This window comes from uncultured Mediterranea sp. (assembly GCF_902493215.1).
Taxonomy (GTDB): Bacteria; Bacteroidota; Bacteroidia; order Bacteroidales; family Bacteroidaceae; genus Bacteroides.
Window position 1 is genome coordinate 57,672 of record NZ_CABUOL010000008.1, and the last position, 101,223, is coordinate 158,894.

Sequence of the window (101,223 nt, forward strand, 5' to 3'; positions counted from 1 at the left end):
AAAAGAGTTCGTCAGCATTTGCAATACTATTATACAGAGATATAAGTTCATGCGAATAATCGTTGATATAATACTCTTTTGCCTTTATGCCCATAAAAACGGCCCCCCCACCTACAAAAGGTTCAAAAAATCGATTGAACTTAGGTAAGTTTGGTATAATATACTTCAATTCTTTTTCTTTTCCGCCAGGCCACTTCACAATGGGCTGCAATCCGGTTGAAACATTTATATCCTCCACTTTAGCTTCATTTTTGGAATTGAAAAAGTGATCCATTTCAAAAAATGACGTTTGATATGCAATGCCACCATCACGTACCTCAAAACATTTTCCCTCTTCGTATTGATACGGTTTCGTTTTCCCCATTTGTATATCTTCTTTTGATTGTAAAACTGTTTCTATTCGTTTCTTGGCTGCATCAAAATATTCATAATCCAATTCTACACCTATAAACCTACGCTCAAGTTCCAAGGCTGCTACACCTGTAGAACCGACACCCATAAACGGATCAAAAACAATATCATTTTTATTAGTTGCTATTCTTATCATCTTTTTTAATATAGACACTGGTTTCTGAGTAGGATGTTTAGGAGAGCTCAGACGTTCAGGACGCATGCAAATCGGACTTTCAATAAAATTATGCATCTCAGTTTGTGAAATAAAATTCCAGGTATGTTTTTTATTCCAACATGTGAATATCATTTCACAACTATTCAAGAATCCCGCCTTAAAAATTTTAGGTACAGGATTCGTTTTATGCCAAATCATGAAATTAGAAGTGTCGAACCTATGATCCAACACATCGTACCAACGGCCTAATTGGTTATAAGATGTAAAAATAAACAGATTTCCTGTAGGCTTCAAAATTCTAATAAAATCATCGGCCCATTCTTCTGGATTAAAATCAACCATATCCCATTCCGCTACGTCATTATTTATAGCAGATCGTTTAGGAAGAGGTATATTACCAGTAGAATGTCTCCCCAAATTATATGGAGGATCCGTAAGGATAAAGTCGATGGAATTATCAGGGATACGTTTTATCACATCTCTGCTATCTGCCCTCAACAAACATTTATGCCAATTTGGGTCTTTCATCACTCATTAGGAAGATAAGCATTCTTAATTCGTGCCAAAGATTCGATAATAAAATGTGCATTTTTCTTATATTCATCAAGCACAATTTCATACCCTCGCTCCGACTTACACACAAGGTTCCAAAATTTGCTACTAATAAGCAATTCCTCATCAGCAAAAAATTGACGTACACGCCCCTGTGTCCATGGCTTTCCTTCGCCATATCGATTATAGGCGGTTGCAAAACAAATCTTAATATTTTTTTCTGACCCAAGGGCATTGGCAAGAATACAATATTGTTCCAGCAAAGCTTCTTTTTCTGAACGGGCTTTTTTATTATCAAGGTCACCACCTATCTTTAACTCGATAAGGTAGTGCATCCCCGTCTCAATATCTTTCAGATAATAATCACTTTCATGACGTTTACTGTGTCGGGATGTTGATTTTTTGGAACTAATACCTACGTAATCAGAAACTTCGGGCTTTTTATGATTGATACCTTTTGTATTTTTATATCTTTCGAGGAGTTCAGCGATATAATCTGTCTGTTCTTGATAGATGGGGCCTTCTACATGCTGACTAACCTCATAATTTAAAGAAGCAATATTAATAGCCATCTTTTCCAACATGTTACCAAGACTGCTATCCAGCGAACGAGCAAGTGCTGAATAATATTGGATGTCCGCTCCAAGAGCTGCTATAAAAACATTATGTATCTTCATGTTGATAGTCCCTTCTTCATCATCAACCTCACTCAAATGACGGTCTGAAAATCCTGATGCATAAGCGTCAATCGCCTGTCTGATGACCGCACGAATTGCACGTTCCTTATTTACATTCTCAATCATTTTTCTTATTTTTTTAGTAATATAGCAACTCATATAAACTTACGGCAAAAGCCTCAAAATTCTTAATATAGAAATTCACTAAAATCAATCCGTGACAAAATTACATTATTTTTCTAATAATACGCGTTGTTTTTGTGAAAATCATTGAGATTCTTCGCCCCGGCTCAGAATGACAGGTGGGGATAGAAGAATAAGACAGGCGGCACCTCGGCCATGCAAAACAATAAGCGAGCTTATTTTTTGCATTACGCTCGGTTTGCACTATCTTTGCAAAACGTTACAATAAAAATACAGGTATGAAGAAAAATAGCCAAGTGATATTCGACCGAAACGTGATAGAGTTCGTCACCGTGGCGGCCGAGTTCTGCAAGTTCGTCGAACAGGCCGAGGGAAGCAAGCGCAAAGCCTTTGTGGACACCACCCTGAAGCTGCTGCCACTGCTCTACCTCAAGGCGTCCATGCTGCCGCCCTGCGAAACCATCGGCGACGAGGCACCCGAAACGTTTGTCACCGAAGAGACCTACGAGATAGTGCGCATGAACCTGGCCGACATACTGGCCGACCGAGACGACTATCTGGACGTCTTCGTGAACGACATGAAGTACAGCGACCAGCCCATCACCCGATATATCTCCGAAGACCTGGCGGACATCTACCAGGACATACGCGACTTTATCTTCGTCTTCCAGCTGGGACTGAACGAGACGATGAACGACTCGCTGGCCATCTGCCAGGAGAACTTCCGCCTGTACTGGGGGCAGAAGCTGGTGAACACGCTCCGAGCCCTGCACGAGGTGAAGTACGGCGCACAGGACGACGAGGAGGACGGAGAGGAAGTTGAGAGTGGAGAGTTGAGAGTGGAGAGTTGAGAGTGGAGAGTGAAAAAAGAAAACTGAACCGTATGATTATAAAAAGAACCATTGCCAAAGAGGTATTGAACGATCTGCCCAAAGCGGCCTTCCCCGGCCAGATACACGTGGTGCAGACACCGCAGGAAGCCGAAAGGGCGGCCGCCTACCTGAAGACGTGCCCCATCGTGGGCATCGACACCGAAACACGCCCCTCCTTCAGCAAGGGACGCGTCTATAAGGTGGCGCTGCTGCAGGTGTCGTCCGAAGACCACTGCTTCCTGTTCCGCCTGAACCAGACGGGGCTGACGATGCCGATTATCGGCCTGCTGGAAAGCCCGAATATCACGAAAGTGGGCCTCTCGCTGCACGACGACTTCATGATGCTGCACAAGCGCGCCCCCTTCGAGCCGCGGGCCTATGTGGAACTGCAGGAGTATGTGCGCCCCTTCGGCATCGAGGACAAGAGCCTGCAAAAGATCTATGGCATCCTGTTCAACGAAAAGATATCGAAGTCGCAACGCCTGAGCAACTGGGAGGCCGAGACGCTGACGCAGCCGCAACAGCTCTACGCCGCCACCGACGCCTGGGCCTGCCTCAACATCTACCACAAGCTGCAGGAGCTGAAGGAGACGGGAGAGTTTGTGATTGAGAGTGGAGAGTTGAGAGTGGAGGGTTGAAAATCCATATCTGATATTTCATATTTGATATTTAATATTTGACATTTGACATTTGAAATCATGTATAAAGTATATCTGAAACCGGGCAAGGAAGAGTCGCTCAAGCGTTTCCACCCGTGGGTATTTTCGGGCGCCATCGCCCGCCTGGACGGAGAGCCCGAGGAAGGCGAAGTCGTGGAAATCTATACGTCGAAGAAGGAATTCATCGCCAAGGGGCACTTCCAGATAGGAAGCATTGCCGTGCGCGTGCTCTCCTTCCGACAGGACGAGGCCATCGACAAGGACTTCTGGAAACGGCGCCTGACCGTGGCACGCGACATGCGACGCAGCATCGGCATAGCCGGCCGCGAAGACAACAACACCTACCGCCTGGTGCACGGCGAGGGCGACAACCTGCCGGGGCTGGTAGTCGACGTGTATGGACGCACGGCCGTGATGCAGGCCCACTCGGCCGGCATGCACCTGGACCGCATGACGATAGCCGAAGCGCTGGCCGAGGTGATGGAAGGCGAAGTGGACAACATCTATTATAAATCGGAAACCACCCTGCCCTTCAAGGCCGACCTCTACCCCGAAAACGGCTTCCTGAAGGGAGGTAGTGCCGACAACGTAGCCACGGAGTATGGACTGAACTTCCACATCGACTGGCTGAAGGGGCAGAAGACGGGCTTCTTCGTGGACCAGCGCGAGAACCGCGCCCTGCTGGAGCGCTATGCCCGCGGACGCAGCGTGCTGAACATGTTCTGCTACACGGGGGGCTTCTCGGTCTACGCCATGCGCGGAGGGGCCAAGCTGGTGCACTCGGTGGACAGCTCGGCCAAGGCCATCGACCTGACGAACAAGAACATCGCGCTGAACTTCCCCGACGACACGCGCCACGCGGCCTATGCCGAGGATGCCTTCAAGTTTCTGGACCGCATGGGCGACCAGTACGACCTCATCATCCTGGACCCGCCTGCCTTTGCCAAGCACCGCGACGCCCTGCGCAACGCCCTTCAGGGCTACCGCAAGCTGAACGTCAAGGCGTTCGAGAAAATCAAGCCGGGCGGCATCCTGTTCACCTTCTCGTGCTCGCAGGCCGTCAGCAAGGAGAACTTCCGCACGGCGGTGTTTACAGCAGCGGCCATGTCGGGACGCAACGTGCGCATCCTGCACCAGCTGACGCAACCGGCCGACCATCCTGTAAACATCTACCACCCCGAAGGCGAGTACCTGAAAGGGCTGGTGCTGTACGTAGAATGATACTTTTTCCACTGAAAGGAGGCCCAAAAGGCCTCTTTTTGTTAAATAGTGCAAATGAAATGCATTTTTATGCTCAATTGTTATGTTGTATAACATAAAACCCATATCTTTGCACTGTGTTTTTCATGGTATTAGATTTAAGGTTAATAAAGATTGGGTGTCTGGGATAGATACCCTTCTTTTTTTTTATACCTTTCCCACCAAAGAAAAATGAATGCCCGCTTGTTTTTCTCCCCTTGGTATTGTACTTTTGCAAGGTTATGTTGAAATATAAATTTGTTAATTTTTAAACGCCAAGCAGAAACTATGAATATCAAGATTCGCTTAGTCATCATGAACTTCCTGCAGTTTGCCGTGTGGGGAGCCTACCTGACATCCATGGGCAGCTACCTGGTCAATGTTAACCTTGCATCGCACATCGGCATCTTCTATGCCATGCAGGGCATCGTGTCTCTCTTCATGCCCGCCATTCTGGGCATCATCGCCGACCGCTGGATACCCGCGCAGAAGCTTTTGAGCATCAGTCATTTCATTGCAGCCGCATGCATGGGGCTGACAGGTTACTATGGCATGACAAGCGGACAGGACGTGGCCTTCGGACCGCTCTTCACCTTCTATGCCCTGAGCGTGGCCTTCTACATGCCCACGCTGGCACTCTCGAACTCTGTGGCCTACACGGCACTCGACAAGGCGGGGCTCGACACCATCAAGCACTTCCCGCCCATACGCATCTTCGGCACCATCGGCTTCATCTGCTCCATGTGGATGGTAGACCTTCTGGGGTTGCAGAACAACTACGGGCAGTTCTTTGCCTGCGCCGTCATCGGGCTGGTGTATGGCTTCTATGCGCTGACGCTGCCTGCCTGCCCCACCAGCAAAGGCGGACAAAGCAAGTCGCTGGTCGAAGCGCTGGGATTGCGTGCCTTCACCCTCTTCCGCCAGAAGAAGATGGCCATCTTCTTCATCTTCTCCATGTTGCTGGGCGTGTCTCTGCAGATTACCAACGGATTTGCCAACCCCTACATCTGCAGCTTCGGCAGCATACCCGAGTATGCCGAGACCTTCGGCGTGCAGCATGCCAACATCCTGATATCGCTCTCGCAGGTGTCTGAGACGCTCTGCATCCTGCTGATACCCTTCTTCCTGAAACGCTTCGGCATCAAGTATGTGATGCTCATCGCCATGCTGGCGTGGGTATTGCGCTTCGGCCTGTTCGGAGCAGGCAACCCCGGCAGCGGTGTGTGGATGTTCGTCCTCTCGATGATTGTCTATGGCGTGGCGTTCGACTTCTTCAACATCTCGGGCTCGCTCTTCGTCGACCGCGAGACGAGCAAGGATATCCGCTCGAGCGCACAGGGACTGTTTGTCATCATGACCAACGGCTTCGGCGCAACCATCGGCACGCTGGGTGCACAGGCGGTAGTGAACCACTTTGTGGACTTCAGCAGCGAGGCGCCGCAGGTAGAGCAATGGCAGTCGGCCTGGTTCACCTTTGCAGCCTATGCACTGGTGGTGGCCGTGGTCTTCGCGCTGGTCTTCAAGTATAAGCATCAGAAACAATAACTCTGCTCCACACAATCAAAAAACAAAAACGGCACTGATATGAACAGAAACAAAGTGGAAATGCGCGTGCTGAGCGTGTCCTACAGCCAGGAGCAGGCAGGGGCCTATGCCCTGCTGCTGGGCGAAGTGGACGGCCCGCGCAAGATGCCTGTCATCATCGGCACGGCCGAGGCGCAGGCCATTCTGCTCGAAATCAGGGGAATCAGGTCGCCCCGCCCCCTGACGCACGAACTGTTCGCCTCCGTGCTGGGCGTGTTGGGAGCCCGCCTCCTGCGCGTACTTATATATAAAGTGGAAAACGGCTTGTTCTACTCGTACCTCTACCTGCAGTCGGGCAACAACATCATCCGCGTGGATTCGCGTACAAGCGACGCCGTGGCCATGGCCATGCACATGCAAAGCCCCATACTGGTGTACGAGGACATCCTGAACGCCGAACGCATGAAGACGGACGACGAAGAGGAGGACCAACCCACCATCGACTCCATAAGGAAGGCGCTGGACGAGGCCATCGCTCACGAAGATTATGAGAAGGCTGCCTCCCTGCGCGACATGATAAACCATCTGAAGGACCCTAAATAACTCCATATACAAATGCACGTATTCTACACCCCCGACATACAGACACGCGCCGAGCTGCCCGAAGAAGAGGCCGCACATGCCGTGCGCGTGCTGCGCCTGCAGGAAGGCGACGAAGTGACGCTGACCGACGGAACTGGCAACTTCTACCGCGCCGAAATCAGCGCGGCTTCGAACAAGCGATGCCTGGTGAACATCCTCGAGACCCTGCCGCAGGAACCGCTCTGGACTGGTCATCTGCACCTGGCCATGGCGCCCACCAAGAACATGGACCGCACGGAGTGGCTGGCCGAAAAAGCAACGGAAATAGGCTTCGACGAGCTGACGTTCCTCAACTGCCGCTTCTCCGAGCGCAAGGTCATCAAGACCGAACGCATCCAGAAGATACTGGTGTCGGCCGTCAAGCAGTCGCTCAAGGCCCGCCTGCCGAAGCTGAACGAAATGACGGACTTCCACAAGTTTGTGAAGCAGCCCTTCGAGGGGCAGAAGTTCATCGCCCACTGCTACGAGGGCGAGAAACCGTTGCTCAAGGACGTGCTGAAGCGGGGCGAGGATGCGCTGGTGCTCATCGGCCCTGAAGGCGACTTCAGCGAGGAGGAGGTGAAGCTGGCCGTGGAGCAGGGCTTCCAGCCCATCAGCCTGGGGCGCTCGCGCCTCCGCACAGAAACAGCCGCCCTCGTGGCCTGCCACCTGATGAACCTCTGTAACCAAATCAACTGAAAATTATCCATCAAAAAACTTTCATCACATGAAAATCCGTTTGTTCAACCAATTGTGTGCCGGCTTAGTGGCACTTGTGCTGGCCGGCTCGTGTTCGTCACCCGCCAAGTACACCAATGCCATCCCGGCAGAGTCTACCGAAATCGTCTCCATCGACCTGCAATCGCTGGCCGTCAAGGCTGGAGCCAGCGACCCTCAAAACGCTGAAGCCTTGCAGAAACTGAGCCAAACCCTGACGAGCGGTGTGAGCGCCGACGCCCAAAAGGCCTTGGAAACCATCCTCAAGAAGCCGTCGGAGTCGGGCATCGACTTCGCACAGCCTGTCTACATCTTCCATTCGTCGGAGACAAAACAACAGGGATTCATCGCAGCCATGGCCGATGCCGACAAGCTGAAAGAGCTGCTGAAGGCCACACAGAGCGAAACGCAGATGGCCGACGTGGCCGAAAAGGACGGCTACAGCTTCAGTTACAACGACCGTTCGTTCCTGGCCTTCAACGCCACCACGCTGCTCGTGCTTCCCTCGACCGACACACCCGACATCGCACAGATGCACCAAAATGCCTCTACTCTGTTGGGGCAGAGCGAAGAGCAGAGCGTCAGCAGCCAGACAGCCTTCCAGCAGATGCTGGAAAGCAAGGGCGACATCCGCGTGATGATGACCACAAGCAGCCTCTTCAAGCTCTACCAAGACCCGATGCTGATGGCAATGGCCGACAGCATGAACCTGCAGAACATCAAGTACGTGGGCGGCTTGTCGTTCGAACCCGGTCAGGTAGCCATCAACGTGAGCTACACCTCGGACGACCCCAAGGCTCAGGAATATTTCGAAAAGCAGCTGAAGGCCACACGCCCCATCCAGAATACCTTCGCGCCCTACTTCCCCCAGTCTACCCTGCTTTACCTCAGCCTGGGCCTCGACGGCAAGGAGCTGTACACCCAGCTGGAAGAACATCCGCAAATCAAGAAATCACTTTCTGCCGAAAACATGGAACTGCTGAAGCAGCTGGTGTCTTCGTTTGAAAACGATTTCACGCTGGGTATCACTGGTGTAGACGCCCATGGCAACCCCACGATACTGGCCTATGCCGAAACCAACAACGCCGACCTGCTGAACCAGCTGTACGAAGCCGGCAAGAAGCAGGGGGGCAACGACCTCACCAAGCTGGACAACGGCGACTACCTGCTCACCGACAAGGGCCTGAAGGTGTACATGGGCATGCGCGGCAAGCAGCTCATCATGACCAACGACCAAACCCTGTACAACAACGCTGGCAAGGAAAGCAAGCCCTCCCTGCTCGAGTCGTCCTTCGCCAAGGAAGTGCAGGGACAGCGCTTTGCCACCGTCATCAATACCGAAGCAGTCTTCGGCCTGCCCATCGTCAAGCTGGCCACAGGCTTCCTCAGCCCCAAATACCGCGCCATGGTGACCGCTGCCGAGAACATCTCCTACCTGAGAATGAGCAGTGAAGGCAAGACGGGCCTCTTCGTTCTGCAACTGAAGGACCGCGAAACCAACGCACTGAAACAGATTGTAGACCAGGTGAAGACACTGGCCAACCTCTAAAAAAGAACCTGCATCCATGGATACCATCCATCTGCAACACACCCTCCCGCAGGTCTTTGCCGGTCGCGATGCCATCACGTCGGACGTGTGGCATCGCGACCTCGTCTTCGAACGGGGCAAGCGCTACCTCATCGAGGCCGCATCGGGCACAGGAAAGTCGTCGCTGTGCAGCTACCTCTACGGCTACCGCAACGACTACGAGGGCATCATCTGCTTCGACGGGCAGAACATCCGCTCGTTCAAGGAGGCCGACTGGACACGCCTGCACCGCCACTCGCTCAGTATCCTCTTTCAGGAGCTGCGCCTCTTCGGCGAACTGACTGCCCTCGAAAACGTACAGCTCAAGAACCGCCTGACGCGCTTCAAGAGCCGCAAGGAGATAGACGCCCTCTTCGACGCGCTGGGCATCGGCGACAAGAAGCATCAGGCGGCAAATCTGCTCTCCTTCGGCCAGCAACAGCGTGTGGCCTTCATCCGCTGCCTGTGCCAACCCATGGACTTCCTGCTGCTGGACGAACCCGTCAGCCACCTCGACGAAGCCAATGCCGCCACCATGTCGGCCCTGCTCCACGAAGAGGCGGACAGGCAGGGGGCAGGTGTCATCGTGACCTCCATCGGCAAGCACCTCCCTACCGACTATAACTGTGTACTGAAACTATGAACAGACTCGTTTGGAAACTCCTCCGCCGCCACATCAGCGGCGCCCAGCTGGCGGGCTTCTTCCTGGCCAGCCTCTTCGGCATGAGCATCGTGCTGCTTGGCATCCAGTTCTATCGCGACGTGGCGCCCGTCTTTACGCAGGGCAACAGCTTCCTGAAGAAGGACTACCTCATCGCCACCCGCAAGATAAGCACGCTGGGTAACCTGACGGGGCGGAGCAACACCTTCAGCCCGGCCGCCATCGACGACCTGCGGAGCCAGCCCTTCACACGCAGCGTGGGAGCCTTCACGCCCTCGCTGTTCAACGTGTCGGCCGGCCTGGGTATGCAGGAGGCAGGCATCCGTCTGTCTACGGAGATGTTCTTCGAGTCCGTGCCCGACGCCTACATCGACGTCAGTCTCGAACGCTGGCACTTCGATCCGCAAAGCCGCACCATCCCCATCATCATCCCCCGCAACTACCTCAACCTCTACAACTTCGGTTTCGCGCAGAGTCGTAGCCTGCCCAAGCTGTCCGAGGGGCTGATGAACCTCATCCAGATGGACATCCGCCTGAGCGGCAACGGGCTGACAGAGCTTTTCAAGGGGCAGATTGTGGGCTTCTCCAACCGGCTGAACACCATCCTCGTGCCCCAGGCCTTCATGGAGTGGGCCAACCAGCGCTACGCCCCCGGCCGCGAAGCGCAGCCCTCGCGCCTCATCGTCGAGGTGGACAACCCCACGGATACCTCCATCAACGAATACTTCAGCCGCAAGGGCTACGAAACCGAGGGCGACTCGCTCGACGCAGGGCGTGCCACCTACTTCCTGCGCCTCGTCACGGGCATCGTGCTGGCCATCGGAGGCATCATCAGCCTGCTGGCCTTCTTCATCCTGATGCTCAGCATCTTCCTGCTGTTGCAGAAGAACCGCGACAAGTTGCAGAACCTGTTGCTCATCGGCTATGCTCCCGCGCAAGTGGCCCTGCCCTACTGTGTGCTGACGGCCGGCCTCAACCTGGCCGTGCTGTTGCTCTCGGCCGTCTGTGTGGTGTTGTTGCGCCAGGCCTACCTGCCCTTCCTCGAAGAGCTTGTGCCCCAGCTCGAAGGCCGCTCCCTGCTGCCCACGCTGCTGACGGGAGTCGCGCTCTTCCTCCTCGTCTCGGCGCTCAACATGCTGGCCATCCGCCGCCAGTTGCCCAGGCTGCTCTCCAAGCAGGCCCGCCACTGACCTCCCTTGACAACCAAGAAAGCATTGTTTTCCTCCAGAGAAAGCAATGCTTTTTTTCTGCCAAAACACTGCTTTTCCTCCCAAGAATCAAGCCCCTATATCCTGCCCCAGGATGCTTCTGAACGGGAAAAACGAAAAAACACAAAAAAATTTTCCTCCAGGCGTAGGGGATTTTTCGAAGTGCTGCGTTATACCAGTGAAAGCAGCCCGGCCGGATGCTCTCAAAAAGAGACAAGTCAATAAGAGTATTTATACCTAAACGAACAAAAATTATGAAATTCAAATTTATCGCATTATCTTTGTGTATGGTTGCAAGTGTTAACATCGTCAAGGCTCAGGGTACTGACAAGTCGTCCTACCAGCCCGACAATCGCCACGAATTCCGCATCGCCGCCAGCGACGGACTGACGCTGACATCGGTCGACGTGCTGGGTATGGGAATAGCCGACGCCCTCACCGGTACCAAGCGCTCCGACGAAAAGGCCACGATGGTCTACAGCGTGGGCTACCGCTACGCCCTCAACCGCTTCCGTCTGGGAGGTGACCTGGGATTTGCCAAAACCAGCAGCCAACTGACACTGAACGGCGAGACCTCGCCCTCCATCAAGGAGAAGGAACTGAACTTCCTCGTGCTGCCCACGGCCGAATTCATCTACTTCAAGCGCCGTCTGGTAGAACTCTACGGCTCGGCATCGGCAGGTGTCAACCTCGTGCGCCACACCGAGAAGGGCCTCACCGATGCAGGCAAGGCCGCCGCACAGAAGACCGACCTCTCCACCAACTTCGCCTATCAGGTGAACCCCATCGCCATCCGCGTAGGCAACGACCGTGTAGGCGGCTTCATCGAGGGAGGACTGGGACACAAGGGCTTCCTCACGGCAGGTGTCAGCCTGAGATTCTAATCCTTTAAAAAAGACAACGCAATGAGTACAGACAGGAAAGAACTTTTCAAGGTCCGTTTCGAGCGACACTATCCGAGGCTATGCTCCATAGCCTACGGATATGTGGCCGACCGCGACGACTCGGAAGACATCGTCCAGGAGACGTTCATCCACATCTGGGACAAGGGCAAGGACGAGATGTCCGAACAGGACTTCGTGGCCTACCTGACCACCGCCGTCAAGAACCGCTGCATCTCCTTCCTGCGGCGGAAGAAGGACGACACCGTGTCCATCGACGACCTTCCGCTGGCCGACCAACATCCCGCCGACGACCTTCCCGCCGACGGCGAAGCGTCCCGCTCGCCCGAAGAAGTGCTCGAGGAAGCCCTCGCCACCCTGCCCCCCAAGTGTAAGGACATCTTCCTGATGGCCAAGCTCAAGGGCATGAAGTATCGCGAGATAGCCCGCGCACTGGGCATCTCCGAGAAGACCGTCGACAACCAGATGACGAAAGCCGTGAAGCTGCTGCGAGCCTATGCGGCCGAAAATCCTTTCCTGATGACTGCCATCGGCGCCATCGTTTTATCCATCCTTGTAAACTGCCACTGATCATGAAACAGAACGAAGACATCAACGACCTGCTGGCCCGCCACCTGGCTCACGAGAGCATGACCGAGGCACAGCAACAGCAGCTGGACGCATGGATAGCCGCCAACCCGACGGAGTACCGACGCCTGATGCGACTGACCGACGCCCTCCGCCCGCAAGCGGACGAAAGCGACTTCGACGCCCGCCAGGCCTGGCTGAAGGTGGAGCCGCATCTGAAAGGCAGGACGATGGAGCTGCACCGCAAACGCCGCTTCATCACCTTCTGCTCCATTGCCGCCTCGCTGCTGCTCCTGCTGGGCACGGTCACCGTCTACCTCTTCCGCCAACCTGCCGTGCACTACGTGAACAACGGCCAGACAGCCCGCCACCTCCTCCTGCCCGACAGTTCGGAAGTGACCCTCTACCCGAAGACCACCCTGAGTTTCCGCTACGGAGCCCATCATAGCGAACGCCTGGCCCGCCTCGAAGGCAAAGCCTTCTTCCACGTGAAGAAAGCCGCCGGCAAGCCCTTCCGTGTGGAGACCGAAGAAGTGGAAGTCGAAGTGCTGGGTACCTCGTTCCTCGTAGACGCCACGCACACAGAGCGCACCGCCGTCTTTGTGGAAAGCGGCCACGTAAAAGTCACCGCCGACGACAACGACCTCGAACTCCACGCCCACGAAAAGGCCGAACTCAGCGACGGCAGCCTGCAGAAAGGCGTCATCGACGACCCGGCCACCTTCTTCAACCGCAAAAAACCGAAGATGGTGTTCAACCAAACGCCCATCGGAGACGTTATAAAGGAAGTGGAGAAGCACACGGGCATCCGCATCGAGCTGGGACGGGGTGTCGAAGAGAATACCGTCACCACCCGCATCGACCCCGACGATGCCGAGGGCATCGCGGCCGAACTGGCTTTCCTCTGCGGATGCAAGTGCGACACGCTGAAACGTGGAAAACTTTACCGGCTACACTATGAGTAGAAAAAAACGGGGCCTGCTGGCCCTGCTGACATTCTTATTTGCCACGCTGCTGCACAGCCAGGAAATCCCTGCCGGGCAGCCGATAGCGGAAGAGCGGATCCAGGTGACCGCCTCTTCCGCTACCGTCTTGCAATGGTTCGGGTACATCGAACGCCAGCTGGACCTCACCCTGTCCTACAACCCTTCGCTCATCGACCTCCAAAAGACCTGCCGCATCACCGCTTCGGGGCAGATGACCGTGCCCCAACTGCTCGCCCTGGTGCTGGAAGGTTACCGTTTCCGCACCACCTTCATCCCGCCGCGCAAACTGGCCATCCAGATTCATCGCCCGCAGACCTACTGCCTCAGCGGAAGCGTCTCGGAGGAAGGCAGCGGCGAACGGCTCTATGGGGCCGTCGTGGTGCTGGACGACGGCAAAGAAGGCAAGTGGCACGCCCTGACCAATGCCGACGGGCGCTTCCGCCTCTACCTGCCCGAGGGTTACTACCGTATGAACATCAGCTACATGGGCTATCAGCCCTACAGCCAGCCCGTCCGTGTGGACCGCGACCGCACGCTCCGTCCGTCGCTCACCCCCCAACTGTTCGAGATAGCCGAAGTCACTGTGAAGTCCTACAAAAACGGCGACGAGCTGGGCGAACTTACCCCCTCGAACCTCCTGTCGTTCAGTGGCAACGACCTGTTTTCACAAATCTGGATACTGCCGGGCGTGACGGGTCTCCCCACAGGCTACAACTTCCAGGTGGACGGTGGCAGCAACGACGAGAACCAGCTCCTGCTGGACGGCGTGCCTGTCTACCACCCCGGGCACATCAATTCCCTGCTGCCCGTGTTCAATGGGGATGCCGTGAAGAACATGGTCTTCCACAAAGGGTTCTTCCCCACTCGCCTCGAGGGCCGGCTCTCGTCGGTCACCGAAGTCAACCTCAAGGAAGGCAACCTGCAGGAGCACGTCCGCACCCTGACGCTCGACATGCCTGCCGCAGGCATCACCCTCGAGGGGCCCATCCTCAAGGACAAGCTGTCCTACTTGGTGAGCGCCCGCCGCAGCTGGCTCGACTTCTTCGACAACCTGCTGTCCGAAGACAACCGCATGAACCACTCCACCTACGACTACAACGCCAAGCTGTCCTACCACCTGTCGCCCTCCAGCACACTCCGCCTCATGGCCTATGGCGCGCAGGACGGTTACCACCTGCCCTACGACGAGAGCGGTGACAAGCTGACTGCCCTCCAGTGGACCAACCAGGCCTATCAGGCATCGTTCAACACCTCGTACGGCAAGCTGGGGCACACCACTTCCGTGTTCTACACCGCCCACTCCAACCGCGCCAACGCCGCCCTGCTGGGATTTGATACGGAGGAGTACATCCGCAGTGGCATCCGTTCGCTCAACGCCACCACTGAGTTTACCTTCAGCCCCGAAAATGCCTATACCGCCCGCTGGGGAGCCAAGTATGCCTACGAGGTCTACGAACTGGCCGAGCAGGACGACCTGCTGCGCACACGCCACGAACCCGTCCACCAGTTCTCCCTCTTCTACGACAACCTGCTGCGACTCACTCCCCGCCTCACGGCCCAGGTGGGCGTACACTTCGTGGGCTACCTGCCCCGCCACCACCGCTCCTACTACAGCATCCAGCCTCGCTTCTCGCTGAAGTACCAGCCGGCGGAAAAGGAACTCTTCTACCTCCACTTCTCGCGGATGGAGCAGTTCTACCACTACCTGCGTTTCGACTACCTCTCCCTGCCCACCGACTTCCGCATGCCCAGCATCGACGGCTTCAGGCCGCGTTCGTCGGAGCACTACGAAGCCGGATGGAAACATTTTCTGGAGAACGGCCAGATTGACGTATCGGCCTACTACAAGACGCGCCGCCACGTCGTGGCCCTGAGCCCCGAAACCTTCATCGAAGATGACCAATGGGACCAATACATCATGACGGGCAACGGCGACAGCTATGGTGCCAAGGCCTACTTCTACAACACCTGGAAGCGCTGGACACTCCAGTTGTCCTACGCCTATACGCGGAGCCGCGAATGGTTTCCCCAGCTGGAAGACCGCGGCAAGTTGCCTTCGCTCTACGACATTCCCCACCAGCTGGGAGCCGCCCTCTCCTGCCAGATAGGCCGCCACTCTTCCCTCTCGCTGGGCGGTACCGTTCGCTCGGGGCGGATTATCGAGTTGGACGAATTTCTCGACCCGCTTCCTGCCGACCGTTTCCGCACCGAGCGCGAACACACCCGTTACCGCCTGGACGCAGGCTACTCCTTTCGGAAAGACTTCGGAGCCGACAAGCTGCTGTTGCTCCGCCTGGGCCTGTACAACATCGTGGGCAATCCGTCCGAAGAAGAGGTCCTGAGCTACTACTCCGTCCACTGGTATGGCAACTGCCTGCCCTACGCCTCGGTCAGCTTCAAGTTCTGACAAACAGAACGTATACAAGCGGCCGGCAGGATGTAGATTTCCTGTCTGCAGACCGTACGGTTCCTGAGGGTATGTCAAAATAAATCCATCATTCCAACATCATTGACCCAAATTCCACCGAACAAACTTCCGAATGCTTCTATGGGAATGTTTCAAACCCAAGGGGGGAATGTTTCAAACATTCGACCCCTATGTTTCAAACATAGAGGGTTTAGGGTTTAAACCCAAATTCAGAACGGCTTCATACAAAATCGGAAATCTTTTCTATAATGTAATTCTTTTTCACCATCATTATCATCGCATAACGGAGAAGCAGACAGAAGAACCACCCTAAAATCAAAAATTATCCGAACATCCCCTGTACATCGTTCTATTTCCTTGCGTTTTACCGAGGTTATTCCAAAGAAATTGCGTAAGTTTGCCGACAATCGAAAAAACAACGATACGTATGCCAAACTACGACCTCATCGCCATTCTGGGCCCCACGGCCTCGGGCAAGACTCCCTTTGCGGCAGCACTGGCGGCCACGCTGGGCACGGAAATCATCAGTGCCGACTCGCGCCAGGTGTACCGCAGCATGGACCTGGGCACAGGAAAAGACCTGGCCGACTACCGCGTGGACGGACAGGATATCCCCTACCACCTGATAGACATCGCCGAGCCGGGCTACAAGTACAACGTCTTCGAGTACCAGCGCGACTTCCTGACGGCCTACGAAGACATCCGCCGCCGGGGCATGACGCCCATCGTCTGCGGAGGCACAGGGCTCTACCTGGAAGCGGTGCTCAAAGGTTACCGCCTGCTGCCCGTACCCGAGAACCCCGAGCTGCGTGCCAGCCTGGCAGACAAGTCACTGGAGGAGCTGACCGAAATATTGAAGACCTACAAGACCCTGCACAACACCACGGACGTGGACACGGCCAAACGCGCCATCCGCGCCATCGAGATAGAAGAATACTACCTGCATACGCCCGTGGACGAACGCTCGTTCCCCCAGCTGAAGAGCCTCATCATCGGCGTGGACATCGACCGCGACCTGCGCCGCGAGAAGATAACCCGCCGCCTGAAGCAGCGGCTGGACGAAGGGATGGTGGACGAAGTGCGCCGCCTGCTGGAGCGGGGCATTGCAGCGGAGGACCTCATCTACTACGGACTGGAGTACAAGTACCTGACACTCTACGTCACCGGCCACCTGACCTACGACGAGATGTTCCACGGGCTGGAGACGGCCATCCACCAGTTCGCCAAGCGGCAGATGACATGGTTCAGGGGCATGGAGCGGCGCGGATTCACCATCCACTGGATGGACGCACGCCTGCCCATGGAAGAAAAGATTGCATTTGTCAAACGAAAACTCGAAGAGAATTTGTAAATTTGCAGGAACAACGGCGGCGAAGGGAAGATTCCCCCTCGGCGCCACCTAACGAAAGGACAAAGAGCTATGACGAAATCACCCGAAAAATGGGGGGTGATATACAACCCCAAGGCCGGCACGCGCAAGGTGCAGAAACGGTGGAAAGAAATCAAGGAATACATGGACAGCCGGGGCCTGGATTACGACTACGTGCAGTCCGAAGGATTCGGCTCGGTGGAACGGCTGGCAGGCATCCTGGCCAACAACGGCTACCGCACCATCGTCATCGTGGGCGGCGACGGCGCACTGAACGACGCCATCAACGGTATCATGAACTCCGACGCGCCCGACAAGCAGAACATTGCCCTGGGCATCATCCCCAACGGCATCGGCAACGACTTCGCCGACTACTGGGAGATGAGCGACGACTACAAGGAGGCGGTGGACTGCATCGCACACGGACGTCGTCGGCGCATCGACGTGGGCACATGCTACTACTACGACGGGCAGAAGCACCTGACACGCTACTTCCTGAACGCCATCAACATCGGCCTCGGAGCACGCATCGTGAAGGTGACCGACCAGTGCAAGCGCTTCTGGGGCGTGAAGCCCCTGTCCTACTTCATGGCCCTGCTGTCGCTCATCTTCGAACGGAAGCTGCACCGCATGCACCTGAAGATAAACGGCGAACACATCCGCGGACGCATCATGACGGTGTGCATCGGCAGTGCGCGCGGCTATGGACAGGTGCCCAGCGCCGTGCCCTACAACGGCTGGCTGGATGTCTCCGTCATCTACCGCCCCGAACTGCGCCAGCTGCTCAGCGGCCTGTGGATGCTGATACAGGGACGTATCCTGAACCACAAGGTGGTGCACCCCTACCGCACACAGCACGTCAAGGTGCTGCGCGCCCAGAACGCCTCCGTCGACCTGGACGGGCGCATCCTGGACCGCCACTTCCCGCTGGAGATAGGCATCCTGCACGAAGCCGTCACACTGATTATACCGGAATGAAAGGTAACGGTTAGTGGTTAGTGGTGAGCGGTGAGCATTCCCACTTACCGTTAACCACTAACCGCTAACCATTCACCACTAACCGTTCACCACTAACCGCTAACCACTAACCCCTAAATAAATGAACAACCTGATTGAACAACTGACCCATAACCCGGCAGGCAACTTCTTCCTGCTGGCGGGCCCCTGCGTCATCGAAGGCGAAGACATGGCCCTGCGCATCGCCGAAAAGGCGGTAACCGTCACCGAGAAACTGAACATCCCCTACGTATTCAAGGGGTCGTACCGCAAGGCCAACCGCTCGCGGCTGGACTCCTTTACCGGCATCGGCGACGAGAAGGCGCTGAACATCCTGAAGAAGGTGCACGACACCTTCGGTATCCCCACCGTGACTGACATCCACACCGCCGACGAAGCCTCCATGGCAGCCGAGTATGTGGACATTCTGCAAATACCGGCTTTCCTGTGCCGGCAGACCGACCTGCTGGTGGCCGCCGCACAAACGGGCAAGACCATCAACATCAAGAAAGGGCAGTTTCTCTCGCCCCTGGCCATGAAGTTTGCCGCCGAAAAGGTGGTGGAAGCCGGCAATCCGCAGGTGATGCTGACCGAACGCGGAACGACCTTCGGCTACCAGGATCTGGTGGTAGACTTCCGCGGCATCCCCGAGATGCAGACCTTCGGCCATCCAGTGGTGCTCGACGTGACCCACTCCCTGCAGCAGCCCAACCAGACCAGCGGCGTCACGGGCGGCATGCCCCAACTCATCGAGACCATCGCCAAAGCCGGCGTGGCTGCCGGAGCCGACGGCCTCTTCCTGGAAACGCACGAGAATCCAGCCGTGGCCAAGAGCGACGGGGCCAACATGCTGTGCCTCGACCTGCTGGAAGACCTGCTGACCAAACTGGTGCGCATCCGGCAGGCAATCCGTTAAACAAAAAAAATCGTACGGGCGGTGTGACTTTCGGCCACACCGCCCGACTGATACATACAGAAAACCTAAAAATTGAGTTATGAGACATTTATTTAAGAAAACTCTTCTGGCCGCAGTCATCGTCTGCGGCAACATGGGCATCCTCTTCGCCCAGCAGATGCCACCCGTCCCCATGGACGCACAGGTGCGCATAGGCAAGCTGGACAACGGACTGACCTACTACATCCGTCACAACGAAAAACCCGAAAACCGTGTCGAATTCCATATCGCGCAGAAAGTGGGCTCCATCCTCGAAGAGCCGCAGCAGCGCGGACTGGCACACTTTCTGGAGCACATGGCTTTCAACGGTACGAAGAACTTCCCCGGCGACGAACGCGGCCTGGGCATCGTGCAGTGGTGCGAGACAAAAGGTATCAAGTTCGGCGTGAACCTCAACGCCTATACTTCGATAGACGAAACCGTCTACCGCATCAGCAATGTGCCCAGCACGGATGCAGCCGTGGTAGACTCCTGTCTGCTCATCCTGCACGACTGGAGCAATGCCATCCTGCTGGCCGACAAGGAGATTGACAAGGAACGCGGCGTCATCCGCGAAGAGTGGCGCAGCCGCAACAGCGGTATGCTCCGCCTCTACACCGAAGCGCAGCCCGTCATCTACCCCGACTCGAAGTACAGTGACTGCATGCCTATCGGAAGCATCGACGTCATCAACAACTTCCCCTATCAGGACATCCGCGACTACTACGCCAAGTGGTACCGTCCCGACCTGCAGGGCATCATCATCGTGGGCGACATCGACGTGGATCAGATGGAAGCCAAGATCAAGACGGTATTTGCCGACGTGAAGAAGCCCGTCAACGCTGCCGAACGCATCTACTACCCCGTGCCCGACAATGCAGAACCCCTTATATATATAGGTAAGGACAAGGAGATAGACAGCCCCAGCATTGACATCTACTTCAAGCACGAAGCTACGCCGGACTCTATCAAGGGCACCATGGCCTATCTGGTGCAGGACTACCTGATGAGCGCCATCACCATGATGATGAACGAGCGCCTGAGCGAACTGGCACAAAGCGCCAACCCGCCCTATGTGAACGCAGGCAGCTATTACGGCAACTTCTTCGTGTCCAAGACAAAGGAAGCCTTCAACATCTCGGGTACAGCCAAGGACAACGGTCTGAAGGAAACCCTGACCGCCCTGCTGACGGAAGTGGAACGCATGCGCCGCTACGGCTTCACAGAGTCGGAATATGCCCGCGCACGTGCCAACATCCTGCAACAGATTGAATCGTCCTACAACGAACGTGCCAACACGAAGAACGACACGTACGTGAACCAGTGCATCCAGAACTTCCTCGACGCCGAACCCATGCCGGGCATCGAATACGAGTATACCGTGTACAACCAGATAGCTCCCAACATCCCTGTGGCACTGGTGAACCAGATTGTACAGAAGGAACTGATTCCCGACAACAACGAGGTAGTCATCATCGCCGCCCCTGACAAGGAAGGCGAAGTGATTCCTACCAAGGAAGAAGTACTGGCACAGCTGAACGGCATGAAGCAGCTCGACGTGAAGCCCTACGAGGACAAGGTGAGCAACGAGCCGCTGATGAAGGAAGCTCCCAAGGGCGGCAAGATTGTATCGGAAAAAGCTGGTGCCATCTACGGTACAACGGAGCTGACCCTGTCGAACGGCGTGAAGGTCTACGTGAAGAAGACCGACTTCAAGGCCGACGAAATCCGCATGAGCGCCTTCAGTCTGGGTGGAACGAGCCTGCTGCCCGACAACGACAAGCTGAACTTCAACCAGGCCATCCTGAACGGTGTTGTCTCTGCCGGCGGACTGGGCGACTTCAGCAACGTGGAACTGACCAAGATGCTGGCCGGAAAGAAGGTATCGGTTGATGCAGGTGTAGGCGGTACGCAGGAATACGTACACGGCAACTGCTCGCCCAAGGACTTCGAAACGATGATGCAGCTCACCTACCTGAGCTTTACCGCTCCGCGCAAGGACATGGAAGCCTTCGCCTCCTTCAAGACACGTCTGAAAGCACAGTTGGAAAACGCAGCTGCCAACCCGCTGTCGAGCATCAACGACACCATCAGCGCAATGATGTACGGCAACCACCCGCGCTACCTCTCGCTGAAGCCCGAACTGATTGACCAGATTGACTACGACCGCGTGCTGCAAATCTATAAGGAACGCTTTGCCAATGCGGGCGACTTCACCTTCTTCCTCGTGGGTAACATCGATCTGGAGCAGACGAAGCCCCTCATCGAGCAGTATCTGGGCAGCCTGCCTTCGACCGGAGCCAAGGAAACCGTACGCGACAACCACATGGACATCGCCAAAGGTATCCTGAGCAAGACCTACGCCAAGGAACAGCAGACTCCGATGGCCACCGTCTTCATGCTCTACAGCGGCGACTGCAAGTACAACCAGCAAAACAACCTGCTGATGAGCTTCCTGACACAGGCCCTCAACATGGTCTATACCGAGGAAGTCCGCGAGAAGGAAGGCGGCACGTACGGCGTCAGCTGCTACGGAGGCCTGAACAAATATCCGACGGAAGACGTGATGATGCAGATTGTCTACCAGACCGATCCTGAGAAATTCGAGAAACTGAACGCCGTCATCGACCGCGAAATGCAGAAGATGGCAGCCGAAGGCCCGAGCGACGAACACCTGCAGAAGATCAAGGAATACATGCTGAAGAAGTATGGTGACAACCAGAAGGAAAACAGCTACTGGGTGAACAACCTGAAGGAATACTTCTGCAACGGTGTGGACAACACGAAGGACTATGAAGCTGCTGTCAACGCCATCACCAAAGCCGACGTACAGAAGTTTGCCGCCGGCCTGCTGAAGCAAGGCAACAAGATTACGGTGGTGATGACCGTACCTGAAAAGAAGTAATATTTTAAGGAACTGGAAGGGAGTTAGAAGGAATTACCACTTCGTTTAGAAGTTTATAGGTACCGGCCTCTAACTCCCTTTAACTTCCTCTAAATTCTTTATAACTCCCTCTACTACATGAACCTGTTTCTCGAACTCCGACAACATGGAAAGCTGGCCGACAAGCGCCACCCCATGTACGACAAGAACAAATTCGGCCGCTTCTGGATGTACCTCATGGCCGCCTTCTGGGCCGGATACCTCATTTTCTTCGGCACCACGTTTGCCCTCGCCCTGAACGGCGAATCGCGCGAACCCTACCACATCATCAACGGAGGCCTCATCATCATCCTGGCACTCGACTTCCTCATCCGCTTCCCCTTCCAGAAAACGCCTACGCAGGAAATGAAACCCTACCTGCTGCTGCCCGTACGGCGCAACCGGCTGATAGACTGCCTGCTGCTCCGCTCGGGGCTGAGTACGTTCAACCTCTTCTGGCTCTTCTTCTTCGTGCCGCTGGCCATCCTCAGCGTAGCGCGCTTCTACGGCGTGACGGGTGTCGTGACCTACAGCCTCGGCATCTGGCTGCTGATGGTGATGAACAACTACTGGTTCCTGCTGTGCCGCACGCTGATGAACGAACGCATCTGGTGGGCAGCCCTTCCGCTTGCCGTCTACGGGGCTATCGGCTGCGCCCTCTTCATCCCCGACGACAGCCTGCTGCTTGACGGGTCCATCACCCTGGGCGAAGGCTTCATCACCGGTCGGCCGCTCTGCTTCCTGATTGTGGTGGCAGTCATCGCCCTGCTGTGGCTGATCAACCGCAAGGTGATGCAAGGACTGGTGTACAGCGAACTGAACAAGGTGGACGACACGACGGTGAAGGTGCGCAGCGTGTCGGAATACCGCTTCCTGGACCGCTACGGCGAGATAGGCGAATACATGCGCCTGGAACTGAAGATGCTGCTGCGCAACAAGGTGTGCAAGGCCTCGCTGCGCTCCATCACCATCGTCGTGGTGGCCTTCAGCTTCATCCTCAGCTTCACCGAGGTCTACGACTCGGCCGGCATGAAGAGCTTCATCATGGTGTACAACTACGTTATCTTCGGCATCATGTTCCTGCTGAGCGTCATGAGCTACGAAGGCAACTACATCGACGGGCTGATGAGCCGCAAGGAGTCCATCTACTCGCTGCTGCGCGCCAAGTACATCCTCTACAGCACGGCCATGCTGATACCCTTCCTGCTGATGACCCCCGCCATGGTGACAGGCAAGCTGACGGTACTGAGCTGCCTGTCGTGGGCCATCTTTACAGCCGGAGCCATCTACTGTTGCCTGTTCCAGCTGGCCGTGTACAACAACCAGACGCTGGACCTGAACACCAAGCTGACCAACCGCCGGAACATGGGCACGGGGCTGCAGAACCTCATCTCGTTCGCCGCCTTCGGCCTGCCACTGCTGCTGAACTTCGTCCTCAACCTGTGGCTGGGCGAGACGGCAACGGGCATCGTGCTCATCGTCATCGGCCTGGGCTTCATCCTCACCTCGCGCTTCTGGCTGAAAAACGTGTACCACCGATTCATGAAACGACGCTACAAGAATCTGGAGGGCTTCCGCGACAGCCGACAGCGATAAAAGACGAATATCAGATATCAAATATAAAATATCAATTAATAAATATTGAGCTTTACATTGTTCGTTACTATGATACAGATTAACTCATTACAGAAACTATTCGGTGAAAAGAAAGCCGTCGATATAGAGAACTATACAATCAACCAAGGCGAAATGCTCGGCCTGGTGGGCAACAACGGCGCGGGCAAGACCACCCTTTTCCGCCTTATCCTCGACCTGCTGCAGGCCGACCGCGGCAACGTCACCGTCGACGGGACCGACGTCAGCAAGAGCGAAGACTGGAAAACCTTTACGGGTGCCTTCATCGACGACGGCTTCCTCATCGACTACCTGACGCCCGAAGAATACTTCTACTTCATCGGCCGTATGTACGGCCTGAAGAAGGAGGAAGTGGACGAACGCCTCCGCCCCTTCGAGCGCTTCATGAACGGCGAAGTGATGGGGCAGAAGAAGTTCATCCGCAACTACTCCATGGGCAACAAGCAGAAGATAGGCATCATCTCGGCCATGCTCCATCATCCCCGCCTGCTCATCCTGGACGAACCGTTCAACTTCCTTGACCCCTCGTCGCAGGCCATCATCAAACACCTGCTCCGGCGCTACAACGAGGAACACGGTGCCACCGTACTCATCTCGAGCCACAACCTGAACCACACGGTAGACATCTGCCCCCGCATCGCCCTGCTGGAACACGGCGTCATCATCCGCGACATCGACAACACCGACGGCTCGGCCGAAAAGGAACTGGAAGACTACTTCAACGTAGGCGTGAAGGAAGAAGTGCTCGAGGAAGAACAGGAAGAAACCACACCGGCGCAGGAAACCGATGCACCCGAAACCACACAGCCACAGGCTGACAGAGAGAAGAAAGAGGAGGAGGAAGAAGCATGACGGGCCGCCTGTACCGCCTGCTGCTTCCGGCCCTGCTGCTCTGCCTGAGCTCCTGCCACACGTCGGCCCCACGGCTGGACTACCGCGCCCTGGCCCGCGCCTCGGTGCAGCTGGGCATGGACATCGGGCCGAAGGACAACCATCGCCTATATCTCACCGCAGCCGAGTGGATAGGAACGCCCTACCGCAGCGGCGGGCATACGAAAAGGGGTACGGACTGCTCGGGGCTGACAGGAGAAATCTACCGGAAGGTGTACCGCGTGCGCCTGCCGCGCAGTACCGGCGAGCAGCTGGCGGCCTGCCGCAAGGTGGCACGCCGGGGGCTGAAGGAAGGAGACCTGGTATTCTTCCACAATGGGAAGTCGCGGAAGAAGGTGACGCACGTGGGCATCTACCTGAAGGACGGCAAGTTCGTCCACGCCAGTACCAGCCGGGGCGTCATCGTGAGCAGCCTCGACGAGAATTACTGGCGGCGCTGCTGGATGCGCGGCGGACGTCCCTGACGCTGTCTATTTGCACTTCTTGTAGTCGGCAATCAGCCCCTCACGCATCCAGTTGGCCAGCGCCTGGCGGTTGGCGCTGATGACAAAGCGGCGCTGGTCGAAGCTGTTCTGGATGTTGCCCAGCTCCACGAAGAGGGCGGGTGGCGTGGAGTTGAGCAGCACATACAGGTTGCGTGCACTTACCGTCCCTTCGAAACCACGGTTGGGCTGATGGCGGTCGTACTTCCGCTCGAACGTATTCTTCATGCCGCGGGCCAGCTGCTCGCCGAACTTGCTGCCCGGCGCGTGGTAAAAGAAGACATCGGTCTGCGCCCGCTTGCTGCGGCTGTCCACGTGCAGGAAGACCGAACGGCAATACTTGTACTTCTTGCGGTCGCTGCGATACAATTCATTAATCTTCACGCAACGTTGCTTCAGCCGCTCCACCTGGTTGAGCGGAATGGGGTCGCCCATACACGTCTCGCGCTTGCTGTTCTTCAGATAATTTCCGTCGCGGATACCGTCCTTCCTGTCCTGGATGATGATATACACTTCGGCTCCCTCCTGCATCAGGTTGCGCGCCAGTCGGAGGGCCACGTCGTAGGCATACTCGTCTTCGTGCAGCTCGTGCCCGTTCAGGCGGCCGATGGCTCCGGGATCGGGGCCTCCATGCCCGCTGACAATATAGAAGCAGGCCCCGGCCAGACTGCTGCCCGTAACGTCGACATGCGAAAGTTTCTTGCCGAACAGGGGTTCCTTTATCTGTCGTTTCTTGGCGGAAGCAGACTGCGCACCTTCTCCCCTCAACGGAGGAATGACGTAACGGACGCCCAATATCAATTCTTTCTTACCCTTCAGCTTCTTCGCGTTCAGACGCAGGAACTCCTGATAATAGGCCTTTCCGGGACGGTGATTACGCTGCAGGAAAGAAGAAATTCCCTCGCCATTACGAGGGGTGTCGGTAGTCTGCTGGGCTGCCACAGAAAGAGTGAACAAAGCCAATGTCAAGGAGAGTAAAAGATGTCTCATTCTATTAAATCCACTAAAAATCCGGTTTCACCCGACAAAATTACAGTATTTTCCGTACTTTTGCGAGAAATAAGTACCGATAAATAACCCAAAACTATACAATTATTCGATTATGACCAAGCGATTCAAACCCGAAACCCTGTGTGTACAGGCCGGCTGGTCTCCCAAGAAAGGAGAACCCCGCGTACTCCCCATCTACCAGAGTACAACATTCAAATATGACACCAGCGAACAGATGGCACGCCTCTTCGACCTGGAAGACAGCGGATATTTCTATACCCGCCTGCAAAACCCCACAAACGATGCCGTAGCCGCCAAGATAGCCGCACTGGAAGGCGGTGTGGCCGCCATGCTGACCTCCAGCGGACAGGCTGCCAACTATTACGCCATCTTCAACATCTGCCAGGCCGGCGACCACTTCGTCTGCTCGTCGTGCATCTACGGCGGCACGTTCAACCTCTTCGGCGTGACGATGAAGAAGCAGGGCATCGACGTGACCTTCGTCAACCCCGACGCTTCGGAGGAGGAAATCTCGGCCGCCTTCCGCCCCAACACCAAGGCACTGTTCGGCGAAACCATCTCGAACCCCACACTCGAAGTGCTCGACATCGAGAAATTCGCCCGCATCGCCCACAAGCACGGCGTACCCCTGATTGTAGACAATACCTTCCCCACGCCCATCAACTGCCGCCCGTTTGAATGGGGTGCCGACATCGTGGTACACTCCACCACCAAGTACATGGACGGACATGCCACCAGCGTGGGCGGCTGCATCGTGGACAGCGGTAACTTCGACTGGGATGCCCATGCCGACAAGTTCCCCGGCCTCTGCACACCCGACGAGTCGTACCACGGCCTGACCTACACCAAAGCCTTCGGCAAGATGGCCTACATCACCAAAGCCACAGCCCAGCTGATGCGCGACCTGGGCAGCATCCAGTCGCCGCAGAACGCCTTCCTGCTGAACCTGGGTCTGGAGACATTGCACCTGCGCATGCCGCAACACTGCAAGAACGCACAGGCCGTAGCCGAATATCTGTCACGGAACGACAAGGTAGCCTGGGTGAACTACTGCGGTCTGCCCAGCGACAAGTACCACGCACTGGCCGAAAAGTACATGCCCAACGGCTCGTGCGGCGTGGTGACCTTCGGCCTGAAGGGCGGACGCGACGTATCCATCAAGTTCATGGACTCGCTCAAGCTGGCCGCCATCGTGACCCACGTGGCCGACGCCCGTACCTGCGTGCTCCATCCTGCCAGCCATACGCACCGTCAGCTGACGGACGAGCAGCTGATGGCAGCCGGCGTGCGCCCCGACCTCATCCGCTTCTCGGTGGGTATCGAAAATGCCGACGACATCATCGCCGACATCGAACAGGCGCTCAACGCATGAGACAACACTGCCTGCCGGCAGACTAATACCCTAGTCTAACCTAGGCTAGCCCCCTAGCCTAACCCGGACTAGACCCTTAGCCTAACCCAGACTAGACCGCTAGTCTGGAAAGGAATGTAGAAAGAACTTAAAAAAACAACCGTTACAATTATGGTAAAGATAACGAAAGAAGCCGCTTTGCTCTATCACTCGATGGGCAAACCGGGAAAGATTGAAGTGGTGCCCACCAAACCCTACACCACACAGACCGACCTCTCGCTGGCCTACTCGCCCGGCGTGGCCGAACCCTGTCTCGAAATAGAGAAGAATCCGGAAGATGCCTACAAATACACGGCCAAAGGCAACCTCGTGGCCGTCATCTCGAACGGTACCGCCGTGCTCGGACTGGGCGACATAGGCGCCCTGAGCGGCAAGCCCGTGATGGAAGGCAAAGGCCTGCTCTTCAAGATCTATGCAGGCATCGACGTGTTCGACATCGAAGTGAACGAAAAGGATCCCGAGAAATTCATCCAGGCCGTCAAGGCCATCGCCCCCACCTTCGGAGGCATCAACCTGGAAGACATCAAGGCGCCCGAATGCTTCGAGATAGAACGCCGCCTGAAGGAAGAGCTGGACATCCCCGTGATGCACGACGACCAGCATGGCACGGCCATCATCTCGAGCGCCGGACTGCTGAACGCCCTCGAAGTGGCCGGCAAGCGGATTGAAGACGTACGCATCGTGGTGAACGGTGCAGGCGCATCGGCCATCTCGTGCACCAAGCTGTATGTGTCGCTCGGCGCCCGCCGCGAAAACATCCTGATGCTCGACAGCAAGGGTGTCATCACCAGCGACCGTGAAAACCTGACCGAGCAGAAACGCTTCTTTGCCACCGACCGCCGCGACGTGCACACGCTCGAAGAGGCCATCAAGGGAGCCGACGTCTTCCTCGGCCTGTCCAAGGGCAACGTGCTGACGCAGGACATGGTACGCTCCATGGCCGACCACCCCATCGTCTTCGCCCTGGCCAACCCCACGCCGGAAATCTCTTACGAAGACGCCATGGCTGCCCGCCCCGACGTACTGATGTCGACCGGCCGTTCGGACTACCCCAACCAGATCAACAACGTCATCGGCTTCCCCTACATCTTCCGCGGTGCCCTGGACACGCACGCCAGAGCCATCAACGAGGAAATGAAGATTGCCGCCGTACATGCCATCGCCGACCTGGCCAAGCAACCCGTACCCGACGTGGTGAACGAGGCCTACCACGTGAACAATTTCACCTTCGGCCCCGAATACTTCATCCCGAAACCCGTTGACCCGCGCCTCATCACGGAAGTGTCGTGCGCCGTGGCCCGTGCTGCCATGGAAAGCGGTGTGGCCCGCAAGAACATCGAAGACTGGGATGCCTACTGCCTGCAACTGCGCGAGCTGATGGGTTACGAGAGCAAACTCACCCGCCAGCTCTACGACACCGCCCGCCGCAACCCGCAGCGCGTGGTCTTTGCCGAAGGCATTCACCCCAACATGCTGAAAGCCGCCGTCGAAGCCAAGGCCGAAGGCATCTGCCACCCCATCCTGCTGGGTAATGACGAAGCCATCGTGAAGCTGGCCAAGGAACTCGACCTCAGTCTGGAAGGCATCGAGATAGTCAATCTGCGCCACCCCGACGAAGCGCCGCGCCGCGAACGCTACGCCCGCATCCTGGCCCAGAAACGTGCCCGCGAAGGTGCAACCTACGAAGAAGCCAACGACAAGATGTTCGAACGCAACTATTTCGGCATGATGATGGTCGAGACGGGTGAAGCCGACGCCTTCATCACCGGCCTCTATACCAAATACAGCAACACCATCAAGGTGGCCAAGGAAGTTATCGGCATCCGTCCCGAATACAAGCATTTCGGCACCATGCACATCCTCAACTCCAAGAAGGGTACCTACTTCCTGGCCGACACGCTCATCAACCGTCATCCCGACACGGATACGCTGATTGACATCGCCAAGCTGTCGGCACACACCGTACGCTTCTTCAACCATACTCCGGTGATGGCCATGCTGAGCTACTCCAATTTCGGTGCCGACACGGAAGGAAGTCCTGTCAAGGTACACGAGGCCGTAGACTACATGCAGCAGCACTATCCCGAACTGGCCATCGACGGCGAAATGCAGATGAACTTTGCCATGAACCGCGAGATGCGCGACAAGAAGTATCCTTTCACCCGACTGTTCGGCAAGGATGTCAACACCCTGGTATTCCCCAACCTCAGCTCGGCCAATTCGGCCTACAAACTGCTGCAGGCTATGGATACGGATGCCGAACTCATCGGTCCGATACAGATGGGTCTGAACAAGCCCATCCACTTCACCGACTTCGAAAGCTCTGTGCGCGACATCGTGAACATCACTGCCGTGGCTGTCATCGATGCCATTGTCGACAAAAAGAAAGCAGAACAATGAGAAGACCGCTTTCCAAGTCGCAAATAGTTTGCGTCACGCTGCTTTGGGCGTTACTTTGCTACTATGTACTGGTATACAGCGAACGAATTGACGGTCCTGTCATCCTGATGATACTCATTTCGGCAGCATTGGTGTTCATTCCTGTCATCCAGTCACTGAAAAAGCGGTAATACATTATCGTTTTTCCACCAAAAGCGAGATAAAACAAAAAAAATGATGTTTTATCTCGCTTTTTATTTATAAATTGTTTGTTCATATCATTTTTATATATACATTTGCAACCGCAAGTAATAAAACAACTAATAAAACAAAGATTATGAATGCAGCTAAGGTATTAGAAGATTTGAAAAGACGGTTTCCCAATGAACCTGAGTATCATCAAGCCGTAGAAGAGGTATTAGGTACCATTGAAGAAGAGTACAACAAACACCCCGAATTCGACAAAGCCAACCTGATTGAACGTCTTTGTATTCCCGACCGCGTATACCAGTTCCGCGTTACGTGGGTAGACGACAAAGGTAATGTACAGACCAACATGGGTTACCGTGTACAACATAACAATGCCATCGGCCCATACAAAGGTGGTATCCGTTTCCACTCATCTGTAAACCTGGGCATTCTGAAGTTCCTGGCTTTCGAGCAGACCTTCAAAAACTCACTGACTACCCTCCCGATGGGTGGTGGCAAAGGCGGTTCGGACTTCTCGCCGCGTGGCAAGAGCAACGCCGAAGTCATGCGTTTCTGCCAGGCCTTCATGCTGGAACTGTGGCGCCACATCGGTCCGGATGTTGACGTACCGGCAGGTGATATCGGTGTAGGTGGCCGTGAAGTAGGTTTCATGTTCGGCATGTACAAGAAACTGACCCGCGAATTCAGCGGTGTGCTGACCGGCAAAGGCCGCGAATTCGGTGGTTCACTCATCCGTCCCGAAGCTACCGGTTACGGAAACGTGTACTTCCTGATGGAAATGCTGAAGACGAAAGGCATGGATCTCAAAGGCAAGTCTGTACTGATTTCCGGTTCAGGTAACGTAGCCCAGTATACTGCCGAAAAAGTACTGCAACTGGGTGGTAAAGTGTTGACCATGTCCGACTCCGACGGTTATGTTTACGATCCCGAAGGTATCGACCGCGAAAAGCTGGACTACATCATGGAGCTGAAAAACCTCTACCGTGGCCGTATCCGCGAATATGCCGAACAGTATCCGGGTGTCAAATATGTAGAAGGTGCCCGTCCCTGGGGCGAAAAGGCCGACATTGCACTGCCTTCAGCCACCCAGAACGAAATCAACGGCGACGATGCCAAGAAGCTGGTGGCCAACGGCGTGATTGCCGTATCCGAAGGTGCCAACATGCCTTCTACTCCCGAAGCTATCCGTGTGTTCCAGGAAGCAAAGATTCTCTACGCTCCGGGCAAGGCAGCCAATGCAGGTGGTGTATCCGTTTCGGGTCTCGAAATGACACAGAATTCCGAACGTCTGTCATGGAGCGCCGAAGAAGTGGACGCCAAGTTGCATTACATCATGGAAAACATCCACGAAAACTGTGTGAAGTATGGCACGGAACCCGACGGTTATGTAAACTACGTGAAGGGTGCCAACATCGCCGGCTTCATGAAAGTGGCCAACGCCATGATGGCTCAAGGAATTGTATGATGCGAAACATATAAGCCATAGTTACAACATACAACAGAAACAAAGTAGAAAAGCGGAGGGTAGCGATACCTTCCGCTTTTTCTTTGCACAAAGTCCCCCTGACAATGCCAGAAATGTTGCATCCTGCAGCAGATATGTTACATGTAACGTGAATGACAACGTATGAAACATATCTTTCAGCCCTATTTCAAACGTCCGCGTACATTTGCACAGGTTCTCGGAGAAAGAGCCGGGAGCTGCAATGAACATTATTATTTAACTTCATAAATTGTAATACCATGAAAAAGGGTATGAAACATTCAGTATGCTATCGCACCGCTGCAGCTTTGTTGCTGCTCGGCCTTACTTGCGGAAATGCTTTCGCGCAAGAAGAAAAGAAGTCAACGGAATCGCAAACGGAAAACTCCAATAAGGAGGAAGGCAACCGCAACGTCATGCTTAACGCTGCCAGTGCCAATGGTCCGCGCGAAATCCAGATCGGCCTTCCTTCGGCCGACGTCAACGTGTTGGAAAACGGTATTCCCGTTACCTATGCCACCAATCCCCATTCGGTCAACTCGCTCTGGCGTGCCGATGCCAGTCTGAGCCACGTAGGACTGCTGAAGATTTCGGAAACAGCCATTACAACCGGAAACATCGGGTACGCCGTCAACTCTTTCACCCAACTGGGACAAAAAGGTTTTCACGGTACACTGAACTATAAAAGCAACCACTTCGGAATGCAGGAATTCTCCCTCAACGTGAACGGCGGCATTGCCAAAGACTGGTTCTACAGCGGAAGTATCTATCAGGACTTCGACCCGGGAACGTTCAAAATCAAATCGACTCCCTTCCAGGACCGTACACAAATCTATAAGTTTGCTCTCACGAAGAAGTACAACGACAATCGTGGCGAACTGACAGCCATCTACCACTACAGCAACAGTCATCCCGTCTATATGTATGCCACCCAGTCGGCTCCATTTGTCTATGTGGGCGACGGAAGCGTAAAAGAGTTTGGCAAGTTTGCCCTCGGAACCACTTCCTACCTGCCGATGGACAACGAGATGATGTTCCGGGATATGCGTACCGGCGAAATCAGCAAAACCAATCTCTACGATGCCGTCCAGAACAAAGGCAGCGAATTCACCCTGATGAACGACTACACCTGGGACAACGGTCTGAACTGGAAGGCCATCCTGAAATATGACCATTCCACCGGTTCCTGCGTCTACCAGACCCCGATGTCGCTCGACCAGAACGAAGCCGGAATCAATTACCTTTACGAAGCGGCCGACGGCAGCATGAAGCCCTATACCGGCGACTATGTACAGAGCCGTATGTCCTGCCTCAACCGCGGTTTTATAGATTCCTTCATGTTTACGACAGAATTGTCGCGCAAAGCAGGCAACAGTACCTGGCGACTCGGTCTGAACGAATGGTATTATGACATCGACTATGCTTCGGCAACCACCATGTACGATCAGTCCGTACCCATGGACGGCAGTTATCCTGTACGGCTCTACAATGCAGATTATGCCACTTATGCCGACCGTACCTATGCCGGAAACGGATACTATTACGACTTCAACAAGAACGCTTCGGAATACTACAAGGGACACGAAAACAAGATTGCCCTTTACTTTACCCACGACTGGGATATAACCGACAAGTTCAATCTGTACTACGGTGCACGTCTGGAATACCAGGCACTGCGCGGTGAAAATGCAGCTGTCAAGAATGCCAACGGCGAATACGTCGGACGTTTTGCCAACTATTACCTGGGTGCTACCGCTTCCGACGGAACCAAGATTGCCGCCACTCCGATGAGCTATGACTGGTTGAACTATGCCCTGACTGTTGCAGCTACCTACAAGCTGACCAAGGCTTTCGGTTTCACCGGCGACTTCACTTACATCACACAACATCCGAAAATTGAGAACTTCGCCCCCGCCACCCTTCCCAATACAGACAAGATTTCCGTTCCGCTGGGACGTGCCGGTATCTACTACAACAACGAATGGCTGAGCCTGACTTCACTCTTCTCTTATATATCGAAGACCAACAACAACTCTACGTTGAATCTGCAACACAAGACCGCAGCCGGCCAGACCGAAATCATGGCCGCCCCGCTGACTTACGACATCAAGACATTGGGATGGACTACCGACGTTGTGACTCACCCGTTCAAAGGATTTGACTTCCATTTCCTTTTCACCTACCAGAAGCCGACTTACAAGAAATACGAGACATCCGTCACCTTCTCTGACGGTTACGTAGGAAAAATCAACGCAACCGGCAATATCGTAGCCGAAATTCCGCAATTCATTGTAGAAATCGATCCCAGCTACATGATTACCAAAGATCTGAAAATATGGACCAGCTTCCGTTACTTCAGCAAGACTTATGCCAACATCAACGACGCCTACTACTTCAACGGCCGCTGGGAAACCTTTGGAGGACTGAACTGGCAGGTAAACAAGAAGCTGTCCCTCGGCTGTACAGTCGTCAACTTCCTGAACCAGACCGGAGCCAAAGGCAGTATCGCCGGAGCCGAACTCATCGAGAAGGAAGACGCCGGACAATATGCCGGACACGTCATGGCCGGCAGCTACATCCGTCCGTTTACGGTAGAGTTCAGCGCCAGCCTGAAATTTTAAACTGAGGTAAAACAGATTGTTTTTCGGATAACATTTTAAATTTGTATCTTTAAACGCTCAAAATAACAAGCAACCATGAAAATGAATTTTCATTATCTGACCATGGCATTGGCAACCGCTGCAGCATTCACAGCCTGCCAGCCTCAAAAGAATGGTATCCGCCTGGAACACCAAGGCGATACACTGACTATCGTTCACATCACAAACCCATCCAAATATCTGATTCTCCCCATTCAGGAATCCTGTAATGAAGGTAAAGTAAAACTCGTCACCGGCAGTCCTGCCGACATGGCCATGGACATACGTCTGGCCGTAGACAGTGTCGAATACTATGTACCGTTCGCCCTGCCCCAGGGAAGCAAGGAAGCCACCGTCGCCATCAGACGTGTAGCCTCCAACGCCATCTGCTGGGACAGTATCCGGTTGGCCGACAGCTTCGATACGGCCAATACCGACTACTACCGTCCCGTCTATCATCATACACCGCTCTACGGCTGGATGAACGACGCCAACGGTCTGGTATACAAAGATGGCGAGTATCACCTTTACTTCCAGTACAACCCCTACGGTTCGAAGTGGGGCAACATGCACTGGGGACACTCCGTAAGCCGTGACCTCATCCACTGGGAACACCTCGCCCCGGCCATCGCCCGCGACACACTGGGACACATCTTCTCGGGCAGCACCGTCATCGACAAGAACAACAGCGCCGGCTATGGCAAGGATGCCATGATTGCCTTCTACACTTCGGCCAGCGACGAGCACGGACAGATACAATGCATGGCCTACAGCACCGACAACGGACGTACTTACACGAAATATGAGAAGAACCCCATTCTGACTCCCTTTGACGGCCTGAAGGATTTCCGTGACCCGAAAGTATTCTGGTACGAACCCGCCCAGAAATGGTATATGATTGTTTCGGCCGACAAGAACATGCGTTTCTATTCGTCCACCGATATGAAGAACTGGGAATACTTGAGCCAGTTCGGCGAAGGCTATGGCGTGCAGCCCAACCAATTCGAGTGCCCCGACTTCATCCAATTGCCCGTCGACGGTGACAAAAACCGGATGAAATGGGTGATGATTGTCAACATCAATCCGGGCTGTCTCTTCGGCGGTAGCGCTACAGAGTATTTTGTCGGAGAATTTGACGGTAAGGAATTCAAATGCGATACAGAAAAGCGTGTGACGAAATGGCTCGATTTCGGCAAAGACCACTATGCAACCGTCTGCTTCTCGAACACGGGCGACCGTACCATCGCTGTTCCCTGGATGAGCAACTGGCAATATGCCAACGCAACCCCCATCCGTCAGTACCGCGGTGCCAACGCCCTTCCGCGCGAGCTCTCCCTCTACACCAAAGATGGTGAAATCTATATGGCTGCCAACGCCGTAAAAGAAACTCAGGCACTGCGCAAAGGCACAACCGACGTGAACGACTTTGCTGTAAGCGACGAGCATCTGATCAGTCCGCTGGCCACCGGTCCCGAAGGTGCCTGCGAACTGGAGATGGACATTACTCCCGGCAAAGCACAGACAGCCGGTTTCCAACTGCTGAACGACAAAGGAGAGAAAGTTGATATCTACCTCGACATGAAAGCCGGACGCATCGTCATGGACCGCACACAGAGCGGGATTGTAGACTTGACCCGCCACGGTGAAATGAACGTACACGAAAAAGAGACAGACGAACACCGCAAAGCCGAATCGGTAAACTATATCAATGACTTCGCCCTCGGAACCTGGGCCCCGCTCTCGCTTTGCGAAGGCAAGACGTATCATCTTGACATATTCGTGGACAAGTGCTCCGTTGAGATCTTTGTAGACGGCGGCCGCATTGCCATGACCAACCTCGTGTTCCCCACCCAGCCCTACAACACCCTGCGTTTCTACGCCCAAGGAGGAAAGGCTGAAGTGAAGAATCTGAAGGTACACCAATTAGGATTGTAACACTTAAAAGCCCTTATATCCCATGAAACACCTCATCGTAACGGCGGCAATCTCACTGTTTGCCGCCACTTGTCTGAATGCGAACGAAATGAAGCAGATCCGTATCTCCACAGACCGTACCGACCTTGTGCTGCAAGTAGCCCAGAACGGACGTCTCTACCAGAGTTATTTCGGCGAAAAGCTGATCAATAATGTCGATTTGAAAGAGCTGGACTGGAGCATTCATGCGGCTTCCGACGGCAGCGTCAGCCAGCGTGGTTGGGAAGTGTACAGCGGTTCGGGCAACGAAGACTTCTTCGAACCGGCCCTGGCTGTCACGCACAACGACGGCAATCCTTCCACATGGCTTTACTATGTTTCTTCTTCCACGCATTCTGTAGAAGGAGGCGTACAGACTGATATCTTATTGCGTGACGACAAATATCCGGTAGATGTCACGTTGCATTACGTGGCCTATCCCAAGGAAAACGTCATCAAGACATGGAGTGAAATCCGCCATCAGGAAAAAAAGCCGGTTGTCCTTTCCGCCTATGCTTCCACGATGCTCTACTTCAGCCGTCCGGCCTACTACCTGACGGAATTCAGCAGCGACTGGGCCAAAGAAGCACAGATGAGCACCCAACCGTTGCAATTCGGCAAGAAAGTGATCGATACCAAGCTGGGCAGCCGTGCCGCCATGCACACACACCCATTCTTCATCATGGGGCTGGACCAGCCGGCTCACGAAACCCAGGGAGAGGTACTGATGGGGACACTGGCCTGGACAGGAAACTTCCGTTTCACCTTCGAAGTGGACAATGTGGGCAATCTGCGCATCATTCCGGGCATCAATCCGTATGCTTCGGCCTACAAGCTGGAACGCGGTGAGGTGTTCACCACACCCGAATTCATCTTTACGCTCAGCACGGAAGGAACAGGACAAGGCAGCCGCAACCTGCAGGCATGGGCACGCAACTATCAGTTGAAAGACGGCAAAGGTTCCCGACTCACGTTATTGAACAATTGGGAAAATACCGGATTCGACTTCAACCAGGATATCTTGGCCGAACTGATGAAGGAAGCCAAAGACCTGGGAGTAGACATGTTTCTGCTGGACGACGGTTGGTTTGGCAACAAATATCCGCGCAAGAACGACCGTGCCGGTCTGGGCGACTGGGAAGTGACACACGACAAGCTCCCCGGCGGCATCCGGGCACTGACCGATGCCGCCCGGAAAGCCGGAGTCAAATTCGGCCTCTGGATCGAACCGGAAATGGTCAACCCCAAAAGCGAACTTTTCGAAAAGCATCCCGACTGGGCCATCCACTATCCCAACCGCGACACCTATTATTACCGTAACCAGCTGGTACTCGACCTGAGCAATCCGGCAGTACAAGCATATGTTTACGGCATTGTAGACAAGCTGCTGAAAGAAAATCCGGAAATAGCCTACTTCAAATGGGATTGCAACAGCCCCATCACCAATATCTATTCGCCCTACCTCAAGACGGAACAGGAACAACTGTATATAGACCATGTACGTGGTGTATACAATGTCATGAAGCGCGTGAAAGAAAACTATCCCGACATACCCATGATGCTCTGTTCGGGAGGCGGCGCACGTTGCGACTACGAAGCCTTGAAATATTTCACAGAATTCTGGTGCAGCGACAATACCGACCCCGTAGAGCGCATCTACATCCAATGGGGATTCTCCCAGTTCTTCCCGGCCAAAGCCATGTGCGCCCACGTGACAAGCTGGAACAAGGCTGCTTCCATAAAATTCCGTACCGACGTAGCCTCCATGTGCAAACTGGGCTTCGACCTGGGACTGAAAGAACTGAGTGCGGAGGAATTGCTTTACTGCCAGACGGCAGTAGCCAACTGGAAACGCCTGCAACCGGTAATCCTGGACGGCACCCAATACCGCCTGGTATCGCCCTACGAAAGCAACCACATGGCCGTAAATTATGTAAGTACGGACAGTCGCAAGGCTGTTCTTTTCGCTTACGACGTCTACCCGCGCTATCAGGAGAAACTGTTCCCCGTCAAGATGCAGGGACTGGATCCGCATAAACGCTACAAAGTGGAAGAAATCAATCTGATGCCCGACAGCAAGTCGGCACTTCCCGCCAACGGCCGCATATTCTCGGGTGACTATCTGATGAAAATAGGTCTCGATGTCTTCGGTTTCCGCCCCATGCAGAGCCATGTGGTAGAACTGACCGAAGTCGAATAAGTTCAAACAAAACATTTTAACACAAGTATTTTTATGACTGCAAAACAACAAATAAAATACGGACGGCTGGTTCCCGTCATGCTCTGCTTCTTTGCCATGGGCTTTGTAGACCTGGTGGGAATCGCATCCAATTATGTAAAGGCCGACCTGGGTCTGACGGACTCGCAGGCCAACATCTTCCCGTCACTCGTTTTCTTCTGGTTCCTCATCTTCTCCGTTCCCACAGGCATGCTGATGAACCGCATCGGAAGAAAACGGACCGTCCTCATGAGTCTGGTGGTAACTGCCGTATCCCTGTTACTCCCCCTGTTCGGCGACAGCTACGGACTGATGCTCTGCTCCTTTTCTCTGCTGGGCATCGGCAATGCATTGATGCAGACCTCACTCAACCCGCTGCTGAGCAACATCATCACAGGCGACCGTCTGGCCAGCTCGCTCACCTTCGGACAGTTTGTCAAAGCCATCGCTTCCTTCCTGGCCCCCTATATTGCCATGTGGGGAGCCACACAAGCCATGCCCACCTTCGGCCTGGGATGGCGTGTACTCTTCCCCGTCTATATGGTGATAGCCGTCATCGCCATCCTGTGGCTGTCATCCACGCCCATCGAGGAAGAGCAACCTGACAAAGCATCCAGCTTTACCGGCTGCCTGCGCCTGCTGGGCCATCCCTTCATCCTGTTGTGTTTCTTGGGAATCGTCTGTCATGTAGGTATCGACGTGGGTACCAATACGACCGCTCCCAAGCTGCTGATGGAACGGGTGGGCCTGACCCTCGATGAAGCCGGCTTTGCCACAAGCCTCTATTTCATCTTCCGAACGGCAGGCTGTCTGTTGGGAACCTTCATACTGCAACACCTCTCTGCACGCCGTTTCCTCGCTGTCAGCGTGGCGTGTATGCTCGTTGCAATGGCCGGTCTGCTTGTTTCCGACGCCCACTACGTCATCTATACATGCATCGCCCTCATCGGCTTCGGCAACTCCAACGTCTTCCCCATTATCTTTGCCCAGGCTCTCACTGCCGTCCCTCAACAGAAAAACGAGGTTTCGGGCCTGATGATCATGGGCCTTTTCGGCGGTACGGTCTTCCCGCTGCTGATGGGTGTGGCCAGCGATGCCATCGGACAGAGTGGTGCCGTGGCTGTCATGACGGTCGGCGTACTCTATCTGATAGCCTATACATTCAATATGAAACTACATAAACAACAATAACCATGAACAGTCAACCAATCGTAGTCGGAATGGGCGAAGCACTCTGGGATGTGCTGCCCGAAGGGAAAAAACTGGGCGGGGCCCCTGCCAACTTTGCCTATCATGTCTCTCAGTTCGGTTTGGAAAGCCGTGTCGTAAGCGCCGTCGGCCAGGACAAACTGGGTGCCGAGATTTTGGATAACTTCCGTCAGAAACAGCTGTACGGACTGATAGAGACCGTTCCCTACCCCACAGGCACGGTACAAGTGGAACTTGACGCCGAAGGCGTACCCTGCTATGACATCAAGGAAGGCGTGGCCTGGGACAATATCCCCTACACACAAGCCCTGGACGGACTGGCCCGTCAGACTCATGCCGTCTGCTTCGGTTCGCTGGCACAGCGCAGCATCGTCTCCCGCCAGACCATCCACCGTTTCCTCGACGCCATGCCCGATGCCCCCGATACGCTCAAGATATTCGACATCAACCTCCGTCAGAGTTTCTACAGCAAAGAAATCTTGTGTGACTCTTTCTGCCGTTGCAATGTACTGAAAATAAACGATGAAGAGCTTGTAACCGTAAGCCGTATGTTCGGTTATCCCGGCATCGACCTTCAGGACAAGTGCTGGATTCTGCTGGCCAAGTACAACCTGAAGATGCTCATTCTGACATGTGGCGTCAACGGCAGCTATGTCTTTACGCCAGGGCATGTATCGTTCGTCGAGACCCCGAAAGTACAGGTGGCCGACACCGTCGGCGCCGGCGACTCGTTTACAGCAGCCTTTACCTCGGCCATCCTTCGCGGACGCTCCGTGGCCGAAGCCCACCGGCTGGCTGTCGAAACGTCGGCTTACGTCTGCACCCAACAGGGAGCTATGCCCATCTTGCCCAAGACATTGACAGAAAGACTGGCCTGATTATTCCTGTTTCATGGAATTTCCGTATCTTTGTAACCATCAAACTGCAAGAACGGAATTCCATGAAACACTTGTACTATCTTCCCGTCCTCCTTACCCTCTGTCTGCTATGTACCGCCTGCAGACAGAATAACAAACATTATACAATCGGCGTATCCCAGTGCAGCGACGACGAGTGGCGCACCCAGATGAACAAGGAAATACGCCGGGAAGCCCTGTTCTACCCGGATGTGCAAGTGGAAATCCGTTCGGCCGGTGACAACAACGAACGCCAGATAGCCGACATCGAACACTTCATCAGCGAAAAAGCCGACCTGATAGTCGTCTCTCCCAATGAGGCCGATGCCATCGCTCCCGTCGTAGAAAAGGCCTACAAGCAAGGGATTCCAGTGGTTCTGGTCGACCGCAAGATCAACTCCGAGAACTATACCGCCTATATCGGCGCGGACAATTACGAAATGGGCCGCCAGATAGGCATCTACATCGCCAGCCGGCTGCGTGGCCAAGGCAATATCGTAGAACTCACCGGCTTGCAAGGATCGACTCCTGCACGCGACCGTCACCGGGGACTGACAGACGCCCTGGCCGACGTACCCGGTATCCGCCTCATAGCCCAGGCCGATGCCGGCTGGTTCAGACAATCGGCCCAACATGCCTTCGACTCCATCCTCACCCTGCAACCCCGTATCGATCTGGTCTTCGCCCACAACGACCGCATGGCTTCGGGCGCACACGACGCGGCTGTCCGAAAAGGCCGTGAAAAGGATATGCTCTTTGTCGGTGTGGACGCACTTTCCGGAGAAGGAATGGGAGTGGAAATGGTGGCAGACGGTACACTCGACGCCACCTTCATCTACCCTACCGGAGGCGACCGTGTCGTGCAGGTAGCCATGGACATTCTGGAAGGACGGAACTATCCGCACGAGACACTTCTGTCTACCGCACTGGTCAACCGGCAGAATGCCCGCATCATGCAGATGCAGACGACCCACATCGGCACGCTGGACAACAAAATAGAAAAACTCAACAAGCAGCTCGACGCATTCCTGCTGCGCTACTCCGCCCAGAGCATGTTCCTTTATGCCTGTATCGTCATTCTGATACTGGTCGGCGCCTTGCTCGTGTTCGTGGTCCGCGCGTTTTGGACCAAAAACCGGCTGAATTCCGAACTGTCCAGGCAAAAGCAACAATTGGAAGAACAACGCGACCAGCTCATCACCCTCTCCCGGCAGCTGGAAGACGCCACACATGCCAAGCTATCCTTCTTCACCAACGTATCCCACGATTTCCGCACTCCTCTGACCCTGATAGCCGACCCCGTGGACCAGCTCCAGCAGAGTCCCAACCTGAACGAACACGAGCGCTTCCTGCTCAACATCGTCCACAAGAATGTCACCGTACTGCTACGCCTCGTCAACCAGATACTCGACTTCCGCAAGTTCGAGGACGGAAAGCTCCAGCTCCGCCTCAGCCGGTTCGACCTGCGCACCTCGCTGCTGGAGTGGACCGACGCTTTCCGCACACTGTCTTTCCGCAAGCACATCCACTTCCGCATCACGGCCGACGAACAGGCCGACTATACCGTTACGGCCGATGCCGAGAAACTGGAACGTATTCTCTACAACCTGCTCTCCAACGCATTCAAGTTCACCCCCGAGAACGGTAGCATCAGCGTCGGTCTGGCGCTGTTCAACCAGGAAGGCGAACCCGCTTTCCGCCTGCAGGTGACCGATACGGGTGTAGGCATGCCCGCCGAACACGTCCGGCACATTTTCGACAGCTTCTATCAGATAGACGTCCATCACGCCGGTTCGGGTATCGGCCTGGCCCTGGTAAAGGCCTTTGTGGAAATGCACCACGGCAGCATCCACGTAGATACCACCGAGGGACAGGGAACCTGCTTCACCATCGAAATGCCTGTCTGCCAGAAAGGAATGATCGACCCGGATACCACCCGAAGTGCCGCATTGACCAACCTGAAAGAAGGTGCCGTGCTGGCCGCCGACCAGGAAACGCTGCAGACAGCCGACACAGCCACCTCTCCCGAAGACAAGGAAAGCGTACTCGTGATAGACGACAATCAGGACATCCGCGACTATGTACGTTCCATCCTTCAGGACGACTACAACATACTGGAAGCCGCCAACGGTCAGGAAGGCATCCGTCTGGCCATGAAATACGTGCCCGATGTAGTCATCTGCGACGTCATGATGCCCGTCATGGACGGTATGGAGTGTTGCCGCCGTCTGAAGTCGGAACTGCAGACTTCGCACATTCCCGTAATGATGCTCACCGCCTATGCCGTAGACGAACAGAAGATCAAAGGCTACGAGTGTGGTGCCGATTCCTACATCTCCAAGCCCTTCAGTGCCCGCCTGCTGACGGTGCGCCTGCGCAACCTCATCGACAACCGCCACCGCCTGCAGAACTTCTTTTCCGACAAGAGCAACCAGCCGTTACAGAAAGCGGCTGTAACCGATGTGGACAAAGGCTTCCTGGAAAAGCTCCGGGAACTGATTGAACAAAAGCTGCCGGACCCCAATCTGAGTGTGGAAGAACTGGGCGAACAGATAGGCCTGAGCCGTGTCCAGCTTTACCGCAAGACCAAAGCCCTCTGCGGCTATGCTCCCAATGAGCTGTTGCGCATTGCCCGCCTCAAGCGGGCTTCCCTCCTGCTGGCTTCTACGGAAAAGACCGTTTCCGAAATCACGTACGAAGTAGGGTTCAGCTCGCCGTCCTACTTCACCAAATGCTACAAGGAATACTTTGGAGAAAGCCCGACCGACTTCTTGAAACGGAAGAAAGGGGAAGGATAAATCCGGAACGATATAATATATATTCGATATATTTATTTCTTTTTTACAAAAAATACCTTTACCTTTGCACTACTATATATAAACAAATGTCTATAAGCAAAACACAGGCAACATTCCTCACAAATGCCTGATGCCACAGGGCCGAACTTTGCGCAGACAACAATCTAACCCACTATATTCCAAGCATTTGCAAGGCATTATAGGACTAAGAGGTATATCCCTATCCGACATGAACCACCTGCAGAGTACCCGTAGGCAATGGTACGTCATGCGCGACCTGAAGCGCCCCAACAGCCTCCACCCGGCCTATCTGGAACTTGCCGATAAAGGGTTCGAAGTATTCACGCCCCTACACTGGCAGCTCAAAGAAATACGGGGAAGAAAGGTCCGCCGACAGGTCCCCTTCCTCCCCGATCTTCTGTTTGTCCGTGCCACACGTGCCGAACTCGACCCGCTGGTCCAGTCCATCCCTACGCTCCAATACCGGTACGTACGTGGCGGCTATCGCAAAAGTATGGTGGTGGCAGACGCTGACATGGAACATTTCATGCATGCCGTCGCCTCCTCACCGTCGCCCCGCTACCTGACACCGGCCGAACTGACTCCCGCTGCCCTGGGAGCGCAGGTCACCATCGTGGGCGGCCCGCTGGACGGTTACGAAGGACGGCTGCTGAAAATGCGCGGTTCGCGCAAGCGGCACCTGATTGTCGAGATTCCCCACCTGCTGGCAGCTGCGGTCGAGGTATGCCCGGACTTTGTCCGGATGGAGGTCAGCCGAACACAGCCGACGCATCCAGGCACGGACAGGCCTTAGGCGCGGTGCCGGGCAGGTCACGGTGGCCGCATACTACGGCCTGCGGGAAGAGCCGCTTCAGCCGGCCGAAGAGGTCGTGCAGCCGCCCGGTCTGTGCCGCGGTGCGCGTGTCGGCCGGACGGCCCTGTGCGTCGAGCCCGCCCTCGTAGCAGATGCCGATGGAGCAGCGGTTGTAGGGACGGCAGTGGGCGCCCACTTCGAGCAGGCCGCGGTGCTGGGTCAGGGTTCCGTCGCGACGGACGTAGAAGTGATAGCCCACGGTGCGGAAGCCGCGGGCACGGTGGTCGTGAAGCAGCTGCTGGGCGGTATAGTCCTGCGTGCAGCGGGTGGCGGAGCAGTGGAGTACAAGGAAGCGCACGCTGTCGGCGCCCTGCATCAGCTCGCCGTCCTCCATCCGGGCGAGGAGGGTGCGCTCGGTGGGCACCTTCTCGCCGCGGACGGTCATCGGGTAACGGTCGTCGGTCATGACAAGAAGGGGATCAAAGGTGAACAACTGGTGACGCCAAGTGCCGTCAGGGCGGCAATGGCTGCCTGGATGATGGCCTTCACGATGGAAGTCCAAGTGATTTTCTGGGTAGTGGTGTTTGACATAATTAGTGGTTAGGGGTTAGTGATTAGTGGTTAGTGATTAGTGGTTAGTGATTAGTGGTTAGTGGTTAGCGGTTAGCGGTTAGTGGTTAGTGGTTAGTATGCTAATCGCTAACCGTTCACCGCTAACCGCTAAAGTTACAGCGGGCTTTCGTCCTGTCCGCCGCCGTCTTCACCGTCGGGGTCGGTCGTTGTTCCGCTTCCCTCCACGTTGCCCGGATCGGCCGAGGCTACCTGCTTGATGACGTTTCCGTCCTTGTCATAGCAAGTAATGTTGATGGAGGTATTCTTCAGCTCGTCCTTGATTTCGGTGCTGGGCGTGAAAATCACCTTGCGGGTCGTGATGAGACTGGTGCTTACATCCTCGACATTCTCTACCGAAGTGGCCTGTAGACCGAAACGCATGGTTCCCAGTCCGGGTATGGCCACCGAATGGCCTTCCGTGGCCCAGGCGCGAATCACATCGCCTATTGCCTCCCAGGCAGCATTGATGGTGCCGCGCGAGATGCCCGACCGGATGGCGGCTTCACTCACCACCTTGTCCTGCTTCAGTGTACTGTAGATTTCGGTCGACATCACAAACCGATACTGCCCTTTCGAGGGGCCTACCGTCAGTTTGGTCTGACGGGCTTTTACTTTGATAGCCATAGAAAAAACGGTTTTTAAAAGGTTTACACCGCAAAGATACGGCCTGCTGCCAACCCACTTATGGGTTACGGCAGGTTGCGGTGGGTTCAGGGTTCACCCAGATGGGCCACGATGAGCGCCACCTGGCGCGAGGTGAACCACTTCTGCGAGCGGCTGTAGCCGGTAGCCTCGAGCTGGGCCATCAAGGGCGGACAACCATGTATCCAGCGCATCAGGTGGTTGGTAGCCACCGCCTGCGATGCCTCGGGAAAATACAGCCGGGCCAGGTCGCTTTTGGACAGGGAAAGGGGACGGAACATGAAAATGAAATATTAAATATAAAATATTAAATGTCAGGGGGGGGATGGGCGCATTTTTCCCCAGTTGGGGAAAAACAACCGGCCAACTGGAGAAAAAAACTTTCAAACTTTCAATCTTTCCGGACGGCCTCACACGCATGCGCGCGAGCGCACGAACGAACTGAACTCGTACTCGCCGCGGCCGGTCTTCAGCAGCAGGCCGCGCTCGGTGTAGCGGCGCAGCAGGGTATCGACGGTGCTTTCCGGCGTACCCATACGGACGGCCTCGTCAAGGGCCTCCCTACGGGTAAAGCGCGGAGGCAGACGGTCGAACAGAGCCTCGGGCCCCACCGGACCCGAAGAACGGACAGCAGACGAAGGCAGCAGTGACAGCACATGACAGGCATGGCTGTAGAGCGGCCCCGCCATCGACAATACCGCCTCGAAGTCGGCATCGCCGATGGAAAGCAGCAACCGCGACACCACGCCGTCGGCCACGTTTTCGGCCGGCACGGAAGGATGCGGACGCAACCCCTCGCAGGCCAGCAGGCGGCGTGTCAGTTCCGCAGCACTCCCGCCGGCAGGCGGCAGATTGTCGGCTTCCCCGACAGGCGGCAACAAAGAATCCAGTGCACGCAGCAGTGCCACTACGCCCATCAGGCGGCACAGATTGACGGCAATACGTGCCACCGAACTCTTCATGGCGTCGCCGTGGGCCATGCCTGCCCGACTGAAAAGCGCGGCCAGACAGCGGTTGAAACGGTCGCGCTGGACGGCGGTCAGCTCGAAACAGACGTTGTCCACCACCCCGCGTATGGCCGTAAGCAGGTGTTCCCATTGCCTCCCCCAGGCAGCGAAACGGCGATCATAGTCGGCACCGGTCTCGTCGAACTGGTCCACCCATTCGCCGATGGAAGGCATGTTATAGAACAGCTGTCGGGAAAAGAGACCGTTTTCGGCCGAAGGAATGAGCGGTTCCACCTGGGCGGGCGTGCCGCTGAGCAGCACACTGAGAAACGAGCGCCCGCACTCACGGTACTCGTGGTTGGTACGGCGGTTGAAGGCCAGCCTTTCGTGGTCGAAACAGTTGCGCAACGTGTCGCTCCAATGACCGTAGTCGGCCCCGATGGCCGAGCTGACGGTATCGGCCTCGGCCTCGCAGATGAGCCCCACCCCGCCGGCATCGATCAGATTCTCGACCACGCCCGTGCCCGAGTTGTTGCCGGGGATGATGAACAGCTTGAGGGGTGGCCGCTGGGGCTCGTCGGTCTTGCCCCGCTCCTTGCCCAGGCATTCCCACTGCGCATGCTCGCGGCGGTAGTTTTCCATCGCCTTGCGGTAGGCAGCCAGGCAGGCTTCGTGCAGGGGTTCGGCCAGCCGGCGCGTCCAGGTCACCACACCCTTGCCCGAAGCGGGCGGAGCGATGACAAACGTCTGCAGGCAGGGATATTTCATCTTCTTGCCGTAGGCAAAGCACAACAGGTTGTTGAGCGTGGAACCGATGACGGTGAGTCCGCCCAGCAACAGCGCGTCGCGTTGGGCGGGAGTCTCGCCGCAGTCCACCATCTGCCTCAGAAAGCGCGGCCAGGCATGGACGGGAAAGGCAGGCAGCGAACCCTCCGTGCCGCCGGCTTCGGACAGGCGGCTGCCGACAGCGGTATCCGGTCCGCTCGCGGGCGCGTGTGTGTACGTAGACGGCAGGAAAGTCTGAAAGTTTGAAAGTTTGGCCTCCAGCTTCACACCGGCCCGCTCCGCCAGATGGAAGACGGTGCCCAGCGAGTTCTGTCCCCGGCCGCCCTTGAGGGCCTGGTCATACAGACGGTCGGCTTCGGCCTGGCGGTACTTGGCCGAAAGACGGCACAGGCGATGAAAAAGACTGCGGCCGGCCTCGCCGCAACTGTTGGCCACGGCAAAAGCCAGTGGCATGTATTCCTGATAGGTAGGGGCAATATCGGCCCCTGCGGTTTCAACAGCGTCTGTCAGGCGCTGCAATGCTTCGAGTGAATCCATAGGAGAGTTGAGAGTTGAGGGTTGAGGGTTGAGAGTTGAGGGTTATTCTTTTTTTGGGGGGCAGTCTAGCCTCCCTGCTTGTCCGGCTGCCGGAGCCGGGCATCCGCGTCATAGGCCAGCAGGCAGGCACGGCACAGGTCCTTGTTGGACTGGTCCGGCTGCAGGCCATAGGTCAGTTCCAGATAATCCCAGGCAGTGCGCATGGCCCGTGCGAAGGCTTCGGAAAGGACATCGTCGGGAGCCAGACGATAGGACAGGAAAAGTTTCACCCCACTGCCGCTGGGACTGACAAAGGTCAGATCGGGGCGCAGCAGGGCGTCGTCTGCCAGGCGGTCGCGCCAGCCGGCCGCCTCGGCAGGCGAAGCCAGGTGGTCGATGTCCACCACAAACAGCCCGGAAGGATGAATGATACACGATTCTTTACAATAGGAAAAGACGCCGCCCGGTGTCACATAAGGCAGCAGGGCTACCTTCCGGCGCCGGAACTCGGCTGCGTCGGTCGAGGCTTCCCTCACCCGGGCAGTCAGGTCGCGCAACGCAGAATTACTTGTAATATAGGTATACAGGCTACGTACACTACATACTCCCGCCGGTCTCTTGTTGTGGATGGGAGCTTGAAAAAAAGACATGACTGTGTCTATCATCTGACAAATGTTTAACGGTTAACAATCCGATTGACTGTAGCGTAAAATTACAATAAAAAAAATCAACACTCAAAGCGTCCGGACCGGCATTGAACTACGGTTGAAGGACGATTGAAGAATCATTGAATATTCATTAATATCCACTAACAAACCAACCCGATGGAAACAATCAAAACCGAAAGTGAAGACGGAAGAATCGTGAACACGTTCAACGTCTACGGCGGAAGCGTCATCTTTGCCGCCACCGCCCCGCACGTCACCCAGCACATCTATGGCAACCACATCAGCGTCCCTTCCGTCAGTCCGGAGGAAGCCGAAGAAGTGTCCAAGCTCACCAAGGAAGAACTGAAACTATACCGCTACATCCCCAATGTAGAGGCTCTCCACGAGTTCATCGGCCAGATAGAGCTGTGTGACTCGGCCCACGACGTAGCCCTGCTGGCCTGGCGGCGGCTGGACAACGTCTACATCACACGCGACAACATCGTAAAGGCCGAGTTCATCGAAAGCCTGCAACCTTTCATCCGCCACATCAAGACGGGAGTGTCCACCGACAACCTGCGCTGCCACATCAACAAGTTCATGACGGAGAAAAAGCTCTGAACGGGAAATGCAATATCCGGACACCTTTCAACGGTCCGGGAAAAGACGTCGTGAGACGTGATACATCCCTGCTTAGCGAAGCTAAATCGATTTATTAGGAGTGCTTATACAGGGAATAAGCATTTGTTTGTTTTGTTTATGAGGGTTATATGGCGCTGTGCCATATAACCCTCTTTTTGCTCCCACATCACAGAAGGCAGGCGGCACCTCGGAAGTAAAAGTCGAAAACTACGTTTTCACTTTGTACTTCTCTCGGTTTGCACTACTTTGAATAAGATAGGCGGCACCTCGGAAGTAAAAGTCGAAAACTACGTTTTCACTTTGTACTTCTCTCGGTTTGCACTATCTTTGTTCTACGAAAACAAAAAGAACACCCATACGTCATGAAACAAAAAGAAATTCCCATACTGCTGCTCACAGGCTATCTGGGCAGCGGCAAAACAACCTTGGTAAACCGCATTCTAGCCAATAAGCGGGGAATCCGCTTTGCCGTTATCGTAAACGACATCGGCGAAGTGAACATCGACGCCGACCTTATCCAGAAAGGCGGTGTCGTAGCTCAGAAGGATGACAGCCTCGTAGCCCTGCAGAACGGCTGTATCTGCTGTACCCTGAAGGCTGACCTCATCGAACAGGTTTACGAATTGATGCGCACCGAACGATTTGACTACATCGTCATCGAAGCCAGCGGCATCTGCGAGCCCGAACCCATCGCACAAACGCTCTGCTCCATTCCCCGTCTGGGGGATGCCTATACCCGCCACGGCATCTGCCGCCTGGACTGCCTGGTGAGTGTAGTGGACGCCCTGCGCCTGCAAAGCGAGTTTGCCTGTGGTGACAGCCTGACCCGCAAGGAACTGGACGAGGAAGACATCGAAAACCTCATCATCCAGCAGATAGAGTTCTGCAACATCATTCTGCTGAACAAAGCGGCCGAAGTGAAACCCGAAGAACTGGGACGCATCAAGAAAATCATCCGCACCCTGCAACCCTCAGCCGAAATCATCGAATGCAACTATGCCGACGTACCGCTGGAGAAACTGCTCGACACACATCTGTTCAACTTTGAAAGGGCTGCGACCTCGGCCGGCTGGATCCGTGAGATAGAACGGGCCGCAACGGAAGAAGAAGAACGCGAAGCGCATGCCCACGGCAGTCATCACCACGGACACGAACATGAACATGAAGACGGCCATCACCACCACCATCACCACGAGCACGAAGGAGGGGAGGTGGAAGAATATGGCATCGGGACCTTTGTGTACTACCGCCGGCCTGCTTTCGACATCCACAAGCTGGATCACTTCATCGCTACCCGCTGGCCGAAAAACATTATCCGCGCCAAAGGGGTATGCTACTTCAGCCACAACCGCGACATGTCCTATCTCTTCGAACAGGCTGGTGTACAGAAACAGCTCACCGAAGCCGGACAATGGTATGCCACCGCTCCCGAAGAAGACCTTATCCAGCTGATGAAACAGGAGCCCGGCCTGCTGCGCGACTGGGACGAGAAATACGGCGACCGCATGCAAAAGATTGTCTTCATCGGCCAACACCTGAACAAAGAACAGCTTGCACACGATCTGGACGAATGCTTGGAATAAACCTTCAAGGAAACAAATGAAAAATAAATGCCTCCAACCGCCAGGCCTGGCAGTGGGGGCATTCTTTATACTGTTAAGGTTGAGTATCAGGAGGATTGCATATATAAGCCGACACAATGGTGGGAGCACCCGAAGCGGTCAAATCCCATATTTTGCCGGCTTCCCAGACGGAACCGTCGTCGGCCGTAAGATTGCCAACCCCAGTCACCAACGTCTGATAGTCAGTACTGCCGGCCTCCACACAATGATCCGGAGCATATGAGCTATATTTCCCTACGAGAGCAACGCTTGTCTCATCATTGACCAAAACAGCATAACAGGAGATCACATGACCTGTAGTGTATCCGGCAATGGTTCCTATCCCCGATTCATTACCGCTTACCGTACCCAAGAGCGAGACGTGTGTGGAATAACATCCATAAACATTGGCAGAACTGTTGTTACTATATCCCACAATGCCCCCCATAGCTTCCGAAGAAAGTCCCTGCCCTCCAATGTGGGAATAGGCCGAGTAACTGGCTATCACATCACCACGGGTATTGTATCCGACGACACCTCCCAGACGGGTACTCGATTCTGAAGAATTGTGGGTTACAGTTACCATATTCGCTATACACTGGGCTACAACACCAAAACTGTTTTCTCCCGCAATTCCACCGGCCCATTTGCCCGAAATGAACGCACCGTCGACCGCACATTTCAACAGACGGCCGCTGGTAAGCACACCGCCTTCTTTTACCGTTGTACCGACAATGCCTCCGGCACATGTACTGGAACCTTCTGCCTTGATGATGCTGCTGCCCGACAAGGTACAATACTCCACCTTTCCATAACTGGCACCGGCAATGCCTCCGGCGTTATAAGTAGCAGTGACCTGCACATCGAGCGCATTGCACCTGTTCACCTGTACACTGTTGTTTCCCACAATGGCACCGGCATACTGCCCCGACACAACAGAACCACGCACATTGCAATCTTCAATCATGCCCAAACTGGTACCTGCCACTACCCCCACATAAGAGGTATTGCTACCGGTTACGGACGCATTGGAAAACTTGACATCATGCACCTTCGAACCCTCGGCCAAGCCACCGAAGAAGCCTACACTGCTTGCATCATCGGTTATGGCCAGGTTACAGATATATTTGCCGTTTCCGTCGAAATCGCCCGAATAGCCGTCCGTATCCATATTGCTGCCCAGCGGTTTCCAAGTTATACCCTGCAAGTCAATGTCGTCTTCCAATACAACGCTTGTCTTCAACGCATCAGTTTGTGAGGCCCAATAAAGGAGTCCTTCGGCATTATAGATGTGATATACTCCGTCTTCTGTCACCTGATAACCGTTTGCAGGAGTAAACGAACCGGGAGTCACAACTCCCAAGTCCAGAATGCCTCCAGCGGCCAGAGTTGCTCTTCGGATACCTTTCTTCTTCCAGACATCTCCTTGAGCATTGTACAGTGAGAGTGTCAGCCCATTGTTCAGTATGGCAGGCGCAACGACCAGGTAATAAGTATTCCCTGCAGTCAAAGTACCCGTCAGTCCGACCATCGTCTCACCGAAACTGGCATCCGCAACAGCCGTCGGATCGGAAGCTGCGGCATCTATCGACAACGTACCAGCCAATACCTCTCCACCGTTCCCACTGAAAACTGCCTTTACAATTGTTTCGTGGATATTGCTGTCCAATGTGAACTTTACCAGCGCACACACATTCCTGAAATAAAGATTCTGTTGTGCGTCGGCCATTGCAACCGAAGGATTCAACATCGTAACAAAACTACCGTCCTGTGCCGACTGCAAGGCAGGCAAGGTGGTGGTCACAATACTTCCCGCAATTTTACTATCCTTATCATAAGGATATAGCGCATAGTAAGTCCCTCCGGCTTGGGCAGCCCTACCGGTATAGGTTACAGACGAACCGCCCTCTGCTGTAGAAAACTCATTGTTGGCACCCGACGGATCGAACAAGGAAATCTTGTCTCCTGCCAACCAGTTTACGGCATTGTTATCCACCAACACGGTGCGTGTAGAGGCATCTGCAGTAGCATAAAACTCCATCCGTACTTTGTTGTCCGGCAGTATGTTGTCCAACTGTTCGTCTTCTGTACAAGCCACCATAAGCGTGACCAAAGCCACTATATATAAAATTGATTTCATAATTGTTGCTGTTTTACCATTCATAAGGGTATTCATTAAAGCCTTCGTGCATACTACTGGCGCAAACGATCTGCTGTGCTTCCATCTCGATGACTGTGCATACTGGAGCTTCATATAATTCTTTGTTTTCCATACGTCGTCTTATTTTTTATTCATTGGGAAAAGATGATGACGGATGCCGGCTTCCATCACTGACAATAACAACAAATCTGAAAGACATTTGCTCACGGTCGGGTCATTTATTTTTTCATCTTCAATAAAAAAACAAGCATACGGAGAAATCACTATCTTTGCAACCGCTAACAACAAGACAGAAACCTCAAAATGAAACAGAAATATCACCTGCTCGTCCTCGACCTGGACGGCACCCTGACCAACTCGAAAAAAGAGATTTCTCCACGCAACCTACAAACTCTGCTCCGCCTCCAGCAGAACGGTGTCCGCCTGGTACTGGCTTCGGGCCGACCCACATTCGGCATCGCCCCGCTGGCCGATGCCCTGCACATGAAAGAATACGGTGGTTTCATCCTGTCCTATAACGGTGGCGAAATCATCGAATGGGGTACAGGACGCCTGCTCTACAAGAACCTGTTGCCAGACGACGTATTGCCGGTACTTTATACAGCCGCCGTCCGCAACAACCAGGCCATCCTGACCTACGACAACGAATACATCCTGACCGAAAATCCTGACAACGAATATGTCCATAAGGAAGCATTCCTCAACCGGATGAAGATACGCGCCGTGGACGATTTTCTGGAAGCGGCTCCCCGCCCCCTGCCCAAATGTCTCATCGTAGGCGATCCCGACCGGTTGATACGGACCGAAACCGAACTATCGCTCCGCCTGCAGGGACAGATCAGCGTCTACCGCTCGGAACCTTACTTCCTGGAGCTGGTACCGATGGGCATCGACAAAGCACAGTCCTTGTCCGTACTGCTGGACAAGCTGGGACTGACGCGCAAAGCGATGGTAGCCATGGGCGACGGTTACAATGACCTCAGTATGATTAAATTTGCCGGTATGGGTGTAGCCATGGCCAATGCACAGGAACCCGTGAAACAGGCGGCAGACTACATCACCCTGAGCAATGATGAAGACGGAGTGGCAGCAGCGGTGGAAGAATTGTTCGGCCTGTAACCTCCAGGCTTCATTCCTGCATCAGCCGTTCGTATACACGGGGATGAAGGAAATAGCGCACATCTTTCCCGGCCTCGATGGACTCGCGGATAAAGGTAGAACTGATTTCGAGTACCGGCGAATCAACCAGACGTACACGGGAAGGCAAGGAGGAAACTTCGACAGGATAACCCGAACGGGGATAAATCAGGATAGGATTCTCGGCCAACAGGCGCTCGGACTGATACCAGCGTGAGAAGGAGTGCCAGTTGTCTGACCCGATAATCAAATGAAACGTGTGTTGGGGATAGACTTCCTTCAGGCGGTCGAACGTATGGATGGTATAGGAAGGCTGGGACAAATGGAATTCGAAATCGGAAGCACGGAACTTGGGATAACCCTCTACGGCCAGTTGCACCAGCTCCAGCCGCAAGGCATCGGGCAACAGGTCCTGCCCCACCTTGAAAGGATTGCGGGGAGTGACCAAAAACCACAATTCATCCAGCCCGCCAAACTCGCAGAGGTAATTGGCCAGGGCCAGATGGCCGACGTGGATGGGGTTGAACGAACCGCTGAAAATACCGATATCCATAGGCGCGTATCAGATTTTCTTTCCCTTCAGGCGAAGGAAAGCAAGGGTACCGTTCGCAATAGAAACGATCCCAACAAGCCCCATGGCTATCGCCGTAGTGTATTCCTCATACTTTATATTGGCAATGAGCAGATACACGGCGCACACCAGCAAAATAACGTTGACAGCCAGCAGCCACTTGTTCATCTTGCGCGAGAAATTCTTTCCGTTGTAATCTTTCGTCATGCCTTCAGGAATTGGGTGATTACTTCTAGTGCCTCGGCTTTGGCCGTTTCCAGGTCGTCGTTCACAATAATCTTGTCGAACTTCGGAGCGAAGGACATTTCGTAAGCAGCCTTGGCCACACGGTCCTCGATGACTTCGGGCGCATCGGTACCACGGCCCACCAGGCGCTTGCGCAACTCTTCGACCGAAGGCGGCTGAATAAAGACTGACAAGGCACGGTCGCCGTAAAACTTCTTGATGTTGCATCCGCCTACCACATCGACGTCGAACACCACATTCTGTCCGGCAGCCAGCTGCTTTTCGACCTGCGACTTCAACGTGCCGTAGAAGCGGTCGTGATAGACCTCTTCGTACTCCAGAAACTCACCCTCAGCAATGCGACGGCGGAATTCTTCGGGCGAAAGGAAGAAATACTCCACGCCATCGCGCTCCGTACCGCGCGGCGGACGGCTGGTGGCTGAAATGGAAAAGGCCAGGTTCAGGTTCTGCGTCAGCAGATAGTTGATGATGGTCGATTTGCCCGAACCTGACGGGGCGGAAAAGATAATCAGTTTACCCATAAAATAATGAAGAACTAAAAATTAAGAACTCAAGTTCCGCAAGTGCGAAACTTGCAGGAGTTAAAGGAGTTAGAAGAAGTTATCGCCCACTGATGTAGGCTTAGAAGTTAAAAGCCGATAGACCTGTTTGTCAATTTTCCCTTTTACAAGACTATTGGCTTTGACTTCTAACAGAGCAAAGCGAAGTGATAACTTCTATAACTTCTTAACTTCCAGGAAAGTGTTATATGCGAAACTTAAATTACATTACGTTCAAAACTTGCTCCTTGATTTGCTCCAGCTCATCCTTCATCTGCACCACAATCTTCTGCATTTCAGCATGATTGGACTTGCTGCCCAAGGTATTGATTTCGCGCCCCATCTCCTGTGCGATGAAGCCCAGCTTCTTGCCCTGTCCGCTACCGTTTTCCAAGGTGCTGATGAAATATTTCAGATGATTGCTGAGGCGTTGCTTCTCTTCGTTGATGTCCAGCTTCTCGATGTAATAGATGAGTTCCTGTTCCAGACGGTTCTTGTCGTAATCCACGCTGATGGTCTTCTCAAGCGCGTCGACAATGCGGTCCTTTATTTTTCCTACGCGTTCCTTTTCGTAGGGTTCCACCGTTTCGAGCAGATGGGCGATGTTGGATATTTTCTCACGGAATTTCTTTTCGAGCGCTGCCCCTTCCTGCTTGCGGAAGTCCACCAGATGGTTCAGGGCTTCTTCGACAGCCGCATGGGCCACCTGCCACTCTTCTTCGCTCAGCTCCTGAGTCTCGGTCTTGGTCATCACGTCCGGCAAGCGGAGCAAGGTACCGAACCAGTCTTCCGGCTCGGGAATGCCTGTAGCAGAAGAAATTTCCTTGATGCGGTGGTAATAAGCGGCCACCAGTTCCTGATTGATGGGAGTGGCCAGCTGCTCGGCATCCTTCTTCTCCACCCAAAGGCTGAAATCCACCTTGCCACGCTCCAGCACGCGGGCTATCTCGTTGCGGATTTCCATTTCTTTTTCTCGATAGGCAGGCGCAATGCGTGCCGACAAGTCCATCGCCTTGCTGTTAAGCGACTTTATCTCAACATTTATCTTTTTATCGGGCAATTCCACAATGGCTTTGCCATATCCCGTCATCGATTGTATCATAATGCTTCTTAAGTTTTGTGCAAAATTACACGATTATTTTTAATTACTGAAAATAATCACGTAAATTTGTCAGCTGATTAAAAAAGATGAATTGTAACTATGTCATGTATCCTGCATATTGAAACATCCACTTCCGCCTGCTCGGTAGCCGTGAGCGAAGACGGGCAGGTAGTGTTCAAAAAGGAAGACTTGAACGGCCCTTCGCATGCCGTATCACTGGGAGTTTTTGTAGACGAAGCATTGTCTTTTGCCGACAGCCATGCCATGCCGCTGGACGCGGTGGCCGTGAGCTGCGGACCGGGGTCGTACACAGGCCTGCGCATCGGTGTGTCCATGGCCAAGGGCGTGTGCTACGGGCGCAACCTGAAACTCATCGGTCTGCCCACGCTGAAGGTACAGTGTGTACCGGTGCTGCTCTATCACGACGAGCTGCCCGACGATGCCCTGCTGTGCCCCATGATAGACGCCCGCCGCATGGAAGTCTATGCCGCCGTCTACGACCGTGCACTGAGGCCCGTGCGCGACATCGCCGCCGATATCGTGGACGAAAACTCGTACCGCGAATTCCTCGACCGGCACCCCGTTTACTTCTTCGGTGACGGCGCCGCCAAGTGCAAGGAAAAGATTACGCATCCCAATGCCCATTTCATCGACGGCATCCGCCCCCTGGCCAGCATGATGTTCCCCCTGGCCGAGAAAGCCATCGCCGAAGAGAAATTCGAAGACGTTGCCTACTTCGAGCCCTTCTACCTGAAGGAATTCGTGGCAGGCAAGCCCAAAAATCTGCTGAACGGATAATTTAACTGAAAATTTAACTGAATATATGCAATATAACACCCAACAGAAACGGATGCCCCTGCCCGAATATGGCCGCAGCATCCAGAACATGGTAGACCATGCACTGACCATCGAAGACCGTGCCGAACGCCAGCGTTGTGCCAACACCATCATCAACATCATGGGAGGCATGTTTCCGCACCTGCGCGATGTGCCCGACTTCAAGCACAAGCTGTGGGACCACCTGGCCATCATGTCCGACTTCAAGCTGGACATCGACTACCCGTTCGAAATCATTCCCCAGAACAACCTCGCTTCCAAACCCGAACCCGTGCCCTATCCCTGCACCAAAATCCGTTACCGCCACTATGGCCGCACGCTGGAAGTGCTGATCCAGAAGGCTTGCGAATTTCCCGAAGGCGACGAGAAGCAGAATCTGGTAGCCCTTATCTGCAACCACATGAAAAAGGACTACATGACATGGAACAAGGACACGGTGGACGACCGTAAGATAGCGGACGACCTGTATGAGCTGTCGAGCGGCAAACTGCAGATGACAGACGAAATCCTGAAGCTGATGGCCGAACGCATCGACCTCTATTTCAAGCCCGTCAAAGCCAACATGCAGAACAACAATAACAACCGCAACAACAAGAAAAAGAAATATTGATTCTGCCCGCATACGGGCGAAGGAATCGACCAACACACCCCTAAAATCTGACCATCATGGCATCATTCATCATCGAAGGCGGACATCGGCTGGCAGGAGACATCCATCCGCAAGGAGCCAAGAACGAAGTGCTGCAAATCATCTGCGCCACGCTGCTCACCGAAGAAAAAGTGACCGTACACAACGTGCCCAACATTCTGGACGTGAACAACCTGATACAGCTGATGCGCGACATGGGAGTAGACGTTTCAAAAACAGGAATCGACACCTACACCTTTCAGGCGGCACGCATCGATACGGCCTACCTGGAAAGCGAGGAGTTCCTGAAGAAATGTTCCAGCCTGCGCGGTTCGGTGATGCTGGTGGGTCCCATGGTGGCCCGGTTCGGCAAAGCCATCATATCCAAGCCGGGAGGCGACAAGATAGGACGCCGGAGGCTGGACACGCACTTCATCGGCATACAGAACCTGGGAGCCGACTTCCGCTACAACGAAGCGGCCGGCACGTTCGAGATAACGGCCGACCGGCTGAAAGGTACCTACATGCTGCTAGACGAAGCTTCCGTGACGGGTACGGCCAACATCGTCATGGCCGCCGTACTGGCCGAGGGCAAGACAACCATCTACAATGCCGCCTGCGAACCCTATGTGCAGCAGCTCTGCCGCATGCTGAACCGCATGGGCGCCAAGATAACCGGCATCGCCTCGAACCTGCTCACCATCGAAGGGGTGAAGGAACTGCACGGCACGGAGCACACCATCCTGCCCGACATGATTGAAGTGGGCAGCTTCATCGGCATGGCTGCCATGACGGCCAGCGAGCTGACCATCAAGAACGTGTCCTACGAGAACCTGGGCATCATTCCCCAGTGTTTCCGCCGCCTGGGCATCCGCCTGGAGCAGCAGGGCGATGACATCTACGTGCCCGCACAGGAGACGTACGAGATAGAGTCGTTCATCGACGGTTCCATCATGACCATTGCCGATGCGCCCTGGCCGGGACTGACCCCCGACCTGCTGAGTGTGATGCTCGTCGTGGCCACACAGGCCAAGGGCAGTGTGCTCATCCATCAGAAGATGTTCGAGAGCCGCCTGTTCTTCGTGGACAAACTGATAGACATGGGAGCACAGATCATCCTCTGCGACCCCCACCGTGCCGTGGTCATCGGGCACAACCGCGCCTTCCGCCTGCACGGCGGCAACATGACCTCACCCGACATCCGCGCCGGCATCGCACTGCTCATCGCGGCCATGAGCGCCGACGGCATCAGCCGCATCCACAACATCGAGCAGATAGACCGCGGCTATCAGGACATCGAAGGACGACTGAACGCCATCGGAGCACGGATAACAAGAATATGACAATATGATCAAACGAGAAGAAGTATATAAGATAGGTATATTCAACAAGCCGCACGGCATACACGGCGAACTGCAGTTCACCTTCACCGACGACATCTTCGACCGTGTGGAGGCCGAGTACGTTGTCTGCCTGCTGGACGGTATCTTCGTGCCTTTCTTCATCGAGGAATACCGCTTCCGTTCGGATACCACCGCCCTGATGAAGCTGGAAGGAGTGGATACCGCCGAACGGGCCCGCATGTTTACAAACGTGGAGGTGTGGTTTCCCGTGAAGCATGCCGACACGGCCGATCCCGAAGAGCTGACGTGGGACTACTTCGTGGGGTTCCGCATGGAGGAAATCCACCACGGACACCTGGGCGAAGTGACGGACGTGGACACCTCGACCCTCAACACCCTGTTTGTGGTGGACCACAACGGCGAAGAACTGCTGGTACCCGCGCAGGAAGCATTCATCACCGACATCGACCGCAAGCACAAGGTCATCACCGTCAGCCTGCCCGCCGGGCTGGTGGACCTGGACGAAGCCGAAGAGGAATAACCCTATTTTCATGAATTCAAGCAAGCCCATGCCGACAAAGAAGAAAAGAAGAAACAAAGCCTTTTGGAACAACATAAAGTTCAAGTACAAGCTGACCATCGTCAACGAGAATACGCTGGAGGAAGTGGTGGGCCTGCACGTGTCCAAGCTGAACGGCATATCCGTCCTCCTGTCCGTGCTGACCGTCCTGTTCGTGATAGCCTCGCTCATCGTGGCCTTCACCCCGCTGCGCAACTACCTGCCGGGATACATGAACAGCGAAATCCGCGCACAAGTGGTGAAGAACGCCTTGAAGGTGGACTCCCTGCAGCAGCTGGTTGAACGGCAGAACCTGTACATCATGAACATACAGGACATCTTCCGCGGCGACGTGAAGGCCGACACGGTGCAGTCCATCGACTCACTGACCACCCTGCGGCAAGACTCGCTCATGGAGCGCACCCAGCGCGAAGAAGAATTCCGCAAGCAATACGAGGAAAAGGAGAAGTACAACCTGACCACCGTCACGGCCGGTCCGGCCCAGGGGCTGAACTTCTACTGCCCCACGCGGGGCATCGTATCGGCCTCGTTCAACGCCGAACAGCGGCACTACGGCACCGACATTGCCGCCACGCCGGGCGAAAGCGTGCTGGCCACGCTGGACGGCACCGTCATCCTGAGCACCTACACCGCCGAAACCGGTTACGTGATACAGGTGCAGCACAGCCAGGACTTCGTGTCCATCTACAAGCACTGCGGCTCCCTGCTCAAGAAGGAAGGCGACACGGTGAAGGCCGGCGAAGCCATCGCCCTGGTAGGCAACACGGGACAACTGACCACCGGACCGCACCTGCACTTCGAGCTGTGGTACCGCGGAAGGGCCATCAATCCCGAAATTCACATTGTATTCTAACAACAGACATATATCCATGAAGAAACAGATAGCCATACTCGGTTCCACCGGTTCCATCGGAACGCAGGCCCTGCAGGTCATCGAAGAACATCCCGACCTGTACGAAGCCTACGTGCTGACGGCCAACAACCGCGTGGACGAACTCATAGCCCAGGCACGCCGCTTCAAGCCCGAGGCCGTCGTGATAGCCAACGAAGCGAAGTACGCACAACTGAAGGAAGCCCTGGCCGACCTCCCCATCAAAGTCTATGCCGGTGAGGAAGCCATCTGCCAGATTGTGCAGGAAGAACCCGTCGACATGGTGCTGACGGCCATGGTGGGCTACGCCGGACTGCGCCCCACCATCCATGCCATCCGCGCCCGCAAGACCATCGCGCTGGCCAACAAGGAGACACTCGTCGTGGCAGGCGACCTCATCAACGACCTGGCCCGCGTGAACGGTACCCCCATCCTGCCTGTCGACTCCGAACACTCGGCCGTGTTCCAGTGTCTGGCCGGCGAGGCGGGCAACCCGATAGAGAAAGTCATCCTCACCGCCTCGGGCGGACCCTTCCGCACCTTCACGGCGGAACAGCTGAAGACGGTGACCAAGGAACAGGCCCTGCGCCACCCCAACTGGGACATGGGCGCCAAGATTACCATCGACTCCGCCTCGATGATGAACAAGGGATTCGAGGTGATAGAGGCGAAATGGCTCTTCGGCGTACGGCCGGAGCAGATTGAAGTGGTGGTGCATCCGCAGTCGGTCATCCACTCGATGGTGCAGTTCGAGGACGGCGCCATCAAGGCACAGCTCGGCATGCCGGACATGCGCCTGCCCATCCAGTACGCCTTCTCCTACCCCGACCGCCCGCACGCCTCGTTCCCGCGGCTGGACTTCGCGCAGTGCACGCAGCTCACCTTCGAGCAGCCCGACACCGAACGCTTCCGCAACCTGGCCCTGGCCTACGAGGCCCTGCACCGCGGCGGCAACATGCCCTGCATCGTCAACGCCGCCAACGAAATCTGCGTGGCCGCCTTCCTGCACGACCGCATCTCCTTCCTCGGCATGAGCTGGGTGATAGAGCAGACCATGGAGCGCGTGGCCTTCGTCCGGAAGCCGACGTACGAGGACTACGTGGCAACGGATGCCGAAGCGCGCCGCGTGGCGGAAGAAATCCTGACAAGCACGCCGTAAGTCCGTCCCCGTCCGCCCGCCTGTCCCCGACGGACGCCCCGTGGGGGACAAACGGGAACCTCGTGGGGGACAAACGAGGACCTCGTCGGGGACAAACGGGAGCCTCGTCGGGGATACACGGGAACGGCATTGATTATCAATGAATTAAAAAAGTGACTAAAAACAGATAACTAAAAAACAAAAAAGTAATAATTAAAGACAAATGGAAACATTCTTGATTCGTGCCCTGCAACTCATCATGAGCCTTTCGCTGCTCGTCATCATACACGAGGGAGGGCACTTCCTCTTCGCCCGCCTCTTCAAGACGCGGGTCGAAAAGTTCTGCCTCTTCTTCGACCCCTGGTTCACGCTGTTCAAGTTCAAGCCCAAGAACAGCGAGACAGAATACGGCATCGGCTGGCTGCCGCTTGGCGGCTACGTCAAGATAGCCGGCATGATAGACGAGTCGATGGACACCGAACAGATGAAACAGCCCATGCAGCCGTGGGAGTTCCGCGCCAAGCCCGCATGGCAGCGCCTGCTCATCATGGTAGGCGGCGTGCTGTTCAACTTCCTGCTCGCCCTGTTCATCTACTCCATGATACTCTTCGCCTGGGGCGACTCCTACATCCCCGTGCAGAAGGCACCGCTCGGCATGGACTTCAACGAAAGCATGCACCAGGCCGGCTTCCGCGACGGCGACGTGCTCCTCTCGGCTGACGGCGTGCCCTTCGAACGCATGGGCAGCGACCTGCTGACGGCCATCGTCGACGCCCGCCAGGTCAGCGTACTGCGCGACGGGCAGGAAGCCTCGGTCTACATCCCCGAAGGGCTGATGGACCGCCTGCTGGCCGACAGCGCCCGCTTTGCCGACTTCCGCTACCCGTTCGTCATCGACAGCATCGTAGCCGGACGCCCTGCCGCGCTGGCCGGACTCCAGCCGGGCGACAGCATCACGCAGCTGGACGGACGCAACATCGCCTACTTCGACTTCAAGGAAGAGATGCTCCGGCGCAAGGCCGACGGACAGGCTTCGCACGACATCCGCCTGACCTACGTGCGCGGCGGCGTAGCCGACACCCTGACGCTGACCACCGACTCGCTCTACGAGATAGGCATCACGGCCGACATGCGCACCGCCCGCCTGCTGCCCATCGTGAAGAAGGAATACACCTTCTTCTCGTCCTTCCCCGCCGGCGTCACGCTGGGCGTGAACACGCTGAAGGGCTACGTGGGCCAGATGAAGTACCTCTTCTCCAAGGAGGGCGCCAAGCAGCTGGGCGGCTTCGGCACCATCGGCAGCATCTTCCCCGCCACGTGGGACTGGCACCAGTTCTGGTACATGACGGCCTTCCTCTCCATCATCCTGGCCTTCATGAACATCCTGCCCATCCCCGCCCTGGACGGCGGCCATGTGCTGTTCCTCATCTACGAGATTGTGGCACGCCGCAAGCCCAGCGACAAGTTCATGGAGCGCGCGCAGATGGTGGGCATGTTCCTGCTCTTCGCCCTGCTCATCTGGGCCAACCTGAACGATGTGCTGAGGTTCATCTTCTGACACTCCGGCACACGCCCGCCCCTATTCCCAAAAGCAACCGCCCGCACGGATTCTCCAATCCATGCGGGCGGCATTGTTTTCAGATCATCTGAAAGAACTCTCTCTAACGCGACGCATTGTATTCGTCCAAAGCCTCGAAAAAGGCATTGATATTCTCTTCCGGAATGAGCGGAGGCACGTCGCAGCCGGTAGACAATACGAAATTGGGGTATGCGGACGTATCCTGAAGCAGCTTCAGCGTCACCTGTTTCACCACTTCCGGACTGGCCTGACGCATAATGCCTACGGGATCGATGTTTCCCATCACCAATGTATCAGCCGGACACTCGCCAAGCACCTGCAGCATATCCACTGCATTGCCGAAATGAAGTGCGGCCGCCCCGCTCTCCACCATCGCCTGCGTGCACTGCCCGGTGTTTCCACAATTGTGCAGCACCACCGTGAAGTGGTCGTCCTGAAGCTGTTCCACCACCTTGCGGACGAAAACGGTAGAATAGGTCATGCAGTCTTCGTTGGACAGCAGTCCGGCGGCAGGTTCAGCCATGAAGACACCGGCCACGCCGATACGCTTCAACTCGGCACAATATTTCAGAATGAAGTCGGTACACTTGTCCAGCAAACGGAGGATGACCTCCGGTTCCATATAGATGGCAACCATGATTTCCGACATATCATACAGACGGCCTGCCAGAGAGAAGGGTCCGATGCATCCGGCCAGAACCGGACGGTCGGCAATGTTGGCAACGGCCATCCGTGCGGCCGTAAGGAATTCGGGCACGCGGCCGGCCGATAGTTCGGGCACCGCCAGCGCCTCGACCGACGCTTCGTCGCACACCAGCCGCCCCACAACACTCGGCACCTCGTTCTCGGGAAAATCAATCCGACAACCGAAAGCTTCCGCCTCGACCGTCAGGTCCATGATGGTAGAGCAGGCATACGAAGGATAATGGTCGGCCAAATATCTGATGGCCTCGTAATGCTTCTTTCCGTCGGTGACCGCATCGACCACCCTGTATCCCAAAGCTTCGATGCCGGGATGGGTCATCACCGGAACTGCCACCCGCTGCCTGCGGGCATATATCTGTTCAATCCATGTATTCATCAACAAATCCTCCTTTCTTCTTTAAGCACTCAGCCGGTTCAAGATTTCCACCAGTTCCTGCGGGCCGTCCGTATAGTAGTCTACCCCTATCTGCCGCGCAAAGTCGGCTGTCACGGGAGCACCTCCGATGAAGGTCTTGGTCTCCGGATGCCTTTCCTTTATCAGCCGGTTTATCTTCTCCATGTTGGTCATGGTGGTGGTCAGCAATGCCGACATGCAGACAAAGGCTTCGGGATGTTTTTCCAGGGTGTCGGCAAAGACTTCGGCCTTCACGTCCACCCCAAGGTCGATAACCTCGTATCCGTTTCCTTCGACCATCATGGCCACCAGATTCTTGCCGATGTCATGAAGGTCTCCTTCAACGGTTCCTATAATCACTACTCCCCTACGCTGTACACTGCCGTCGTTGAAGAACTTCTTCAAGTGGCTCATGGCCGTACCCATCGCTTTGGCACTCATCAGTACCTGGGGCACGAACACCTGATTGGCCTTGAACTTCACTCCGATGCGTTCCATGCCGACAATCAGTCCCTCCTGCAGGACGGTGGCGGGAGCAATGCCCTCATTAAGCGCCTGGAGAGTCAGTTCATCGGCTCCCGGCTGTCCCTTCATCGTCGGAGGATAAGGAGTCTTTTCATTAATCTTTCCTACCTCGACACACTTTGCGATTCTTTCCAATAATTCGTTCATATCATTCAGTTTTTTAAGATTACCAGAATTTATAATAAATGGCTGCAAGCACCAACAAGATTACGACACTCAATACCTTGAACAAAGTAGTCGTCCGGAACAGTGTCCTGTCAATCTCTATGCAACGGTCATCCACTTTCTTCCCCGACAAGAATCCCATTACCACCATCAGCAACACGCACAGCACGAACACATACGCCATCCGGTCGATAAAGGAGACTTCCGGAAAGACAAACTTGATCAGCAGGGAGAACACAAACGTACCGGCAGCGGCGGCCAACGCACCTTTTGCCTCGGCACGCTTCCAGAAGAACCCCATCACGAATATCGCCAAGGCCCCCGGACTGACAAAGCCCGTAAACTCTTGTATAAACTGGAAGGCCTGCTCCAGATTCCCCAGCAATGGAGTAATCAGTACCGCCAATACCAGGCTGAACACTCCGAAAAGACGCCCTACCGTAACCAACCGGCCTTCCGAAACAGGTTTCTTCACGAGATATTCCTTATAGATATCCATGGTGAAAATCGTGGTAATGCTGTTGACCATCGAAGCCAACGAGCTGACAACAGCCGCAACCAGTGCCGCAAATGCGATACCCTTCACTCCCGAAGGAATGAAATTGTGCATCAGCCAGGGATAGGCCTGATCGGGCTTGTCAATCGGGGCATCGAGCGCACAGGCTACAATTCCGGGAACCACTACAATGAGAGGCAATATCAGCTTGAGGAAACCGGCAAAAACAAGTCCTATCTGTGCGTCGGCCAAGCTTTTTCCGGCCAAGGCACGTTGGATGATATACTGGTTGCAACCGAAATAATACAGGGCACTCACCCACAATCCACCCAAGATGACGCCCATACCCGGCAGATATTCATAGTTGGGATTGGATTTGTCCAAAATCATATCGAACTTGTCAGGCAGATGTTCCATCAGTTTCTGCATTCCTGTCCACGCACCTGCACCACCCGAATAATAGTCCAAGGCAATATAGGTAGTCAGCAGTCCTCCTCCAATGAGGAAAACCACTTGAACCATATCGGTAAGTGCCACCGCCTTGAGTCCGCCATAGATGGCATAGGCCCCGGCAAACAGCGCAAGAGATACGATGCTGAGCCACACCGGTATATCCACTACCTTATTGATGGCCAACGCACCCAGATAAAGAATGGAAGTGAGGTTCACAAAGATAAACACCAGCAACCAAAAGAAAGCCATAATGGTCTTGACAGACTTCCCGTACCTTATCTCCAGAAATTGCGGCATTGTATAGATGTTCGTCTTCAGGAATATCGGCAGGAAAAATACCGCCACAACAATCAATGAAGCCGCAGCAATAAACTCATAGGAAGCGATGCCCAGCCCGATGACAAACCCCGATCCCGACATGCCGATAAACTGCTCGGCCGAAATGTTGGAAGCGATGACAGAAGCACCGATGGCCCACCATGACAAGGAATTACCTGCAAGGAAATAATCCTTTGAATCTTTCTTCTTCCCTTCCTTGGTGCGCGAACAGACAATCCCTATCACAATAATAAGGATTACGTAGGCAATAAAAATAATACTGTCAGTTACAGAAAATGTATTCATGATTTCAGATTTAATAGTGATATCATACAATTATAGATTACAACATGTGACCTGCCTCACCGGTTATTTTACAGCATGTACAGTGACTCGGCACTGACCCTTCACCCTTTCGCCAGACTTCAACGGACGATAATCGACAGCTGCATGACTGGACAAAAAAGTATCACTGCCGGCATTGCTATAATCAGCCACCAACAGACAGAAACCATCTTCCGCTTTCCAGCAACGGACATGCTGCTTCCCGTCTGAAATGATACGGACATATTCAGAAGTTTGCGGATTGCTCAAAACGGCCTTTCGGATATTTTCCTTTGTTGAACGGAACATATTGCTACCCGCTTCCGTCTGATCGTAGGCCCAAGCCACATGTGGCTGCCTGCTCGGTCCTGCCAGTCCGCAGACTTCTATTGTATCATTTCGGAAATCTGCTGCACCAGATAAGGCTGCAATATGGTCTGCCGGATATACACTCCAATAGCCGTTCCGCTGCCATTCCAGATGAGAATAACCTTCCGGCAAATGGAACACTGTTCCTATCTGACGCGGAGAAACAGCCTCTTTAACACAAAAATCATACGCAACTTCCACCTCTCCATTGGCATGGAAAGTATAAGTCCAAGTTCCTTCGGCCTCTTCATAACTGCCACTTACCTGTATACGGACCTGTTGTGCCGATTCTTCAAGGCAGTCAATCCGTTTTGCCATCCAATTCCGGCAAGTTGGTGTATAAGGATCAAAGTTCTGTCCGCCTCCCAACATCTGGATTCCCCTTCCTTCTGCATTCAACGGAAGCAACATCAAGCCGACCGGCAATTCTTCCAATCGTCCATTATTCAAATTCAACGTATAGTTCCCCGAGCGTGTACACACTGTCCATCTATCAGCGTGGCACGACAAAGTCACCTTTCCCTTCGCTTTCGGAACCGTAGTAATTTCCGGCCTCAATGCGTAGGCATACGCATCTATCAAATAACCCTGCGGAGCATAAACATCAATTCGAATACTATCCTGACGGCGAACAGACTCAGGAAGCTGCAAATACATCACGCTGTCGTGGCGAGCAGCCAAATTCCACCCAATCTGCATACTGTCACCGTCCGACGTATATCCTACAATACGACAGTCTGAAAGATTCAGAAAGTTATGACGATTTTCTACAGCAAAAACCAGCTTACCTTCCTTGTCTATGTTTCCCTTCAGATGAAGACGAACCGGACTGTACGCCTTCTTCATATTCCAGTATTCCGGCTTTTCACGTCTCCATCCATCAACAGGTCCCCATGTACCATATCCCACAGCACGATCGCCGGGAAGGAAAAAGGTATCATCAATACCTGCCCAAATGGCCCCTCCAAGAACACCCGGACTGTGATACATTGCCGTCCACATACGGTCAAGCAATTCCCCCCACATATTACGCAAACCGGGATCGGCCGAAAGTTCCAGACGATTATAGGCATTCAGATGACAATATTCATCGAAAACAATGGGACGTTTGGAATTACGGTACTTATCCGGCCCTCCGGGACCCGGATAATGATGATTTCCTATTTCCAGCTCCTGATTATCGGCATCCGGTCCCCACTGGCTGAATATCCGCGGACGTGTGGGATCCATCTGATGAACCAATTGTGCTGCCTTACGGAAATACTCAGCATATTTATTGGATTCATTCCCCATTGACCACATCAGAACCGACGGATGGGAACGGTCGCGATTCACCATTTCCAAATGTTGGTTTACCAAGATTTTGTCATGCAGCGAGTCTGGCACATTCGCTTCATGCGCCCAACAAAACGGTGCCTCAACCTCAACAAACATGCCCAATTCATCGCATGCTTCCAACAACGCTTCATCAGGCGGATAATGGGATGTTCGGATATAGTTGACATTGGCACGACGGAACAGTTCTACATCCCGATACCAAATATCCCCCTCCAGGGAACGCCCGCGCAGCGGATCCACTTCATGCCGACATACGCCACGCAGCTTCACCGGATGATTATTTACATAAAGCTGATTACCACGTACCTCAATCTCACGGAAACCGACACGACGGGAAGTTTTATGCAAACTTACTCCGTCCTGTTTCAATTCACAAGTAAGCCGATAAAGTGCCGGAGTTTCAGGAGTCCAAGGCAACGGAGAAGATACGGAAAACGCATAAGTTGTATCCTTCGAAGAACATACGCGAGTTTCCTTCCACACCTGTCTGCCTGCCGGATTATACAGAGTAAAGACAGTCTGCAACGGTTTTTCCAAAGCGACCGATGATTCATTGGCTATGGCTATCTCAGCCTTCAACGTTGCATCGGTATAAGTCTCATCAAAATCGGTTTGCACATGGAAAGAAGACAGATTCACCGACGACAAGGCAAAAAGAAATATATCACGTGTTATCCCTCCCAATGGATGTACAGCATAGCGCGAAGCATTACTGGTCGAATCGGCCAAAGTCTCCGATATCACATCAATCTCGATTGTATTCTCCCGAACTTTCCATGACACATATTCTGTCACATCCAATTCAAAAGCCGTAAAACCGCCCAAATGAGAACCTACATCTTTACCATTGATGCGAATGTAACTCTGACTATATATTCCATTACAACGCAATTTTATACGTTTACCCTTCCAACCTTCCGGTAGTTGGAAGTGACGGCTGTATGTTACCCGCTGACCTTTCGGTATGTCAAATCCCTGCATCACCCATTCTCCTGGTACCTCAATGCTGTCCCGGCCATTAAAAGTCCAAGTTCCCGCCAAAGGCACCCGTTCTTTCTCCCAACCGACCGGAAGAGGAGACAAACGGGGAATCTCAACATGATGGCTGGCATATATAGAACTGATACCAAAACCTGCCAGCAGACAAAACATAGATACAAGGGACTTATGTATCATCTTCACTGTATGAATCTTATTTGCAACAAGAAATGATACAATAAGTGTCAAAACAATAATACCGGTTACAGAAAATGTATTCATGATTCCAGATTTAATAGTGATGATGCAAAGTTATGGGTTTTGCATAAATCCACTTTAATAGATGTTTGCCGTTTTTTGTACTTTATTTGCGGTAACTATCCCATCACAACTTGACAAATATCAAAAAATGAAAAGGCACAAATAGCACGGATGGCAGAAAGCCGATCAGACTTTCCTCGCCCTATACCATTTGTACCTTATAAATATAAGTGTAGGGAGAACTAAAACAAGACCATATTATAATATTGTCATCCCCCTCCAAACATTCAACGAAGCTGCAACACACATCGCTCCCCTTTATCGAGGGTCACTTCCCAAATGTCATTTACAGGCTTAACCGTTTGTCGTCCGCACTTCATCTCATATTCAGACCCAAACTTGTCCAACACTCTCAACAATCCTCCTTGTTCTGCCGTAATCTCTGCGCGAACCAGTTTTCCATCTTTCATTTCAGCACTCACGACAAAGGCACCTGCGGCCCGTAAACCGTCAAATGAAATATCTTTCCAATCAGCAGGAACTGCCGGGAAAAGATTAATCCTACCAGTATGGTCCTGAAGCAACATTTCCTGTACACCTGCAGCAAAGGCCATATTACCTTCAAGTGTAAACGGGCGATAAGTGAATCGTGATTTTCCGGAATTGGTTTGATCGCCATTCGCATGAAAGCTGTTCGACAGGCAGAAACACTGGGCGAACGTACGCAGGGCTTCAGCAGCCCCTTCCCCATCCAAAGCACGGGCCTTCATATTGGCAAACCAGGAATAGGAATATCCACACCACCAATCCGGACCTATTTCATCCATTTTTTCAAGCGTTGCATCAATAATTCTTTTCGACTCTTCTCCTTGCGAATAATCCAACAGTCCTAAAGGATGGATAGACATTGCATGAGAAAAATGTCGATGAGAAGAATTATAGGGAACTCCCTTAGCAAAAGTCAGTGCCCCGTCTTCATCCGTATCAAAATCGGGCAACTGGCAGCCAAGTTCTGTCCAATGGGCTGCTTCCTCTTTCTTGCCCAGACTGTCTGCCATCTCAGATGCAGCCTTGAAAGCAAAACGCATCAACGACAAGTCGTAATTGGTTGTTGTCGGAAACCAGGCTCTGATACTGTTATCAAAAATTTCCGGACTGGAACTTAAAGGAAGACGTCTTACGCCCTTCTCATCCACACTGGTAATATTTTCCAGGAACACAACAACATCCCGTACAAAGGGATAGCCGCGTTTTTCCAGGAACTCATGATCAGCACTGTATTTCCAATGCAGGTAAAAATGTTGGGAAAGCCAAGCACTTACCGTAGGCGACATGGCATACTGAATCCAGCCTCCCATGGGTTCACCTGTCAATGTACATACACCGGGAATATTCAATCCTTCACACCCGAAATATGTCTTGGTATACTTCTTATAGACTTCCCGCTGATTCCAAAGTGTATTGAGATAACCCAATCCTTCCTTCAAATGGTTACCCTTATAAACAGGCCAATAACTCAACTGCGTATTCAAGTCATGATGATAATCACCTTTCCAAGGCGGCAACTTTCCGTTATCGGCCGTCCATACAGCCTGAAGTGATATCGGATAGGAATTCTCTCTTGCAATAGCCCCCAGTTTATACATTTCCCTATCATATTGTTTCTGTATCACGGAATCAGGAACCTGCACAGAAGAAGCTGTCCAAAAATTCGTCCAATAGTCGGAATGTGAAGCATAGTCTTCAGCCAATCCTCTTTTCATAGCTGATGCAGTTTCATCACCGGCCTTCTCTTTTGCCAACGTACTTGTCACACTCCATACACCAATAACCTGATCCCGCTTTTTCTCCCAGCGCACATTGACATCATAAGCAAATCCGTTCCATCCTTTCTGGTGATAAGTCAGACTGTTACCTGTTCTCTCTACACTCCCCTGTTCATAGCCCAAACGGCTCAAACTCTGTCCGTCCACCGGATTATTGACACCAGCCTGCCTTTCCTCCTGATACACCGGAGGTACCAGTGAAATGTCGATATCTGCCGGTATTTTGTCAAAAACGAACCAACCTACAGGTTCGGTAGCATGTACAAAAGTACGCAAGCTGGCGCCGTTCTTCCAGGTTACCTCACACAGAGCATTCTTCAAATACAAATGAACATCCTTTACCGCTCCCCAATTCCGTATATCGAATTCAAGAGCCGCTCCAGGAATTTTGGACGGTGCCGGCATCACATCATAGGGCCAGTCAAACTTCTTCTGCACCGGCAGGTAGTCTCCCTTCTTCACCTGTTCCTGTACCCACGAAAAACGATTGTTTTCGCCTGATATACTGTCCACAGGACGAAGGTCCCATAAATCGACTCTGTCAAGAGAAAAACGCAATGCCGAATCGCGTTGCCACACCAATGCTCCTACTGTTGCATTGCCCAAAGGCATACCCTCGTCCCACGTTATAGCAAGAGCATGGGACGACATATCAGAATCCGTTGGAACAACATGCCAATCATCCGATATACAAGATGATAAGAGCAGCAAACATAATGCATAAAAACATTTCATACGCCTAACAATTAATTTTTATTCAATACTGCGATAAATTTTTACCGAAAATTTAAAAGTTAAACAATAGAACCGGCAAAATCCGGTTTGAAAACACTAAAGAGGTCATTGAAATGTTGTCAAAAACAAATGGTTAAGCATGAGAAAATGCACTTGAAAAAGTGATAACCTACTGATAATAAAGGCGGAAAGCATTGCATAATTCATTGTTGTTTTGGTAAATTAGAAGTTTTCCATCTCTTCTAGTTATGACTAAAGAAACACTCCTTATGCAATACCAATCTAAGTGCCTGTCGGCTCTCAAATCAGTTACGAATATACATAAACCTTTTAAAAAAGCAGTCATGGATGTAATGAAATTATTCATGGCTATCTCGGATTGTATAAATTTTCTCCAATTAGGCAGGTATAAATCATGAGTATCGGAGTCATTGACATCGATAACCTTGAATGCATGGCTTCAGGTTTCATTCAGACACCGAATTGTAAGACCTTGGATAATATGAGCAAGAACCTCGTTAACTGAATAGTAACTATCTTATCAGCAAAAAAGACAAGATACAGAGCATATCCAGAACGGTGGTTGCAGACACATTCTTTTCCAAGGAAACTTTCATAACACCTATGTGTGAGAGCGGTTTCCATGTCATCAGCCACTTTAGGAATGACGTAATCCTGTACTATCCGACATTGGAAAAGAAAACAGGAAAGCGTGGTCATCCAAAATGGTTTGACGGCAAAATTGACTTTGCCAATCTGGATCTGATCCGGTACAAGGAATACGAGGTGAATAAGAGAAAACTATACGGAGTGAGGACATATGAAAAAGCTCTCAAAAAGGTACGTTTCCTTATCCGTCCGGTATCCGATGGACGGGAAGACAGACAAATGGCAGTTTTATTTCTCTACAGACGATTCGATGGATGGACGCGAAGTTCTGGAGTATTACAGAACCTGGTTCCACATGGAATTTTACTTTAGAGATGGAAACAACATGCAAGAACCATCAATTGCCAGTCAACTGACTTCAGGAAATTGGATTTCCACTTCAATGTCCCGCTTACTGCTGCCAACTTAGCCAAAGCGGCATGTAAAAGGTTCGGAATAACCTATTCCATATCCTCTTACAAGTCATTCATACACAATGCTTATATACTTGAACTATTTATTTGCATGTTTGGGATTACCCCAGACTCACAAGTTATTGACAAACTTTTCAAAGAACTCATTTTATTTACTGCCAGAGCCGCTTAGGCTTGGCGAATTTTTAACGGACTATTGACTAAATTAACCATCTTACAAATATCACTTTATAATAGTCAAAGAAAAACACAAAACAGAAAAAGATACATGAAAATACAGAAGTTTTCTTTTGATAAAAAAGAAAAAGGCTATCTTTAAATAGTAAAGCTATGAGTTACAATAAAAGATTTCCTACTTCAACTTTGGATTATCCAAACTATATGGTTAAAAGCAGGAGATTTATATTATAAAGCTTCAACCTATAAGATTTTCATTCTAATAATTGTTTGAGCCAGAAGCCTAAACATCTTCAAGGCAAAGGAATGCGCCCATCATTACCTGTTGCTCCAAATTTCTTCGCTGCTTCTTCATTCAATTTCTTGACAGATTCTAGATTCACAACTTTAAATGGTTGATTTTCTAAATCTTTACATTGTATTTGGAATACATAAGCAGGAGCTTCTTTATAATTTTTCGGTAAATTAATCACAATTCCCATCTCTGAATCTGAAAAATTCACAATTTCTGGACAGCCTAACAACTTAATTGACAAAATGTCACTCTGCTTCCAACCTTGAAGAGAAGACAACAATAAGTATTTTTCCATATCAGAACAAACAATAACATTTAACACATTCCCTTTTACTGTATACCGAATGCTCCCCTCGCCAAATGTTTTCCAAGTTTTTGTTTCATAAATAGCATCTCCATTAATACGCATCCAATCACCTATTTGCTTCAACAAATCTAAAGTCTTCTCATCGAAACTACCATCTCCCTTTGGTGGTACATTGAGTAAAAAAATACAATTTTTAGAAACAACATCAGCCATAGATGAGATTATGCGCCTTGCCGAATAATACTCTGCATTATCTACATAAAACCATGGACCTATAGATTCTTCTGATAACCTCGGAACCTCTTCTATCCTATCAGAATAACTTCTTTCCAGAACTGTAGATGTTATACCCGGATAAAAAACTCCATGATGCTGAATATCCTTAATACCAAAAAAACCTTCACATTTACCACCATGCATACTAGCATTATGATTATAATAATGAGCTAAAAGTTCCATCCCTATTTTCCCTCCATCATCTGTATAAGGTAACGCTCCATCTATATAACAAAAATCAGGATGATAATTATCGATCAAATCAGTCAATCTGTTTATCCAATGTTCTTTCCAAGATTGTGGAGACACCAAAGGTGAACGATAATGATAAAATTCCGGTCCTAAGTTCTTAAAATTAGGGTATTCTAAATACAAATCCTCATATTCCTTCATATTCCCATCATAAGGAATTCCAGCTTTAGGACCTTTCTTGTCTGCACCTTTATTGGCTTGTACCCAACTATAAGTCCGTTCCAAATGTGTCGTAACCCCCCAACGTAATCCTGCTTTCAAGGTCTCTTCACGTATTGCCTTACAAACATCTACTTTCGGACCATAATTCATTGAATTCCAACGAGGCTGATATTTTGAATTCCACATATCAAAATTATCATGGTGGACAGCCATAGTTAAAATAAATTTGGCTCCTGCATCTTTAAAAAGCGAAACCCATTGTTTTGCATCAAATTTATCAGCTTTCCAAGACATTACTACATCTTTATATCCAACTTCCGAAGGATGTCCCCAATTTTTAAGATGATCCTTATAGGCTGGGGATCCCTCTACATACATTTCACGAGCATACCAACCACTATTAGCGCTCTTTGAAGAAGATTGAGCATTCCAATGACAATTAATCCCGAACTTTGCGTTTTGAATCCATTCAGGACACTGATACTGCTGTAAAGAAGAAAATGTCGGTTCAAAATGTTGCGAATAAACATCCATAACCAAACAACTAAACAATAACAATAAATTCTTTCTCATTTTTATTCAATAGTTTAAATAGCAACTTTAATCATGTAATGAAGATGGAAAACAAAATTAATGCTTTTTCATCCAACCTCCCATTAATTATTACAGAAACTTTACTTCAATTCTCTTATTATTATATGAAACAGCATATACCTTATAGGTATCCTTCCAACCACCTTTGACACTGAACGATGCTGTTGCAGAAGGTTCCAACATTCCATCTGAGACACAAATCAATGTTCCTCCTTCATTTCCATCCCTAACTTCATACACAACAACATTTTTCCAATTCTTCATTGTCAAACTCGCTTCAGTACGTGACGCAGTTCCTACAACAATATCCTTCTTGTTTTTAAATACATCTACTGTATTGTCTGTAATATATTCTAAGGCGATATCAGGCTTGGAATATCCCAAAGCCTCCACCCGCCGACGTATTTCGTCAGCCTGATCCTGTGTAATGGTCATTTGACCGGAGCCGTAATCCTCAACCAATACATCTACGGGAGTTAAAAATCCCCATTTTTCAAAAAAGTCCAGCAAATTTGTATGTGCTACCTTACTAGCTATATATACAAATTCCAATTGCTGTTCACCAGGTGTCTTCAAATCTTCATGAGTACGTATATATTCAAATACGTCCGGATAGAATCCTCCTCTATCAGTCTGTTGTAAAGGTGTCATCCCCAAAACTTTACCAAAATAAAGTTCCAACTGCCAAAACGGTATTAATTTACAAAACACATCCGGTTCTAGTGCATGAGAAATCTTACCGACCAAAATACTGTTCCATGCCCAAGAATAACGATTAGGCGATTCTTGACTTCCCATACTTTCCGTCTGTATACGAGAAGGTTGCCCAAACAAAGTGGTCTGTACATATTCCGAAAAAATATTGTTTGTCACTTCTGTTGTACCTACCCATTTTAAACCGGGACGAGTTTGGTTGCAATGTCCTACTTCATGTGCCGGTCCCCAGCACGCAGTTGTCTTTAAAGATTTTTCATTACAGAGTTCAGATAAGGTTTCATCATGGTAAGCAGTGTGATAACTTGTAGCATACATATAGGAATGATACATGACATTAAAATACATACGATTCCTGAACATCCTGCCATATTTTTCAAGTCCCATTAATTGCTGTTCACCATATACCAACAGATCATAGGTGTCAATCAACGCTTTCAAATCAGTTGTATGATTTCTGAAACGATTGGTAGGAAAAGTCAGATGTGCATATTTACCCAATACGTCAAAATAATCATCACAAGCTTGATTCAACAATTCCTTCCATCGTCCTTCATGTTCGGGGTCTTGACTATCAAAATATCCGTTAACCTTTCCTGTTGCAAAATGCATCTTTATCTTCGGTGCGTCTTCAAAATCCGGAGTATGATACATTATATAAGCCAACCCTCCCTGTTCTATTTTCAATTTGTTTATACCTGTAGACAAAGGATACTCCATTCCTCCAAATCCATCACCTCCCGGTTTATTTAAATTCTGCACACGCAAAGAAATCTGTTGCCCCTGTAAATCACCCACCATCGCGACTAAAGTTTCCCCAGATTCCAATGCAATACCTGTAGGATTGTCCAATAAGCTATAAGGGCTTGTTTTATTTTCCAAAGCCTGAACATCCGGATGAGGATAGGCCTGAAAAGTATTGATACGGAAATCCGTTTTATAACGCCCGTGATACATATAATAGGCAATATTCTTAAAAAACGAGTGTGTACACGACAATATATCCTTCTCCGTAATCCCTGTTTTCAACTCCGAACAAGACGGATCTGTAAACAAAGTAGTATATTCAAAACTTTCAGGATTCTTCTTATAGAATTCCATTTCCGAACAAACAGCAAATCCTTGCCCGTCACCCGAACCAGAATGTATTGTAAACCGTAGTGCGGAAACGCCAATCAAGGAATGAGGAAAATCAACTCTCCTAGCTGACGAAGTACCACCAAAATCATATGTCATCACATACTGCCATTCATCTACACCCCGAGTATTGGCATTACTTCTCACCTCAATATCCACAAGTTTAAAATGTCCGTTCCAATGACCGTCAGCACGAGGATAATATATCATATAATCCATGTCTGTCCCTTCAGCAAACGTATATTCCAATATAATGGGATAATAATGATCATCTGAGTTATTCCAGCTTGAATGATATTGGGTTTCCTTATTCCCGTCATAACTGTTAGCTATACCATACCCAGGTTGCTCAGACGAAGCAGTTGCCCCTGTAACTTTTACAAGAATATCCTCCTCCAGTTCTTCCGGATTCAAAGGATCATATTGTCCCAACCCTTTTTGTACAATAGTAAACGTTGCCGGCTTCAAATCCGACTCCAGATCCACATCACTAAAAGTAATGACAGCCTGCCGTTCTCCATCTGTTTTACTGGCATCTACATGAAACACAAAGACCTTGGAAACCAATGGATGGTCCGCTGCACGTGTCTGTGTATCATGTACCCATTCACAGTCCTGAGGAAGCTTATATTGATATTCAATGTTGGTAGTCACTTCAAGTTCTACCTTCCCTCCAGTTACGGGTATTGTAGCACTGTTTGTTGTCAACAATATAGCCTTCCCCCATCCCAATTGTACCACCTCTATTGTTTTTTTCATTTGAGAGGCTGTCACAATGACTCTTGCTTGTCTGATATCCTTATCTTCGTTATTATCTACCGATATAACCAATTCCCCATTTCGAGGATCAAGGTGACACCAGGAACTATTCTCACCTTCAACCTCACATGTCCATTTCGTATTGCATTTTATTTCCACGACTTTTTCAGAGTACTCTTCTCCAAAATTCAACGTACTGGTATTCACCTCCAAGAAAGGATTCGTGACATCCATAAGTGTATCTTTGTTTCCACATGAACAAACAGATATCACAAACAACAAGTACATTATACTATTTAATGCCATAAAATTCTTCATGCTACAATATTCTTCAATTACAAATTAGAATCTTAATTACATCGATAAATAAACAGACTATAAAAAAGCCAGAGGCAAGGCAAAAGGCATCTTCACCTCTGGCTCTGTTTCAACAAGCAATGTTAAGTCAATTCATAGAAGGTTCTTCTTCAACTTCTTCAGGATCAATTACCGTGGTCATATATTCAGTAGCCGCAATTTCTGACAAAGAATAATATAAATTTCCACTTGTCGTTTGCGTTATTTCCAACCAAATGTAATTACAAGGCTCACCGCTAATAATAAAGGTAGGTGAATTATAGGTTTCTGCCCTCCCGTTTGGAAGACCGGATGTAATAGAACCTATCAGGGTAGCTTGGGAAGGATCAAAAGATCCATCAAAAGAATTACTACCATAAATATTTATTTCCTTGGGATCATCTCTATTCCCGTGATCACGAGTTGTATAAGAAAATCCAAAAGCTTGTACAGCACGCTGCAAATCCATCACAATATAACGGGGCATTGGTCCCGGATTAGCCCAATCGCTGACAAAAGCAGTAGACACATTGCCATCGAGCATATTAGGCACAGGATCGTTATAATCACAATTATCTGTAAATACATGATCTGTCGTTAATGCAATTTCAGCTTTATCTCCAGTCAATGTAATAGTCTTCTCTGCGGCATTCGCTTGCGCACTTACCATAAAGCTTGTACTAGCCTGTCCATCCCGACTAAAAGTTTGGAATGTAAAATCCAATTGGCCATAACGTTGCAGCAAACCGTCAACCAACAACGAATCGGTATAAATACTTGCCAGACGACGGTAACCTGTTTCTTGACCAGGAATTTGATACGTAACTCCTACATAATAGTAATTGGCATCTTCAGGAATGTCCCAACGGAACATAATTGCCCCAGGACGAGATTCGGCAGTAACCGATGCTTGCGACAAAGGTGTAGGAGCAGGATATGACTTGTCTTCATCTGAACATGCTGAAAAAGTCATAATACCAGCCAATAGTGTACATACATATTTAAAAAGTTTTTTCATATTCTTCAGTTTTAATTAATAACCCGGATTATTTACCAGTTTCTCATTCTTATTAACATCATCAATAGGAATGGGTAACAAATAATTTGTAGGAGTTTGGAATTTACGTTCAAAATCTATCACAGTCAATGTGGCCAACTCCTGGATAGTCTTAGCATCACAATTCAAACCTTTTGCCTTTTGGTTAAAATACTCACCGGCAAGCAACCAACGACGCATATCCCAGAAGTTTTGATTTTCCATAAACAGCTCAATCATACGTTCTTGACGTACAATTTGACGCAGTTTGTCCTGGGTAAGAGCAGCTACCCTATCCCAAGATTCTTCTACCGTAGGAATCCCTGCACGTGTACGTACTTTATTTAGATAAGTTTTTGCGGCATCTAGATTATTGGTCTCCACGCATGCTTCGGCATAAGCTAAATATAAATCAGCTAATCGGATAACGGGCCAAGGATAATCAGAAGGACTTTTAACAGAAGTACTAACAGCGTTTATAGGATCCACCCCTTTTTTATTTAAATATGAAGTAGGAGCATAAGCGTTACGCAATACTCCTCCAACATCACTGCGGGCACAATTTCCACCTTCTACAAAGTCACATACAACACGATATCCTCCATCGACAGCTTCATAATTCGGATCTGTATCATAAGCTCCATTAGAAGCGGCACTCATTACTTCATAATATCCCCCCTGAAAAGCAACCCAAGCATAAAATCGTGGTTCACGATCCAAATTGAAACGAATAGTCTGTTTACCCGGTTTAGCCTCCAAAGCATGTGCCTGGTCTACCGTCACAATTTGTAATTTACTGGCATCCGAAGAATCAAACTCAGGATCTTCATCATAAGGTAGCCCGTTCTTGGTATAAAAACGATTAAGCATATTCCATGTAGGTGCTACTCCATTCCATGCAGAAGCCGAATTATATGGCATTGATTTATTTTGAAGGCCATAATATCCTTCCGCACGAGTTTCTACCATCAAAATCTCAGGATTACCTGCTTCAATAATATTGTAACGCAATTTACGCTGTGTAGGATCAGAAGGATAAGCATTTGTTGCTACATTGTAAGTGGTATTTTCATAAAGTTTATGTCCGTTAGCTTCAGCAAAATCAATAGCCTCCTTCAAAGCTGTTTCTGCACGTTCCCATTTCGATGCATCGTATTGAACAGGCATCAACTGTACTCCTTGCTTATCAGTAAAGTCTGAATAGAACTCCGAATTTCCATTGAATAAAGGAGAAGCCGCGTACAATAACATTTTTGCCTTCAAGGCCTTTGCTGCCACACTGGTAGCCAAGCCATATTCATATACTGTAGAACGCTTGGCCGGTAATCCGGAAGCTGCTTCATCAAGCATTTGGCATACAAAATCCACGCATTCATCCAATGGACTTCTACCTAAATAATTGGATGCATCGGTATCAATTTTCGGTTCTTCTTTAATCAAAATTACAGGACCGTAACAACGAATCATCAGAAAATGATAGTAGCCAATCAGAAACTTGACTTGTGCTATATAATCAGATTTTAGACTCTCGTCCAATCCCGGTACCCTATCCACATTATTTAAAAAAATATAACACTGACGAAGTCCCTGAAAGAAAGTATTCCAATAGGAGATTACCGGATTGGAAGCCGTATAATTTCCCTTTGGAAAAGCAGCAAAGGTCTCATGTTCAAAAGACGTAATCACCTCATCGCCTGTCAGCAAATCAAGACAAGCAGACCCGTGATTGACTTGTGGTAAATAAGAATAACATGAATAAACATAACGTAACGCAGCGGTAGGATCTTCAAAAGCATCTTCCTCTGTATCAATTTCATCTGGAACAATATCCAATGTACAGGAATTGATTGAAAATCCAATCAGAATTCCAAACATATATATAAAGAATCGTTTCATTTTTCTATATTTTAAAGGTTATTTATTGAATGTGATTTGGAAACCCAGGTTAAAGGTACGTTGCGTCGGATATTGCAATCCTGCTCCACCGCCCATTTCAGGATCCCAAAGATCAAATGGTGAAAACGTTAATAAATTAGTTGCACTAAAATATAAACGCATATTTTTATAAGAATATCCTAATTCCAAATTTTTTAGTTTCAGGAAAGCTGCATTGCGTAACCAAAAAGTAGAATTAACCGTATTATGATTGTTGTCATACTTTGTCAAACGAGGATAAGCCGCATCCGGATTCTGATTGTTCTCACTCCAATAATCTTCAGCAATCCAAGAAAGTACATTCCGATGAAAATTCGTACCAAAAGGATGCATACCACTCATCATCAATGATACATTTGCCTGTCCCTGGAAGAAGAAAGAAAAATCCCATCTTTTCCATTGCATACTCGGCCCAAAACCGTAAACTATTTCAGGCACGGTAGGATATCCCATATTTACCCGGTCATCTGATGTAATCTTACCATCATAATTACCATTGGCATCCGGTTGGTCTACATATTTGATATCACCCGGTGCTATTGCAATATTCCCAATGGTAGAAGTGGCATTATTAGCAATGTCACCATCATCAATATAAAGTCCGTCGGCTACATATCCCCAATAAGTATTCAAACTTTTTCCGACTTGAGACAATGCAGGACGCAGTCCCGGAGCCTCATCATACTCCAATACCCGGTTACGGGCAAAAGTAAATGTTCCTCTAAACTGCATAGAAAAATCTTTTGTAATCTGTTTCCCATAATCCACAGACATATCAAATCCCCAATTTTTCACTTTGGCCAGATTTCCATAAATCACGGTTCCTGCCGTACCCAAATAATTGGGAATAGAACCACGTTGTTGAAATATATTTGAACGAATTTCCTGAAAACCATCTAATGTAATATTCAATGAATTAAACAATTGAATATCCATACCTACATTCAATTTACGGCCAACCTCCCAAGTTATATCATTATTCTGATAACGAGAATAAACAGGACCACTGTAACTTTGGGTCTGCGTTCCATAACCAGTACGATAACCACTTGTTCCCTGTAGATTAACTTGTGCCAAATAAAGGAAACGGGCACCACCAATCTGGTCATTACCTACCAATCCATAGGAGCCACGCAATTTCAAATTTGAAACTATCGATTTCAAAGGTTCCCAGAATTTTTCTTCACTCAAATTCCAACCTGCAGAAACGGAAGGAAAGAAACCATAACGATGCCCTTCAGCAAAATTTTCCGAACCATTATAACCTGCATTCAATTCTAACATGTAGCGATGAGCATAATCATATGACAAACGTCCCGCAAAACCTATCTTTCGTTTAGGCAATGAACTTATTAAGTCGCCAGGAGCATTTGAATCATACTGATCCTGATTCCATAACACCATCGCATTTACATTATGATCGCCAAATGAACGGGTATAGTCCAAATAGGCTTGTGCATAGAAACGACGGTCACCTGTCGTACCATTTGATGTCCCCAACGTGCGACGCTCAGGTTCATATACAGGAAGTACCACCATACTATAGGTACCATCCGGATTTTGCGTATAAGAATTCAAATAATACGAATTATATGCCTGTGAACGAGTACGAGTCGTCTGACTCCAGTTTTTAAATGAAATCATAGCCTTAAAGCTCAGGCCTGGAGTAATAAAATCCAATTTCTGAGTAAAGTCCAAATTTGCAATAATCGAAGTCCAGAATGTATCTGAGTAACCGTTTGTTGCAGACGCAACAGGATTGTTTTGCCCTTGATCCGCTAACGTACCCGACAGGCCTCCCCATCGTATCCAATTCTCTGTATCAGATTTAGGATACATCACAGGATAATCCACCGGATTATTTCTCATAATCAAACTATAAATATTATCAAAACTAGTGGCTGGTCCTGTCTGGTCGTATATCTGAGCATTCAGATGCAATCCGATAGTAGAACTCTTCGACATATGAAAATCGATGTTGTTTTGAAAAGTGTACTTTTTCAAATCAATATTGTTCTTATATGAAAAAAAGTCCTGGCTTCTATTCTTCAACATACCTGTTTCATGACTGAAATTCATGTTCATAAAATAAGTGATTCGCTGCGTACCACCACGGATATTGAAATTGGCACGTTGGTTGAAAGCCATATTTTTCATCAACTCATCATACCAATCCACATTCGGATACACATAAGGATCCAACGAATTCATTGTACCATAAATCTTATCCGAGGAATAAAGAGCGTCTCCAGTCCCTTGATTAGTAACCGCCTCATTAAACATATTCATATAAGTCACGGCATCAACGAATTCCGGTTTAGAAGTAGGTGTTGTCACATTAGCCTCAACACGCACGCCAATAACAGGCTTATCAAGGTCCGCACCCGATTTTGTTTTGATAATCATTACACCATTGGCACCACGCGTACCATACATTGCCGTAGCTGTTGCATCTTTCAGGATAGAAAAACTTTCAATAACTTCCGGATCCAAAGCGTTCAGGTCGGCACTACCTACCTCCATACCATCCAAAATAATCAATGGAGAAGTGACACTACTCAACGTAGAGATACCACGAATAAAAAAATCAGAACCATTACTACCCGGCATACCGCTTCGTTGATAGGAAACGACACCTGCCAAACGACCAGCAAATGAGGTCGACAGGTTAGCGGAAGGGACTTTTAAATCAGTAGGACGTACAGACTGAATAGATCCGGTAACGCTTTCCTTTTTCTGTCCTGTTCCAAAAGCTGTCACAACGACTTCATCCAAAAGTTCAGCATCTTCAGACAATGTAATGGTCAACACCTTCTGATTATCAATCTCAATCTCTTTAGGTGTATAACCCAAATACGATATTATCAACACTTGACCACGACTAGCAATAATTTCAAATTTACCATCTACATCAGTAATTACACCGGTATGTGTACCCTTGACTTGGACAGCAGCCCCCGGAATCACTTCATTTGTCTGCGAATCCACCACAATACCCACAATTTTCTCACCTTTCTGTTGCTGTACCACAGAAGCAGCCAAGCTAGAATGGGCATTAACCTGTTGATATGTAACAGACAAACCTGCTACACAAGCAACCAACAAAATTTTACGATAGTTACCCATAATAAAAAATTTAGTTTAACAATTAGTTTAATTAAATAATCACATTTATTTACATTGCTATAGTTATTTTATATAAACGTGTCATTTGGTTGAATAAAATTTTACTTGCAAACCACGTTTCCATGATTTGAAGCAAAATTTTATTAAGCTTAATTTACACTGCTTATTCTACCCTCAGAAGAATACTGCCGCTAATTACATCTCCAACTTTAATCGGTTTGCGGAAAGGAGCATAGTGCCCACCCAAAAACATTTCATCGCCGGCCGTAACGAAATCGGCAACCAAGAATTGTGTTTTCTCACCCGATTTCCATGCACGCCAATGTTGTTGACCATTGGAAACAGCCGTCACTTTTGTGCCTTCATCCGTATTCCGAAGACCGGCATACCAGATATTTCGACGGGTAGAACGGAAATCATTACTGCCCAATGAATTATGATCCTTGCTCCAAGACCAGGTAGGTTCTATTCTTGGGTTCTGTTCAGAAGGCACTTCACTATAAAAACTCTGTGCAGCACCTACGGGGCGACTGATATGATCGGAAGGATAAACACTCCACAAACCATCACGACGCCAGAAAGTCTCATCAAAATGATCATAAGTCTCAAAGACCATTCCCCACTGACGCGGATTAACTGCCGCTTTTGCTGTGAAACTATAATCGACTTTGATTTCACCGTTGGCATTGATTGTCAAGACATAATTTCCATCAAAATCATTATATTTACCGGAAACACGAATCACTATATCTTTCGAATCTTTGTCTGCTTCGACTGAGGTAGCTTTCCAACCTTGACACAAATCATTGAACACAGGAGTTGCCGCATTATGGTTGGGATAACAACCGCCTCCAGTCAAGGGCAAAGCCATCAGCCACGGTCCGCCGGAAAGTATCTTTTTCCCTTGCTTCTCCACACTGACAATCGAACCGGACATACGGTCTATCACACATCGGAAATCTTTGCCAGTGACAATCAACTGTTTTTTAGTTGTCCGGATGGTAGTCTTGCTCTTCTCCGGCGCAACCAATTCATTGATACGTTGCTCGCCCACAGGAATGAGGTATTCATCGGCTGTAAATCCTCTCGGATCGATAAAATCAAGTTTAAGCTGGCCGTCTTGTACCGGCAAACCTGTCTCAATAACCAATTCTCCCGTCTGTTGAGGTGCCAAGTCCGTAGTAACCATACCCTTCTTTCCGCCGAACTGCCATTTGATTTTCAGTTCGTTCAGATTGGTATAGGTATAACGGTTCTCAAGCTTCACAACAAAACGTGAAGAAGGTTCCAGACTTTGGGTAGTAACCTGCACCGGACTGAATACTTTCTTCATATCCCAATATTCGGGTTTAGGACGACGCCATCCGTCAATAGGTCCCCAAGCTCCATAGCCAACCGCATTCCCATCAGGCAACTGGAAAATATCGTCAATGCCCGACCATATGGAACCTCCCAACACACCGTCCGTCTTATACATGTTTTCCCACATAGGCTGAAGTGCAAGTGCCCAGTCGCTACGTATACCGGGATCAGTAACCAACTCACTGCGATTGTATACATTCAGATGACAATATTCACCGTAAGTCATCGGACGGTCGCTTTTCTCAGCCACTTTATATCCTCCAGGACCCGGATAATGGATGTTGGCAATCGGAGCCGTACTTCCCTGGTTGTTGAAACCGCCATAAGCCTGGTCATGGAATGCGAAAGGACGGGTAGCATCTGCTTTTTTCATATACTCTGCCACCTGTGCAAAGCCTTTGTTCCAATAAGATTCATTGGCCATCGACCAGAAAATGACCGACGGATGATTGCGATAGAAGTGTACGGTTTCCATATCGGCCTGCAACACATAATCATAGTACTTTTCATCCTTGTAATTCAGCTTCTGCCAGTTTGCATTGGCATGATGCCCAATCCAGCAAACGGGTGCCTCAACTTCCACAAACAAGCCCAATTCATCACAATACTCAATAAACTCTTCTGCCGGAGGATAATGAGATGTACGGATAAAATTACAGTTGGCAGCACGATAAAGTTCCGCATCGGCCTTCCACTGTTCGTCCGTCAGTGACCGTCCATACAAAGGATGGGCCTCATGCCGACACACTCCTCTCAATTTTACCGCTTTTCCATTGACCAGCATCCGGTTCCCCTTAATCTCGATTTCACGGAATCCGATTCTTTTCTTCACTTGTGCAATGGATACCATTCCCTGATATAAATCCAGATGCAAATCATACAGATTCGGATGTTCATTATCCCATAATTCAGGGCTTTCCACATCGAATTCGAGCCATCCGCTCCATGTTTTTCCCGGAGCAATGGCCGGCAAATCCAACGTTCCGGCTGCCGTATGCCGGTCCAACATGGCACGGATATTCATGCCAGTAACCTCATTGTCCGAAGCATTGGTCACCGAAGCATAAATTTTAAGACGGGCATTCTTGTAATCCGCATCCAGGTCAGTCACCACCCGCAAATCAGACAGATACACATCGGGAACGGCAAACAGAGTCACCTTCCGTGTAATACCTCCCAACTGATGTGCCGCATATTGGGTCAAACTACCCAGCATATCGGCCAAAGACTCACTGCGCACATCCAATGCAAGCGTGTTTGCCCCCTCTTTCAGATAATCCGTTATATTAAGGTCGTATGGAGTCATACCACCCAAATGATAACCAGCCTGTTTGCCGTTCAAATATACTTTATATTCGCTGTGAACACCGTCAAAGCGGACAAAAACCTGCTTGCCCTTCCAATCCTGAGGTAACTCGAAGTTTTTCCGATAACGGGCAAAAGCAGCCGAATCCACCCGAAAACCCTGCATATTCCATTGTCCGGGTACCTGGATACTATGCCAGTCATTTCCTGTCTCTTTCTCGGAGAATTGCCACATACCATTCAACGAAACGACATTGCGATACACATCCTTTACCGCAGCAGGAACAGGAACATAAACCGGAAGTACTTTCTCTGCATCCACCTGTGTATCCACCCGATAAGTCTGCACCGATTTCAAGGCTTGGCGGGATTCCTCGGAAACAGCAGCCAACTGTTGGCGGTTAGTAGAAAGAAGCTTGATTTCAGAAACAACAGCATTGTCTCCTTTTGAAACCCCTATCACCATCACAAACTGGCCATATGCGAATGAATGACGGGGCAAGTCTATGACTTTCTTCACCACCTTACCGGCAGGTACTGTCACGTTTCCGCATATCGGATTTCCATCAGCGATAATCTCAAGTTCACGGTCATGGTCGGCCAGGAAAGATATTTCCATCCGATAATCAGCCTGTATATCCATCTTGTCGAAAGCGTAAATAACCTTGCCTCCGAAGTTACAGGAACGCATGATCCTATCGGAACTATACGCCTCGGGCATCATGTAGTTCTCCCCAAGAATCAGATGGGGCTGTTTGCCCTTTTCTCCACAATCATCATAAGCCACCTCATAATAGGTCTTGTTCTGGGCTCCCAAATAGGAGGCCACACAAAGCAGGCATCCTGCCAATATTGTTTTTCTGATTTTCATGATATTATATTTTTCGTTTTACTCGTATGATGATATCAACCTTTCCCCACAACATCAATCAGATGGAAGAAGTTTTCCAAAGGTGTATCCAACTGGACATGGTGTGTAGGCGCGCAAATCCATCCGCCTCCCTTGCCTATAGAGTTTTTCAACCACCTGTATTCCTCTTCAATCTGTTCGGGGGTTCCCATCGGTAAAGTAGACTGTACGGCCACTCCACCAAAGAAGCATAATTTGTCTCCATACTTTTCCTGAAGAATTTCCGGATCCATACATTCCGTCTGAATAGGATTCAACACATCCAAACCTATTTCTATCAAATCGGGGATGATGTCATAATTACAGCCGTCCGTATGATATGCAACCTTTATATCCGGCTTAATCTGTTTCACGGTACGGATGATGTCCGCCATCCTGCCTTTGAAAAATTCACGCCAAAGATCCGGATCAATCATCAGTGAGTTCTGGGCCCCCATATCATCTCCCAGCCAAATCATGTCTACACCTATTTCAGCCATTTTCTTGGCCACTTCCTTATGATATCCTCCCGTCTCATCCAACAGATGATTGGCCAAGTCGGGATTGATATAGAAATCTGTCATAAGGGTATCCAGTCCGCGAAGAGCCCAGGCCGACTCGAATATCGTACAATGAATACGGCCGATAATGAAATACTCTTCACCATATTCCTTCACCAGTCTCCTGACATTGGTATACAGTTCCGGCCGGTGAGGATCAGGAGCCTTATAGGCCATTGCCTTTTCATCGTCATCCCTCAATGGATTTTTGGCTATATTTGTATAATGACCTATACCAAACGGAGTTTCATAAGGATCTATCTTCCACTCCACTCCCCACTCGTCCGTATAGGGTTCCGGCTTCAAATAATAATTTGTAGACCATCCGACGCTGGCCTGCAACAAATCCTGCCCGGTCAGTCTCTCCAACTCATATCCATACCAGTCGCGATGATGAGGTTCGGAAAACTGTTCCGGCAAATTAAAATGCTTGCGCAAACGGTCTGCAAACTCAGGCGTAAACGTAGCCTGAAAAGGCGGACGATCCGTCACTTCATGATTTAGTGCTTTAATTACTCTATCCCTGTGTTTCATGTCATTATTATTTTTTCACAAAGTTAGCCATTGGATTTTATTCTTTTTTGCTATATATTTGCAAAGGAATAGCGAATATTTGCCTTAATTAGTACACCTAAAAAAGACTATGTTATGGAAGCCACGATTGAGAAGATAGAAAGGAAAAAAGGTACCTCCTTTTCTGTAATCGCATACACAAATGCATATTTTACAGCTCCGCTCCATATTCATCCTGAATTTGAGCTCATTTTGATAGAAGAAGGCAGAGGGCTAAGTTTCGTAGGAGATTCTATCCGCAAACTGGCTCCGGGTGACTTTATGCTCATCGGAAAAAACCTGCCTCATCTATGGCTCAGTGCCGATGAATATTATTACAAAGACACGAAGCTCGTATCAAGATCGGTTTATACCCAGTTCGGCAAAGACATCTTTCCGGCCAACCTATATGAAATACCCGAAATGGAAGACATCTATACCTTGCTTAAGAAATCAGAAAAAGGGCTTTACTTCGAAGGAGGACGCATCGAAGAAATGAAAGAACGTTTCAGAAGTCTGGTCCATGCAGAAGGTTTTGAAAAATTGAACGGACTGTACACTTTACTTTATCTGCTGGGTACAGAATGTGATTACCAGGTACTGACTTCCGACAAATTCATCAACAAGAACGACGCCACAACCGACACTATCATAAACAAAATCCACTCCTTCATCAATCAGAATTATCAGAACGACCTGTCACTGGAAGACATCGCCAACCATATAGGCATGAACCCAAGCGCGCTTTGCAGATATTACAAGAAACATACGGGCCGACGGATATTTGAATACCTCACCGAACTGCGCATTTCCTACGCCGTGAAATTGCTGCTCAACAAAAGTATCAACATTGGCCAGGTAGCCTACGACTGTGGATATAACAGCCTGTCGCACTTCAATCACCAGTTCAAGCAAATTACCGGCTACACGCCGAGCGAATATGTAAAATATATACTGAAGAGCCAATAAAATCGGCTCTTCAGTACGTCATTTCATAGAGAAGAAAAAGAAGAATTACAGATGCAGTTTCAATGTTCCGAATACCGGACTTACTTCCAGAGTCTTACAATAATCCCCCCATGCTATTTCCGGATAATCCCACCGGTTGTTCACGTAAAGAATCAACTTGTTGTCAGACTTCTTGTTCATCCGGCATCCCAGGTTGGCTCCGTCTGAAATGACTTTCAACACCTGCTGTCCTTTATCGGATGACAGAGCATATTCATAAATATTCTCTTTCATGCCTTTGGCCATATTGGTCAACGGATTGTCACAAATCGTTCCCCGGTCCGAAAAATAATAATAGTTGTGCGTATCCAGGTTCCAGCATTGGGACGGATTTTCACCGTATTCCACCCATTTGTCATTGTAAAGAGGTGCCACGCCCTTGTTTCCGGCAAAGTTCCCTTCCGGATAATACGACCAGTAACCGTCACGTTTCCAGTTGAGTTCGGTGAACGTATCGGCCAGATGGAACTTCAAGCCTGCTTCTCTCAACCATCCGTTGGGTTCACCCGTTGTGTAATAGTGGAACGTCATTTCACCGTCCGGCATAATGACCATCTGAATATCCACATTTACACCCAGATACTTGCCGGAGAGATGTACATTCACATGACCGCCTGCCTTCTTACAGGAGAAGTCTGTCTTTTGCCAGTCTTCATCCTTTACAATATAATTACGAGCTTTGTCGCGCACTTCGGCTCCAGTCAAATGATTGGTATTCAGGTCAAGATTCAGGAAAGGACCTTTTTCTATGACAACACCGCCATGAGACACCACTTTTTCCATCAATCCGGTTGAACGGTTGAACGGGATTTCAAAGTCCTTACCCCGCACAATGACATATCCGTCGGCCTCGTCCACCGTCAGGTTCTCAGCCGTTTGGTCTTCCGAGCCGTTATCAGCGAAAGTACATCCGAGCGATATCTCCTCCGCATCAATCAGTTCACCGTCAACACGACAAAATTCCAGCAGGAAGGTTGTTCCGTTCTTCCAGTTCAGGCCGGGAATCTGCAACATACCTTTACAATGCGGTTCGATTGCAGGAGCCGGAACCGTATGTGACTCACCCGCATAGGTCACCTTCATCACCAGTTCACTCAGACTGGTATGGTCAAAGCGGTTGTACACCGGAAGTGTAATTGCACCACCTTGCACAAAATCGTCCACCTGTGTTTCCAGTACCCGCACCGGCGAATAGGCTTTCTTGGTCCCCCAGAATTCAGGTTTCTCTCTACGCCATACGTCAACGATGCCCCATTCTCCATATCCCACACAGCTGCCATTGAAATCGCGGGGCTTCTTGGTATAGGCAAACTCTATCCAATAAGGGGTTCCCTTCTTCGGCTGGGGCAACATGAAGGTTTCGTCGGAATAACACCAGATGGCTCCTCCAAGCCCGCCGGGAGCATTGAACAGATTGCTCCACATCTTGTCCAGCGATATGGACCAGAATTCACGGATGTTCGGGTCGTCCTGCAGGGTCGAATACGTATAGCAGGGTACGTGAGCCCATTCGTCAAACAATGCCGGTATACCTTCTCCCTGAAATCCGGCAGTCGATACATTGAACTGGGAAAGGGTACCGTCGCATCCGGGATAGTGCATGCTGAGCAGGTCGTATGCCTTCTTGCCCTTCTCCACAATGCCCGGATAGCTGAAGATGACGGGACGTGTCTTGTCTTCCGCCTTCAGCCAGTCGTAAGACAGCTGGAAGTTCTTACCATATACCGATTCGTTGCCGATTGACCAGAACAGGACAGAAGCATGCGAACGGGAAGTGGCCACCATTTCCTCCAGTTGTCCCAGGTATTGGGCCGTATAGGCCGGATCGTCCTGGCTCTTGCCCGGCGCATAGTTTTTCTGGCGGTAGGTATCGACGAAACAAACGGCCGTCTCACATTCCACATAGATGCCCACGCGGTCGCAATACTTCAGGAAACTCTCTGTAGGAGGATAATGCGATGTCCTGACAAAGTTCATATTGGCACGCTTGAACAGAAGGGCATCCAGGCTGTCGAGTTCTGCGGTCGAAGTGCGTCCCAGCGTAGGATGAATGTCGTGCCTGCAGGCTCCGCGAAGCTTTACCTGCCTGCCGTTGACAAACATGCGGTTACCCTTTACCTCTATCTTTCTGAAACCGATCTCGCGGACAAAGGAATATTTGCCGGAAGCCGACTCCACTTCCACCTCCAGCGTATACAGATGAGGATGCTCGGCATCCCACAACTTGGGAGCTGCTACCTTCAGCCGATGTTCGTTCCGTCCTTCCGCCTGGCGTGACTTGCCGCTTGTCAGCTTCACAGTCTTGTCGGCCCGGTCTGTCAGCCGGAACGACACCTCTGCCTCCGACGTCAGGTCGTATACGATCCGCAGTTCCGCATCCCGAAAGTTGTCGTCCAGCAGTGTCTCCACATAAAAGTCACGCATGTTGCTCCGTGGCAGCGCATACAGAGTGACATTCCGCAGGATTCCCCCTATCGGATGATGGGCATAGCCCGAAGCATAGGAAATGTCGCTTATCTTGTCGGTCACTTCCAGTCGGATTTCATTGTCTTTTCCCACCTTGACCAGTTTGGTAACATCGGCCTCCCAGCGCGTGAAGCCGCCGGCATGTTCCGTGACAAAGGTTCCGTTCACCCACAACCGCGCATACGAATACACGCCGTCGAAACGGAGAATCACATCCTTGTCCTTGTAATCTGCCGGAACGCGTACCGTCTTCCTGTACAGCACCGGTTTGTCGTGTTCGATGCCATAGCCCTGCATGGCCAGTTCGCCCGGCACCGTCACTTTCTCCCATCTGTCTTTCGGGGAGAACTGAAACTTCCATTCGCCGTTCAGGGAAATTACTTCGCACTTCACGCCTTCTACGTCATCGGGCAGGGTGCGTTGGATGTTGTCAGCACCGGCCGTACCGCCATACCCCGCCAATAAAAAACTTAAAATCAAAAGTCTGCCTATCTTCATAGCCTTATCATATATTAAACGTTAGTAATTCGTATTCACATCAGCATCCGAACCGGGAAAAAACAAATTGTCACAATACAAGTCCATAAAACGGGGATCGGACTCCAACGGACAATAGGTCACACGCTCCAGAATCTCCTCTGCCTTCCTGCCACAAGCGTCGTAAAGCATACGCTTGCATCCGGCAAGGGCCGCATTGGGCAACTTGACGCACCTCTCACTCCGGATACCCGGCAGAAGTCCCAGCTGGACGACTTTGTCCCTGTCGACATAGTTGCCCAACCCACCTGTCAGGTAGACATGAGCGATGGCGTCAGGCATCAGAGAACTGCGCTCCAACAAAATGCGGATGCCGGTAGCGATGGCTGCCTTGGCCAACTGGAACTCCCGGATGTCTGCTGCCGTCAGCGTCACACCCGGCGCCAACGTGACAGCGCCCGCATTGTCTGCGAGAAACATCCCCGAACTGTCTATCCATCCCTGCTTCAGGAAACAATGGACAGCTTCCACCAGCCCGCTGCCACAGATGCCCCGCGGTTCCGTACCGCCTATCGTAGACACAACAATCTTGCCCGACCTGCAACCGACCGTACAGACGGCACCGGCCGAAGCACGCATTCCGCATGAGATATTTATCCCCTCGAAAGCTGGTCCTGCAGCCGTAGAAGTACACCAGATACCTTCCCGACTGCCTATTGCCATCTCGCCGTTCGTACCCAAATCCACCAGCAGCGAGCACTCTTCTGATTCGTGCATGCCACAAGCCACGATACCGGCCAGAATATCACTTCCCACAAAGTGGCTGATATTGGGGAAGAACTCGATGGTACATTCTTCCGGCAACTTCCAGCCAAGGCCGGCAGGCGTGAAACGGCAACGGCCGTTCCGGCTGGAATGGAAAGGCGCCCTGCCCAGGCAGGACACATCGTATCCGGCAAACAGATGATGCATCACCGTATTGCCCACTATCCGAACCTTGCGGATATCCGCCTCCGGACATCCCCCGGCCAATTCTTCAATCTGTTCTTTCAGATAACCGCGAATCAGGTCACGCAGGCGGCAAAGGTTTTCATCCCCCTCCATGGCATAGGCGATGCGCGAAATGACATCCGCTCCATAAATGCCCTGAGGATTGAGCCCCGACCGCTCTGCAAGTACCTTGCCGCTCTTCAGGTCCACCAGTTGGACCACGACGGTAGTCGAGCCCAAATCGACGGCCACACCACATCCCTCTTCGTCGGAGCAGACATCGGCGGCAGAGGTGTCCGTCTGGATTGCCATCAGGCCATCGGGTACCTCTATCACCAGGTCTTCGTCCACACGGCTGAAGCAGGCCAGGCACCAGTCGGCCGGAAGCCCTTTCTTCCGGCACATGCTTTCGTGTTCCTCACTTCGAGCCACACGACCGGCCAACAGGCGGACACGACAATTGCCGCAGATACCTTTTCCCCCACAAGGGAAAGCGACGCCGCACGACTTCAGGGCCTCGAACAAAGAAGTGCCGTGCTCTACCGACAAGGCCACTCCCATAGGTTCTATTTTCAACGAATGCTTCATCTCATTTTCCTGACTTTTACCATTTCACGGAGCGGTAGGCGCACTTCTCCAACCGGCAATCAGCGCATCCGCTTTCCTTATATATAACCTCGCGCCCCACACCCAACACGCCGCTCATGGACTTGACGGGGCGCATCAGCATGGAGGAAGACAACGTGATGCCCAATCCGGCGGCAGGCGACAGAGGCAACAGATGTTCCTGCTCGCGGATGTCCCAGCCGCAATAGCCGGGTCCCCAGTGGGACGTTATCTGCAAGCCCTCTTTGTGCACATTGTCGCGTAGCTCGTCCTTGAGGGCGGCAAGCACCTTGCCCAAAGCCAGATTGGCCAGTTTGTCGCACCAATAAGCCTTGATGTAGTCGTACGCCTCGTTATACTTCCGTTCGAGGCCCACGACAGCATCGCCTACCGTAACGGCAAACACGGCCGCAGAAGTTGCCCCCTGCAATGCTCCGGCAATCCTCGTCCCGCAACGGAAGGTACGGCCGTCGAGCACAAAACAATCTTCGCCTACCGACAGAGAAGCGTACAGGCTGTATCCGCCCGAAGGAGCAACGAGCTCGTTGAACCGCTCCACGACCTCTGCCCTTTCGTCCGCCAGCTCTTCACCGCCTCCCAGCAGGCCGTCGACATCGCGAAAAGAAAAATTCACTTCATATTCCATAAATGTACCATCAGGCTTTATTGATGTATTCGCAAAAATAGAAGATTTTCCACAAAAAAGTTGTCACTCTATTTGCAGATATTCCATTTATATTTGCACACAGGCAGATTTGTGCACGGGCAGGCAGCACCCTTCTTACGCCTTCCCCACTCCCTGTTCACCCTTTCTATAAACTTACCTTTTCCTTTCTCCGCAGAAAACACTTGTTTATTCCATGGAAAAGTTATATCTTAGCGGCTAAGATATACATCTCGCGGGCCAAGATACACATCTGAGCAGCCAAGATGTACATCTGAGCACGCAAGATGAAACTTTCTCATGGAGAAAGGCATTCCTTTCCTGCTGCAAAGGCCGTCCCAAGGTAGCAGAAAGGCACAAACGGAGTACGAGGGACGGAACCAAACAACCCACAAAAGACTATGGCCGAATATCAGATGCAGGAACTCACCCTGCCCAACGAAGAAGGAAAGAAAGTGGTCTACCCACGCATCAAGCTGTGGGGACAGGTGGACCTGGAGTACCTGGCCTCGCACATCAACTACGCCAGCAGCTTCACGCCCGGCGACATCGTCGGACTGGTGAAGGCGCTGACCGAGGCCGTGGCCACGGAAATGGCGCACGGAAACTCGGTGAAGATAGACGGACTGGGCATCTTCACCCCCTCGCTGGGGCTGCGTCCGCAGGCTGAAGAGCAGCGGGCCCTGCGCGAAAGCGAAGGCAAGGAATACCGTCCTAACGCCACCAGCCTCTACCTGCGCAACATCAACTTCCGCGCCGACAAGGAACTGATTGAGCAGACAGCCCGCCGGTGCAGCCTCAGCAAGTCGGAATGGAAGTTCCGCCGCTCGTCCCAACGCTACACACCCGAACAGCGGCTGAAGCTGGCGCAGGACTACCTGAAGAAGAACCCCTTGCTGCGGGTAAGGGACTACTGCGACCTGACCGGCCTGCTGCGCGACGCCGCCGCCCGCGAACTGAAACGATGGAGCGAGACGCCCGGCAGCGGCATCGGCCATATGGGCACGGGGAGCCACAAGGTTTATGTCCGAAAGGAGAGTTGAGAGTGGAGAGTGGAGAGTTGAGAGTGAAAAATGTATCATGGATAATTTACCAACGTATGAAAAAGACAACTGCTACCCTGGCCGCCGCCCTGCTGTGCGGAGCGACGGCCCTGCAAGCCCAGTCGTGGAAGGCCTATGAACGGACGGCCTTGCAGGACGAGGCCTATGCCCGACACGATTGTGTCAATCTGCTGGACAGCACCAGCGTCACGGTACAGCCCAGCGGACAAGGTTCGTTCGCCGTGTGCCGCGCCGTCAAGGTGCAGACACCTGCCGGTGCCCTGCGCCAGCATGTACTGAAGTACGACTACGACCCGCTGACAGCTGCCGCCCGCTTCCGCCGCGTGACCGTCCATCATGCCGACGGCACGAAGACCGAGGTGGACGTATCGAAAACCCTGGACTATGCCGCACCCGCCCGTGCCATCTACTGGGGTGCCCGTCAGATAATGATCGAGCTGGGGCAGCTGAAGCCCGGCGACGTTATCGACTACGAGATTGACAAGAAGGGATTCACCTACGCCCTGCTGGCCGACATGCCTCAGGACGGAGACGACTCACGTTTCATTCCGCCCATGCGCGGCCAGTTCTACGACATCGTGCCCTTCTGGAGCAGCGACCCGACGGTGCGCAAAGTCTACCGCGTCAGTCTGCCTGCCGAGAAAGACATGCAGTTCCAGTTCTACCAGGGCAGCTGCGCCTCGTCCCTGCGTTACGAAGATAGACGCAAGGTCTATACCTTCGCCTCGGACGGCCTGATGCCTTTCCGCCGCGAGCCGAACATGGTGGACTTCTACGACGCCGCGCCCAAGCTGATGATGTCCACCACCGCCGACTGGCGTGAGAAGTCGCGCTGGTTCCACGGCGTCAACGAAGACTACGGCAGCTTCACCGCCATCCCCGAAGCCCAGCGCAAGGTGGACGAACTGATACGCGGCAAGAAGACCGACCTGGAGAAGATAGCCGTGCTGACCCACTGGGTGGCCGACAACATCCGCTACGCCGGCATCACGATGGGCAAGGGCGAAGGCTTCACCCTGCACAACCTGAAGATGAACTACACCGACCGCTGCGGCGTGTGCAAGGACATTGCGGGCACGCTCATCGCCTTCCTGCGCATGGCAGGCTTCGAAGCCTATCCGGCCATGACGATGGCAGGCAGCCGCGTGGAGACCATCCCCGCCGACCACTTCAACCACTGCGTGGCCGTGGTACGCCTGAAGGACGGCACGCTGATGCCCCTCGACCCCACGTGGGTGCCCTTCTGCCGCGAGCTGTGGAGCAGTGCCGAACAGCAGCAGAACTACCTGCCGGGTACGCCCGAAGGCACCGACCTCTGTCTGACACCCGTCTCCGCCCCCGAGAACCACTACGTACGCATCCATGCCGACAACCGCCTCGCCGCCGACGGCACCCTGCGAGGCAGCTTCACCATTGAAGCAGAAGGACAGAGCGACAGCAACATCCGCCGCATCTTCACCACCGGCTTCCAGAGCGAGTGGCAGAACACGATGGAGCGCCAGCTGCTGAACGTTTCTCCCAAAGCACGCCTCCTCAGCGTGGACTACGGCAGCAACCCGAAGGACTATCAGAAGGCGCCCATCCGCATCACCTTCCGCTACGAGATACCCGGCTATGCCCTGGCGGGCGACGGCGGCGAGATGGTCTTCAAGCCTTTCGTACTGAACAACCTCTATACGCAAGTGATGTCCTACCTGCGTATCGACACCAGTCTGGAAACACGCCAATACGGCTTTAAGGACGGTTGCTCCCGTCTGGTGGAACTGGACGAAACACTCCGTCTGCCCTCGGGCTACCAACTGGCAGGAGAACCACGTCAGGATAGCCTCAGCGGACAGGCAGCCGACTTCGAAGGTTCCATTGCCCAGAAAGGCAACCAACTGACAGTGAAAACCCGCCTTGCCCTGAAGAAACGCGTCTATGAGGCAGCCGACTGGAACAGCTTCCGCCAGGCCGTCAACACTGCCAAGAGCTATGGCCAGTACCTCGTCGTAAAGAAATGAACCGATTCGTCGAATACTCAAAACTGAATTGAAGAAAAATGAAAACAATCCATCTATATATAGGTGTGCTTGCCCTGCTCCTGTCCATGGCCCTCACCGCACAGGCCACACCCGAGGCACGTTTCGGCAAGCTGTCGAAGACCTACACCCTGCATGCCGACGGCAGTCAGGAACTCCGCGTGCAGAAAGAACTGACCCTCTACACCCACGCCGCCATGAACAGCCTCTATGGCGAAACGTTCATCGTCTACAATCCGCAATACCAGCAGCTCGAAATCCACGATTCGTACACACAGCAGAAGGACGGTACCATCATCCGTACCCCCGCCAACGCCTTTGTCGAAGTGTTGCCCTCCGCAGCCGCCAATGCGCCTGCCTATAACGGACTGAAGGAAATGGTCGTAGTACACACCGGCCTGGAACTGGGTGCCACCATCTGCCTGGACTACTCCATCAAGAGCCGTGCCGGTTACTTGCCCGAACTGGACATCTGCTGCCCGATCAAAGAACTGTCGCCCATCGACGAGTTCACTTTCCGCATCGAAGTACCTGAAGGAAAGACGCTGCACTACGAACTGCTGAACGCTTCCGCCCGCCCGGCCGAAGCGAACAAGGACGGCATGAAATCCATCACCTGGAAATTGAAGAACGTGGAACCGCGCCCCTATTCCTATCCCTCGTTGCGCAGCAGTCTGGGCCTGGTGCAGCAAGCAGCCTCCGGCATGATGCCTGTCCTTGTGGCCTCTACCTGGACAAATTATGCCGACGCATTGAAATCTCTTACCCGGCAATTCGTCCCCGGCGACCGCACCGTCATCGAAGCCAAGCTGACCGAACTGAAGCAAGCAGCCCAAAAGGATAGCACGGATCTACGTACTGCCATTGCTGCCTACATGGACGGTCTCTACCGTTCCAACCAGTGCAAGGTGTCACTTCAGGACGCTGGCTACCGCCTGCGTCCGGCTTCAGACGTCATCCTCAGTGCTTACGGCACACAAGCCGAACTGGTCAATCTGGACGTCATGTTGCAAAAGACCGCCGGCCTGAAGGCCGAAGTAGCCGTCTGTGCCCTCCGCCCTTCGGTGGCAGACAACTGTGGATTGGGAAGTATCGTATCGGTTGTGGCAAAATCGGATGCTACCCCGAAAGGCGTAGCGTTACAGGGTACGGAAGAAGCCCGGCTACAAAGCTACATGACCGTGACCGATCTCCAGGTACAACCTTTGGAACTGCCCTTCCGCAGCATTCAAGGTACCCAACAGGACGTGCTGGAAGTGAAAGCCGACAACTCGCAGTCCCTGCCCAACGGATGGCAGATTGTCAGCTTGAAGCCGATATCGGTCGCTCTTCCGCTCTATGCCTATGCTGCCAATACTACTATCCGCGAGAACATCCTGCTCCCGCAGACCGTGACCATGACCAGTAAAACACAGGTCAAACTGCCTGCAGGTGCCTCCTGGATTCCGAAGGCCGACAAAGAACTGACCAACAAGTGCGGCAAAGTATCATTCACTTATCGCTCCGATGCAGACGGGGTGACCGTCACCCGCAGTATCAGCATCACGCAACAACTGCTCACCCCCCAGACCTATCGCGACTTCTACGCCCTGATGGCTGAATGGCGGGACACCAACAACCATACCTTGCTGTTGAAACCGGCAAAATAAGAATCAAACAAAACGAGGGCGCATCCAGTCGGACGCGCCCTCGCCGTTATTATATATATTATATAGGTATATTATACCAGGTGAGAAATCCATTCCTCACGCTCGCCCGGCAGCAGGTCGATGACGGGAATCTCGATCATCGTATAGCATCCCGGTTGCTGACGCATGGCCGCACGTGCCACGCATACCAGTACCTGAGCCGTCAAGGCCGGATTGTTGATGCGCATGTTGAACTCGAACAGCTGGTTCTGCGTCTTGCCCGAAACGCCCTTGCGGGTGAGGTTCACTCCATGACCCATGTCGAGCAGCGCATCTACGCTGGGCACAAGCTTCACGTGTGTCTCGTCGTTCACAAAGTAAGGATCGGCCTTGATGGCAGCAGCCACCTTGTCGAAGTCATAGCCTTCGTTCAGTTCGATGTACACCATGCGACGATGAATGCCCGTACCGGTGGGAATCGTCATGGACAAAGCAGCCTTCACCCCTTCAATAGTCTTGACAGCCACCGTATGTCCCATGCTCATACCTGGACCAAAATTGGTGTAGGTAATGCCTTTCGGGGCGATAGCCTCCAGCAGTGTGCGCACTACCGAGTCACTTCCCGGATCCCAGCCGGCCGAAATAATGGAAACAGTATTGTGTGCCTTGGCTTCGGCATCCAGTGTACGACGCAGGTCGGCAATGCCTGTATGGATATCGAAGCTGTCAACGGTGTGGATACCCAATGCCAGAATTTCCTTGGCATACTTCTCCACGCTGCGGGTAGGTGTACAGAGGATGGCCACATCCACGCTTTCCAATTCCTTGATATCTTTCACAACGGGATAGTCGTTCAGTTCAGCCGGACGGTTCTCGGCACCTGCACGGCGTACTACACCGGCAATTTCAAAATCAGGCGCAGCCTGCAAAGCCTGGAGCACATAGTGCCCGATATTGCCATAACCTACGATGGCAGCTCTTACCTTTTTCATACTTTTATCGAATTTAGTTATCAGTTTTCTGTTTTACGGCTGCAAAAGTAGTCATTATTCTTTAAACATACACACAAACCATTCATTCTTCCATTTCCTTTTTTCTTTATTAAGACTATTTTATAGCTAACAGATAGATTAAATCAACATATGTACCAGACTATAAGTAAAAGTTGCAATATATTAATTAAAAAAACGAGTAACAGCACACATCTTTTTTATTTTTTTCTTTAAATTTGTTTCAATAGTTCGTTAAAAATTCGCCAAGCCTAAGCGGCTCTGGCAGTAAATAAAAT

General features: G+C 51.8%; 75 protein-coding genes and 1 pseudogene (1 of these 76 cut by a window edge). 46 read left to right on the forward strand and 30 right to left on the reverse strand.

Annotation, left to right across the window (positions count from 1 at the left end; translation table 11 throughout):
* Positions 1-1,096 carry the 5' portion of a DNA methyltransferase gene (locus RDO88_RS06810; protein ID WP_307758658.1) on the reverse strand. It extends 899 nt beyond the left edge of the window, so the window shows 1,096 of its 1,995 coding nt (coding positions 1-1,096); it begins with the start codon at positions 1,094-1,096; its stop codon lies off the left edge, out of view.
* The gene (locus tag RDO88_RS06815; RefSeq protein WP_307758659.1) at positions 1,096-1,923 is read right to left on the reverse strand and encodes a TdeIII family type II restriction endonuclease; all 828 of its coding nucleotides are present in this window, start codon (positions 1,921-1,923) and stop codon (positions 1,096-1,098) included. Before RDO88_RS06815 ends, RDO88_RS06810 begins: the two co-directional genes overlap by 1 nt.
* A 296-nt stretch (positions 1,924-2,219) precedes the next feature.
* Between RDO88_RS06815 and RDO88_RS06820 the strand changes: the two genes are divergently transcribed.
* The 20 genes from RDO88_RS06820 (at position 2,220) to RDO88_RS06915 (ending at position 25,104) form a co-directional block, all read left to right on the forward strand.
* Entirely contained in the window at positions 2,220-2,792 is a 573-nt protein-coding gene (locus tag RDO88_RS06820) for a DUF5063 domain-containing protein (protein WP_307758660.1), read from the forward strand.
* A 32-nt stretch (positions 2,793-2,824) separates the two neighbouring features.
* On the forward strand, positions 2,825-3,451 hold the full coding sequence (locus RDO88_RS06825; protein WP_307758661.1) for a 3'-5' exonuclease: 627 nt from the start codon (positions 2,825-2,827) through the stop codon (positions 3,449-3,451).
* 60 nt (positions 3,452-3,511) lie between these two features.
* A complete protein-coding gene (locus RDO88_RS06830; protein ID WP_307758662.1) occupies positions 3,512-4,693 on the forward strand; it encodes a class I SAM-dependent methyltransferase in 1,182 nt (393 codons plus the stop codon).
* Between the two features lie 306 nt (positions 4,694-4,999).
* A complete protein-coding gene (locus RDO88_RS06835) occupies positions 5,000-6,256 on the forward strand; it encodes an MFS transporter (protein WP_307758663.1) in 1,257 nt (418 codons plus the stop codon).
* A gap of 39 nt (positions 6,257-6,295) precedes the next feature.
* Positions 6,296-6,838 (forward strand): bifunctional nuclease domain-containing protein, encoded by a 543-nt coding sequence (locus RDO88_RS06840; RefSeq protein WP_307758664.1) that lies wholly within the window; start codon positions 6,296-6,298, stop codon positions 6,836-6,838.
* A 12-nt stretch (positions 6,839-6,850) separates the two neighbouring features.
* Positions 6,851-7,555, forward strand: coding sequence for a 16S rRNA (uracil(1498)-N(3))-methyltransferase (locus tag RDO88_RS06845; RefSeq protein WP_307758665.1), 705 nt, complete (start codon positions 6,851-6,853; stop codon positions 7,553-7,555).
* Between the two features lie 28 nt (positions 7,556-7,583).
* Positions 7,584-9,122 carry a DUF4836 family protein gene (locus RDO88_RS06850; protein WP_307758666.1) on the forward strand — a complete coding sequence of 513 codons (1,539 nt, stop codon included), beginning with the start codon at positions 7,584-7,586 and terminating at the stop codon, positions 9,120-9,122.
* A 16-nt stretch (positions 9,123-9,138) separates the two neighbouring features.
* Positions 9,139-9,783 carry an ATP-binding cassette domain-containing protein gene (locus RDO88_RS06855; RefSeq protein WP_307758667.1) on the forward strand — a complete coding sequence of 215 codons (645 nt, stop codon included), beginning with the start codon at positions 9,139-9,141 and terminating at the stop codon, positions 9,781-9,783.
* Positions 9,780-10,991 (forward strand): ABC transporter permease, encoded by a 1,212-nt coding sequence (locus RDO88_RS06860; protein ID WP_307758668.1) that lies wholly within the window; start codon positions 9,780-9,782, stop codon positions 10,989-10,991. Before RDO88_RS06855 ends, RDO88_RS06860 begins: the two co-directional genes overlap by 4 nt.
* Before the next feature lie 272 nt (positions 10,992-11,263).
* The gene (locus RDO88_RS06865; protein WP_307758669.1) at positions 11,264-11,893 is read left to right on the forward strand and encodes a hypothetical protein; all 630 of its coding nucleotides are present in this window, start codon (positions 11,264-11,266) and stop codon (positions 11,891-11,893) included.
* A 21-nt stretch (positions 11,894-11,914) separates the two neighbouring features.
* Entirely contained in the window at positions 11,915-12,481 is a 567-nt protein-coding gene (locus RDO88_RS06870; RefSeq protein ID WP_307758670.1) for an RNA polymerase sigma-70 factor, read from the forward strand.
* A 2-nt stretch (positions 12,482-12,483) separates the two neighbouring features.
* Positions 12,484-13,443: a FecR domain-containing protein gene (locus tag RDO88_RS06875; RefSeq protein WP_307758671.1), complete on the forward strand. Its 960-nt coding sequence runs from the start codon at positions 12,484-12,486 to the stop codon at positions 13,441-13,443.
* Entirely contained in the window at positions 13,436-15,871 is a 2,436-nt protein-coding gene (locus RDO88_RS06880) for a TonB-dependent receptor domain-containing protein (protein WP_307758672.1), read from the forward strand. Before RDO88_RS06875 ends, RDO88_RS06880 begins: the two co-directional genes overlap by 8 nt.
* Before the next feature lie 448 nt (positions 15,872-16,319).
* Positions 16,320-17,243 carry a tRNA (adenosine(37)-N6)-dimethylallyltransferase MiaA gene (gene miaA, locus RDO88_RS06885; RefSeq protein WP_307758673.1) on the forward strand — a complete coding sequence of 308 codons (924 nt, stop codon included), beginning with the start codon at positions 16,320-16,322 and terminating at the stop codon, positions 17,241-17,243.
* Between the two features lie 69 nt (positions 17,244-17,312).
* Positions 17,313-18,239, forward strand: coding sequence for a diacylglycerol kinase family protein (locus tag RDO88_RS06890; RefSeq protein ID WP_307758674.1), 927 nt, complete (start codon positions 17,313-17,315; stop codon positions 18,237-18,239).
* Between the two features lie 121 nt (positions 18,240-18,360).
* Positions 18,361-19,173: a 3-deoxy-8-phosphooctulonate synthase gene (gene kdsA, locus RDO88_RS06895; RefSeq protein WP_374043916.1), complete on the forward strand. Its 813-nt coding sequence runs from the start codon at positions 18,361-18,363 to the stop codon at positions 19,171-19,173.
* A 79-nt stretch (positions 19,174-19,252) separates the two neighbouring features.
* Positions 19,253-22,096 (forward strand): insulinase family protein, encoded by a 2,844-nt coding sequence (locus RDO88_RS06900; RefSeq protein ID WP_307758675.1) that lies wholly within the window; start codon positions 19,253-19,255, stop codon positions 22,094-22,096.
* Between the two features lie 117 nt (positions 22,097-22,213).
* Positions 22,214-23,710, forward strand: coding sequence for a DUF5687 family protein (locus tag RDO88_RS06905; protein ID WP_307758676.1), 1,497 nt, complete (start codon positions 22,214-22,216; stop codon positions 23,708-23,710).
* Positions 23,711-23,779: 69 nt separating this feature from the next.
* Complete coding sequence (locus tag RDO88_RS06910; protein WP_307758677.1) at positions 23,780-24,601, forward strand: ATP-binding cassette domain-containing protein; 822 nt, start codon at positions 23,780-23,782, stop codon at positions 24,599-24,601.
* On the forward strand, positions 24,598-25,104 hold the full coding sequence (locus RDO88_RS06915) for an NlpC/P60 family protein (RefSeq protein ID WP_307758678.1): 507 nt from the start codon (positions 24,598-24,600) through the stop codon (positions 25,102-25,104). Before RDO88_RS06910 ends, RDO88_RS06915 begins: the two co-directional genes overlap by 4 nt.
* A gap of 6 nt (positions 25,105-25,110) precedes the next feature.
* Here the strand turns inward: RDO88_RS06915 and RDO88_RS06920 are convergent, their stop codons facing one another.
* Complete coding sequence (locus RDO88_RS06920) at positions 25,111-26,112, reverse strand: N-acetylmuramoyl-L-alanine amidase (RefSeq protein WP_307758679.1); 1,002 nt, start codon at positions 26,110-26,112, stop codon at positions 25,111-25,113.
* A 112-nt stretch (positions 26,113-26,224) separates the two neighbouring features.
* Here RDO88_RS06920 and RDO88_RS06925 point away from each other — a divergent pair, with 112 nt between their 5' ends.
* The 11 genes from RDO88_RS06925 (at position 26,225) to RDO88_RS06975 (ending at position 44,143) form a co-directional block, all read left to right on the forward strand.
* Complete coding sequence (locus RDO88_RS06925) at positions 26,225-27,505, forward strand: PLP-dependent transferase (RefSeq protein ID WP_307758680.1); 1,281 nt, start codon at positions 26,225-26,227, stop codon at positions 27,503-27,505.
* Between the two features lie 150 nt (positions 27,506-27,655).
* Positions 27,656-29,944, forward strand: a complete 2,289-nt coding sequence (locus RDO88_RS06930) for a phosphate acyltransferase (protein WP_307758681.1) — start codon at positions 27,656-27,658, stop codon at positions 29,942-29,944.
* On the forward strand, positions 29,941-30,114 hold the full coding sequence (locus tag RDO88_RS06935; protein ID WP_307758682.1) for a hypothetical protein: 174 nt from the start codon (positions 29,941-29,943) through the stop codon (positions 30,112-30,114). The genes RDO88_RS06930 and RDO88_RS06935 overlap by 4 nt, the downstream gene beginning before the upstream one ends.
* A gap of 146 nt (positions 30,115-30,260) precedes the next feature.
* Positions 30,261-31,598: an NADP-specific glutamate dehydrogenase gene (locus tag RDO88_RS06940; protein WP_307758683.1), complete on the forward strand. Its 1,338-nt coding sequence runs from the start codon at positions 30,261-30,263 to the stop codon at positions 31,596-31,598.
* A gap of 290 nt (positions 31,599-31,888) precedes the next feature.
* A complete protein-coding gene (locus tag RDO88_RS06945) occupies positions 31,889-34,237 on the forward strand; it encodes a TonB-dependent receptor (RefSeq protein ID WP_307758684.1) in 2,349 nt (782 codons plus the stop codon).
* 75 nt (positions 34,238-34,312) lie between these two features.
* Entirely contained in the window at positions 34,313-36,190 is a 1,878-nt protein-coding gene (locus tag RDO88_RS06950; protein ID WP_307758685.1) for a GH32 C-terminal domain-containing protein, read from the forward strand.
* 22 nt (positions 36,191-36,212) lie between these two features.
* The gene (locus tag RDO88_RS06955) at positions 36,213-38,408 is read left to right on the forward strand and encodes an alpha-galactosidase (protein ID WP_307758686.1); all 2,196 of its coding nucleotides are present in this window, start codon (positions 36,213-36,215) and stop codon (positions 38,406-38,408) included.
* Between the two features lie 33 nt (positions 38,409-38,441).
* Complete coding sequence (locus tag RDO88_RS06960) at positions 38,442-39,617, forward strand: MFS transporter (RefSeq protein WP_307758687.1); 1,176 nt, start codon at positions 38,442-38,444, stop codon at positions 39,615-39,617.
* A gap of 2 nt (positions 39,618-39,619) precedes the next feature.
* The gene (locus RDO88_RS06965; RefSeq protein WP_307758688.1) at positions 39,620-40,513 is read left to right on the forward strand and encodes a PfkB family carbohydrate kinase; all 894 of its coding nucleotides are present in this window, start codon (positions 39,620-39,622) and stop codon (positions 40,511-40,513) included.
* A 62-nt stretch (positions 40,514-40,575) separates the two neighbouring features.
* Positions 40,576-43,329, forward strand: coding sequence for a substrate-binding domain-containing protein (locus RDO88_RS06970; RefSeq protein ID WP_307758689.1), 2,754 nt, complete (start codon positions 40,576-40,578; stop codon positions 43,327-43,329).
* Positions 43,330-43,558: 229 nt separating this feature from the next.
* The gene (locus RDO88_RS06975; protein ID WP_307758690.1) at positions 43,559-44,143 is read left to right on the forward strand and encodes a UpxY family transcription antiterminator; all 585 of its coding nucleotides are present in this window, start codon (positions 43,559-43,561) and stop codon (positions 44,141-44,143) included.
* Here RDO88_RS06975 and RDO88_RS06980 read toward each other — a convergent pair.
* The 6 genes from RDO88_RS06980 to RDO88_RS07005 all read right to left on the reverse strand — a co-directional run bounded on the left by RDO88_RS06980 (position 44,100) and on the right by RDO88_RS07005 (position 48,311).
* Positions 44,100-44,609, reverse strand: a complete 510-nt coding sequence (locus tag RDO88_RS06980; RefSeq protein WP_307758691.1) for an N-acetylmuramoyl-L-alanine amidase — start codon at positions 44,607-44,609, stop codon at positions 44,100-44,102. The genes RDO88_RS06975 and RDO88_RS06980 overlap by 44 nt on opposite strands.
* Complete coding sequence (locus tag RDO88_RS06985; protein WP_307758692.1) at positions 44,606-44,734, reverse strand: smalltalk protein; 129 nt, start codon at positions 44,732-44,734, stop codon at positions 44,606-44,608. Before RDO88_RS06985 ends, RDO88_RS06980 begins: the two co-directional genes overlap by 4 nt.
* A 135-nt stretch (positions 44,735-44,869) precedes the next feature.
* Positions 44,870-45,379 (reverse strand): DNA-binding protein, encoded by a 510-nt coding sequence (locus tag RDO88_RS06990; RefSeq protein WP_307758693.1) that lies wholly within the window; start codon positions 45,377-45,379, stop codon positions 44,870-44,872.
* Positions 45,380-45,465: 86 nt separating this feature from the next.
* Positions 45,466-45,678 carry a DUF4248 domain-containing protein gene (locus tag RDO88_RS06995; protein WP_307758694.1) on the reverse strand — a complete coding sequence of 71 codons (213 nt, stop codon included), beginning with the start codon at positions 45,676-45,678 and terminating at the stop codon, positions 45,466-45,468.
* 129 nt (positions 45,679-45,807) lie between these two features.
* A complete protein-coding gene (locus RDO88_RS07000) occupies positions 45,808-47,667 on the reverse strand; it encodes a DUF3987 domain-containing protein (RefSeq protein WP_307758695.1) in 1,860 nt (619 codons plus the stop codon).
* A gap of 65 nt (positions 47,668-47,732) precedes the next feature.
* Entirely contained in the window at positions 47,733-48,311 is a 579-nt protein-coding gene (locus RDO88_RS07005; protein ID WP_307758696.1) for a BT4734/BF3469 family protein, read from the reverse strand.
* A gap of 159 nt (positions 48,312-48,470) precedes the next feature.
* Between RDO88_RS07005 and RDO88_RS07010 the strand changes: the two genes are divergently transcribed.
* Positions 48,471-48,914, forward strand: coding sequence for a hypothetical protein (locus RDO88_RS07010; RefSeq protein WP_307758697.1), 444 nt, complete (start codon positions 48,471-48,473; stop codon positions 48,912-48,914).
* Between the two features lie 383 nt (positions 48,915-49,297).
* Positions 49,298-50,518 (forward strand): GTP-binding protein, encoded by a 1,221-nt coding sequence (locus tag RDO88_RS07015; RefSeq protein ID WP_307758698.1) that lies wholly within the window; start codon positions 49,298-49,300, stop codon positions 50,516-50,518.
* A 73-nt stretch (positions 50,519-50,591) separates the two neighbouring features.
* Here RDO88_RS07015 and RDO88_RS07020 read toward each other — a convergent pair whose 3' ends face one another.
* Entirely contained in the window at positions 50,592-52,676 is a 2,085-nt protein-coding gene (locus tag RDO88_RS07020) for a fimbrillin family protein (RefSeq protein ID WP_307758699.1), read from the reverse strand.
* 324 nt (positions 52,677-53,000) lie between these two features.
* Between RDO88_RS07020 and RDO88_RS07025 the strand changes: the two genes are divergently transcribed.
* A complete protein-coding gene (locus RDO88_RS07025; RefSeq protein ID WP_307758700.1) occupies positions 53,001-53,816 on the forward strand; it encodes a Cof-type HAD-IIB family hydrolase in 816 nt (271 codons plus the stop codon).
* A gap of 10 nt (positions 53,817-53,826) precedes the next feature.
* Here the strand turns inward: RDO88_RS07025 and nadD are convergent, their stop codons facing one another.
* From nadD to RDO88_RS07045, 4 genes are all read right to left on the reverse strand, one after another.
* Positions 53,827-54,387, reverse strand: coding sequence for a nicotinate (nicotinamide) nucleotide adenylyltransferase (gene nadD / locus RDO88_RS07030; RefSeq protein ID WP_307758701.1), 561 nt, complete (start codon positions 54,385-54,387; stop codon positions 53,827-53,829).
* Positions 54,388-54,396: 9 nt separating this feature from the next.
* Positions 54,397-54,612 carry a hypothetical protein gene (locus RDO88_RS07035; RefSeq protein WP_307758702.1) on the reverse strand — a complete coding sequence of 72 codons (216 nt, stop codon included), beginning with the start codon at positions 54,610-54,612 and terminating at the stop codon, positions 54,397-54,399.
* On the reverse strand, positions 54,609-55,172 hold the full coding sequence (gmk, locus tag RDO88_RS07040) for a guanylate kinase (RefSeq protein ID WP_307758703.1): 564 nt from the start codon (positions 55,170-55,172) through the stop codon (positions 54,609-54,611). Before gmk ends, RDO88_RS07035 begins: the two co-directional genes overlap by 4 nt.
* A gap of 241 nt (positions 55,173-55,413) precedes the next feature.
* A complete protein-coding gene (locus RDO88_RS07045; protein WP_307758704.1) occupies positions 55,414-56,292 on the reverse strand; it encodes a YicC/YloC family endoribonuclease in 879 nt (292 codons plus the stop codon).
* Between the two features lie 99 nt (positions 56,293-56,391).
* On the opposite strand from RDO88_RS07045, the gene tsaB reads away from it, so the two are divergent.
* The 7 genes from tsaB (at position 56,392) to rseP (ending at position 63,247) form a co-directional block, all read left to right on the forward strand.
* Entirely contained in the window at positions 56,392-57,090 is a 699-nt protein-coding gene (gene tsaB / locus RDO88_RS07050; protein ID WP_307758705.1) for a tRNA (adenosine(37)-N6)-threonylcarbamoyltransferase complex dimerization subunit type 1 TsaB, read from the forward strand.
* Between the two features lie 25 nt (positions 57,091-57,115).
* Positions 57,116-57,739 (forward strand): DUF4290 domain-containing protein, encoded by a 624-nt coding sequence (locus RDO88_RS07055; protein ID WP_307758706.1) that lies wholly within the window; start codon positions 57,116-57,118, stop codon positions 57,737-57,739.
* A 56-nt stretch (positions 57,740-57,795) separates the two neighbouring features.
* The gene (murA, locus tag RDO88_RS07060; RefSeq protein ID WP_307758707.1) at positions 57,796-59,100 is read left to right on the forward strand and encodes a UDP-N-acetylglucosamine 1-carboxyvinyltransferase; all 1,305 of its coding nucleotides are present in this window, start codon (positions 57,796-57,798) and stop codon (positions 59,098-59,100) included.
* A 4-nt stretch (positions 59,101-59,104) separates the two neighbouring features.
* Positions 59,105-59,641 (forward strand): ribosome maturation factor RimM, encoded by a 537-nt coding sequence (gene rimM / locus RDO88_RS07065; RefSeq protein ID WP_307758708.1) that lies wholly within the window; start codon positions 59,105-59,107, stop codon positions 59,639-59,641.
* Positions 59,642-59,669: 28 nt separating this feature from the next.
* Positions 59,670-60,533 carry a peptidoglycan DD-metalloendopeptidase family protein gene (locus RDO88_RS07070; protein ID WP_307758734.1) on the forward strand — a complete coding sequence of 288 codons (864 nt, stop codon included), beginning with the start codon at positions 59,670-59,672 and terminating at the stop codon, positions 60,531-60,533.
* Positions 60,534-60,549: 16 nt separating this feature from the next.
* Positions 60,550-61,710 carry a 1-deoxy-D-xylulose-5-phosphate reductoisomerase gene (locus RDO88_RS07075; protein ID WP_307758709.1) on the forward strand — a complete coding sequence of 387 codons (1,161 nt, stop codon included), beginning with the start codon at positions 60,550-60,552 and terminating at the stop codon, positions 61,708-61,710.
* A 202-nt stretch (positions 61,711-61,912) separates the two neighbouring features.
* The gene (rseP, locus tag RDO88_RS07080) at positions 61,913-63,247 is read left to right on the forward strand and encodes an RIP metalloprotease RseP (RefSeq protein ID WP_307758710.1); all 1,335 of its coding nucleotides are present in this window, start codon (positions 61,913-61,915) and stop codon (positions 63,245-63,247) included.
* Positions 63,248-63,350: 103 nt separating this feature from the next.
* Here the strand turns inward: rseP and RDO88_RS07085 are convergent, their stop codons facing one another.
* The 5 genes from RDO88_RS07085 to RDO88_RS07105 all read right to left on the reverse strand — a co-directional run bounded on the left by RDO88_RS07085 (position 63,351) and on the right by RDO88_RS07105 (position 72,155).
* Entirely contained in the window at positions 63,351-64,349 is a 999-nt protein-coding gene (locus RDO88_RS07085) for a uroporphyrinogen decarboxylase family protein (RefSeq protein ID WP_307758711.1), read from the reverse strand.
* 21 nt (positions 64,350-64,370) lie between these two features.
* Complete coding sequence (locus RDO88_RS07090; RefSeq protein WP_307758712.1) at positions 64,371-65,039, reverse strand: cobalamin-dependent protein; 669 nt, start codon at positions 65,037-65,039, stop codon at positions 64,371-64,373.
* Between the two features lie 19 nt (positions 65,040-65,058).
* Positions 65,059-66,630, reverse strand: coding sequence for a sodium/solute symporter (locus RDO88_RS07095; protein WP_307758713.1), 1,572 nt, complete (start codon positions 66,628-66,630; stop codon positions 65,059-65,061).
* A 63-nt stretch (positions 66,631-66,693) separates the two neighbouring features.
* The gene (locus tag RDO88_RS07100; RefSeq protein WP_307758714.1) at positions 66,694-69,615 is read right to left on the reverse strand and encodes a glycoside hydrolase family 2 TIM barrel-domain containing protein; all 2,922 of its coding nucleotides are present in this window, start codon (positions 69,613-69,615) and stop codon (positions 66,694-66,696) included.
* Positions 69,616-69,881: 266 nt separating this feature from the next.
* Complete coding sequence (locus RDO88_RS07105; RefSeq protein WP_307758715.1) at positions 69,882-72,155, reverse strand: glycoside hydrolase family 95-like protein; 2,274 nt, start codon at positions 72,153-72,155, stop codon at positions 69,882-69,884.
* Between the two features lie 248 nt (positions 72,156-72,403).
* Here RDO88_RS07105 and RDO88_RS07110 point away from each other — a divergent pair.
* Positions 72,404-73,409 (forward strand): annotated as a pseudogene (locus RDO88_RS07110) (hypothetical protein).
* 298 nt (positions 73,410-73,707) lie between these two features.
* On the opposite strand, the gene RDO88_RS07115 reads toward RDO88_RS07110, so the two are convergent.
* From RDO88_RS07115 to RDO88_RS07145, 7 genes are all read right to left on the reverse strand, one after another.
* Complete coding sequence (locus RDO88_RS07115) at positions 73,708-75,279, reverse strand: alpha-L-fucosidase (RefSeq protein WP_307758716.1); 1,572 nt, start codon at positions 75,277-75,279, stop codon at positions 73,708-73,710.
* 90 nt (positions 75,280-75,369) lie between these two features.
* The gene (locus tag RDO88_RS07120) at positions 75,370-78,228 is read right to left on the reverse strand and encodes a M60 family metallopeptidase (RefSeq protein WP_307758717.1); all 2,859 of its coding nucleotides are present in this window, start codon (positions 78,226-78,228) and stop codon (positions 75,370-75,372) included.
* A gap of 127 nt (positions 78,229-78,355) precedes the next feature.
* A complete protein-coding gene (locus tag RDO88_RS07125; protein ID WP_307758718.1) occupies positions 78,356-79,264 on the reverse strand; it encodes a DUF4959 domain-containing protein in 909 nt (302 codons plus the stop codon).
* A 15-nt stretch (positions 79,265-79,279) separates the two neighbouring features.
* Entirely contained in the window at positions 79,280-81,178 is a 1,899-nt protein-coding gene (locus tag RDO88_RS07130; RefSeq protein ID WP_307758719.1) for a RagB/SusD family nutrient uptake outer membrane protein, read from the reverse strand.
* Positions 81,179-81,196: 18 nt separating this feature from the next.
* On the reverse strand, positions 81,197-84,343 hold the full coding sequence (locus tag RDO88_RS07135) for a SusC/RagA family TonB-linked outer membrane protein (protein ID WP_307758720.1): 3,147 nt from the start codon (positions 84,341-84,343) through the stop codon (positions 81,197-81,199).
* 163 nt (positions 84,344-84,506) lie between these two features.
* Positions 84,507-87,881, reverse strand: a complete 3,375-nt coding sequence (locus RDO88_RS07140; protein WP_307758721.1) for a glycoside hydrolase family 2 TIM barrel-domain containing protein — start codon at positions 87,879-87,881, stop codon at positions 84,507-84,509.
* A gap of 35 nt (positions 87,882-87,916) precedes the next feature.
* Positions 87,917-88,993 carry a uroporphyrinogen decarboxylase family protein gene (locus RDO88_RS07145; RefSeq protein ID WP_307758722.1) on the reverse strand — a complete coding sequence of 359 codons (1,077 nt, stop codon included), beginning with the start codon at positions 88,991-88,993 and terminating at the stop codon, positions 87,917-87,919.
* Between the two features lie 114 nt (positions 88,994-89,107).
* On the opposite strand from RDO88_RS07145, the gene RDO88_RS07150 reads away from it, so the two are divergent.
* A complete protein-coding gene (locus tag RDO88_RS07150; protein ID WP_307758723.1) occupies positions 89,108-89,980 on the forward strand; it encodes an AraC family transcriptional regulator in 873 nt (290 codons plus the stop codon).
* A gap of 45 nt (positions 89,981-90,025) precedes the next feature.
* On the opposite strand, the gene RDO88_RS07155 is transcribed toward RDO88_RS07150, so the two are convergent.
* From RDO88_RS07155 to RDO88_RS07165, 3 genes are read right to left on the reverse strand one after another with little or no spacing between them, the layout of a single operon-like run.
* Positions 90,026-92,983 (reverse strand): glycoside hydrolase family 2 TIM barrel-domain containing protein, encoded by a 2,958-nt coding sequence (locus tag RDO88_RS07155; RefSeq protein WP_307758724.1) that lies wholly within the window; start codon positions 92,981-92,983, stop codon positions 90,026-90,028.
* A 21-nt stretch (positions 92,984-93,004) separates the two neighbouring features.
* Positions 93,005-94,540, reverse strand: a complete 1,536-nt coding sequence (locus tag RDO88_RS07160) for an ASKHA domain-containing protein (protein WP_307758725.1) — start codon at positions 94,538-94,540, stop codon at positions 93,005-93,007.
* Positions 94,541-94,556: 16 nt separating this feature from the next.
* Positions 94,557-95,204: a hypothetical protein gene (locus RDO88_RS07165; protein ID WP_307758726.1), complete on the reverse strand. Its 648-nt coding sequence runs from the start codon at positions 95,202-95,204 to the stop codon at positions 94,557-94,559.
* 419 nt (positions 95,205-95,623) lie between these two features.
* Here RDO88_RS07165 and RDO88_RS07170 point away from each other — a divergent pair, with 419 nt between their 5' ends.
* The 3 genes from RDO88_RS07170 to RDO88_RS07180 are packed head-to-tail and all read left to right on the forward strand — an operon-like array spanning position 95,624 to position 99,956.
* On the forward strand, positions 95,624-96,265 hold the full coding sequence (locus RDO88_RS07170) for an HU family DNA-binding protein (RefSeq protein WP_307758727.1): 642 nt from the start codon (positions 95,624-95,626) through the stop codon (positions 96,263-96,265).
* Between the two features lie 56 nt (positions 96,266-96,321).
* Positions 96,322-98,289 (forward strand): DUF3857 domain-containing protein, encoded by a 1,968-nt coding sequence (locus tag RDO88_RS07175; protein WP_307758728.1) that lies wholly within the window; start codon positions 96,322-96,324, stop codon positions 98,287-98,289.
* Between the two features lie 38 nt (positions 98,290-98,327).
* The gene (locus tag RDO88_RS07180; protein ID WP_307758729.1) at positions 98,328-99,956 is read left to right on the forward strand and encodes a DUF3857 domain-containing protein; all 1,629 of its coding nucleotides are present in this window, start codon (positions 98,328-98,330) and stop codon (positions 99,954-99,956) included.
* Between the two features lie 71 nt (positions 99,957-100,027).
* Here the strand turns inward: RDO88_RS07180 and RDO88_RS07185 are convergent, their stop codons facing one another.
* Positions 100,028-100,927: a diaminopimelate dehydrogenase gene (locus tag RDO88_RS07185; RefSeq protein ID WP_307758730.1), complete on the reverse strand. Its 900-nt coding sequence runs from the start codon at positions 100,925-100,927 to the stop codon at positions 100,028-100,030.
* Positions 100,928-101,223 lie beyond the last annotated feature (296 nt).

Coding starts and splice junctions, on each gene's coding strand:
- RDO88_RS07175 (WP_307758728.1), top strand. CDS start 96,322: ATGAAAAAGACAACTGCTACCCTGGCCGCCGCCCTGCTGTGCGGAGCG.
- RDO88_RS06915 (WP_307758678.1), top strand. CDS start 24,598: ATGACGGGCCGCCTGTACCGCCTGCTGCTTCCGGCCCTGCTGCTCTGC.
- RDO88_RS06945 (WP_307758684.1), top strand. CDS start 31,889: ATGAAACATTCAGTATGCTATCGCACCGCTGCAGCTTTGTTGCTGCTC.
- miaA (WP_307758673.1), top strand. CDS start 16,320: ATGCCAAACTACGACCTCATCGCCATTCTGGGCCCCACGGCCTCGGGC.
- RDO88_RS07145 (WP_307758722.1), bottom strand. CDS start 88,993: ATGAAACACAGGGATAGAGTAATTAAAGCACTAAATCATGAAGTGACG.
- RDO88_RS06855 (WP_307758667.1), top strand. CDS start 9,139: ATGGATACCATCCATCTGCAACACACCCTCCCGCAGGTCTTTGCCGGT.
- RDO88_RS07025 (WP_307758700.1), top strand. CDS start 53,001: ATGAAACAGAAATATCACCTGCTCGTCCTCGACCTGGACGGCACCCTG.
- RDO88_RS06900 (WP_307758675.1), top strand. CDS start 19,253: ATGAGACATTTATTTAAGAAAACTCTTCTGGCCGCAGTCATCGTCTGC.
- RDO88_RS06930 (WP_307758681.1), top strand. CDS start 27,656: ATGGTAAAGATAACGAAAGAAGCCGCTTTGCTCTATCACTCGATGGGC.
- RDO88_RS07035 (WP_307758702.1), bottom strand. CDS start 54,612: ATGACGAAAGATTACAACGGAAAGAATTTCTCGCGCAAGATGAACAAG.
- RDO88_RS06905 (WP_307758676.1), top strand. CDS start 22,214: ATGAACCTGTTTCTCGAACTCCGACAACATGGAAAGCTGGCCGACAAG.
- RDO88_RS07000 (WP_307758695.1), bottom strand. CDS start 47,667: ATGGATTCACTCGAAGCATTGCAGCGCCTGACAGACGCTGTTGAAACC.
- RDO88_RS07100 (WP_307758714.1), bottom strand. CDS start 69,615: ATGAATACATTTTCTGTAACCGGTATTATTGTTTTGACACTTATTGTA.
- RDO88_RS06955 (WP_307758686.1), top strand. CDS start 36,213: ATGAAACACCTCATCGTAACGGCGGCAATCTCACTGTTTGCCGCCACT.
- RDO88_RS07005 (WP_307758696.1), bottom strand. CDS start 48,311: ATGATAGACACAGTCATGTCTTTTTTTCAAGCTCCCATCCACAACAAG.
- RDO88_RS06825 (WP_307758661.1), top strand. CDS start 2,825: ATGATTATAAAAAGAACCATTGCCAAAGAGGTATTGAACGATCTGCCC.
- murA (WP_307758707.1), top strand. CDS start 57,796: ATGGCATCATTCATCATCGAAGGCGGACATCGGCTGGCAGGAGACATC.
- RDO88_RS07165 (WP_307758726.1), bottom strand. CDS start 95,204: ATGGAATATGAAGTGAATTTTTCTTTTCGCGATGTCGACGGCCTGCTG.
- RDO88_RS07135 (WP_307758720.1), bottom strand. CDS start 84,343: ATGGGTAACTATCGTAAAATTTTGTTGGTTGCTTGTGTAGCAGGTTTG.
- RDO88_RS06820 (WP_307758660.1), top strand. CDS start 2,220: ATGAAGAAAAATAGCCAAGTGATATTCGACCGAAACGTGATAGAGTTC.
- RDO88_RS07155 (WP_307758724.1), bottom strand. CDS start 92,983: ATGAAGATAGGCAGACTTTTGATTTTAAGTTTTTTATTGGCGGGGTAT.
- RDO88_RS06960 (WP_307758687.1), top strand. CDS start 38,442: ATGACTGCAAAACAACAAATAAAATACGGACGGCTGGTTCCCGTCATG.
- RDO88_RS06835 (WP_307758663.1), top strand. CDS start 5,000: ATGAATATCAAGATTCGCTTAGTCATCATGAACTTCCTGCAGTTTGCC.
- RDO88_RS07020 (WP_307758699.1), bottom strand. CDS start 52,676: ATGAAATCAATTTTATATATAGTGGCTTTGGTCACGCTTATGGTGGCT.
- RDO88_RS06920 (WP_307758679.1), bottom strand. CDS start 26,112: ATGAGACATCTTTTACTCTCCTTGACATTGGCTTTGTTCACTCTTTCT.
- RDO88_RS07090 (WP_307758712.1), bottom strand. CDS start 65,039: ATGAACGAATTATTGGAAAGAATCGCAAAGTGTGTCGAGGTAGGAAAG.
- RDO88_RS07140 (WP_307758721.1), bottom strand. CDS start 87,881: ATGAAAATCAGAAAAACAATATTGGCAGGATGCCTGCTTTGTGTGGCC.
- RDO88_RS06840 (WP_307758664.1), top strand. CDS start 6,296: ATGAACAGAAACAAAGTGGAAATGCGCGTGCTGAGCGTGTCCTACAGC.
- RDO88_RS07150 (WP_307758723.1), top strand. CDS start 89,108: ATGGAAGCCACGATTGAGAAGATAGAAAGGAAAAAAGGTACCTCCTTT.
- RDO88_RS07115 (WP_307758716.1), bottom strand. CDS start 75,279: ATGAGAAAGAATTTATTGTTATTGTTTAGTTGTTTGGTTATGGATGTT.
- RDO88_RS06815 (WP_307758659.1), bottom strand. CDS start 1,923: ATGATTGAGAATGTAAATAAGGAACGTGCAATTCGTGCGGTCATCAGA.
- RDO88_RS06845 (WP_307758665.1), top strand. CDS start 6,851: ATGCACGTATTCTACACCCCCGACATACAGACACGCGCCGAGCTGCCC.
- RDO88_RS06865 (WP_307758669.1), top strand. CDS start 11,264: ATGAAATTCAAATTTATCGCATTATCTTTGTGTATGGTTGCAAGTGTT.
- gmk (WP_307758703.1), bottom strand. CDS start 55,172: ATGGGTAAACTGATTATCTTTTCCGCCCCGTCAGGTTCGGGCAAATCG.
- RDO88_RS06970 (WP_307758689.1), top strand. CDS start 40,576: ATGAAACACTTGTACTATCTTCCCGTCCTCCTTACCCTCTGTCTGCTA.
- kdsA (WP_374043916.1), top strand. CDS start 18,361: ATGAACAACCTGATTGAACAACTGACCCATAACCCGGCAGGCAACTTC.
- RDO88_RS06910 (WP_307758677.1), top strand. CDS start 23,780: ATGATACAGATTAACTCATTACAGAAACTATTCGGTGAAAAGAAAGCC.
- RDO88_RS07070 (WP_307758734.1), top strand. CDS start 59,670: ATGCCGACAAAGAAGAAAAGAAGAAACAAAGCCTTTTGGAACAACATA.
- RDO88_RS06850 (WP_307758666.1), top strand. CDS start 7,584: ATGAAAATCCGTTTGTTCAACCAATTGTGTGCCGGCTTAGTGGCACTT.
- RDO88_RS06995 (WP_307758694.1), bottom strand. CDS start 45,678: ATGTTCCGTCCCCTTTCCCTGTCCAAAAGCGACCTGGCCCGGCTGTAT.
- RDO88_RS07095 (WP_307758713.1), bottom strand. CDS start 66,630: ATGAATACATTTTCTGTAACTGACAGTATTATTTTTATTGCCTACGTA.
- RDO88_RS07160 (WP_307758725.1), bottom strand. CDS start 94,540: ATGAAGCATTCGTTGAAAATAGAACCTATGGGAGTGGCCTTGTCGGTA.
- RDO88_RS06935 (WP_307758682.1), top strand. CDS start 29,941: ATGAGAAGACCGCTTTCCAAGTCGCAAATAGTTTGCGTCACGCTGCTT.
- RDO88_RS06870 (WP_307758670.1), top strand. CDS start 11,915: ATGAGTACAGACAGGAAAGAACTTTTCAAGGTCCGTTTCGAGCGACAC.
- tsaB (WP_307758705.1), top strand. CDS start 56,392: ATGTCATGTATCCTGCATATTGAAACATCCACTTCCGCCTGCTCGGTA.
- RDO88_RS06925 (WP_307758680.1), top strand. CDS start 26,225: ATGACCAAGCGATTCAAACCCGAAACCCTGTGTGTACAGGCCGGCTGG.
- RDO88_RS06985 (WP_307758692.1), bottom strand. CDS start 44,734: ATGTCAAACACCACTACCCAGAAAATCACTTGGACTTCCATCGTGAAG.
- RDO88_RS07170 (WP_307758727.1), top strand. CDS start 95,624: ATGGCCGAATATCAGATGCAGGAACTCACCCTGCCCAACGAAGAAGGA.
- RDO88_RS07105 (WP_307758715.1), bottom strand. CDS start 72,155: ATGAAATGTTTTTATGCATTATGTTTGCTGCTCTTATCATCTTGTATA.
- RDO88_RS06940 (WP_307758683.1), top strand. CDS start 30,261: ATGAATGCAGCTAAGGTATTAGAAGATTTGAAAAGACGGTTTCCCAAT.
- rimM (WP_307758708.1), top strand. CDS start 59,105: ATGATCAAACGAGAAGAAGTATATAAGATAGGTATATTCAACAAGCCG.
- RDO88_RS07185 (WP_307758730.1), bottom strand. CDS start 100,927: ATGAAAAAGGTAAGAGCTGCCATCGTAGGTTATGGCAATATCGGGCAC.
- nadD (WP_307758701.1), bottom strand. CDS start 54,387: ATGGATATCGGTATTTTCAGCGGTTCGTTCAACCCCATCCACGTCGGC.
- RDO88_RS06830 (WP_307758662.1), top strand. CDS start 3,512: ATGTATAAAGTATATCTGAAACCGGGCAAGGAAGAGTCGCTCAAGCGT.
- RDO88_RS07180 (WP_307758729.1), top strand. CDS start 98,328: ATGAAAACAATCCATCTATATATAGGTGTGCTTGCCCTGCTCCTGTCC.
- RDO88_RS07055 (WP_307758706.1), top strand. CDS start 57,116: ATGCAATATAACACCCAACAGAAACGGATGCCCCTGCCCGAATATGGC.
- RDO88_RS07075 (WP_307758709.1), top strand. CDS start 60,550: ATGAAGAAACAGATAGCCATACTCGGTTCCACCGGTTCCATCGGAACG.
- rseP (WP_307758710.1), top strand. CDS start 61,913: ATGGAAACATTCTTGATTCGTGCCCTGCAACTCATCATGAGCCTTTCG.
- RDO88_RS07045 (WP_307758704.1), bottom strand. CDS start 56,292: ATGATACAATCGATGACGGGATATGGCAAAGCCATTGTGGAATTGCCC.
- RDO88_RS06880 (WP_307758672.1), top strand. CDS start 13,436: ATGAGTAGAAAAAAACGGGGCCTGCTGGCCCTGCTGACATTCTTATTT.
- RDO88_RS07015 (WP_307758698.1), top strand. CDS start 49,298: ATGAAACAAAAAGAAATTCCCATACTGCTGCTCACAGGCTATCTGGGC.
- RDO88_RS07010 (WP_307758697.1), top strand. CDS start 48,471: ATGGAAACAATCAAAACCGAAAGTGAAGACGGAAGAATCGTGAACACG.
- RDO88_RS07120 (WP_307758717.1), bottom strand. CDS start 78,228: ATGAAGAATTTTATGGCATTAAATAGTATAATGTACTTGTTGTTTGTG.
- RDO88_RS07085 (WP_307758711.1), bottom strand. CDS start 64,349: ATGAATACATGGATTGAACAGATATATGCCCGCAGGCAGCGGGTGGCA.
- RDO88_RS06860 (WP_307758668.1), top strand. CDS start 9,780: ATGAACAGACTCGTTTGGAAACTCCTCCGCCGCCACATCAGCGGCGCC.
- RDO88_RS06890 (WP_307758674.1), top strand. CDS start 17,313: ATGACGAAATCACCCGAAAAATGGGGGGTGATATACAACCCCAAGGCC.
- RDO88_RS06990 (WP_307758693.1), bottom strand. CDS start 45,379: ATGGCTATCAAAGTAAAAGCCCGTCAGACCAAACTGACGGTAGGCCCC.
- RDO88_RS06950 (WP_307758685.1), top strand. CDS start 34,313: ATGAAAATGAATTTTCATTATCTGACCATGGCATTGGCAACCGCTGCA.
- RDO88_RS06980 (WP_307758691.1), bottom strand. CDS start 44,609: ATGACCGACGACCGTTACCCGATGACCGTCCGCGGCGAGAAGGTGCCC.
- RDO88_RS07130 (WP_307758719.1), bottom strand. CDS start 81,178: ATGAAACGATTCTTTATATATATGTTTGGAATTCTGATTGGATTTTCA.
- RDO88_RS06965 (WP_307758688.1), top strand. CDS start 39,620: ATGAACAGTCAACCAATCGTAGTCGGAATGGGCGAAGCACTCTGGGAT.
- RDO88_RS06975 (WP_307758690.1), top strand. CDS start 43,559: ATGAACCACCTGCAGAGTACCCGTAGGCAATGGTACGTCATGCGCGAC.
- RDO88_RS06875 (WP_307758671.1), top strand. CDS start 12,484: ATGAAACAGAACGAAGACATCAACGACCTGCTGGCCCGCCACCTGGCT.
- RDO88_RS07125 (WP_307758718.1), bottom strand. CDS start 79,264: ATGAAAAAACTTTTTAAATATGTATGTACACTATTGGCTGGTATTATG.